The following is a 115,343-nucleotide window of genomic DNA, read 5'->3' as shown; positions in this document are numbered from 1 at the left end:
CGCCGGTGTTCTCGAAATGCTGCGCGAGCGTACGCGACGGGCGCGCGCCGAGGTTGTCCGAGTTGGAGATGAACAGGTAGCGGAAGCCGCGCTCCTCGAGGATGGCGAGCAGACCGGACTCGTAGAGCGTCGAATACAGGTCGCCGTGGCCCGGAGGGCACCATTCGAGGTCGGGGTTCGCCGGCCACTGCACCGGCTCGCCGGTCTCCAAGTCGATCTTCGGCTCGACGTGCTGGACGATCTCGACCGGCACGCCCTCCTGCGTGAAGTGGCGGTTCTTCGCAATCGCCTCCATCGTGTCCTTCGACGTGCGGAACGAGTTCATGAAGGTCAGCGGCAGTTCGACGCCCAGACGCGTGCGCGCCGTACCAACCTGACCGAGGATGATGTCGAGGAATCGCATCGGCCGCGCCTTGTGGCGGCGCACCGGCAGCAGCGACTTCGCATAGTCGAGGCCCATCGACGTGCCGAGTCCGCCGTTGAGCTTGAGGAACGCCGTCTTGGCGAAGGCATCGACGGCCTTGTCGTGGTTGATCGTCTCGTAGACGTCGTGGAAGTTCGGGATGTCGGTGATCGGCTCGACGTCGGCCTCGTGGATGTAGCTCGTGTCCTCCTCGTTCGCCCAGACGTCGTAGAGATGCTCGAACTGGGCTATCGCGGTGTCGCTCATGCCCTGTGACCGCATCTTGTGCGCGGAGCGCTCGAAAACGTCGACCATGGTGATGACCAATCCCTTTCTCCGGTTGCGCGCACGGTCGGTGTCGGCGCCGACGTGCGCAATGCCGTGTCCCAGTGTAGCGGCCCAACCTTCAATCTGTCTAATTGAGCAAGACACAAAGTGCATTATCTTCGTCCCGTTTGGGTTTTGTGCGCGGTTTCCGTGACGATAATACGGTGATTGTCCGCATTACGGGACGAAAACAACCGATTGTCCTGCGCGTCTGCCTGCCGCTTCGGTACCGGCCTCGCGGACTGGATTTGGCGTTGTCGCCATGGTTGTGCTACATTGGCTCTTCGGTGCACGACGCACCGTTCGGACCATAGCGCAGTTTGGTAGCGCACTTGACTGGGGGTCAAGGGGTCGCGGGTTCAAATCCCGCTGGTCCGACCGATCGATCCCCGGAGACGGCAGACGCCTCCGGGGATTTTCGCGTTTGCGGACCGTCCATGAGCGGGCCGCCCATGAGGATGTGGCCGTGTGGCGCTGCCCATGCATGGGAAATGCATGGGAAAAAGGGCGTCCGTACGGGATGTTCCCGTACGGACGCCCCTGCCGTGCGTCACGCCGTGTTATTTGCGGCGCTTCTTCTCGCGGATGTTGACGGAGATCTGGATCGGCGATCCCTCGAAACCGAACTCCTCGCGCAGCTGCCGTTCGAGGAAGCGGCGGTAGCCGTGCTCGAGGAAGCCGGTGGCGAAGATGACGAAGCGCGGCGGCCGGCTCGAGGCCTGCGTCGCGAACAGGATGCGCGGCTGCTTGCCTCCGCGCAGCGGATGCGGATGCGCGGCCTGAACCTTGCCGAGGAAGGCGTTGAGCTTGCCGGTCGGGATGCGCTTGTCCCAGGACTCGAGCGCCTGCGTCATCGCGCGCGACAGGCGGTTCGTATGCCAGCCGGTCTTCGCCGAGAGGTTGACGCGCTGCGCCCAGGTCACACGGTCGAACTCGGTCTTCCACAGGCGCTCCATGCGTTGGCGGTCGAACTCGTCCATGAGGTCCCATTTGTTGAACACGAGCACGATGGCGCGGCCCGCGTCCACGGCAGAGCTCATGACCTTGAGGTCCTGGTCCGAGATCGGCACCGACGCGTCGAAGAGCACGAGCGCGAGCTCGGCGCGTTCGATCGCGGCCTGCGTGCGCAGCGACGAATAGTATTCGGCGCCGGAGAGCTTGTGCTGCCTGCGCTTGATGCCGGCGGTGTCGATGAAGAGGTAGTCCTCGCCGTCGATCGTGACGATCTCGTCGACCGGGTCGCGCGTCGTGCCGGCCAGGTCGTTGACGACCGAGCGTTCCTCGTGCGCGAGCTGGTTGAGCAGCGACGACTTGCCGACGTTCGGCTTGCCGACGAGCGCGACGCGGCGCAGATGCGTCGGCGTCAGGAAGCCGGAGGTGCGTTCGGCGCCGCGCAGCGCCTCGAGCGCCGCGTCGAGCAGATCGCCCACTCCCCTGCCGTGCATCGCGGAGATCGGGTACGGCTCGCCCAGTCCGAGCTTCCAGAACTCGGCGGCCATGTATTCGCCGGCCTGGTCGTCGACCTTGTTGACGGCGACGACGACCGGCTTGCCCGCCGAGCGCAGCATCCTGACGATGCGCTCGTCGGTCTGCGTCAGGCCGGTCTGGCCGTCGACGACAAAGATGACGGCGTCGGCGAGCTCGACGGCGATCTGCGCCTGCGAGGCGATCGCCGAGTCGATGCCCTCGACGTCGGCCTCCCAGCCGCCGGTGTCGACGAGCTTGAAGTCCGTGCCGGCCCATTCGGCGTCGTAGCTGACGCGGTCGCGCGTGACGCCGGGCGTGTCCTCGACGACGGCGGCGCGGCGGCCGAGGATGCGGTTGACGAGCGTCGACTTGCCGACGTTCGGCCGTCCGATGACGGCCAGCACGCCGACCTCCTTGCGCTTCGCCGTATGTTCGCCCGACGTGAACGCGGAGCCGTCGATGAGCGCCTCGTCGCCCTCGTCGAGCTCGTAGCCCTCGAGGTTGCTCGCGTATTCGGCATACTCCTGCTCCTCGATGGCGTCGTCGACGAGCCCGATGAGCAGGTCGAGCGTCTGCTCGAAGTCGAGGTCGGAGTTGTCGATCGTCGTGACGCCGTCCTCGGCGACGGTGAAGTTCGTCACCTTGGAGTCGGCGGCGTCGCGCGCGGCAACGTTCTCGGCGCCGGCGTCGCCGTCGGCGGCCTGATGGGCGCGGCGCGCCTGGCGCACGGCCTCGCGGGCCGTGAGCAGCACGCGCACCTCGGCGTGCGGGGCGACGACGCCGGTGATGTCACGGCCCTCCGCGACGATGCCGCGTCCCTGCGAGAAGCCGTCCTCGACGCCTTCGGCGGCGATGTACGCGCGCTGCGCGGCGACGAGGATGTGGCGCACCGGGATGATCGACGAGACGCGCGAGACGTGCGCGCTGATCTCGCTCGAGCGGATCTGCTCGCTGATGTTGCGCCCGTCGCAGAACACGCGCGCGTCGTTCGGCGTGTCCGGATCGACGCTGATGTCGAAGTGGTCCTCGGTGAACAGCGCGGCGACCGTCTCGGTGACCTCGCGCTCGTCGAGGTGCTCGGCGTCGAGGTCGATGCCCTGTTCGAGCACCCACCATGCGGCGGCGCGGTACATCGCGCCGGTGTCGAGATAGGCGAAGCCGTAGTACTTCGCAAGCGCCTTGGACGTCGAGGACTTGCCGACGCCGGCCGGGCCGTCGATGGCGACGGTGATCACAGGCCCACCTCCTTGGAGAGCGAACGGACCTCGGCGGCCGACAGCACGCGGTACGAGCCGGGCTTGAGGTCGCCGAGCTTGATCGGGCCGATCTGCGTGCGCACGAGGCGCTTGACCGGGAAGCCGATCGCGCCGAAGATGCGGCGCACGATGCGGTTCTTGCCCGAATGGAGCGTGACCTTGACGATCGTCTGGTCGCGGCTCTGGTCGATGATCGAGCAGTGGTCGAGCTTGATCCATCCGTCGTCGAGCTGCACGCCGGTGCGCACGAGGCGGCGGCAGACGTTGCCGCTCATGCGTCCCTCGAGCGTGGCGATGTAGGTCTTCTCGACCTCGTACTTCGGATGCATGACGTGCTGGCTGAGCTCGCCGTCGTTCGTCATCAGGATCAGGCCCTCGGAATCGTAGTCGAGGCGCCCCATGTGGAAGATGCGCTCGTACTTGTCGCCGACGATGTCGCGCAGCGTGTAGCGGCCCTTCGGGTCCTCCATCGCGCTGAGCACCTTCCTCGGCTTGTTGAGCGCGAGCGTGACGTGCCTCGGGTTGAGGCGGATGCGCGAGCCGTCCACGCGCACCTGCTGCGTCTTGGGATCGACCCTCGTGCCGAGCTCGGTGACGAGTTCGCCGTCCACCTCGACGCGGCCGTCGACTATCATCTCCTCGCATTTGCGCCGCGAACCGAAGCCGGCCTGCGCGAGCAGCTTCTGCAGACGTATTCCGTCGTGTTCCTCGGTGTGTGATTTCCTTGCTTGACTGTATGCGTGTGGCATCGTTCTCCCAACGTGGCCGTTTGTGTTGATGGAGTCGTCCCGCACGTCCGGAGGCGACGGCAGGACCACTGTCTAGTATTGTACAGCGTGGCCGCCGAACAGCGACGGCCCAGCCATGGTCTTCACCATGGCTTCAAGTACCGCAAAGGAATATATCTATGACTGCTGTTGATAACGATTCCACGGTCGACGTCCGCGAGGACGCCGCCGTGCAGAACGACGGCCACAGCATTTGGGCCCGCCTCGGCGCCGAATTCGCCGGCAGCCTGCTCATCTGCTTCGCGATCTACATGGTGAGCTCGTTCGGCGTGGTGAGCTTCGGACTCAACCTCGCGTTCATCGTCGTCGCGACCGGCGTCGTCTACGGCGCGATGACGTCGATCTTCGCGCGCATCTCCGGCGCGCAGTTCAACCCGGCCGTCACCGTCGCGGCGATGCTCACGTCGAAGACGCGCGTGCGCGACGGCGTGTTCTACATCATCGCGCAGGTGTTCGGCGGCCTCGTCGCCGGCGCGCTCTTCGTCTTCCTCATCCCGAGCTCGGACACGGTGAACAAGTCGCAGTGGACGATGATGGCGATCAACGGCTACGACGTGAACAGCCTGACCTATGCGAGCATGAGCCAGTACGGTCTGACCTACGGCGTCACGATGGCGATCGTCGTCGAGCTGCTCGCGTCGATCATCGTCGTGGCCGCCGCGATGACGACGCTCAAGCGCAACGGACGCACGACGCGTTCCGCCGCCGTCACGATGGGCGTCGCCTATGCGGCCGCCGCCGCGATGGCCGCCCCGATCACCGGCGCGTCGATCAACCCGATGCGTGCCACCGGCGTCGCCGTCTTCGCGCAGCACGAGGAGGGCTCCCACACCGTCAATCCGCTCTCGCAGCTGTGGGTGTTCTGGGTGACCGCGATCCTCGCGGCCGCGATCGTCGCGCTCGTCATGATCGTCGCGCAGCTCGCGCATGCGCGCGAGAACAACGGCGCCGCGATGGACGTCGACGCGGCCGAGGCCGCGATGGCGCAGGGCGACGAGGCCGACCACGCCGAGCATGAGGCCGACGGGGCCGCGCCCGCCGTCGACGTCTATGAGGAGACCGAGTCCGTCGACGTGCAGACGCCCGAGGCGCCGGCGACGGCGGACGGCGCCGATTCAGCGGATGAAGCGGATGGCGAGGTACAGCAGCGCTAGCACGACGCCGAAGCCGATGCCGCACACGGCGTCGAAGGCGACCGACCTGACCTTCCAGGGACTGCGTTCCCGGCAGATCAGCCGCACCACACCGGAGCCGATGGAAGTCACGGACACGACCGCCGTGGCGACCATCGGCTCCCCCATTGCCGCAAGCACCGTGGCCGCGACGACGAGGCCGGCGACGCACCATTCGAACCACGGCCTGCCCTCATGGTGCTCCGAGACATAGGGATGATGCGCGTTCATCATAAGGCTCCTTGGCGGTTCGGCGGTCGGGACACCGACCATCCTACTACCGGCGGCGATCCGCCGGACCGGAGGCCGTCGGCGAAGGCGCGAACGCGAAAGGGTCCGTGCCGCAGGGAAATCCCTGCGGCACGGACCCTTTCGCATGTCCGGTGACGGATCAGTGGAAGAAGTGGCGCGTGCCGGTGACGTACATCGTCACGTTCGCGTTGCGCGCCGCCTCGAACACCTCCTCGTCACGGATCGAGCCGCCCGGCTGCACGATCGCCTTGACGCCGGCGTCGATGAGGATCTGCGCGCCGTCGGCGAAGGGGAAGAACGCGTCGGAGGCCGCGACGGCGCCCTTCGTGCGGTTGCGGCCGTCGTCGAGCGTGTTCGCGCGTTCGACGGCGAGGTTCGCCGAATCGACGCGGTTGACCTGGCCCATGCCGATGCCGACCGTCGCCATGTCGTCGGCGATGAGGATCGCGTTCGACTTGACGCAGCGCACGGCGCGCCATGCGAACTCGAGGTCCTTGAGCATCGCGGCGTCGGCCGGCTCGCCGGCGACGAGCTTCCAGGCGTCCGGGGCGTCGCCCGGCGCGTCGATGAGGTCGGTGGACTGCACGAGCAGGCCACCGTCGATCTGACGGAACTGCTGCTTCGCCTTCGGCGGCTCGGCGACCTTGAGGATGCGCAGGTTCTTCTTCTTCGCCTGCAGCAGCGCCAGCGCCTCCGGCTCGTAGTCGGGGGCGACGATGACCTCGGTGAAGATCGGGCGCACGCCTTCGGCCATCTCGAGCGTGACGGTCGCGTTCGTCGCGATGACGCCGCCGTAGGCGCTCATCGGATCGCAGCTGTGCGCCTTGCGGTGCGCTTCGGCGACGGTCGCGCCGACGGCCAGGCCGCAGGGATTGTTGTGCTTGACGACGGCGACGGCGATCTGCGGGGCGAAGTCCCACACGGCGCGCCACGCCGCGTCGGCGTCCACGTAGTTGTTATAGCTCATCGGCTTGCCGCCGAGCTGCTCGGCGTCGGCGAAGCCGCGCATGTTGAGCGGGTCGACGTAGAGCGCGGCATCCTGATGCGGGTTCTCGCCGTAGCGCAGCACGTGCGCGCGGTTCCAGGTGCGCGTGAAGGCGGCCGGGAACTTGGCGAGCCTGGCCTCCTCGACCGGGTCGGCGTCCGCCGGTGCGTCGTCGATCGACGCGGGCTTCGGCCAGTGGGCCGCCGTCCACTCGTTGATCGTGGCGTCGTAGGCGGCGGTGTGCGCGAAGGCCTTGCCGGCGAGCCAGCGGCGCTCCTCGAGCGAGAAGCCGGTGCCGTCCTCGATGCGTTCGGCGACGAGCGCGTAGTCGGCCGGATCGGTGACGATCGCGACGGTCGCGCTGTTCTTCGCGGCGCCGCGCACCATCGACGGGCCGCCGATGTCGATCTTCTCGATGACGTCGGTCTCGCTCGCGCCCGAGCGCACCGTGTCCGCGAACGGATAGAGGTTGACGATGACGAGGTCGAAGGGCTGGATGCCGAACTCCTCGAGCTGGCGGGCATGGTCCTCGTTCGTCATGTCGGCGAGGATGCCGGCGTGGATGTGCGGGTCGAGGGTCTTGACGCGGCCGTCGAGGCATTCCGGGAAACCGGTGACCTGGGACACCTCCGTGACGTCCACGCCGAGTTCGGCGAGCTTGCTCGCGGTGGAACCGGTGGACACCACCTGCGTGCCGGCGTCGATGAACGCCTTGGCGAGGACCTCGATGCCGTCCTTATGGAAGACCGATACCAATGCCCGTCGTAGCGGTCGGTTCGTTGTCGTCACCTTGCTTCTCCTTTGGTTGCTGGGTTGAGTTCACCACTCGTGCGGTGAACGGCTTCTTCTCTGTGGTTGCGTCCCCGCCGGCCTCCCGCTGCGAGGAGGCGCCCCGCGCCTTCGCGCAGCGGGAGGCGGACTCCGTGGCGCCGCGGCGCGCGATGAGCGTGCGGACGGCGAGGACGATGGCGGTCAGGAGCAGCATCGTGCCCCAGGCCAGGAACAGACCCAACGCGCACGGACGCGCCGTGGCGTTGGTGGCATGGCGGACGTCGACGCCGACGGACGCGAGGTGCTTCGTGCCGAGCGCGCCGCCGGACAGCGCGTACAGCAGCGTGCACAGCAGCGAGACGACGACGGATGTGATGCAGAACGCGCCCACCGGATAGGCGTAGGCGAACAGCAGGTCGCGCGGCTCGGCGCTCCTCGCCTGCGACGGACGCAGCCCGAAGCCGCGCCGGGCGACGAGCACGAGCAGGCCGAGCGCGAAGCCGATGGCGAGCGGGATGAGCGTCACGCACAGGCGGATCGTCGGGTCGGCGACCGGCTGCGGGAACAGACGGAAGATCGGCAGGGCCGGCAGATGCGCCGTCGAGCCTTCGGCGAGCGTGAACGTCGCGAGGTCGCCGACCGAGAACCCGGCGCCGAACAGCCACGAGACGGCCCACAGCATGAGGTTGGGCAGCCATGCGGCGGCCATGACGCAGATGAGGATGCGCGAGCCGGTCTGCACATGCATGACGTCGAATGAGGTGCCGACGGCATGGTGGTTGAGCGCGATCCAGGCGATGACGGTGCCGAGGCCGCACAGCAGCACGATGGCGACGATGAGCACGCCGAGCCGCACTCCGACGGCGATGACGTGGCGGATCGGCGCGGACAGCTGCGCGCGCAGATAGCCGCGCAGCGGCTCAAGGCGGCCGCGGTCCTGGAGGAAGGCCCATGCGAAGCCGACCGTGAAGACGAGCGCGCCCTTGCACAGCACGAGGAAGGTCGAATCGTTGAGCGCGACGGTCAGGTTGTTCTCGAGCAGCCGGTCGAACACGAGCCATGCGGCCAGTCCGGTGACGTAGCCGCGCGGGTCGGTGCCCATGCGGCGGAAGACGGTGCGAATGAGCGCGACGAGCAGGAAGGTGAGCAGCAGCGGGACGATCGTGACGACGATCGAGGAGGTATGGAAGCCGACGCCCTGGGACAGCAATACGACGGCCTGCGTCAGCGGCACCGTGAACGACGACATCGTGTCGCCGCCCTCCTCCATCGCGGCGACGAGGAGGACGAGCGCCATCAGGAGGCCGAGCGGCACGGCGTAGACGAGCATCGCCACGCAGGACGCGGCGATGCCTCGCAACCAGGGGATCAGCTTCGTCCTGCTCATCCGATCTGCGCCAGCGCCTCACGCATGTACTGCGCGGCCTGGGACGGGGTCCTGCCCACGCGGATGCCGACGGCCTCGAGCGCCTCCTGCTTGTCCTGGGCGGTGCCCTTGCCGCCGGAGACGATGGCGCCGGCGTGGCCCATCTGCTTGCCTTCGGGGGCCGTGAAGCCGGCGATGTAGGCGACGACGGGCTTCGTCATGTGCTCGCTCGCCCAGTTCGCGGCGTCCTGCTCGGCGCTGCCGCCGATCTCGCCGATCATCATGACGGCCTTCGTGTCCGGATCGGCCTCGAAGGCCTCGAGCGCCTCCTGCAGCGTCGTGCCGACGATCGGGTCGCCGCCGGCGCCGAGGCAGGCGGTGAAGCCGATGTCGGACAGCTCGCCCATAAGCTGGTAGGTCAGTGTGCCCGACTTCGAGACGAGGCCGAGCGGGCCGCGGGCGACGATGCCGTCGGGGATGATGCCGAGGTTGACGCCGTGCGAGCCCTCGCCCGACGGCAGCGTCATCAGGCCCGGGCAGTTCGGCCCGACGATGCGCACGCCGCGCTGCAGCGCGAGTTCGACGAAGTAGGCGCTGTCGGCGACCGGGATGCCCTCGGTGATGACGACGACGACCTCGAAGCCGGCCTCGACCGCCTCGACGACGGCGTCCTTCGCGAACCTCGGCGGCACGAAGACGACGCTCGCCTTCGCACCGGTCGCGGCCTTCGCGTCGGCGCAGGTGGCGAACACCGGGATGTCGAGCGTTTCGCCGGCGGCGTCCTCGAACGCGATCGACGTGCCGGCCTTGCGTGGGTTGACGCCGCCGACGATGTTCGTGCCCGCCTTGAGCATGCGCGCGGTGTGCGTCATGCCCTGATGTCCGGTCATGCCCTGGACGATGACGGGTGCGTCATCCTCGATGAAGACGGTCATTTGGTCTCCTCCTTCGCCTGCGCGGCGAGTCGGGCCGCTTCGGAAGCGGCCGTCTCCATCGTGGCCGCCACATGGATGTTCGGGATGTCCGCGTCGGCGAGGATCGTCAGCCCCTCGGCCGCCGCGTTGCCGTCGAAGCGCATGACCATCGGCTTCGTGACGTTGAGCCGCTCGATGGCCTCGATGATGCCGAGCGCCACCTGCTCGCAGGAGGTGATGCCGCCGTAGACGTTGACGAGCACCGACTCGACCTGCGGGTCGGACAGGACGATCTCGAGACTCTGGCACATCGTCTCGGCCGACGCGCCGCCGCCGATGTCGAGGAAGTTCGCCGGCTGGATGCCGGTCCCCTGCTCCTGGCCGGCGAAGGACACGGCGTCGAGCGAGCTCATGACGAGGCCCGCGCCGTTGCCGATGACGCCGACCTGACCGTCGAGGTGCACGTAGTGCAGGCCGTGCTCGGCCGCCTTGCGCTCGTAGGGGTCGGCCGTGGCGGAATCGTCGAAGCGCGCCCAGCCGTCGTGGCGGAACGCGGCGTTGCCGTCGAGCGAGATCTTCGCGTCGAGCGCGCACAGGCGCTTCGTGGACTCGTCGTCCGGGTCGCCGACTTTGGCGAGCGGGTTGATCTCGACGAGCGTCGCGTCGTTGTCGTGGAAGCATTTCCACATCCTGAGCAGGATGTCGGCGGCCTGGTCGACGTCGGCGTGGTAGAAGCCGATGCTTTGCGCCATCGCGGTGGCCGCCCGCCGGTCGAAGTCCTCGAGCGCGCTGATGTGCAGACGCTTGACCGATTCGGGGTGCTCCTTGGCGATCTGTTCGACCTCGGTGCCGCCGTTGGCTGTCGCGAGCACGTCGAAGTCGCGCGAAGAGCGGTCCACGGAGATCGACACGTAGTATTCGTGCAATACGGACTCGGCCTCGGCGATGAGCACGCCGCGCACCTTGTGCCCGTGGATCGTCATCGGCAGGATCTGTTCGGCGGCGCGGACGGCCTCGTCGCGGTCGTGGGCGATCTTGACGCCGCCGGCCTGGCCGCGGTGGCCGATCTTGACCTGCGCCTTGACGACGACCGGGTATCCGATCGTCTCGGCCGCTTGCGGGACGTCCTCGATGCGCTGGACGAAGATCCCTCGCGGTGTGTCGATGCCTTGTTCGTCAAGCAGCTGGCGTGCTTGGTATTCGTATAGATCCATGGATTCCTCTTGCAATGGGCGGTGGTGCGGCGACGCTCAGGCGGGCATCGTCAGCAGGGAGCTCGCCGGGTAGTCGCCGAGCGCCTTGACGCCGTCGAGTCCCGAAAGCTCCATGATAAAACTAAATCCGGCGACGACGCCGCCGCATGAGATGACCAAATCGCGGGCAGCGGACGCGGATCCGCCGGTGGCGATCAGGTCGTCGACGATGAGGATGCGCTCGCCCTCCCGGATCGCGTCGCGTTCGATCTCGATCGAGGCCTCGCCGTATTCGAGCGCGTAGCTTTCACGGACCGTGGGCGGCGGCAGCTTGCCGGCCTTGCGCACGGCGATGAATCCCTTGCCGAGCCGTTCGGCGAGCGGGGGGCCGAAGAGGAATCCGCGCGCCTCGAGGCCGGCGATGGCGTCGAACTCGTCGTTCGCGATCGACAGGTTCGAAACGAGCGCGTCCATCAGGATGGACAGGCCGCGCGCGTCGGCGAAGACCGGCATGATGTCGCGGAACAGGATGCCCTCCTTGGGGAATCCCGGGATCATGCGCATGAGCGCGATGAGGTAGTCGGCATCCGCCTTGTCCATCGATGTGGGATCGGTGAGCGTGATGTCCGTGGAAGTCATGGTCGGCAGTTCTCCCCTGTTGTCGGTGGTCGTTCGTCAGTCCTCGTCGTACGGGGATTTCGTGCTCTTCGTCTCCGTCTCCGTCTCCTCGACGTCGACCTCGTCGCCGTCGGCGTCGGTTGCGCTTTCGTCGACCTCGGTCGTGATTTCCTTGGGGCCGTCGGCGTCGTGCTCGCCGTCCTTGACGAGCGGGTTGCCGTTCTCGTCCACGTCGTCGTCGGAGACGTAGGCCGGGCGGATGTACTCGCGGCTGATGGCCTTCGACGAGAAGCGCAGGATGCTTCCTTCGGAGTCGATGACGATCTCGTCGTACTCCTCGTCGACCTCGACGACTTTGCCGATGACGCCGCCGATCGTGATCACCTCGGTGCCGGCGTCCAGGTTTTTCCAGAAGCTCTGGCGCTCCGCCTGCTGCTTCTTCGCCTTCCTCGTCTGGAACACCATCATCAGGATCATGGCGACGAGAAGAACGATGAGGAAGATGTAATCCATGCTCATGACAGGGCTCCTTGCAAGAGGGACGACCGTGGGAACGGTTGAAATGCGGTGTACGGAAGGTTCAGTCTAGAATAGCTTGCTGACATCGGCGGCGGCGCCCTCGGGCGGCTCGAGGCCCAGGTGCTCCCATGCCTTGGCCGTGGCGACGCGGCCCTTGGGGGTGCGCATCATGAAGCCCTCGCGCACAAGATACGGCTCGCAGACCGTCTCGACGGTCTCCGCCTCCTCGCCGACCATCGCCGACAGGTTGTTGAGGCCGACCGGCCCGCCGTTGAAGTTGCGGATGATCGCGTTGAGCACGGCGATGTCGAGGCGGTCGAGGCCCTCGGTGTCGATCTGGTAGAGCGCCAGCGCCTCCTTGACGTCGTCCGGTTCGACGATGTCAAGGTCGTGCACGATAGCCCAGTCGCGCACGCGGCGCAGCAGGCGGTTCGCGATGCGCGGCGTGCCGCGCGAACGGCGCGCGAGCTGGTGCGCGGAGCCCTCGTCGAGCTCGAGGCCGAGCACATTCGCCGAACGTTCGATGAGCTTCTCGAGCTCCTCGGTCGGGTAGAAGTCGAGATGCGCGGTGAAGCCGAAGCGCGCGCGCAGCGGCGACGGCAGCATGCCCTCGCGCGTCGTCGCGCCGACGACGGTGAAGCGCGGCAGCGTCAGCGGGATCGATGAGGCGCCCGGGCCCTTGCCGACCATGACGTCGACGCGGAAGTCCTCCATCGCGATGTACAGCAGCTCCTCGGCGGCGCGCGGCAGACGGTGGATCTCGTCGATGAACAGCACCTCGCCCGCGTCGAGCGAGCTGAGGATGGACGCGAGGTCGCCGGCATGCTGGATCGCCGGGCCCGAGGTGACGCGGATCGGCACGCCGAGCTCGTTCGCCACGATCATCGCCAGTGTCGTCTTGCCCAGTCCCGGAGGGCCCGCGAGCAGGATGTGGTCAGGCGGCACGTCGCGTTTGCGCGCCGCGTCGAGGAACAGCTGCAGCTGCGCCTTGAGCCGGGGCTGGCCGATGAAGCCTTCGAGGATGTGCGGACGCAGCTCCTCGTCGCTCACCGGTTCGTTGCCGACGGCGTTCGCGGACACCATGCGCAGCGACTCCTCGTTCGCGTTGCTGTTGTCCGCGCTGAAGACGTCGAAATCGTCGACTGCCATCCTTATGCCTCACCTTCCCCTGTCCATCGACGCCAATGCGAGCCTGAGCACGTCGGACACGGCCTCGTTGGCCAACGGCGTGGCGAATCCGTTGTCCTCGATGACGGCGTCGACGGCCTGCTGCGCCTCCTGCTGCTTCCATCCGAGGGACATGAGCCCCTCGACGACGCGGTCGACGCCGGCGTCCTGCGGCATGCGCCGCGTCGTGCCGTCGTCCTTCGCCGGCGTCGCGGACAGGTCGATCGACCCCTTGAGCTCGAGGATGATCTTCTGCGCGCCCTTCCTGCCCAGTCCCGGCGCCTTCGCGAGGGCCGCCGCGTCCTCGTCGCGGATCGCCTGGACGAGCTGGTCGCTCGGCAGCGTCGACAGCAGCGACAGCGCGACCTTCGGCCCGATGCCGCTGACCTTCTGCAGCTGCAGGAACATGCGTCGCTCCCCCGATGTGAGGAATCCGAACAATGTGATCGCGTCCTGCGCCACGCTCATCGACGTCTGCACGGTCGTCGTCGCGCCGACGCGCAGCGCGCCCAGGTCGGCGCTCGGCATCCGCACCTCGAATCCCACGCCGTGGACGTCGATGAGCGCCGTCGTCGCATCGATCTGGGCGACGACGCCGTTGAGCATGCCGATCATGCGATGCCCGCCTTTCGTTGGTTTTCGAACAGATGTTCGGTAGTCTACATGCCTCTGCGGACGCCGCCGCGGCGCGAGGCGTGCTGGGCCGCCTGCGCCCATTGGCGCTGTGCCTTCGTCAGATGCTGCTCGCGTTCGCCGCCTTCGAGTGCGCCGGCCGGGCGCAGCGCATGGCAGATCGCGATCGCGAGGGCGTCGGCGGCGTCGGCCGGCGTAGGCGGCGCATTGAGGTTGAGCAGCCGGGCGACCATGCGCTCCATCTGCACCTTCTGCGCCTTGCCGTTGCCGGTGATGGCGAGCTTCGACTCGGTCGGCGTGTGCAGCGCGACCGGGATGCCGCGCTGCGCGGCCGCGAGCATCGCGACGCCGGCGGCCTGCGCGGTGCCGAGCACGGTGTTGCGGTTCTCCTGCGCGAACACACGCTCGATCGAGACGGTGTCCGGGATGAACTCGTCGAGCTTGGCGGCGATGCCGTTGTAGATCGTCAGCAGACGCAGGTCCTGCGACATGTGCGGGTCGGAGCGGACGACGTCGACGTGGATAAACGAAAGCCGGCGGGGTGCGCCGGCTTCGATCACGCCGACTCCGCACCGTGTCAGGCCGGGGTCGACTCCAAGGATGATCAACGGGGATTACTCCTCGTCGAGCTGTGCCATGACCTCGTCCGAGGCCGTCCAGTTGCTGTAGATGTTCTGCACGTCGTCGAGGTCGTCGAGGTTGTCGATCAGACGGGCGACCTTGCGGGCGTCGTCGAGCGAGAGCTCGATCTCGTTCTTCGGCATCATGACGAGGTCCGCGGAATCGTAGTCGATGCCGGCGTCCTGCAGCGCCTGGCGCACGGCGGTCAGGTCGGACGGGTCGGTGACGACGGTGTAGGTCTCGCCGTCGTCGGTGACGTCCTCGGCGCCCGCCTCGGCCGCCTTCTCGAACAGGTCGTCGAAGTCGACGCCCTCGGACGGGACGACGATCGCGCCCTTGCGCTCGAAGTTGAAGCTCACCGAGCCGGTCGTCGCGAGCGAGCCGCCGCCCTTGCCGAGCGTCGAACGCACTTCGGCGGCCGCGCGGTTGCGGTTGTCGGTGAGGCATTCGATGATCAGGCCCACACCCGCCGGGGCGTAGCCCTCGTAGACGATGTCCTCGTAGTTGGCGCCGCCGGCCTCCTCGCCGGAGCCGCGCTTGACGGCGCGCTTGATGTTGTCCGCCGGCATCGAGGCCTTCTTGGCCTTGTAGATGGCGTCATAGAGCGAGGGGTTGCCGTCGGGATCGCCGCCGCCCTGACGGGCGGCGATTTCGATGTTCTTGATGAGCTTGGCGAACAGCTTGCCGCGCTTGGCGTCGATGGCGGCCTTCTTGTGCTTGGTGGTCGCCCACTTGGAATGCCCTGACATAATGCTCCTAGACAGGTGATGGATATTACGAAACGTGTTGATTCTAATGCGCTTCTAAGACAAGGCGCCGTGCCGCTCGGACAGGGCGTCGCGGTAGACGGCGAGCACCTCGTCGACGACGGTCTCCCAGTCGAAGTCCCGGGAACGCTTGAGTCCGGCCCTCCCGATGCGCCTGCGGCGGGCCGGGTCGGCGAGCAGGTCGCATATGCGCTCGGCGCAATCGGCGGCGTCCCGGTTGGCGAACAGCACGGCGTCGCGCCCCTGTTCGGTCACGTCGACGAAGGCCGGCAGGTCGGAGGCCACGACCGGGCATCCCGCCGCCATCGCCTCGGCGAGGACGATGCCGAAGCTCTCGCCGCCGGTCTGCGGCGCCACATAGACGTCGAGGGACTTGTAGAAGCGCGCCTTGTCGTCGTCGTCGACGCGGCCGAGGAACTCGAAGCGCTCGAGCAGCGCCGCTCCCCCGTCTCGCGCGGCGATCGCCTTGGACGCCTCGTCGGCGCCGTCGCCGACGACGAGGAAGCGGGCGCCCGGATGGCGTTCGAGCACATGCGCGGCCGCGTCGACGAAGATCGGGAAACCCTTGCGATCCTCCTCGAGGCGTCCGAGGAAGCCGATCGTCGGATGCTCGGGGGTGCCTTTCCACCGTTCGTCGGGACGGGCGCGCAGATAGGAGGCGCGGTCGATGCCGTTGGGGATGACGTGGCGACTGATCGAGGAGGGCAGATAGTGGTCGGCGGTGCGCTGCGCGGCCGGCGAGACGAAGATCGCCTCGCTCAGCGGCTCCAGATACGAATGCAGATAGCGCTGGAACAGGTGCAGCGCCCGCGGATACGGCTCGATGCTGGCATGGAACGTGGCCACCATCGGCGGCGCTCCGCGCATGACGAGCGGCTTGTGGCTCACCGACGGCGCCTCCGGCTCATGCAGATGCACGATGTCGAACTGCCCCTGACGCACCCAGCGCCTCGTCTGCAGCCCGGCGGCGAGGAAATAGCTTAAGTGCGCCCACGAGCCGTTGTAGGGAATCGCGAACGACGAGCCGTTCGTCTGCACCCACAGCGGCATGTCCTTCGTGCGCCTGCCCGGCGCGAAGACCGATACGGAGTGCCCGCGGCGCATCAGCGCCTCGGAGAAGTCGCGGATATGGTTCTGCACGCCTCCCGGCGTCTCGAACGAATACGGGCAGACGATGCCGACGCGCAACGGGCGATCGGACGCCCGCACGCCGATGGATGCTGGTTCCTGCGAAGACATACAGAGCATTGTCGCCGACCGAATGGACTTCGCGCCCCTCAGCCGTCGGCACGCGCCGACGCAAACAGCGAGGCCGGCACGTCCTTGAGCCGCGACAGATCGAGGTCCTCGAGGAAGATCGGCTGCAGCATATGCCAGTCCTCGGGATGCGCGGCGATGCCCCGCGCCCAGACATCGACCCACGCCTGGCTGATCGCCCGGATCGCCTCCTCGCGTCCGAGCCCGCGGTATTCGTCGATGTCCACAGGACCGCTGACCTCGCAGACATAGCCGTACGGCGTGCCGGCGGCGCGGCGGCGCTCGCCGGAGAGCCGCTCACGGTATGTGTTGACGACGTACAGCGGCAGGCCGGTGTCGTAGGCGAGCGTCGCCGGCCCCCTTGCGACGCGGATCGTCGAGCCGAAGGCCTCGACGAACTCGCCGTGCCGGCTCAGGTCGCGGTCGGCGAGCAGCGGCACGAGGACGTGGGGCTCGCCGAGCGCCTCCTCGAGCCGTTCGGTCAGATGCGGCGTGCCGGTCAGCAGGATGCGCATGCCGAGGCGCTCGCGGATCGACACGAAGACGTCGAGCATGTCCGGGTCGGCGAGCCTCTCGGCCACCGTCGTCACCGGCGCCACGTCGAACTGCGCCCAGAAGCCGTCGTAGTCCCAGTTGCCCTGATGGCCCATCGCGATCGGCGCCGACGAGGCTCCCCCGTCGGGCGACGTGAGCGCGACGAGCGAGTCGAGGCCGTCTCCGGATCCGCGGATGCGCGCCAGCAGACGGTCACGGTCGCTCGCGCCGACGGTGAGCGCCTCGGAGAAGTAGGTGAAGTAGGAACGCATGCCCCTGCGCGATAGCCTGCGTGCACGCCTGCGCAGCGTCCGGGCGTCGACGTCGTCGTCCGACGACCATGCGAGCACATGTTCGAGATTGCGTTCGAGCTGGCGCACCGAGCCGACGTGCGCCAGCCATGCGATGTCGGCGCCGGCGAGGAACGCGCCGCGCACGATGCGTTCGGGGATCGCATGCGGATGCCGCGCGACCCAGGCCATCGCATTGGCCATGTCAGTCCTTGTCCGCGTCGTCGAGCGTCGCTTCGATCGACGCGCGCGCCTCGTGGATGCGCTGGCCGACGGTGATCGTGCCGAGCAGCGCGAGGATGCACATCGTCGCCATCAGCCAGGCGTCCTGATGCGTCAGTCCGCTGATCGCCATGCCGACGAGGATGATCGTCAGGCGGTCGGAGCGCGTGGCGATGCCGCCCTTCGCCTCGGCGCCCACCGATTCGGCGCGTGCGCGGATGTATGAGGTGACGAAGGACGTCATGATCGCGTAGATCGCGGCGCCCATGCCGACGAGCGCGACGACGTCGTAGCGGCCGTCGGCGAGCAGCGCCGCGTTGCTGCGCATGAAGAAGTAGATGATGACGCCGAGCAGCACGGCCCAGTCGGCGACGCGGTCGAGCGTCGAGTCGAGGAAGGCGCCGAAGTGGGTGCCGCCGTTCGTCAGCTTCGCGACCGAGCCGTCGAGCGAATCGAAGATGACGAGCAGCCCCATCGCGAGGGCCCCCCAGAACAGCCAGCCGGTGACGCCGGTGGCGATGCCCACGACGATCGTGCCGACGGCGCCGATGACGGTGACGGCGTTGGCGGTCAGGCCGATCTTCACCATGCCCTTCGCGATGGGGTTGATGAGGCGCTTGAACCATGGTCGAAGCTTTTCCAGCATGATGTGTCGTTCCCGGTGTGCTCGTGGGCTCCACGTTGGAGCCTTTCCGTACAAGAAGAATAGAAAAGGACGAAGATAACGCGCGCGGGCGGGGCGATGTCCGCCCGCGCACGGACGCAGGAAGGCCGGGGTACGACCGTTCGGCGTATCCCGGCCTTGGCTAGCGGATCATTCGGCGTCGGTGTCCGAGACGTCGGACTCGACGTCCTCGGACGGCTGGCCGGTCGCCTTGCGGAAGTCGTCGACGCTGTTGACCTGGACGCGCTTGGCGATGACCTCGAGGATCCACGCCTTCGCCTGGTCGACCGGCACGCCGTTGAGCTGGCTGCCGTCGCGGAAGCGGAAGCTCACCGCGTTGTTGTTCATATCCTCCTCGCCGGCGATGATGATGAACGGCACCTTCGACTTCGAGGCATTGCGGATCTTCTTGCCGAAGCGGTCGTCGGACAGGTCGGTCTCGACGCGCACCATGTCCTCCTCGAGGGAGTCCATGAAGTGCTGCAGATGAGGCGCGAATTCGTCGGCGACCGGTACGCCGAGCGCCTGCACCGGCGCGATCCACACCGGGAACGCACCCGCGTAGTGTTCGAGCAGGATCGCGAAGAAGCGTTCGATCGAGCCGAAGAGCGCGCGGTGGATCATCACCGGGCGCTGGTGCGTGCCATCCGGCGCGATGTACTCGAGCTGGAAGCGTTCCGGCAGGTTGAAGTCAAGCTGGATCGTCGAGACCTGCCAGGTGCGGCCGATCGCGTCGCGCGCCTGCACCGAGATCTTTGGGCCGTAGAACGCGGCGCCGCCCGGATCGGCGACGAGTTCGAGGCCGGATTCCTCGGCGACCTCGGCGAGCGTGTTCGTCGCTTCCTCCCAGATCTCGTCGGAGCCGACGAACTTATGCTCGTCCTTCGTGGACAGCTCGAGGTAGAAGTCGTTGAGGCCGTAGTCCTTGAGCAGGTCGAGCACGAAGGTCAGCAGGCTCTTGAGCTCGTCGCGCATCTGCTCGCGCGTGCAGTAGATGTGCGAATCGTCCTGGGTCAGGCCGCGCACGCGCGTCAGGCCATGCACGACGCCGGACTTCTCGTAGCGGTAGACGGTGCCGAACTCGAAGAGGCGCAGCGGCAGCTCGCGGTACGAACGCTGGCGCGACTTGAAGATGAGGTTGTGCATCGGGCAGTTCATCGGCTTGAGGTAGTAGTCGAAGCCCTGCTTGACGATATTGCCGTTCTCGTCCTTCTCCTCGTCGAGGTGCATCGGCGGATACATGCCGTCCTTGTACCACTGCAGGTGGCCGGAGGTCTCGTACAGGCCGCCCTTGGTGATGTGCGGGGTCTGCACGAAGCTGTAGTGGTGCTTGCGGTGCATCTCGCGCGAGTAGTCCTCCATCGCGTTGATGACGGCGGCGCCCTTCGGATGGAACACCGCCAGGCCCGGTCCGATCTCCTCCGGGAAGGAGAACAGGTCCATCTCCTGGCCGAGCTTGCGGTGGTCGCGCTTGGCGGCCTCCTCCATGCGCGTCTGGTAGGCCTTGAGCTCATCCTTCGTCGGGAACGCCACGCCGTAGATGCGCTGCAGCATCGGGTTCGCCTCGGAGCCCTTCCAGTATGCGGCGGCTGCGCGTTCAAGCTTGAACGCCTTGATGAAGCGCGTGTTCGGCAGGTGCGGTCCGCGGCACAGGTCGGTCCACACGACGTTGCCGTCGCGGTCGATGTTGTCGTACATGCTCAGCTCTTTGTCGCTGATCTCGACGGCCGCCTCGGTGTCGAGCGCGTCCTCCTTGTCCTTGATGAGCTCGAGCTTGTACGGCTGGTCGGCCTCCTCCTTCATCGCCTCCTGCTCGGTGACGACACGGCGGGAGAAGCGCTGCGCGGACTTGATGATGCGCTGCATGTGCTTCTCGATCGTCTTGAGGTCGTCGGGCGTGAACGGTTCGGCCACGTCGAAGTCGTAGTAGAAGCCGTTCTCGATGACCGGGCCGATGCCGAGCTTGGCGTCGGGACGGATCTCCTGCACCGCCTGCGCCATGACGTGCGTCGCCGAATGACGCATGATCGCGATGCCGTCCTCGGAGTCGAGGGCGATCGATTCGACGACGTCGCCGTCCTTGAGCGGCGTGTAGAGGTCGCGCGGTTCGCCGTTGAGGCGTACGGCGATGATGTTCTTGTCGTCGGCGAACAGTTCGACGCCCGTCTGGCTTGCATCCACCTCCTTCGCTTCGCCGTTGACCGTGATGGAGATGGTGTTCTGTGCCATGGGTGTCGTCCTTGTCTATCTGGGTCCGCGGTACGAGGTGCAGACCTGGACTGTTGATTACAGGTACACAACTTAGGGTTCAGCGCAGACAAAGCGCCGGAGGTTCCGTGACGTGGGTGGAACCGTTCCGCCCTCACCGATACGTGCCCCGCGAATGTGTGACGTCGATGCCTGCGACGCCGGCGGATGCGAGCAGCATCCGGATGTCCGGAACGCCCGCCGCGCAGCGCGGTCCGATGACGACGTGCCGCAGAGTCCGCCGCGGGTTGATGCCCAGGTCGAGCGTCGGCACCAGGCGGTCGGCGCGCGGCAGCACGAGGAACCGCGCATGGGTGACGACGCCGGCGAAGCGCTGCGGCAGGGCGGCGGCCAGCGCGTCCTGCAATTGTCCGAACCGTTCGATGTTCGCACTTGGCCCCCACACGGCGAGCCGCCATTCGCGTTCCTCGCGGAAGAAGCGTTTCTTACAGAACGCCGTGGACGCGATGAATTCGAGTGTGGCGTCGAGCAGCCGCGCCCGGATCGCGTCGCATCCGCCGTCGCCGGCGTCGCGCAGCCCGTGCACGTCGCGCGCGATGCGTGCGGCGAGCATATCGAAATACGCCGCGCTGCGCCCATGGCCGTAGATGATCGGCCGGTACATCGTCATCATATGGCTTTCCAACGGATGGTCGCCGTCGTCGACGATGGTGAACGACGGCGGCGACTTCGTGAAGTCGGACAGCTCGAAGCCGAGCGCCACTCCCCGTCCGTCGTCGCCGTAGGCGCGCTACTGGCTGAGCTGATCCGGCTTCTGGGAGAGGCATACAGCGTAGCACAGACGGTTCGGTGGCAGCAGATGCTCGCCGAGCGCCTCGCGCAGCAGCGTGCGGTAGTCGGGGCGCAGCATGTCGACCCAGTCGTCGGTGAAACGCAGCGCGGCGCCCGATCCCGCGACGAGGCCGGCGCGTCTGAGGCTGTCGGTGGCCGCCGCGTATCCGTACGTGATCTCCGCGGAATCGTTGGATTTCGTGATGTCGCACAGCCGCAGCGACCCGTTCGAGATGATCGCGCAGGCGGTTTCGAGCGAACAGTAATGGTAGGTCAACGTCATCCGTACATCCTTTGCGTCGGTTTGCGCCATATGATACCGGCTGGCGCCTTGGGAGGCGAACGTCCCGCTCACTCGGCGGAACCGCAGGCCTCGTCGAGGAACCACCGCTCGTGGCTGACGACGACGAGCGCGCCGGGATAGCCGCGAAGGAAGCGCGCCAGCGCCTGCTTGGAGTGCAGGTCGAGATGGTTCGTCGGCTCGTCGAGCACGATGAGCTGCGGTCCGTCCAGCAGCCCGATGCACAGCGCGAGCTTCTGCAGCTGCCCCGGGCTCGGATCCCGCCCTCGCATCAGCCGGTCGGGGTCGTCGTTGAGCTGCGCGACCATCGACAGTACCCGCGCCTTGTCGGCGTCGTCGAGCCTGTGCAGCCGCGCGAGCAGCCGCGCATCGGCGCCGGCTTGCGGAAGCTGCCCGATGTACAACGTCGGCACCGTGTCGTCGACCGATCCGAGCAGCGCGCGCACGATCGTCGACTTGCCGGTGCCGTTGGCGCCGTCGACGCCGATGTGGTCGCGCGGGCCGACGCCCAGACGCGGTACGCGGATTCCCGGACAGCCTTGGGCCGCCCCGTCCGCATCGCCGACCTTCCGCGCATGCCAACGCATGCCGTCGACGGTCAGTTCGGATACGGCGACGCATCCGGCGCCGCCCGCCGCGTCGCCGAAACGCAGGATGCCGGCCGGCACATGCGCCAGCTCCCTGCGCGACGACGGCGTGATGTCCAGCAGGATCTCGCCGTCGTAGCGTTTCGCGTCCGTCTCGATCGAAGCGGCCTCGCGACGCGCCGCCTCGAGACGGCTGCCGAGCGCGCGGTACGCGGCGGCGCTCGCCTTGTCCGCCTGCTTCTCGTTCCATTTGTGCGTGTTGCGCGCGTCATGGTCATGACGGTCGATCAGATGGCCGCCGTGCTTGCGTGCCGACGCGGCGTCCATCATCGCACGGCGGGCGTCACGCGCACTCTCGAGCGCGCGCCGCCTGCCCTGCGCCGCCTTGAGTTCGCCGACGGCCTCGGCGCGGCGCAGCTCATGCGTCCGCCGTGCCTTCGTGTAGCCGCCGGCGTAACGTTCGAGCACGGTGCGGTTGCGGCCGCCCATGTGGCGACGCGTGAACATCAGGCATTGCGTGCAGGTGGCGTCGATGAGCTCGACGTCGTGCGAGACGAGCACGCCGATGCCGCGGTATGCGCGCATCGCCTCGGCGACCGCGCCGCGGGTGTCCGCGTCCACATGGTTCGTAGGTTCGTCGAGCACGAGCAGGTCCGGCGTGCCATGCAGCGCGCACGCCACCTGCAGGCGTTTGCGCTCGCCGCCGGAAAGCGTCGCGAAGCGGTAGGGCCAGTCATCGCCGATGCCGAGCGTGTCGCGCAGCGCGATCGCCTGGGGCGACCAGTCGTCGCGCAGCGCGTCGAGATTCGCCGGCTCATGCGCGCACTCCTGTTCGCAGTAGGCGACGACGAGCGTGGAGGGTGATGGGTTGACGGCGCCGTGCGTCGGCGTCAATGCGCCGCAGACGATGCGGGCGAGCGTCGTCTTGCCGCAGCCGTTGTCGCCGAGCAGCGCCGTCCAACCTTGCGGCAGCGTCGCGTCGACGACGTCGAACAGCGCTTCGGGCGCGCCTTCATAGATATAGGAGATGTCATGCAGATCGAGTGTCGTGGCCATGTACGGTTCCTTTGCCGATATGGCGTGCTGCGAAAGATCGGGACGATCGGTGAATGAGACCGCGGTGCGTGCGCATGGGCGGCAAACGATACGGATGGATGGCCGGCGGACGCAGGAGAACACGGCAGCACGCTGGACGTGGCTGGCCGACTGATTCATTCACCGCATTCAGATCCGCAAGTGTCCGTTGACCTCCGTGAGAACGCTCCCCTGGCATATCGGGGAACGTGAAGATGACTGACGAGAGCGGACAACGGGACTCGAACCCGCGGTCTCGACCTTGGCAAGGTCGCGCTTTACCAACTAAGCTATGTCCGCATGTGCGCGGTGCGACATGCATCGTCCGGGCACGAACCGTCACTTTACCGTATATCGCCGCCGTCGCCAAACCGGCGTGTCACATCATGGCGCCCCGTCGGCGACGCCCTCGTTCAGCCGGCGTCGAACGCCGCCCTCCTACACTGGAGGCAACGAAAGGAGCATTGATGACATGCCGATGATACAGATGGATCGCAGCGACGACGTCGACGTCATCAGGGCGCTGAGCGTCGACACCTTCGCGCAGACCTTCGCCGACACCAACACGAAGGAGGACCTGGACGAGTACTTCGCGAACAACCTCTCCCGCGACGAGCTGCAGCGCGAGATCGACGACCCGGACTCCGTCTTCCTCGTCGCCAGCGTCGACGGCGAGCCGGCCGGCTACATGAAGACGAACATCGGCGCCGCCCAGACGGAGCCGATGGGCGACGACAGTCTGGAGATCCAGCGGCTGTACATCCTGCGCGACTACAAGCACCACGGTCTGGGCACCAATCTGATGCACACCGCCTTCGACATGGCGCGCGCCCAGGGCAAGACGCGTACATGGCTGGGCGTCTGGGAACACAACGACCCGGCGATCGCGTTCTACAAGCGTTTCGGGTTCACACGCTGCGGCTCCCACACCTTCGTCGTCGGCCACGACCGGCAGACCGACCTGCTGATGCAGACGCCGGTGCCGGCGCGCGGCTGACGAGAACATGGCCGCCGCACGTCTCCGGTTCCATCGCATGGTTCGCGAAGGCGAAAGTGCAGTGATGAGTACGCGATTGCCGATCGTGCATGATTCGTGGGGATCGCGTATGCATCCATGCGATTGCGCGGACCGTCGTTATACTGAGGCACAGCAAGCAGTTCCGTACGACAAGACGATTTGAGGATGCCGATGACCACACGATTGACGAAGACGGCCGCGCTCGCCGTGGCGGCGATCATGACGGCCGCTCTCGCCGGCTGCGGCTCGTCCGCGTCGTCCTCCTCATGGGATGCCGAACGGATGGACGCCGTCTGGAGCGAGCACACCGCTGATATGGGCACACCATTGACGGCCAACGAATTCGAAACGACGACGTGGCGCGCCTCCAATGGCGATATGGTCATGTTCCATGACACGTCCGAAGCATGGCCGCATATGCCAATGCCGACGACGCGCGGCAAGGACGACCATCACACGACGCTCATCCCCGAACACGTCAAGGGGCAGAGCGAGCTCATGCAGTTCGAGTTCCTGCAGTACGCCGACGTCAAGCTCGACGGCGCCTACTACGCCGTCTCCACGTCCTTCCCCGCCAATCCGGCGGACCTGTCCGGACAGTGGCATGACGGCAAGGACGGCGACCTCTTCGTGCTCGCCGTCAATCAGGACGCCCACGAAGGCTACCGTGTGCGCGCCACGGCGAGCGGCCTCGACGCGCAATGCATGACTGACGGCGTCAAGGATGCCGGCTGCTATCAGGTGCTGTTCCGCGGCCTCGCCGACGACGCGAAGGCGAACGGCGGCGTGCTTGCACTCGAATCCGTGGACATGGGCACCGACGGCTCCGACGAGTCGGCGTCGCAGGAGTAGTCGGGTGCGGGTATCGCGCATGCGGCCGCATATATATAGATCACATATATAAAAGGTACGGGCGAATCGCAGGATCGGGCGGCCGCGTCGACAATGACGCGGCCGCGACTGCCGATGGCGGCACATGCGATCTGCGCGCCATGGTTCAAGGAGGAATTCAAGGGGTAACACGGAAGTGTGCACAACCACGCATCGCCGAGCACCTCCGTGCCCCCGTCGAAGATCAGCCGATCCGGCCCAGCAGCTCGCGCACCCGTACATCGATGCCATCGCGAATCTTGCGCACGACGTCCAGCGGCTGTCCCGAAGGATCGTCCACGTCCCAATCCTCGTAATGGGTTCCGGGGAATATCGGGCAGGATTCTCCACACCCCATCGTGATTACCCAGTCGGCCTCCCTGATCTTTGCGGGATCAAGCTTTTCCGGCGCGGACAGTGGGACGAGACCGATTTCGGACAGCACCTCGCGCACCTCGGGCTGCACCTCGTCGGCGGGTTGGGTGCCGGCGCTCATGACGGTGACGTCTGCGGCGGCAAGGTGCTCCGCGATCGCGGCCGCCATTTGGGAACGTCCTGCATTCTGGCGGCAGGCGAACAGGATGGTGGACTTCTTCGTTGCCATCCGGGGGGTGCACGCTTGGGGCATATGCTCGGAGATGACGTCAAGGAGCCTGACGTCGAAGTCCGGATCGATGGAATAGTAGGCCCACTTGCCCTGCTGCTCTCGTCTCAATATGCCAACGTCCACCAGACGGGTCAGATGATGCGAGACGGTGGAGCGGCTGATGCCGAAGACTTCGGGGAACGAACAGGCGCATACGGGATTCGGTGAGCAACGGTAGATGAAGACGGCGAGCCGCAGGCGCGTGACGTCGCTAAGCGCAGCGAGCACATGCGCCGCCTGCTGGCATCGGTCGCCGTCGGCGATCGGCGGCGAGGACGGGCAGCAATGAGGGGTGGAATTCTGTGTCATGCCAACAATTCTACCATACATTTTGACGTTCATCGAAACGTATAGTAGTATCAATAACGATTCGACGCTCATCGAAATGTAAGGAGCATGTCATGCGTCAGATTGATATATACGAACCGGCTTTGTGTTGTTCCTCCGGCGTCTGCGGTGGCGAGGTGAACCAGGCCCTCGTTGATTTCAACGCGGCTCTGCTCTCCTTGGACAAGGAGGGCATACGCGTCATCAGGCATAATCTGGCTTCCGAGCCTGCGGATTTTGCGGCATGTGAACCGGTGAAGGCCTATCTTGCGGTCGCAGGCGCGGATGGCTTGCCTGTGACTGTGGTCGACGGCACGATCGTGGGCACCGGTGTCTATCCGCAGCTCGATCAGCTGCGCCGATATGCCGGAGCGGACACTCAGGCAAACCCCTCCTCGCCGTCCGGCGAATCCGGTTGCTGCTGCAAGGGAGGATGCCGTTGACGTCCCTTCCGGAACTCACTGCGAAATTCACGTTCTTCACCGGCAAGGGCGGCGTCGGAAAGACCACCGTGGCCTGCTCGCTGGCCGCCCGCGCGGCCGCCCGCGGACGGCGCGTATTGCTGGTGTCGACCGACCCGGCTTCGAACATCGGACAGGTGTTCGGTCGCGAAATCGGAGCGGACGGAACGGCGCTGACCGATCTCATACCTGGAGCCGCCCGTTTCGACGCAATCGAGATCGATCCGGAGGCGGAGGCCGAGCGGTATCGTGAGTCCATCCTCGGGCCGGTTCGTGGACTGCTGCCGCCCGAAGTGCTGGCGACGACCGAGGAGACCCTTTCCGGCTCCTGTACGGTAGAGGTCGCGAGCTTCAACCGATTCGTCGACTACCTGACGAATGAGGACGTCACCTCCCGATATGATCACATCGTTTTCGACACGGCGCCGACCGGACATACCCTCAGACTGCTGTCATTGCCGGGAGACTGGTCCAATTTTATCGACAAGGGCGCCGGCGACGCCTCCTGCCTCGGACCGTTGTCGGGCCTGGAGAAGAACCGACAGACCTATCACGACGCGGTCGCCGTGCTGTCCAATCCGGAACGCACCTCGCTCGTATTGGTTGCAAGAGCCCAGATCTCGACGCTGCGTGAGGCGAATCGCTCCACGGGCGAACTGCTCGAAATGGGAATCAAGCCGTCGCTGCTGGTGATCAACGGGATCCTTCCCGCACGCGCCGCCACCGACGAACTGTCCGACTCAATCTACGCCAGCGAGCAGAGACTCATCGATGGACTGGGCTCCAATCCGGAGCTAAACGCCATCGGCGCTGTTCCCGCCGTGCGCATCGAACTGAACGTCCGACCCGTTATGGGAGTCGAGGATTTGCTGCGACTGGGAGTGGTCGACGATGATGAGGGCATGTCGGATGAGGCGCCCACGTCCAAGCCGCACCCGTCTGGCTCTGCCTCCGAACCGCAGGTGGGGCTATCGTCCTTGGTGGACGATCTTGCGGAGGGTGGCCCGAAGCTCATCCTTTGCATGGGCAAGGGAGGCGTCGGGAAAACCTCTCTGGCGCAGATGTTGGCCGTCGAGCTGGCCCGTCGTGGCAAACCCGTGCATCTGTCGACCACCGATCCTGCCAATCATCTTGATGAGTCGCTGCAGGATCGCATTGCGAACTTGACCGTGTCGTCGATTGACCCTGATGCCGTCACGGAGCGTTACCGGAAAGAGGTGCTCTCCACGAAGGGCGCCTCGTTGGACGCCGATGGGTATGCGCAGCTGGAGGAGGATCTGCGGTCGCCCTGCACCGAGGAGGTCGCGGTCTTCAAGGCGTTCTCCGAGGTTGTGGACACATCCCGGGACCAATGGGTCATCCTCGATACCGCACCCACCGGTCATACCCTGTTGCTGCTGGATGCGGCCGGATCCTATCATCGGGAGCTCATGCGCCAGTCCGGGCGCAATGATTCCGCCACCACTCTGCAGCGTCTGCAAGATACGGCAGTGACTCGACCGATTCTGGTGACCTTGCCGGAGACCACGCCGATGCTAGAGGCGCAATCCCTGGCGGCGGATCTGTCCCGAGCCGGCATCAGACCGTGGGCATGGGTGGTCAACCAGTCGTTACCGGCCACGGAGACGTCCTCGATATTCCTCCGGCATCGCGCGGAAGACCAGCAAGCCGTCATCGACGCAATCGTCGAGCAGGCGGATGCTCGAGTGGTTCAACTGCCGGTGATGACCGACAGAACCCTCTGACGGATAGAGCCGTCGACTTTCGGCATGCGCTCGCTCCGGGTTCCTTCTCCTCGACGAAAGAGGGAAGGAACCCGGAGCTTTTCGCCTTTGCGACAAAGCGAATGAGAAACCCGTACTCCGTCGACGTTCGCTTACATGCCTACAGCTGCGCCGCACGCAGCGCATGCCGCGACACCATGACGGAGACGGCGAGCACGGCCGCGCCCGCCGCGGCGCCGATGCCGTACACCGCCCATGCCGGCATCGAGACGATGATCGCGAGCAATCCGTCGGTGCCCATGTCGAGCGACACGGCGATCCCGACGAACGCGCACACGACCGCGAGGATGCACACGCGGGCGATCTGCGCGCGGTCGCGGAAGATGACATTCACCGGTATCTCGATCGAGGCGGTGATCACGGTGAGCAGCACCGCGCAGGCGACGACCATCGCCGACTGCGTGACGGGCTGCCGATGGACGGCGGCGCTGAGCGCCTGCAGCACGAGCGCGAGCAGGCAGGACGGGACGATCGAGACGAGGTACTTCTCCGTCACATACTCCCCTCGGTCGAACGGCATCGCGAACAACGTGCGGCGCACCGGCGCGCTCAGATCGTTGCGGATCATGTTCCCGCACACCGTGGCAAGCAGCATCGGCATGAGCAGCACGCCTGTGACATACATGTCCGACACGGTATAGAACAGGCACAGCATCAGCACGACGGCCAAGAACGCCCGGTTCTTGCCCATCGCGATCATATCCCTGGTCAGCAATCCCCTCATGACAGGCTCCTTTCCCTGGTCGCCTCGTCGATCTTCTGGGCCGTCGGCGCGTGTTCCGACTCCCCGGCCATCGTCATGACAGCGATGAGCCCGTCGATGTCGCCGCGTGCGATCTGGACGCCGGGCATGTTCTCCTCGTAGTACCGTCGTTCGTCGGTGAGCGCATGGACGGCGCCGTGCATGCGCACGTTCGCGAGGATGTGCGAGCGATCCAGCGACGCCGCCTGCGCGTCGGTGAGGATGAGCGTCGCATAGTCGTCGCGCAGCCGGTCGATCGTCTCGTGCAGGCGGATACGTCCGCGGTCGATGAGGTAGAAGTCGTCGCACAGCGATTCGATGTCCTTCGCGTTGTGCGAGCTGATGAGGATCGAATGCCCCGGCGTCTCCATGTAGGCGCGCAGCAAGTCGAGCAGCTCGCCGCGTGCGACGACGTCGAGTCCGGCCGTCGGCTCGTCGAGGATGAGGACCTCGGGTCGGTGCGCCATCGCGACGATCGTCCTGAACTTCGCGGCCATGCCGGTGGAGAAGTCGCCCATCGGCTTGTCCGTCGGCAGTCCGAAGCGTTCGAGCAGTCCGCGGCACAGCGTTGCGTCGAAGGCGGGATAGAAAACCGCCTGCTGCTTGATGATGTCCCCGCCGGTGAACACGGCGTCGAAGGACGCCTCGGCAAGCGCGGAGCCGACGCGTCGCTTGACGGCGTTCGGCAGTCGGGTGACGTCAGCGCCGAGCAGCGTTCCCGATCCGGTATCCGGTTCGGCGAGTCCGAGGATGATTCGGAACGTCGTAGTCTTGCCTGATCCGTTGACGCCCACCAGCGCGGTGATGCGGTCCTTCGGCACCCGCATCGTCACGTCGAGCGTGAAGTCCGCGTATCGTTTCGTCGCATGGTCCAGCGTGATCGCGTCGTCGCTCATCGCGTCTCTCCTTCCGTATCCGTCGCCTCGCCGTCCGTCTCGTCGAGCAGCAGCGTGACGAGTTCCATGATCTCCTCGTCATCCAATCGCAGCCTGCGCGCCTTGGTTATCGCCTGTGCGAATTCCTCCTCCATCTGGCGGTTGAGTTCCTCGGCCACGATGTTCGGCGAGACCTCGGCGACGAAGGTACCCTTGCCCTGCACGGTGACGACGAGTCCCTCCTGTTCGAGCACGTCGTACGCCTTCTTCACGGTGAGCGCCGAGATTGCGCATTGCCGCGCGAGGGCGCGCACCGAGGGCAGCGCGTCGCCTGCCCTGAGGTCGCCTGTTTTGATGAGCGCGCGGATGCGGTCCACGATCTGCTCGTAGATCGGCGTCATCGAGGCGGCGTTGATGACGATGTCCATCATGCCTCCGTCCTCCCGTCGTCGTTGGCTGTGGCGTATGCCGCAACCGAATATATAACACTATATAACAGTACAGTACACTATATAACGATGGCGACGGCATGCGATGTGTCGACCTGAAGGGCGGGGCATCCATGCGCCGAGGTGCGTGGGCCGGAGTCATATTGTCCATGTTTTGCTGCTCTGCGATCGCAGTACATACACTGCAGATTACGGGACATGTACCGTTAGTTATTTTCAGCGTCCCCGAGAAGGCCAAAGAACCCGCGCATGGCCTCATTCGTCATCCGGCTGATAGACGACACGTCGGGTCCGCTGCCGGCGTGGGCGGCTCGGCTTATGCCGGTTCAGTCGTTCTTATGCGTCGCCTTCCTCCGCGCGGCCAGCTTCGTCATAATCGATGACAGCACACGGGCCTTCGCCTGTCTTCGCAGGTTCCGCTGCGCCGTCCACATCGACCTCTGGCGGAGTTCCTCCAACCGGAGGAATCATCCAGTCCGGGGATCGTCATCATGCCCATCATGTTTTCGTGGTTCCATCGTAGTTCCTCACGGTGCCACTACTCCAAGAACCGTGTAACGATGACGCGCCGATTGCGATACGTCCTCAAGCCGACAGACGCCGTTGCAATCGGATGCCCTCATCGGCAGCAAGCCGCCAATCTCGGCACACCCACCGCCTGCCGAAAACGTGATGAACCGGCGGATAGGTCGGACCGATCAGGAACGGCGCTTGGATGGTGCGGCGACATCGAACACATCAGCCATGATGCTCTTCGCCCTTTCATGCCGTTACGGTTCCTGTGCCATTGAACGACTCCAATATCCCACGACATGCCACGGTGGCACAAATCCATATCTAGGGCGCGCCTCCGGCCATGGATGTAACATGCGGCCCGGCATACGCGGCTTACGGCTTCCGCTGAATGGTGAAGGGTGGTTCCGGTGTTGCCGGAACCACCCGGGAAGTCACCTCCACCGCCCGTTATTGAGGTCATCAGCGGGGGATATATCCGAGGTCGGGGGCGTCGCTGCAATCACCTTCATTGCATCCGTGTCCGCCGCTGATGGGGCCGCTGCCGCTTCCGGTGTTGGGTTTGCTGGGCGTCGTGGTCTGCGGGGCGCTCTGCTGCGGAGCGGCCGGTGCCGTGTACCGGGGCGCGCTTGGTGCCGTGTACGTCTGCTGGGGTGCGGTGTAGGCGGGCGTGTACGACTGTTGCGGCGCCGTGTACTGCTGCTGCGCCTGAGCGTTCGCCTGCGCCTGCGTCGCGGCTTGGGCTCCGGCTTCCTTGCGGGCCTTCTCTTCGGCCGACTTCCTGTCCGCGTCCTGCTTGGCTTTGACGGAGGCGTCCACCTTGCCCATGAGCTCCTTGAGCTGCTTGGCCTGCGCGTCCATCGCCTTGGCATCCTTGCCGCTCTTGGTTGTGGCGGCCTTGCCGATCAGGGCCTTGAGGTCCTTGCGGGTCCTGTCGTCCTTGACCTTGCCGGCTGTGCCCTTGACCTTCTCCTGCGCGGCCGTCGGCTGCTTGGACAGGGCGTCCTTGGCGTCCTTCAACGTCTTGGCGTCATGCGACTCGTTGACCGCGTCCACGGCCTTCGACAGGTCGGCGGTGTGCGTGTCGTACCATGCGGCGTTCTGCTCGATGCGGCCCATCACCTCGCGCAGTTGGTCCACACCGGACACGTTGCATGCGGCCAAGTCGGGTGTCTTCTCCTTGTAGGCGGCGGCCAGAACCGTGACCGTATCGCCGTCCGCGACCTGCTTGTCGGTGATCTTCACGGCCTCGGCCGCATCCTGGTCGTGCAGCGTGTCGTACGTGTTGCGCGCCACGCGCAGCGTCTCGCTCGACCGGGCGCACGCCTCCCTCGCCTCCGCCAATTGCGCGGACGCGGAATGCCGGTACACGGCGACCGCGCCGCCGGCGGCCAGGACGGCGACCAGCAGCGCCGAAACGCCGATGATGGCGATCCGCTTCCTTCTCCCCGGATCGGTGGTCTTCCTCGTGCCCTTCATGTCGTCGTTCGTGACGTCTCCCTTCAGTCGTCACCGTTCATTGTCTCACGGTCCACGCCGTATGCCCGGCCGGTCGTGTTGGCAGCCGATCATGCCTCGTTCTGTTCGCATTCAGCCCAGTATTGCCGTTCATCGCCAATATGCCGAACACGCCCGGAGTCACTTGCACCGTACCGTTTGCCGTCCCGCTTCATGAAGCTCCATGAAGATAGCTGGCGCCGATGCCTTTCAGCGTCTGGGCACAATCTTGGCAGACATGCCGAAACAGAAAAGCCTCCGACATGTCGTCGGAGGCTTGAACAGGTGGGTGATGTAGGAATCGAACCTACGACCCCTTCCGTGTGAAGGAAGTGCGCTAGCCGCTGCGCCAATCACCCGTTCTTCAATTATGCCGATCGCTCGGCTTGTGGGCGATACAAGATTCGAACTTGTGACCCCTTCCGTGTCAGGGAAGTGCGCTACCACTGCGCCAACCGCCCGGTCGGCTTGGATGATCGCTCATCCATGCGAGGTGGGTACGAGAGTCGAACTCGTCTATACGGCTTTGCAGGCCGCTGCCTAACCGCTTGGCTAACCCACCGACAAGGTCGTCAGACTCATCGGACCTTAGAGCGGACAACGGGACTCGAACCCGCGGTCTCGACCTTGGCAAGGTCGCGCTTTACCAACTAAGCTATGTCCGCATGTGATCCAGACCGCGTCGCCGCTGCCTGAGCACGATTGACTACCTTAAACGACGCCGCCGCGATTCGCAACATCACGGCGTGTCGCCTTACGCGAAGCCCCTCATGCGCCCCACGACCGGACCACGGGTACGTCGACGCCGCGCCGCGCACTACGACGCCACGGACGGCGCGCGCGGTCCGCGGCGCACGGACGGCCCACAGTGCGGATCGTGCGCCGCATGCGCCGCGCATCCGGACGTACGCTGGATCTCCAACGCCCGGATACGCCGTGCGCCGAAGTGTCAGCCTGAGGCTAATCTTCACGGTTTCCGAACAAATCGAGGGCTACAGTAAAAGCCATGTACGGACAGAGACCCGGAGCGAGATACATCATGGTCGCGGCATTCGACGGATGGAACGATGCCGGTCAGAGCGCGACGAACGTCGTGCGTCATCTGGTCTCCAGATCCCCCATGCTCGAGGTCGGCCACATCAACCGGGACGGCTACTACGACTATCAGACGGCGCGTCCGATGCAGTGCGTCATCCAGGGCACGCGCCGCGTCCTGTGGCCGCAGACCGCGTTCTACGACATCACGATCGACGATTCGCTGCACATCCTCGCCCAGCTCGGCCCCGAGCCGAACTACCACTGGATGGAGTACTGCAAGGAAAGCCTGCACTTCGCGCAGCAGTACGACGTGCACAGCATCGTCACGCTCGGCTCGATGTTCGCCGAATGCCCGCATACGCGTCCGCTGCCGATGGACGTGAGCATCGACGGCGAGCAGACGGATCCGGACAGCGAATACAACGGCCCGATCGGCATCCCCCATCTGCTCGACGCGCTCGCGCTCGAGGATGGCTACGACACGACGGCCATCTGGGTGTCGCTGCCGCAGTACCTCGGCTCCGACTCGTGCCCGCAGGCCACGCTGCAGCTGCTCGACGAGCTCTCGAAGGTCATCGGCGTCAAGCTCGACGCGAAGGACCTCGAGAACAAGGCCGCGCAGTGGCGTTCGCACTGCGACATCATGGTGCGCAGCAACGCCGACCTCGCGCAGTACGTGGACCAGCTCGAGCACGACACCGACATGCGCCAGCACGCGAAGGACATCACGACGGCCGGCGCGCCCGCCGTCGAACAGCTCGTGCAGGAGGCCGAGGCCTATCTGAGCGACCAGCGGTGACGCTCGGCCGCACACGCCGGCGAATTCACCGGATGTTCACCGCCGATGCCGGCGAATCGGCGCAGCGGCCGGTCTCGATATGCTTCGGGCCCTGAGGAAGGTTCCTTCCCCAGGGCCCGAAGCATATGACCGGAGACTCAGGCGTTGCCGCCGAGCGCGGCGCCCTCGAGCGGCTGCAGCACGCCGGTGAGCAGCAGCACGGCGACGACGACGGCGAGCACGATGCGATAGATCGCGAACGCCTTGTAGGAGAACGTCGACACGAACTTGAGGAAACCGATGATGACGATGTAGCCGACGACGAAGGCGACGACCGTCGCCGCGATCGTCGCGCCCCAGCCCGGGAACATCGGGTCGGCGGCCGCTCCCCCGTTGATCGCCTTGACGGCCTCGAGGATGCCGGCGCCGAACACGGCCGGGATCGCCATCAGGAACGCGCAGCGCACCGCGGCCTCGCGCGTGTAGCCCATCGCACGGCCGAAGGTGATCGTGCCGCCGGAGCGCGAGACGCCCGGGATGAGCGCGAGCATCTGGCCGATGCCGTAAAGGACCGCGTCCTTCGTCGTCATGTCGTCGATCGTCTTGACCTGCGGGGCGCGGTCGTCCACGATCCACAGGATGATGCCGAAGATGAGCAGCATCGCCGCGGTGATCCACAGATTGCGCAGCGTGCTTTCGATCGCGTTCTGGAACAGCAGGCCGGCGACGACGATCGGGATCGTCGCGATGATGATGTACCAGCCGAGGCGCGCGTCCTTGTTGCCGGCGCCCATGCGGTGGCGCCAGTCCGAGCCCTGCTTGCCGGCGAGGCACAGGCACCAGTTCTTGAGGATGTTCCAGATGTCATGGCGGAAATACAGCAGCACGGCGAGCTCGGTGCCGATCTGGATGATCGCCGTGAACGCCGCACCTGGATCCTGCCCGAGCATGAGGTCGCCGATGATGCGGATATGCGCGCTCGACGAGACCGGAAGGTATTCGGTCAGCGCCTGCACGAGTCCCAGGAATATTGCTTGGAAGAAGTTCATGAACCCTCGTTGAGATAGATGGATGAGTGGATTGACTTCGTGTTCACTGTACCGCAACCCGCCCCGCCGATACCGCGCACGGCATAGGATGGCGTCGAAGGACGGGGCGCGGCGCCCATGACGAGCCCGGTCCGGATATGTACGCGCAACGGCGAAAGGAGCCGACGATGGCTTTGGAATACAGGAAGAGCAGGGCGCATGCGCCGAAGGGCTTCTTCGAATGCGAGGGAAAGGGCCTCGAATGGCTCGGCGAGGCGACGGCGCAGGGCGGACCGCGCGTCGTCAAGGTGTACGGATGGGGCGACGACCACCTCGACATCGAACGCGTGCAGGCCTGCTCCCCCACGCCGCAGGCCGCGCGCCGCTTCGGCGCCGCCCTCGCGCATATGCATGACACCGGCGCCGCGTACTTCGGGTCCGCCCCCGACGGATACGACGGCACCTGCTACTTCGGACCGCTGCAGGACCCGGTGCCGATGGACACCGGCGCATGGACCGATCCGGCCACCTACCTCGCCGAGGGAAGGCTGCGCCCGATGGTGCAGCTCGGCATCGAACGCGGCACGTTGCGCGACATGGACATGGACCTGACGAACGAGGTCATCGACGCACTGCCCGAACTGCTCGGCCGCGCCGGCGCGGACCGCCCGGCCCGCGTGCACGGCGACCTGTGGAGCGGCAACGTCATGTGGACCGCCGACCGCGGCGACGTCGAGGCCGTCCTCATCGACCCGGCCGCGCACGGCGGACACCGCGAGGAGGACCTCGCGATGCTCCACCTGTTCGGCATGTCCTACCTGAGCGAGATCACCGACGGCTACCAGTCGGTGCACCCGCTCAAAGCCGGATACGAGGAGCGCACGACGCTCTGGCAGCTCTACCCCATCGCCGGGCACTGCGTGTTCTTCGGCGGCGGCTACGTGAGCGAATACCGCCAGATGTGCCGTTCGCTGCTCAGCTGAACGCGTCCTTGATCTTGCTGAAGAAGCCCTTCCTCTGGGCGGCGACCGGCTTCGAGCCCTGCGCGTCGACGGCGCGGTCGTCGTCCTTGCGCAACTGGCCGAATTCGTCGATGAGCTGGCGCTCGCGGTCGTTGAGCTTCGTCGGGATCCGCACGTCGATGTGCACGACGAGGTCGCCGCGCGAGCCATCGCCGCCCAGATGCGTGACGCCAAGCCCCTTGAGCTCGATCTGCTGCCCTGGCTGGCATCCGGCCGGCACGTCGAGCGTCCGTTCGCCGTCGAAGGTGTCGAGCGTGGTCTCGTGGCCGAGCACGGCCCAGGTCATCGGCACGCTGATCCAGCAGTGCAGGTCGTCGCCGTCGCGCGTGTACTGGCGGTCGCGGCGCACGCGGAAGTCGATGTAGAGGTCGCCGGGCCGGCCGCCGCATTCGCCGACCTCGCCCTGGCCCTCCATGCGCACGCGCATGCCGTCGGAGACGCCCGCCGGCACCGGCACGTCGACGGTGCGCGTCGTGTGGACGCGTCCATGGCCGTGGCACACCATGCACGGATGCTCGATGATCGTGCCGTGTCCCTCGCAGCGGTCGCACGGCGCCGACGTCATCATCTGACCGAGCAATGTGCGCACGACCTTCTGGACATGGCCGGTGCCGTGGCACTGCGGGCAGGTGACCGGCGACTTGCGGTCCTCGGATCCGGTGCCCTCGCAGTGCTCGCAGACGCCGAGCGTATGGTATTCGAGCTGCTGCGTGCCGCCGAAGACGGCGGTCCTGAGCGTGACCGTCAGCGATTCGACCGCATTGCGGCCCGGCTGCGTGCGCGGGATCGGGCTGTCGCCGCCACCCGCGAAGGCGCCGCCGAAGAACTGGCTGAAGATGTCGCCCATGTCGAAGGGGCCGGAGGCGCCGTAGGAGCCGGCGTTCGGGTCGTTCGGGTCGACGCCCGCGTCGTACATGCGCCGCTTGTCCGGGTCGGAGAGCACTTCGTAGGCGCTGTTGACCTCCTTGAACTTCTCCTCGTATTCGGGGCCGGCGATGTCCGGATGGTATTTGCGGCTCATCTTGCGGTACGCCCGCTTGATCTCCTCTTCGGTAGCCGTGCGCTCCACGCCAAGCGTTTCGTAGTAGTCAGCCAATGCCAGGGTTCCTTTTCTTGTGGTGGTTCAACGTGTGTGTCGGTTCAATGTGCGCGTCACGAGGCCATGCTGGTCTCGGTCGTCCCGGTGTGGTCCAGGAACGTCGTCAGGTACCGCGCGACGGCGCGCACCGACGCCATCGTGACGGCATAGTTCATATGGGTGGGGCCGATCGACCCGACGAAGGCGATCGGCGCGACGGCGCCGTCCTCGTCCTTGCCGGCGTCGGTCTGCCCGCCGTCCGCTTCGCTCGCACCGTAGCCGCTCGTGACGACGGCCGCGTGGATGAGCCCCGGCGTGTTCGTCTCGGAGCCGATGGCCACGCCGACGCCGCGCGAGTCGGGCGTCTCGCTGAGCTCGGTCATCAGATGCATGAGCACGGCGCGCTCCTCGAGCGCGTCGAACAGCGGCGCGAGATCCTGCGCGGTCGCGCGCTGGTGCGCGAGCGTCGAGACACCGGACATGAACAGCTCGTGCGTGCGCTCCTCGTCGGCCATCGCTTCGAAGGCGTGCGCGACGAGTTCGGGCAGCGTGCGCACGTCGTCCATGCCGTCGCCGAGGTGCAGCGCGCGGATGCGCGACGCGGCCGTGCGCAGCGTCAGCGACCCGCAGCGTTCGTTGACGGCGTCGCACAGGCGCTGCAGATGCTCGCGCGACGGCAGTTCCTGCACCGTCAGCACGTGCTGCGCGACGCGGCCGGTGTCGGTGACGACGACGGCCAGGATCGACGTGTCCGACACCGACACGAGCTCGAGATGCCATAGACGCGACTTGCCCAGCGACGGCGAGGCGACGACGGCCACCTGGCCGGTGAGGTTCGACAGCAGATGCGCGGCGCGCTGCAGCGTGTCCTGCAGGTTCACGGAATCGTCCAGGAAGGTGTGCATGGCGCGCCGCTGCGCCTCGCTGAGCGGCACGACGGTGGCGAGCGTGTCCACGAAGTAGCGGTAGCCACGCTCGGTGGGCACGCGCCCGGCCGAGGTGTGCGGCTGCACGAGGTAGCCCTCCTCTTCGAGCGCGGCCATGTCCTTGCGGATCGTGGCCGAGCTCACCTGCAGATGGTGGCGTGCGATGAGCGCGGCGGAGCCGACCGGCTCCTGGGTGCGGATGTAGTCCTCGACGACGGCGTGCAGCACCTGCATGCGACGTGTCTGGGTCATGGTCGCTCAAGCCTCCTGAATGTGCGAAACGGACGGACGCGCGGATGCCGCGCGCGACCGATCAGCATTCATTGTATGAGCACTCTTGGTCATCGAGTGCTAGTTTGCCGCTGCCGGCGAACGGCCCGAGGGGCCATGGGCGTCGTCCGAGGCCGCCCGCGGCGCGGCGCCCGCGCTGCCGAACACGCCAAACGCCGCCGTTTAAGTCGGTTACGGCGGGTACTATGTAAGGGCAATGTGAAGGACGTGCGAAGAACGGCACAATGCCGGACCCCCGCGCGCCCGAAGTATTGGAAGGAAAGTAGATCAATGACCGATAACATCTGGTCTGAACTGGACGAGCGCGCCATCAAGATGGCGAAGGCCCTCTCCGCCGATGCGGTGCAGAAGGCGGGTCACGGCCATCCCGGCTCCCCGATTTCGCTGGCCCCGATCGCCTACACGCTCTATCAGCGCTTCATCAAGCAGGACCCGAACGACCCGAACTGGGCCGGCCGCGACCGCTTCATCCTCTCGGGCGGCCATGCGTCGCTCACCCAGTACGTTCAGCTGTACTTCTCCGGCTACGGCCTGACGCTGGACGACCTCAAGTACTTCCGCGGCGGCGCGGACACGCGCACCCCGGGCCATCCGGAATACGGTCTGACCCCGGGCATCGAGATGACGACCGGCCCGCTGGGCCAGGGCGTCGCCTCCGCCGTCGGCTTCGCGTACGGCCAGCGCTACGAGCGCGGCCTGCTCGATCCGGACGCCCCGGAGGGCACCTCGCCGTTCGACCACAAGGTGTGGGTCATCTGCGGCGAAGGCGACATCGAGGAAGGCGTCTCCGGCGAGGCCTCCTCGCTGGCCGGCAACGAAAAGCTCGGCAACCTCTTCGTGATCTTCGACGCGAACCACATCCAGATCGAGGGCGAGACGAAGATCGCGCTCGACGAGGACGTCATCGGCCGCTACAAGGCCTATGGCTGGTACACCGACGAGATCAGCTTCATCCAGCCCGACGGCTCCTACAAGGAGGACATCGAAGGCCTGACCAAGGTCCTCGAGAAGGCCGAGCAGGTCACTGACCGCCCGCACTTCATCAAGGTCGACACGCTCATCGCATGGCCGACCCCGGGCAAGACGAACGATCCGTCGTCGCACGGCTCCGCCCTCGGCGAAGAGGCCGTCGCCGGCCTGAAGAAGGCGCTGGGCCTCGACCCGGAAAAGACCTTCCAGGTCGACGAGGAGGCGCTCGCCCACGCCCGCAAGGTCGCCGATCGCGGCCTCGAGGCGCACAGGGAATGGGACGAGGCCTTCGACAAGTGGGCCGCCGCCAACCCGGACAAGGCCGCGCTGTACGAGCGCATCAAGAACGGCGAGCTGCCGGCCGAGTTCGACAAGGCCATCGACGATCTCGAGGCCGGCTTCGAGGCCGGTTCCAAGGTCGCCACCCGCAAGGCCTCCGGCGCCGTCATCAACGCGATCGCGCCGATCATGCCGGAACTGTGGGGCGGCTCCGCCGATCTGGGCGGCTCCAACAACACGAACATCAAGGGCGCCGCCTCCTTCGCCCCGGCCGAGGACGCCACGACCCAGTGGCCGAACTGCTCGCCGTACGGCCGCCAGCTGCACTTCGGCGTGCGCGAGTTCGCGATGGGCTGCATCACCAACGGCATCCTGCTCGGCTCGGATACCCGTCCGTTCTCCGGCACCTTCTTCCAGTTCGCCGACTACATGCGCGCCGCGGTCCGCCTGTCCGCGCTCATGGAGATCCCGAACCTGTACATCTGGAGCCACGACTCCGTCGCCCTCGGCGAGGACGGCCCGACCCACCAGCCGATCGAGCACCTGAGCTCCTTCCGCGACATCCCGCAGCTCGAGGTCGTCCGTCCGGCCGATGAGTGGGAGACCGCCGAGGCCTACCGCTACTTCTTCGAGAAGAAGAACACGCTGCCGACCGCGATGATCCTGACCCGCCAGGGCGTCCCGACGCTCGTCGAGACCGCCGAGAAGGCCAAGGAAGGCGTGCGCAAGGGCGCCTACGTGCTCTACGGCGAGGAAGGCGAGCCGGACGTCATCATCATGGCCTCCGGTTCCGAGGTCCAGTGGGCGCTCGAAGGCGCCAAGAAGCTGGCCGAGGAAGGCATCAAGGCGCGCGTCGTCTCGATGGTCTCGATGGAATGGTTCGAGGAGCAGGACGACGAGTACAAGGAGGAGATCCTCCCGAAGAGCGTCAAGGCCCGCGTCTCGATCGAGGCCGGCTCCGCGATGTCCTGGTACAAGTACCTGGGCAGCTACGGCAAGGCCATCGCCATCGACCAGTTCGGCCTGCAGGGTGACGGCGCCCAGAACATGATCGATCTGGGCATCACCGCCGAGCACGTCGTCGAGGCCGCGAAGGCTTCGATCGAAGAGGCCCGCTGATTCATCCACGAGGGGATGTCGCGCGACATCCCCTCCCCTTGCGCCTATACTGCAGTAGGCGAAAAGATTTTCCCCATAACCAAAACAGGAGAAGCAATATGACTGCATCCACTCAGGCAATTTCCGATGCCGGCGTTTCGATCTGGCTGGACGACCTGTCCCGTACCCGCATCGAGTCGGGCAACCTCGAGGAACTCATCAAGAACGACAACGTGGTCGGCGTCACGACCAACCCGTCGATCTTCCAGAAGGCCCTGAGCCAGGTCGGCCCGTACGACGCCCAGCTCAAGGAGCTCGGCAAGGTCGACGTCGAGACCGCGATCCGCGAGCTCACGACGACCGACGTGCGCAACGCCTGCGACATCTTCAAGCCGATCTCCGAGGCTTCGGACTACGTCAACGGCCGCGTCTCGATCGAGGTCGACCCGCGTCTGGCGCATGAGACCGCCGAGACCGAGAAGCAGGCCGAGGAGCTGTGGGCCAAGGTCGATCGTCCGAACGCGATGATCAAGATCCCGGCGACCCTCGAAGGCCTCCCGGCGATCACCGCCACGCTCGCCAAGGGCATCTCCGTCAACGTCACGCTGATCTTCTCGCTCGAGCGCTACGAGCAGGTCATCGACGCCTTCATCGAGGGCATGGTCCAGGCCGACGCCAACGGCAAGGACCTCTCGAAGATGGCTTCGGTCGCCTCCTTCTTCGTCTCCCGCGTGGACACCGCGGTCGACAAGCAGCTCGAGGAGATCGGCTCCGAAGAGGCCAAGGGCCTGCTGGGCAAGGCCGCCGTGGCCAACGCCCGCCTCGCCTATGAGCTCTTCGAGAAGAAGTTCGCCGAGGATTCGCGCTGGGCCGCCCTCGAAGCCAAGGGCGCCAAGAAGCAGCGTCCGCTGTGGGCCTCCACCGGCACGAAGAACGCCGCCTACTCCGACGTCAAGTACGTCGACGAGCTCGTCGCCAAAGACGTCGTCAACACGATGCCGGAGAAGACCCTGCTCGCCGTCGCCGACCACGGCCAGGCCACGCTGGGCATCATCCCGGGCAACTATGACGAAGCCCACGATATCATGAACGACCTCGCCGAAGTCGGCATCAACTTCAAGGATGTCACCGACAAGCTCGAGGCCGACGGCGTCGCCGCCTTCATCAAGTCCTGGGATTCGGTCCTCACCGACGTCCAGTCGGGCATCGACCGCGTCAACGGCTGATTCGGCTTTCGGATCATGATTCGCCGCTGACCTGACGGTCGGCAGCGGATAAGGGCCCCGGCATTGCCGGGGCCCTTTCGTATTCGTATGCAATGGCTTTTCCGCAACGGCTATCTGCAATGACGCAGATGAACGGTGCGGTTCAGTCGGTGCGGATGCCGAGGCTGCGCGCGAACACGGCGGCGAGGTCGGCGATCTGTTCGATGGTCATCGTCGTGCCCTTGAGCGAATCGCCGCCGCGGATCTCATGCAGCCGCGCGCCACGCAGGTCGACGTCGGCGCATACGGCGTGCCGCAGCGACAGCACGGCCACGTCCGTGTCGATGAACGCGACGCGGGAGAGTCTGGCGTCGTTGCCGTCGAACTCCCCTATCGTGCAATCGCGGAACACGAGGTCGCGGCACACGGCGTCACGGCAGTTGAGATAGTCGATGCGGCATCCGCGGACCTCCGCGCCGACGATCTTCGCCGCGTTCGCCTGCACGGCGCCGAAAGCGCAGCCGTCGACGAGGCTCGCCTCCACGCCCGCCGCGCGGACGTCGCATGCCGCGGCGCGGCAGCCGGTTGCCGTCGTGCGGCTGATGTGCGCGCTCGGCGACGAACGTGCTGATGGACAGCCGTTCGAACGCGCAGTCAAGCACGGCGGCCGCCGTCATGTCGACGACGTCGGCGCGCTGGTCGGCGATATGCAGGCCGTCCAGGTCCTCCGCGGCGTACATGGCGGCAATGCGGGCTTCGATGCACGTCGCGCCCGTCGCATCGGGAAGATGTGGCAGGCGCGACGGCTTGGTGTGGCTGTTGTTCGGCATACGGCCAGCTTAGGCCGATCACTGCAGCGGTGCGAGGAACGCCTCGATCCTCGCGCAGGCCTCCTTGATGTGCTCCATGCTCGTCGCATAGGAGATGCGCACGAATCCCTCGCCGGACTCGCCGAACGCGGTGCCGGGGACGATGGCGACCTTCTGCTCCTCGAGCAGGCGCACGCAGAACTCGTCGGAGCTCAGGCCCGACGACGTGATGTTCGCGAAGACGTAGAAGGTGCCCTTCGGCACGTTCGTCGTCAGTCCCATGCGGTTGAGTCTGGTGCACAGCAGGTTGCGGCGCGCCTCGTATTCACGACGCATCGCCTCGATGTCCGGCATGCCGTGCTCGAGCGCCTCGATCGCCGCGTACTGCGCGGCCGTCGGCGCCGACATGATGACGAACTGGTGCACCTTCGTCAGCTGCGCGCTCAGCTCGGGGTTGCTCAGCAGGTAGCCGAGCCGCCAGCCGGTCATCGCGAAGGCCTTCGAGAAGCCGTTGATGACGAGCACCTGGTCACGGATATCCTCGAAGTTCGCCGGCGAGCAGAACTCCCCGTCGAACAGCAGCTCGGAGTAGATCTCGTCGGAGATGACGTAGATGCCGGAGCGTTGGATGATCGGCACGATGCGCGCGTAGTCCTCGCGGCTCATCACGCCGCCGGTCGGGTTCGACGGGAAGTTGACGATGATCGCCTTCGTCCGCTCGCTGATCGCCGCCTCGAGGTCCTCGGGCAGCAGCTTGAAGTCGTGCTCCTGCGTCAGCTCGATGCGCACCGGCACGCCGCCGGCCATCTCGATCGCCGGTTCGTAGGCCACGTAGTTCGGGTCGAGCACGATGACCTCGTCGCCCGGGTTGATCAATGTGCGGCAGCACAGGTCGACGGCCTCGGAGCCGCCGACCGTCACGAGGATCTGCGATTCGGGGTCGTAGCCGATGCCGTAGCGGTTGCGGTAGTAGTTGGCGATCTGCCGGCGCAACGCGAGCAGGCCACGGTTCGCCGTGTAGTGGGTGCGCCCCTCCTCGAGGGATTCGACGGCCTTCGCGCTGATGTGCCAGGGGGTGTCGAAGTCCGGCTCGCCCACGCCGAGCGAGATGACGCCCTCCATCGCGTTCGCCAGGTCGAAGTACTTGCGGATGCCGCTGGGCTTGAGCGCCTCGACGGTGCCGTTGATCGGCTTCATCAGTAGCTCACCACCAATCGTCCTTCGCCGTCGGACGCGCGGCCGCCGCCGGTGAGCACGCCCGACTGCTTGTACTGCTTGAGCACGAACAGCGTCTTCGTGCTGCGCACGTTCTCCATGACGGCGATGCGGTCGGCGACGAACTGGCACACCTCGAACATCGTCCTGCCCTGCACGAGGCAGATGAAGTCGTTGTCGCCGGTGATCAGGTACAGCGAATCGATCTCGGGGTATTTCGCGAGCAGCGCGGCCGTGTGGTCGTAGCCGCGGTCCTTCATCGGCGTGACGTCCACCTCGATGAACGCCATGATGCGCTCGTCGCGCAGCACCTTGTTGTAGTTGATCACCGTGTGGTAGCCGCAGATGATCCGTTCGTCCTCCATACGGCGCACGCTCGAGGCGACGGTCGTCTCGTCCTCGCCGAGGATGTCCGCGAGATCGCGCGCGTCGAGCCTCGCGTCGTTCTCGAGCAGCTCGAGGATCGACAGATCGTTCGCGTCGACGTCCCTGTTCATATCGCCCATATGGCGTTTTCCTTCTTTCCTTTGTCCGTTGCCTGTACGTGCCATGTCCCGCGCGCCGCCGTCACTGGCGGTAGTGGGAGAAGAACCGCGTCATCTTGTCGACGGCGCCCTTGAGCACCTCGACGCGCGGCAGGTAGACGACGCGGAAGTGGTCGGGGTCCTTCCAGTTGAAGCCGGTGCCCTGCACGATGAGCAGCTTCTCGTCGTGCAGCAGGTCGAGCGCGAACTGCTCGTCGTCGTGGATGTTGAACTTGCGCACGTCGATCTTCGGGAAGATGTAGAACGCGGCCTTCGGCTTGACGGCGGTGATGCCGTCGATCGAGTTGAGCGCCTCGTAGATGTATTCGCGCTGCTCGTAGATGCGTCCGCCGGGCACGAGGTAGTCGTTGACGCTCTGGTGGCCGCCGAGCGCGGTCTGCACGATCGACTGCGCGGGCACGTTCGAGCAGATGCGCATGTTCGTGAGCATGTCGAGGCCCTCGATGTAGTCTTTCGCGATCGCCTTGTTGCCCGACAGGATCATCCAGCCGATGCGGTAGCCGGCGATCATATGCGACTTCGACAGGCCGCTGTAGGTGACGCAGAACAGGTCCGGGGCGAGCGAGGCGATCGACGTGTGCTCGAGGCCGTCCATGACGAGGCGGTCGTAGATCTCGTCGGAGAAGATCATCAGCTGGTGCTCGCGCGCCACTTCGACGATCTGCTCGAGCACCTCCTTCGGGTAGAGCGCGCCGGTCGGGTTGTTCGGGTTGATGATGACGATCGCCTTCGTGCGGTCGGTGATCTTGGCGCGCATGTCGTCGATGTCCGGATACCATTCGGACTGCTCGTCGCACACGTAGTGCACAGGACGGCCGCCGGCCAACGTGACGCACGCCGTCCATAGCGGATAGTCCGGCGCCGGCAGCAGCACCTCGTCGCCGTTGTCGAGCAGCGCGCTCATGCTCAGGTTGATCAGCTCGCTGACGCCGTTGCCGGTGTAGATGTCCTCGACGCCGACGTTCGGCAGGTTCTTGAGCTGCGCGTACTGCATGATCGCCTTGCGTGCCGAGAACAGGCCCTTGGACGCCGAGTAGCCTTCGGTGTCGGTGAGCTGCTGCGCCATGTCGTAGACGACCTCGTCGGGCGTGCGGAATCCGAAGGGCGCCGGGTTGCCGATGTTGAGCTTCATGACGTGCATGCCGGCGGCCTCCATGCGCGCCGCCTCGTTGACGACCGGTCCGCGCACGTCGTAGAGGACGTTGTCGAGCTTGTGCGACTTCGTGAAGGTGCGCCTGCCGCGCGTCGCCGGCTCCTCGGGCGTCACGCTCGAGGGCACGTCGGTGAACGAGGGGTCCTGTACGTCGTCGTCGAATTGCGGTTCCATGGTGTGCTCCTGTCCGGGTCGGTGCTGTGCTGGCGAATGGAATGGATCGGTCATGTTCAATGCAGATGGATGATTGGGATGTTCAATGCCGGCACTGTGTTCAATGTCAGTATTGTGTTCAACGCTGGCTTGATGTTCAATATGGTTGTGCTCAACTGGATCATCATGTTCAACGATATCGTGTTCAATACTATCGCCATGTTCAATACTGTCCATATGTTCGACATCGGACGTATATTCAATATTGAACTGCCGTCGGTCACCGGCACGTCGTCCGACGCCCGTCGCCTGTGCGACGTCGTCGAAGGTGGCCGGATGCTCGTCGAAGGCGACGGCCTCCCCCGCGAGCCAGCGCGCGTCGACGCCAAGCACGGCGGCGAGGAAGCGCTCGATCTCAGGACGCGGCCTCGTCTTGCCGTTGACGTATTGGCTGATGTGGCTGCGGCCGAGCTTGACGCCATGCTCCTCGGCCGCCTTCACGAAGTCGCTCTGCCGTATGTTGCGCAGATCCATCGCCTGGTTGAGGCGCTGCGCGAATCGGTCGGTCATCGGTGCTCCCGTCACAAGATGTTCAATGCGAAACTGAACGACAGTCTAGCATACGTTGAACAAGACATACTGAGGATTGAACAATAGTTGGACAACGCTGAACACGTTGTCGTTGAACATGATGATAAACGCCCACTCAGTAGATGTTCAAAGCTGTCTCGTCAGTGTTCAATCTTATAAGATGTTTGCTCAAATCATGTTTCGCATGTTCAATTCAACATGTTCTGTTCAATCCAGTGGGCGACGCCGTCGTCGTTGTTCGACGGGCAGACGGCGTCGCTGATGGCGAGGACCTTGGGGTTCGCGTTCGCGACAGCGACGCCGGTGCCGGACTGTTCCAACATCGCGATGTCGACGATGTCGTCACCGAAGGACACGGCCGACGACGGGTCGATCCCCCACCGTTCATACAACGCGAGCATCGCCTGCTCCTTGTTCGCGTCCGGCGCCATCAGCATCCAGAGCCTTCCTTCGGAGATGTGCACGTCGAAGTCGTCCGGGATGAGCGTGGCGAGCAGATTGGTCTGGTCGGCGCGTGGGAAGATGATGATCTTGTCGGCGACGCCGTCGGGCACGTCGCGGAAGTCGGTGTAGGTCCAGGTCTGCGTCGTCCAGTACTGCGTCACGTCGAAGTTCGTGTAGCGCACGTCGTCCATGACGATGCCGATCTGCAGGTCCGGGATGACGCTCAGGATCGCGAGGCACACGTCGCATGCGCGGGCCGACGGGAAGCCGACCTTGAGCATATCGCCGGGGTCGACCGGCCGGCGCCCGGTGAGCGAGTCCATGTCGGAGTGGGCGGGGTCGAAGTCGATGAGCGCGCCGTTGAGGTAGATGCATGCGTCGGCGTGCAGCCGGCGGACGATGCCGATGCCGGTGCTCACCGGACGCGCGGTAGCGACGGCGAACGGGACGCCGGCGGCGTGCAGACGGTCGACGGCGCGCTGCGTGCGCGCGCTGAAGTCGCGCTCCTCGAAGCGCGGCGCGTCGTGCAGCAGCGTGCCGTCGAGGTCGACGATGATGGATGGTGTGGTGGGCATGTCCCCTCCCCTATCGTGCGTTGTCGTTCATGGTCTCGCGTCGGCTGCGCATCGGACGGCCGGCGCATACAAAGAATCCCATGGCCGTCATGGCCATGGGATCGAAGCTGATGGTCGTCACCCGAGGGTTCAGGCTGCGGGGACGAACTTCGCGATGAGTCCGAGCGCGACGATGATCGCGACCCAGATGAGCGCGATGATGACCGTCCAGCGGTTCAGGTTCTTCTCCGCGACGCCTGAGGATCCGGCGTTCTGTGTCAGACCGCCGCCGAACATGTCGGACAGGCCGCCGCCCTTGCCCTTGTGCATAAGGATGAGCAGGGTGAGCAGCAGGCTGAGCACGACGAGCACAATCTGCAGGATCAGCTTGACAACTGCGATACCGGACACTGGTGAACCTCCAAAACTATCAATTGCTGGTACAACCTTAGCGCAAGGCCGCGAACAAAACGACGCGCAATCTCAAAGACCTTGTGAAGATGTGGTCTGCAGCGTGAGCATGCAGATCCTCGTCAGCTCGTCGACGTGCAGCGCGGCGCCGCCGATGAGGAATCCGTCGACGTCGGGTTCGCTGATGAGTTCGACGGCGTTCTTCGACGTGACCGACCCTCCGTACAGCACGCGCACCATCTGCGCGACGTGGTCGTCGAAGGTGCTCGCCAGATGTTCGCGGAACGCCTCGGCGGCGTCCTGCGCGGACTGCGGCGTGGCGACCATGCCGGTGCCGATCGCCCACACCGGCTCGTAGGCGATGATGAGCCGTTCGGCCTCCTCGTCGGACAGGTCGCGCGTCACGTCGTGCACCTGGCCGACGGCGAAGTCGAGCTCGATGCCCTTGCGGCGTTCCTCAAGGCTTTCGCCGACGCACAGGATCGGCTGCATGCCGGCGGCGAGGACGGCCCGCACCTGGTCGACGATATTCGCGTCGTCCTCGGGATGGTACTTGCGGCGTTCGGAATGGCCGACGATGACGTAGCTGCAGCCGAGGCGGGCGAGCATGTCCGCGGAGACGTCGCCGGTGAAGGCGCCCTGGGAGGTGACGGAGACGGTCTGGGCCCCGTAGCGGATCCTGAGGTTGTCGGCGTCGACGAGCACCTGGACGCTGCGCAGCGCCGTGAAGGCCGGGAACAGCGCCACCTCGCACTTCGAGAAGTCGAAGCGGCCGGATTTGAGGTTCCTCGCGAATTGCTGGACGAAGGCGGTCGCCTCGAGATGATCGAAGTTCATCTTCCAGTTGCCGGCCACCATCGGAATGCGTGCTGATGCCATATGGATTCCCTAGGACGTGGGCATGCGGATGGAATGCGCGGGCGCGCACCGCCGTATGTCGGACGGTGCGCGCCGTGAAGTCGCGGAAAAAGGCGGGCGTCGCGGCGAGGACCGCGACGGTGCCGTCAGTCGAGGACCTTGAGGCCCGGCAGCTCCTTGCCCTCGAGGAATTCGAGGGATGCGCCGCCGCCGGTCGAGATGTGCGAGAAGCCGTCCTCCGGGAAGCCGAGGTTGCGCACCGCGGCCGCGGAGTCGCCGCCGCCGACGATCGTGAACGCGCCGTTCGCCGTCGCGTCGACGAGCGCCTGGGCGACCGCGCGGGTGCCGTTGGCGAACTGCGGGATCTCGAACACGCCCATCGGGCCGTTCCAGACGACCGTCTTCGAGTCGACGATCTTGTCGTGGAAGAGCTTGCAGGACTCCGGGCCGATGTCGAGGCCCATCATGTCGGACGGAATCTGGTCGGCCGGGACGACCTGCGGGTCGATCGGGGTGTCGCCCGCCGGGAAGCCCTTGTTGACGACGATGTCGACCGGCAGGACGAGCTCGACGCCGTTCTTCTCGGCCGTGGCGATGTAGCCCTTGACCTTCTCGATCTGGTCCTCCTCGAGCAGCGAGGTGCCGACCTCGTAGCCCTTGGCCTTGAGGAACGTGAAGACCATGCCGCCGCCGATGACGAGGCGGTCGGCCTTGTCGAGGAGGTTCTCGATGACGCCGAGCTTGTCGGAGACCTTCGAGCCACCGAGCACGACGGTGAACGGACGCTCCGGGTTCTCGGTGGCCTTGGACAGCGCCTTGACCTCCTTCTCGACGAGCAGGCCCGCGGCGGCCGGCAGGTCGGCCGCGACGTCGTAGTTGGAGCCCTGCGCGCGGTGCACGACGCCGAAGCCGTCGGAGACGAAGACGTCGCCGAGGGCGGCGATCTTCTTCGCGTACGCGGCGCGCTCGGCCTCGTCCTTGCTCGTCTCCTCCGGGTTGAAGCGGACGTTCTCGAGCAGCACGACGTCGCCGTCCTTCATCGCGGCGACCTTCTCCTGCGCGTCCGGGCCGTAGGTGTCCTTCGCGAGGACGACCGGGACGCCGAGCAGCTCGCTCAGGCGCGCGGCGACCGGCGCGAGGGAGAGCTCCGGGACGACCTTGCCCTTCGGGCGGCCGAGATGCGCCATGAGGATGACCTTGGCGCCGTCCTTGCGCAGCTGCTCGATCGTGGGCAGTGCGGCCTTGATGCGACCGTCGTCGGTGATGGTCGTGCCATCGAGCGGCACATTGAAATCAGCGCGGACGAGGACGCGCTTGCCCTTGAGATCTCCGAGATCCTTGAGTGTCTTCATATGGATTTTCCTTTCTCGCCGCCGGGGTTGACGGGGAACGGCTGCATGATCCGCCAGTTACGCATCATACAGCCAAAAACGAACAGGCGCGGTCTTCCGCCGAGAGCGTCGTCCCGCCTGTCCACAGATGCTTGCCGGGCCGTCGGCGGCCCGGACGAGGCGTCAGGCCTCGGGGTCGGCGTCCTGGGACGCCTTGGCGACCTTGTCCGCCAGCTGCAGCAGGCGGCGGATGCGTCCGGCGACCGCGTCCTTCGTGATCGGCGGGTCGGCGAGGCGGCCGAGCTCCTCGAGGCTCGCGTCGTCGTGGTCGAGGCGCAGCTGGCCGGCGGCGCGCAGGTTCTCCGGCACGTCGTCGCCGAGGATCTCGAAGGCGCGACGCACCTTCTCGCACGCCTCGGCCGCGGCCTTCGCGCTGCGACGCATGTTCGCGTCGTCGAAGTTGGCCAGGCGGTTCGCCTTGCCGCGCGCCTCGCCGTCGGAACGCTTGCCGGTCCATTCGCGCGCCGAGCGGGGCGCGCCCATCAGGATGAGCATGCGTTCGATCGCGTCGGGGTCCTTGAGCGTCACGCGCCGCGAGCTGCGCAGCTGGCGCGGCTTGGCGCTGATGCCGAGGCGGCGTGCGACGCTCGTGAGCGCCAGCGCGGTCTCGTCGGTCGGGCAGATGATCTCGAGATAGCTGGCCTTGCCCGGGTCGGACAGGCCGCCGTGCGCGAGGAACGCGCCGCGCCAGATCGCCTTGATCTGCGCGATGTTGCCGGCCGTGAGCTCCTGGGGCAGGCCCGCGACGGCCTGATGCTTGCGACGGTCGAGCAGTCCGGTCTGCAGCGCGAGGGCGACGCCTCCGCGTTCGACGATGACCATGTAGCGGCGCACCGGGCCGGTCGGCGTCTGGCGTTCGACGGCGGTCAGCATCGCGTCGTGGCCGTACAGGTTCTTGATCGCTCGCTGGAGCCACTGGGCCGCGTCGAGCGAGTCGAACTGCGCCTGGACGATGATGTTCCGATCGCTTTTGCGAAGGCCGCCTCCGAAACGGAGCATCGAGGTCACCTGCGCCTTCTGCGCGAGGACCATCTCCCCGTCGATTTCGGACAGCTCACGTTTGACTTCATCGAGCAGAGCCAAAGGATCCTCCTGTTGTCTTCATCGTGATCGATACGGCGTGTCGCAAGTGACCACCGAGATTCCGTGATACCGAAGGTCTTGGACAACGCCGGTGGTGGACTCGCATTTGACAAACCGTTGGAATTATGCTTGTTTCCCCGCGTGTCGCGCGGGTGCGGAAGCGTTCAGGACTGGCGTCGGTCGAGTTCGCGCGCGGACACGCTCACGTTGAGCCCGCGCGCGCGCAGACGCTCCGCCAGCGCCTCGCTCATCGCCACCGAGCGGTGCTGCCCGCCGGTGCATCCGATGGCGATCGTCACGTAGTGCTTGTCCTCCTGCGCGTAGCCGTTGACGGCGACCTCGATCGCCTTCTCGTAGGCGTCGAGGAACTCGGCCGCGCCCTCGCTGCGCAGCACGTAGTCGCTCACCGGCTCGTCTCGGCCGTTGAGCCCGCGCAGTTTGGGCACCCAGTACGGGTTCGGCAGGAAGCGCACGTCGGCCACGAAGTCGGCGTCGATCGGGATGCCGTACTTGAAGCCGAAGCTGAAGATGTGCACCGACACGGTCGTCGGCCCCGAACCCATCAGCGCGTTGTACAGCTTCGTCGACAGCTGGTGGATGCTCAGGTGCGAGGTGTCGATGACGATGTCGGCGCGCTCCTCGAGGTTCTCGAGCATCTCGCGCTCCTCGCGGATGCCGTCGATGAGCCTGCCGTTGCGCTGCAGCGGGTGCGGCCTGCGCACCGCCTCGAAGCGCTTGACGAGCACCTCGTCGTCGGCGTCGAGGAACAGGATGCGCGTCTTGACGCCGAGGTCGTCGAGGTGGCTGAGCATCGCGGACAGGTCGGTGAAGTAGTCGCGGGAGCGCACGTCGATGACGGCGGCGAGCTTGTGCACGCCGCTCTTGGACGCGGTCATCATATCGACCATCGGCACCATGAGCTGCGGGGGCATGTTGTCGACGACGTACCATCCCATGTCCTCGATGCTGTGCGCGGCATGCGACCTGCCGGCCCCGGACATGCCGGTGATGAGCATGACCTCGAATCCCTCGGCCGGCCCGCCGATGTGCCCCTGCCGCCCGTCCTCGTGCGTCGCCGTCTCGTTGCCCTGGCTCACAGCGCTTCCTCCAATGCCTCTCTCATGGCCTGCTCGAGCGGCCCGTGCACGGCCCGCGCGTCGACGGCGTCGAAGTCCCCGTCCGCGGCGAGTCCGGTCATGAGCAGCACCTGGGCCACCGCTTGATACAGTAGCATCTCCTCCCCGCCCAGCGCGACGCCGCCCAGACGCTCCCAGACCTTCATCAGCTCGGTGGGCCTCGGATCGTAGACGACGTCGAGCAGCATGCCGTGCACGGCGCCGCCGGCCTCGGCGAGGCGGCCGGCGACGGCGTCGGCGCCATGCGCCGGGATCGTGTTGACGACGAGGTCGGCATCGGCGAGCAGCCGCGGCAGCCGCGCGTCGTCGAGCGCGACCGTCGTCACGTCGATGCCGTGCCGTGCACCGACCTCGGCGAGTCCGGGGTTGCGGTCCGGATGGCGTGCGGTGACGGTCACGTGTGTGACGCCGCCCATCATGACGTATGCGGCGAGGGCGGAGGTGGCCGTGTTGCCGTTGCCGAGGACGACCGCCGAACGGTCCGTCGCGGCGTAGGTGCCGCGCGTCGCCGCCGCGTGCGCGAAGGCGCGGGCGATGCCGTAGACGTCGGTGTTGTACAGTCTCGTCGCGCCGCCGACGAAGACCGCCGTGTTCGCGACGCCGAGCTCGCGCGCCCACAGGTTCGACGGCGTGCCGTAGGGCTGGATCGTGCGTTTGAGCGGCATCGTCAGGCTCAGCCCGGCCCAGTCGTCGCCGAGCGAGTCGAGGAAGGCGCCGAGCCCGTCCTCGTCCATTTCGATGCGCCCGTAGCTCCAGCAGTCCAGTCCGAGCGCGCGGTAGGCCGCCTCGTGGAGCACCGGCGAGAGCGAGTGGGCGATGGGCTTGCCGAGGACGGCGCAGCGCCGTGGTCTGTTGTTCATGAATCCTCCTGACATGGCCGTCTGCCGGCGTGGGCGTCGATATGCTGCGGCGGGCCGGCGGAGCCGCCCCATCAGCGTACCGCACGCCGTTCGCGCGGCGTGTGCGCGCGTCTAGTCCCCGGCGACGTCCCGTGCGCCTGATGTGTTGTCCTGCGCGTCCTGTGCGGTCTGCGTGTCCTTGGCGGCGTCGTCCTTGTGCAGCGCCTGCCAGATGCGCCGCGCCTTCGCCGATCCGATGCCCCTGACCTCCTCGAGCTGTTCGACGCTCGCTTCGCGCATCGCGCGCACCGAGCCGAAATGCGCGAGCAGCCGCTTCTGGAACGCCGGCCCGACGCCGGGGATGCCGTCGAGCGCCGAACGCAGCGCGCCCTTGCGGCGCGTCCGGCGGTGGTAGTCGATCGCGAAGCGGTGCGATTCGTCGCGCACGCGCTGCAGCAGGTACATGCCTTCCGACGAGCGTCTGAGGATGATCGGATAGTCGTCGTCGGGCACCCACACCTCCTCGAGGCGCTTCGCGAGCCCGCATACGGCCACGTCGTCGACGCCGCAGTCGGCGAGGGCCTTCGCGGCGGCCATGACCTGCGGCTTGCCGCCGTCGACGACGACGAGGTTCGGCTTGTAGGCGAACCGGCGCCGGTCGGAGTCCTGCTGCACGATCCCCTCCGCGCCGGCCTCGTCCCGGCGGCCCTCGCGCATCGCGCGGGCCGCGCGCCGCTCGTCGTCGATGCTTTCGCCGCTGTCGCCGGCGATGTTGCCGTGCCGGAACCTGCGCGTGAGCGTCTCGTAGAGCGCCGACAGGTCGTCGAGCGCGCCGGAGCCGTCGTCGCCGCGGATCGCGAAGCGCCGGTATTCGGACTTCTTCGCGACGCCGTCCTCGAACACGACCATCGACGCGACCTGGTAGGCGCCGCCGACCGTGTTCGAGATGTCGTAGCATTCGATGCGCAGCGGCGCCTGGTCGAGGCCGAGCACCTCGGCGACCTCGTTCATCGCCTCGGTGCGCGCGCCGATGTCGCTGATGCGGCTCATCTTGTTGCGTTGGAGTGCCTGCTGCGCGTTCTGGTCCGCGCGTTCGAGCAGCTGGCGCTTCGCGCCGCGCTGCGGCACGTCGATCGACACGGTGCCGCCGCGCAGTCCCGACAGCCACGTCTCGAGCTCCTCGCGGCGCGCCGGCTCGATCGGCACGAGGATCTGCCGTGGCACCGGCGCGATCGGCGCGAGCAGGTCGGCGCGCCCGGTCTGTTCGAGCCGTTCACGGCGTTCGCGCGTCGCCTGCGCGCGCGCCGTCGGGTCGGTCGCGCGGAAGCGCTGCGAGGCGGCGACGGCGTTGCGTTCCTCGTTGACGACGACCTTCGGGTCGCGTTCCCCCTCGTGCCGTCCGTCGCCGACGAGGTCGGCGTAGACGCGCACGAGCAGGTCGGCGATGATCTCGCCGTCCTCGATGCCCTCCGCGCGTTCGACGCTCCAGTTGCGTTCGCCGCGGATCGTGCCGGCGCGCACGAAGAAGGCGTGCACCGACGCCTCGAGCTCGTCGGTGGCGAAGCCGAAGACGTCCGCGTCCACGTCCTGGTCGAGGACGACGGAGTTCTGCTCGACGATGCCCGACAGCATCTGGATGTCGTCGCGCAGCCGCGCGGCGCGTTCAAAGTCGAGCTCGGCGCTCGCCTCCTTCATCTGCACGGTGAGCTGTGCGACGTAGGAGCGGCCGATGCGTCCGGTGAGCACGCCGACGAGCTGCTCGCACATGCGCCGGTGCTCCTTGGGGGCGATTCTGCCGACGCACGGCGCCGAGCATTTGCCGATCGACGCGAGCAGGCACGGCCTGCCGGTCAGCTGCGCCTTGCGGAACACGGACGGCGTGCAGGTGCGCACCGGGAACGCGCGCAGCAGCCGGTCGAGGCTTTTGCGCAGGTCCCACACCTTCGCATAGGGGCCGAAGTAGCGGGTGCCGCGGCGTTTGCGGCTGCGCGTGATCCAGACGCGCGGATACTCCTCCCCCGCCGAGATCGCCAGATACGGGTAGGTCTTGTCGTCGCGGAACACGACGTTGAAGCGCGGGTCAAACTCCTTGATCCACGTGTATTCGAGCGTGAGCGCCTCGATCTCGGTGCCGACGACGGTCCATTCGAGCGAACGGGCGGTGAGCACCATCGTCTGCGTGCGCGGGTGCAGCTGGCGCAGCGGCTGGAAGTAGTTGGTCAGCCGGTTGCGCAGGTTCTTCGCCTTGCCCACGTAGATGACGCGCCCCTCGCCGTCGCGCCACTTGTAGACGCCGGGCTGCGCGGGGATGTCCGAGGTCTTCGGACGGAACAGGTCGCGGCTGTCGCCGAGCAGCGGCGCGCCGTTCGCGTTGACGCCCGTGCCCGCGTCGCCCGTGCCGCCGGATGCGGCCAGGTCACGCGCGATCGCGTGCCATGTGCCCGGCGCATGCCGTTCGAATATGCTCACGTCGCCTCCATGATGACGTTGATGGCGTCGGCCGATGGCGCCGTCGGCGCAGATGGCCGACGGCGCCCTTCCGTTTATTTGCTATTTGATTGTCTGAGCAGCGGCTCGAGGAACTTGCCGGTCCACGATTCGTCGCATTCGACTACATGCTCCGGCGTTCCCTCGGCGACGATCGTGCCGCCGCCCTCGCCGCCTTCGGGGCCGAGGTCGATGATCCAGTCGGCCGACTTGACGACGTCGAGGTTGTGTTCGATGACGATGACGGTGTTGCCCTTGTCGACGAGTCCCTGCAGCACGACGAGGAGCTTGTTGACGTCCTCGAAGTGCAGGCCGGTCGTCGGCTCGTCGAGGATGTAGACGGTCCTGCCGGTGCTCCGGCGCTGCAGCTCGGTGGCGAGCTTGACGCGCTGCGACTCGCCTCCGGAGAGCGTCGTGGCGGGCTGGCCGAGGCGGATGTAGCCGAGGCCGACCTGCACGAGCGTGTCGAGGTAGCGCGAGATCGACGGGTAGGCCCTGAAGAACTCGGCGGCCTCGCTGATCGGCATGTCGAGCACGTCGGCGACCGACTTGCCGTTGTACTTGACCTCGAGCGTCTCTCGGTTGTAGCGCTTGCCGTGGCATTCCTCGCAGTCCACGTAGACGTCCGGCAGGAAGTTCATCTCGATCTTGAGCGTGCCGTCGCCGTGGCAGGCCTCGCAGCGGCCGCCCTTGACGTTGAACGAGAAGCGTCCCGGCCCGTAGCCGCGCACCTGCGCCTCAGGCGTCTTCGCGAACAGCGCGCGGATCTTGTCCCACACGCCGGTGTAGGTGGCCGGGTTGGAGCGCGGCGTGCGTCCGATCGGGTTCTGGTCGACGTGGATGACCTTGTCGCACAGGTCGACGCCTTCGACGCGCGTGTGCTTGCCGGGCACGATCCTCGCGCCGTTGAGCCGGTCGGCGAGCACCGGGTAGAGGATCTGGTTGACGAGCGTCGACTTGCCGGAGCCGGAGACGCCGGTGACGCAGGTCATGACGCCGAGCGGGAAGTCGACGGTGATGTCCTTGAGGTTGTTCTCGCGGGCGCCGACGACGCGCAGCCTGCGCGACTTCTTCGGCTTGCGCCGCCTCTTCGGCACCTCGATCCTGCGCCGGCCGGCGATGTAGTCGCCGGTGATCGAGCGTTTCGCGTCGACGAGATGGTCGGCGGGGCCCGAGTAGACGACCTCGCCGCCGTGTTCGCCGGCGCCCGGGCCGATGTCGACGAGCCAGTCGGCCGAGCGGATCGTGTCCTCGTCGTGCTCGACGACGATGAGCGTGTTGCCCAGGTCGCGCAGATGGTGCAGCGTGTCGATCAGGCGCGCGTTGTCGCGCTGGTGCAGGCCGATCGACGGCTCGTCGAGCACGTACATGACGCCGACGAGCCCCGAGCCGATCTGCGTGGCGAGGCGGATGCGCTGCGCCTCGCCGCCCGACAGCGTCTTCGCGGCGCGCGAAAGCGTCAGGTAGTTGAGGCCGACGTCGTTGAGGAAGCCGAGGCGCGCGCGGATCTCCTTGACGACCTCGCCGGCGATGCGCGCGGCCGGGCCGGTCAGGTCGAGCTCGTTGATCCATGTGAGGCTGCGTTCGGCCGGCATGTCGCACACGTCGGCGATCGACAGGCCGGCGACGGTCACGGCGAGGACCTCGGGCTTGAGGCGCTTGCCGTGGCAGGCGGCACACGGCACCTCGCGCATGTACGACTCGTAGTACTGGCGGCGCTGCTCGGAGTCGGTCTCCTCGTGGCGGCGCATCAGCGAACGCACGACGCCCTCGAAGCCGGTCGAGTATTCGCGCATGCGCCCCCAACGGTTGCGGTACGAGACGGTGACCTTGAAGTCCTTGCCGTACATGATCGCCTGGCGGACCTCCTCGGACAGGTCCTTCCACGGCGTGTCCAGGTCGAATCCGAGTTCGGAGCCGAGGCCTTCGAGCACATGGCGGTAGTAGTCGCCGGTGGACTTCGTCATCATCCACGGCTCGATCGCGCCCTCGTTGAGCGTCTTGTCCGGGTCGGGCACGACGAGCTCGGGGTCGATCGCGAGGCTGAAGCCCAGGCCGGTGCATTCGGGGCAGGCGCCGTAGGGCGCGTTGAACGAGAACGTGCGCGGCTCGATCTCGTCGAGTTCGAGCGTATGGCCGTTGGGGCACGCCATGTGCTCGGAGAACGGCACACGCCGGTCGGGCGCGTCGGCGTCGCGGTCGACGAAGTCGGCGACCATGAGCCCCTTCGCCAGACGCAGCGCCGTCTCGACGGAGTCGGTGAGACGCTGGCGGATGCCGTCGCGCACGACGAGGCGGTCGACGACGACCTCGATCGTGTGCTTCTTCTGCTTGGCCAGGCTGATGTCGTCGGACAGCTGGCGCATCTCGCCGTCGATGAGCGCACGGGCGTAGCCGTCGCCTCGCAGCAGCTCGAGCAGGTCCTCGAACTCGCCCTTGCGTCCGCGCACGACCGGCGCGAGGATCTGGAAGCGCGTGCCCTCGGGGTTCGCCAGGAGCCTGTCGACCATCTGCTGCGGCGTCTGCGCGCTCACCTCGGCGCCGCACACCGGGCAGTGCGGCACGCCGGTGCGCGCGAAGAGCAGGCGCAGGTAGTCGTAGATCTCGGTGATCGTGCCGACCGTCGAACGCGGGTTGCGGTTCGTTGTCTTCTGGTCGATCGAGACGGCCGGGCTCAGACCCTCGATGAAGTCGACGTCGGGCTTGTCCATCTGGCCGAGGAACTGGCGCGCGTAGGCGGACAGCGATTCGACGTAGCGGCGCTGTCCCTCGGCGAACAGCGTGTCGAAGGCCATCGACGACTTGCCCGATCCGGACAGGCCGGTGAAGACGACCATGCGGTTGCGCGGGAACTCGAGGTTCGCGTTCTTGAGATTGTGCTCGCGCGCGCCCTGGATGACGATCTTGAGGTCGTTGGGCAGATGGCCGATGTCCGCGATGAGCGAACCGTGCTCCTCGCGCAACGGCGCCTTCGCCAGCTCGCGGCTCAGGAAGGTGTCGCTCGACATGACGCGTTCGAGGACCGCGCGCGACGCCTGTGCTTCATGTTCTGCTGCCAATGGATTCTCCGCCTTTCGATTCCCGTGTGGGTCCCTCCGCGCACCCGTCCCGCGGGCGTGCAGGCAACACAAGGATAGCGCATCGCGGCGAAAAAATCGAACACCTGTTCGAAATCTTCGCATGGCCGCGCGCCGGCGTGTCGCCGACGGCGCCGCACGGCCGCCGCGCGTTCGCCCACGGGACGAAAAACGACGCCGCGCCGCGCGCAGCCGCCCGCGTTTCGCCTACGCTGGAAACCGACACATGGCCGCGCGCCGCCCCATGCACGCCGGCGCGCGGCCGCAACGGAGGAAACGGACACGACGAAGGAGCGAGAACCATGGCAGACAACAACACGCACGGCGCACCGCCGCGCAGGACGGACGCCGCATCCCCGCAGCCGCCCGAGGCGCGGCGGACCGGCCGCGGCGGGAACGGCAGACGCGAACGCGACGTCGAGATGATCGTCGCCTGGGTCTCCTTCGCCGCGCTCATCGTCGTCATGGCGCTCGCGCAGGCCGGCGTCCTCGTGCACGTGGACATGGACGACGCCCGCCAGCGCGTGCACTCGTGGTTCTCGGCGCCGCGCTACGTGCAGCTCATCTGGATCCCCGTCTACCTGCTGCTCGCCGTATGGCTCGTGCGCGTCGGCAACGGACGCCGGCACGCCAGGCGGCTCGGCCATATGCGCTTCACGATGCTCGGCGCGCTGTTCACGGCCGCCTGCCTCGTCGGCGTCGGCTGGGTGTTCGCGTGGGCTTTCAAGAACTACCCGGCCTCGGTCACGCTCATCGTCGTGCAGACGGCGCTCGTATGGACGCTGTGGTTCCTCTCCCGGCGCGACGACGCGAGCGTGTGGGGATGGGCGCCGTTCTCGCTGTGGGGCTCGTGGCTCATCGTCGAGACGCTCGTCGACATTGCGCGCGCCGTCACCTACTACGTCTCGAAGGACGGCGCGATGGGCGGCACGGCCCAGTCCGTCGCCACGATCGCGCTCGCGCTCGCGCTGCTCGCCGCCGCATGCCTTGCGCGCTTCCGCTTCGACGACTGGGTCTTCGGGCTCGTCGCGCTGTGGTCGGTCGTCGGCATCGCGATCCATCTGATGGACGTCTCGAAGTTCACGGCCGTCGTCATCATCGCGCTCGCCGCCGTGACGGCCGCGTTCATGTACATCCCGTGGAAGCGCGTCTCCGGCAGGCTCGGCGAGATCGAGCCGCAGCGGCGCACGCCGACGCCGGCGCAGCGCGAGGCGAAGCGCTCGCTGGACGCGCCGCACGTCGAGGACTTCCATGCCGACGTCGCCGGGACGGACGGCCGCCGCGAGGGGGCGTCGCGGTGAGCGCGAAGGATCACGACGGACGCTGGACGCGCGTCGAGCACGGCTTCCCGCCGCTGTTCGACGCGCGTTCGCGCATCCTCTTCCTCGGCACGATGGCCAGTCCGAAGTCGCGCGAGGCCGGCTTCTTCTACATGCATCCGCGCAACCGCTTCTGGCCGATCATGGACGCGCTGTTCGCCGACCCGGCCGATCCGGCGGACAGGGTGGGCACGAGCGTGGAGTCGCGCCGCGCGTTCGCGCTGCGGCACCGTTTCGCGCTGTGGGACACCGTCGAGTCGTGCGAGATCCTCGGCGCGTCCGACGCGTCGATCCGCGACGTCGTGCCGAGCGACCTGACGCCGATTGTGCGCGGATCGCGGATCCGGCACATCTATCCGTGCGGCGCGAAGGCGGCGCAGCTGTACGAACGCCACTGCCGGCCGATGCTGCTCGGCGCCGGCATCGACCTGCCGGCCACGCCGCTGCCGAGCACGTCGCCGGCCTACGCGGCGAAGACGCTCGACGACCTGATCGCGGTCTACCGCGGACGTGTGGACATGGCGGACTTCGACTAGCCGCCGACGGCGACGGCGCGTCCCGCATATGCCATCTACGCCGTCGGCGGACGTTCATGGGCGCGTTTATGATGGTCTGCGCACGAGCACGCCCGACGCCGCTTTCATACAGGGACGGGCGTTTTCACGACAACAACCATTGGACGAACGGACGAACATCACGGACCTTATGGTCGGGAGACGGTGACGCATGGCAATCGAAGTACAGGGACTGGAGATTCAGATCGGCGCGCGCACGCTGCTGCATCCGACGAGCTTCCACGTCGCCAAGGGCGACAAGATCGGCCTCGTGGGACGCAACGGCGCCGGCAAGACGACGCTGACGCGCACGATCACCGGCGAGCTGCTGCCGACGGCCGGCACGGTGCGCGTCACCGGCAAGCTCGGCTACCTGCCGCAGGACACGCACGCCGACGACCCGGAGCAGTCGGCGCTCGACCGCATGATGAGCGCGCGCGACATCGCGACGATCATCCGGCGCATCCGCAAGGCCGAGAAGGGGATGACCGACCCGGACCCGGAGGTGATGACGAAGGCGATGAACCGCTACGACAAGGCGATGCAGGACTTCGAGAAGGCCGGCGGCTACGCCGCGCAGTCCGAGGCGCAGGCGATGGCGGCGAGCCTGGGGCTGCCTCAGGACGTCATGGCCCGCCCGCTCGGCACACTCTCCGGCGGCCAGCGCCGCCGCATCGAACTCGCCCGCATCCTGTTCTCCGACGCGGACACGCTCATCCTCGATGAGCCGACGAACCACCTGGATGCCGACTCGATCGAATGGCTGCGCGGCTTCCTCAAGAAGTACGAGGGCGGCTTCCTCGTCATCTCCCACTCGGTCGAGCTGCTCGACGAGGTCGTCAACAAGGTGTGGCACCTCGACGCGCAGACCGCGCAGATCGACATGTACTCGCTCGGCTACAAGGCGTACCTGCACCAGCGCGCCGTCGACGAGGAGCGCCGCCGTCGCGAACGCGAGGTCGCCGAGAAGAAGGCGGAGCGGCTCATGCAGCAGGGCATCCGCCTGCACGCCAAGGCGACGAAGGCCGTGGCCGCGCAGAACATGATGCGCCGCGCCGAGAAGCTGCTCAGCGAGACGAGCGGCGAGCAGAAGAAGGAGAAGGTCGCCGACATCCGCTTCCCCGAGCCGGCCCCGTGCGGACGCACGCCGATCATGGCGAAGGACATCTCGAAGGCGTACGGCGACAACATCGTCTTCGCCGGCGTCAACCTCGCGATCGACAAGGGGTCGCGCGTCGTCATCCTCGGCTACAACGGCGCCGGCAAGACGACGACGTTGCGGCTGCTCGCCCATATCGACGAGCCGGACACCGGCACGGTCGAATACGGCCACGGCGCGAAGATCGGCTATTTCGCGCAGGAGCACGACACGCTCGAACTGGACATGACGGTCCTCGAGAACCTGCAGCATGTGGCGCCCGAGCTCACCGACACGCAGGCGCGTTCGATCCTCGGCTCGTTCCTGTTCTCCGGCGACGACGCGTTCAAGCCGGCGCGCGTGCTCTCCGGCGGCGAGAAGACGAGGCTCGCGCTCGCCACGCTCGTCACGTCGCGCGCGAACGTGCTGCTGCTCGACGAGCCGACGAACAACCTCGACCCCGCCTCGCGCGCCGAGATCCTCAAGGCGATCTCGAAGTACGAGGGCGCGATCGTGCTCGTCACCCACGACGAAGGCGCCATCGAGGCGCTGCGCCCGGAACGCGTGCTGCTGATGCCCGACGGCGACGAGGACCTGTGGAACGACTCCTATCTCGAGCTCGTCGCCGAGGAGTGAGGGCGCGACCGTCCTTCCCGCATGCATAAAAGAGGGACCGGGGCCCATGGCATGCCATGGGCCCCGGTCCCTCTTTTATGCATGCGCGTTCAGTCGAGGTCGACCGGCTCGTCGGGCGTGCCGGCCTGGGAGGCGCGCATGATGTCCGGTTCGACGTAGATCTCCCAGTTGTACCACGGCATCGACTCACGCACCGACCGTTCGATCTTGTTGACGGTGTCCACGTCGTAGTCGCGGTCGAGCTTGGAGGTCTGCACCTTGAGGCATAGCAGGATGTTGTCCTCGGACATGTGCACGGACTGCATGTTGATGAGGTCCTCGACGCCTTCGGTGCCTTCGACGGCCTTGATGATGCGCTCCTGCGTCAGCGCGCTGACCGATTCGCCGATGAGCAGCGAACCCGCCTTGTAGGCGAGCAGCAGCGAACCGACGATCAGGACGACGCCGACGCACATGCCGCCGAGCGCGTCGTAGAGCTCGTCACCGGTGGCGATCGCCAGGCCGATGCCGAGGAACGCGAAGGCCAGGCCGATGAGCGCGAGCGTGTCCTCCATGATGACCGAGGCGAGATCGGCGGATTTCGTCACGCGCCAGAACCTGTAGATGCCCATGTGCGGCATGCCGGTGTGCCGCATGCGTTCGTTCGATTCCTTGATCGACTGGTGCAGGCCGTAGCCTTCGAGGCATGCGGAGATGACGACGACGATGAGCGCGACGACGAGTTCGCCGCGGTTGGCGTCGCGGATGGCGGGGTTCTCGAGCACGTCGCCGACCTTCTTGAGCGCCTCGCTCGTCGAGAAGAAGCCGCCGACGAAGAACAGCAGCGTCGCGACGACGAAGGACGCGAGGTATTTGACGCGGTACCAGCCGAAGGGGTGCTGCGCGTTCTTGCGCCGTCTTCTGGCGACGCGGTCGCCGGCCATCAGCACGATCTCGTTCGAGCAGTCGGCGATCGAATGCACCGATTCCGAGAGCATCGACGACGATCGCGTGAACAGGAACGCGCCGAGCTTGGCGACGGCGACGCCGATGTTCGCCGCGAGGGCGGCCTTGACGGCCGCCCCCTCATGCTTGCGTTCTTGCTGCACGCCGACGCCGCCATGCGGTGCCGCGCCCCGTGTGGTGTCCTTCGCGCTGTCTGCCGTCATGTCCTCGTTTCTTTCCTCGTTGCGGTCGTTGTTGGCGCTACGACCGTTGTAGTCGTTTCGCCGCGCGGGCGCACGGCGCGGTCCGTCATGCGTCGCCGCGGTCCGTGTCCGGCTCGTGCGCCGCCGGCATCCCGTCGTCCTCGCCCCGTTCTCCGATGGCCGCGCGGATGCAGGCGATCGCATTGAGCGCGCGCGGGTATCCGATGTACGGCAGGCATTGCGAGACGACGGCGATGAGGAAGTGCTCGCCGTTGCCCAGACGCAGGTTGGCCTGGATGTGCGCGCGCACCTGCGCCTCGCAGCCGCCTTGGGCGACGAGCAGGCAGAACGTGACCATCTCGCGCTGGGCGAGCGTCAGGCCGCCGCGCGTGTAGTAGTCGCCGAAGCAGGCATCGGTGAGCCAGGCGTTGATGTGCCGCGTGTCCTCGGGACCCTTGCGGTGGAAGTCCTTCATCACGTCGCCGAACAGGCGTATCTCGACCTGTTCGCCGCGTGCCATGCGTTCGTCGTCGGCGACGGTGGCCTGGCCGGGCAGCGGCATCGCGACGTTTTCGGCGTTGAGGAAGTCGTTGAGCTTCTTCAGATAGGGCAATGCGTGGGCGAATCCGGCGTAGGGCGTGGCCTGGTAGACGACCTCCTTGAGCTGGACCGACGTGACGCCCGCCTGGTAGGCGATCGGCAGCATCATCTCGAACGCGTCCATGCCCTGCGCGCCGATGATCGAGGCGATGATCGCGAGGCACCGGTCGGCCTCCCCCAGCTTCGGGTCGTTCGCCTCGGGTTCGTGCACGACCTCGTCGTAGGCGAATCGGGAGAACAGCTCGATGTACTCCGGGTCGGTCTGGGCCAGGGTGCGGTCGTCGTTCCAGAAATGGTTCATCTTCTTGTGCAGCTCCTCGAACACTGCATGCCTCCTGCCCGGTCGTGTGGCCCCGCCGCGCCCACGGACGTGCGGCGCCGACGGGGTTGCCGGCGATGTTCGTCGGACGAGGCCGCCATGGCACCGGTCCATGGCGGCCTCGCATGGGTCACTTCGTCTGCAGCTTGTTGCTCGTCGCGTCGAAGTCGCTCACCGGCGTCGCCACGATCGTCGGATCGTCGTAGGTGGCCATGTAGTAGGTCTTCGTCCTCGCCGAGTAGCCGCTCGTGAACATCGTCTTCTCGTACTGGCCGTCGGCCATCGCGCTCATGCCTTCGACCATCGCGGCGCTCGACAGCGTCTTGAACAGGCGGGTGACGTTGTCCTTCTCGCCCTGCTTGTCCGGATAGTGCGCGTTCGCATAGGCGATGCGCACGAAGCGGGACATCGAGTTCGGGTCGCCCGGCAGGCCGTGGGCGCTCAGCCCGGCGCCCCACGGCTTGAGTTCGGCGCCGCCCCACCTGACGGGCTTGACCATCATTGGCGTGCAGTTGATGTAGTTGATGAGGTTCTGGCGGTGCACCGGGAATTCCGGCTGGTTCGTCATGACGTCGACGTCGTCGTCGTAGACGTGCATGCCGCTCGCCGTGTATTCGACGACGATGCTGCGCGTCGCGTCGGCGACGATCCAGTGCAGCATCGACACCGGGTACCGGTCGTTGATCGGCTTGCCGACGATCGTCACGTTCTTGAGCGCCTCGGCGACGTCGTCGACGCTCGTGAAGCTGCGCGCCACCCACAGCGGGAACTCGTAGGCGGCCACGTTCGTCGTGAAGTTGACGCTGTCTTCGGCGTACTGCGCGTAGCCGGGGAAGTTGAGGCCGGCGACGGCCAGGCCGGCGTCGTTCGCGCAGTCGAAGTAGAGCGGCGTGTCGTCGACGACGATGCCGACGCCGATGACGGCGTGGTTACGGTCCTTGGCGTTGAACGCCGGCTGGTAGTTGTAGTCAGCCGGCGTGTACACGATCTTCTCGCCGTATCCGCACTCCCAGTCGAGATTGCGGCCGAAGTAGAGGTTGCCTTCGGCGTCGACGAAACGCACTGCACTGCACATGATGATGTTCCTTTCCTGTTCACGGGCCCGCGCACGCGTCCCGCGTCCGATCGCGCACGCCGCGCCGGAGGGCATGACGTACGTCGCTGCCGCCATTATAGGGGGCGGAGGCGCGCGGACATGCACGTTATCGTTGTCAGATGAAGCGGCGGCATGACACGCCTCGACGTGCTCCCCGCCGTTCGGCCGGCGGCGCACACGGCGCGCGGCACTAGAGTAGATGGTGTATGTGTTGTCCCTTCCCGGCCATGCGCTCGCACGTCGCGGGAAGGCGGGGAAAGGACCGACGATGAACGATCAGCGCACAAACGGCTCCGGTGCGGCGAGGACGCAGACCATGGAGGAGAACGAGGAGGGGGCGCGCACCGACATGCTGTGCTCGTCCGCCTACGACGTGGCGACGGTGCGCGCGCTCGAACGCCCGCTGCTCGACGACGGCGCGCCGCTCATGCGCATGGCCGCGGCCGCCGCCGCCCGGCACATCCTCGACGTCGTCGACGAACAGGACTGGGATGCGGAGTCCCTGCGCGTATGCGTGCTCGCCGGCGCCGGCGACAACGGCGGCGACGGCCTGTACTGCGGCGCAATGCTCGCCGGCGAAGGCCTCAACGTGACGGCGATCGCCGTGGGCCGTTCGCTGCACGACGAGGCGTACGCCGCGTTCCGCAAGGCCGGCGGCCACGTCTTCACGCTCGACCCGAACGCGCACATCCCCGGCGCCCCCGTCGGATTCTCCTCCGGCGAGGCCGGCGCCCGCCTTGAACAGGCCGTGCGCTTCGTCTCGCGCGCGCACATCATCGTCGACGCGATGACCGGCATCGGCGTCAACGGCGCGTTGCACGGCATCCCCGCCGCCATCGCCGAAGCCGTCGGCACGCACGGCGTACCCGAACGCGTCGCCCTGCCCGACGACGAGCTCGACATCGAATTCCCCTTCGTGCTCGCCATCGACACGCCCTCCGGCATCGGCGTCGACGACGGCACGCTGCCCGGCGCATACATCCCCGCCGACGCGACGATGATGTTCGGCGCGCTCAAGCCGTGCGCGATGCTGCCTCCCGCCTGCTACGTATGCGGACGGATCACGCTCGTCGACTTCGGCTTCGACGTCGACGACGTCGACCCGGACGTCGAGATCGTCGACCGCGCCTTCGCCCAGTCCGCGATCCGCATCCCCCGCCTCGAGGACGCCAAATACGGACGCGGCGTGACCGGCCTGATCACCGGCTCCGACGCCTACCCCGGCGCCGCCGTCATGTCCACATGCGCCGCCGCGCGCTCGAACATCGGCATGGTGCGCTACCTCGGTCCCGAACGCGCGCAGGACCTCGTGCTGCGCGCACTGCCCGAAGCGGTTGTCGGCAAAGGCCACGTGCAGTCCTGGGTCGTCGGCTGCGGCATCCCCGACGGCGAGCACGACGACGGACGCGACCTGCAGCGCACCCGTGCCAAGGCCCTGCTCGCCCACTACTCGCTCGACGGCGACGAGGAGGCGCGGCGCGCCGCGCTCGCGATGCCGCCGGTCGTCGTCGACGCCGGCGCCCTCGACCTGCTGCCCGCACACGTGCCCGCCCACGTCGTCGTCACGCCCCACGCCGGCGAGATGGCGTCGCTGCTCACCCGCCTCGGCGAGCCGACCGACGCCGCTGACGTGGCCGCACGTCCCCTGACCGCCGCACGCCGCGCCTGCGAACTGACCGGCGCGACCGTGCTGCTCAAAGGCGCGATGACCGTCATCGTCGGCGCCGACGACGCCGGCTCGACGCGCACGCTCGTCTGCGGACGCGCGCCGGCGTTCCTCGCCACGGCCGGCGCCGGGGACGTGCTCGCCGGCATCGTCGGGGCGATGCTCGCCCAACAGGCCGACGAGGTCGTCGCAGACCCCTCGCTCGCCGCCGAGGTTGTCGCCGGCGCCGCCTACGTGCACGGGCTCGCCGCCGCGCTCGCCTCGCACAGCGACCAGCACGCCTGGAACGAGCCGGCGTTGTTCACTGACGGCGACGAGGACACGCATGAGGCCGCCGAGGCGGTCGGCCACCCGATCGTCGCGATGGACGTCGTCGACGCGCTGCCCGACGCCTTCGACATGCTCAACGCGACCGCGCACTACGAGTGACGCGCGCACGCGCACAGAACCGCACCACCCATGACGGACGCCCGGAAGCGCCCGCCGCACAGATACAGAAAGGAACCATCATGACACTGCTGCAGCACGACGTCATCGACTTCACCCTCCAGGCCTATCAGAACGACGCCATCCGGACGGTACGCAAGGCAGACCTGCTCGGCCACTGGTCGGTGCTCTTCTTCTACCCGGCCGACTTCTCCTTCGTCTGCCCGACCGAACTCGAGGACCTCGCCGACCACTACGACGCGTTCAAGCAGGCCGGCTGCGAGATCTACTCGGTCTCCTGCGACACCCAATGGACGCACAAGGCATGGCACGACGCGAACGAGAAGATCGGCAAGATCGCCTTCCCGATGCTCGCCGATCCCACCGGCGCGCTCGCGCGCGACCTCGATACCTACGACGAGCACACCGGCCTGGCCGAACGCGGCGACTTCATCATCGACCCCGAAGGCCGCGTCGTCGCCTACGAGGTCACCTCGTCGAACGTCGGCCGCGACGCCGCCGAGATCCTGCGCCGCGTCAAGGCCTCTCAGTTCGTCTACGAGCACACCGACCAGGTGTGCCCGGCCAAATGGGAGCCCGGCGACAAGACGATCAAGCCGAGCCTCGACCTCGTCGGAGAGCTGTGATGAGCACGCCCGGACAGGACTTCTACGACGCCGTCGTCATCGGCGGCGGCCCCGCGGGACTCACGGCGGCGATGTACCTCGCACGCGCACGCTACCGTACGCTCGTCGTCGAAAAGGACGACTTCGGCGGCCAGATCACGATCACCGACGAGGTCGTCAACTACCCCGGCGTCCCGACGACCGACGGGCATGCGCTCGCGTCGGCGATGCGCCGGCAGGCGCAGGACTTCGGCGCCGAGCTGCGCACGGCGGACGTGACCGGCATCGACGTGCTCGACGACGGCGTCAAACTCGTGCACACGACGCGCGGCGACGTGCGCGCCTTCGCCGTCGTGCTCGCGATGGGCGCCGCGCCGCGCCGCGTCGGATTCGCCGGCGAACGCGAATACATGGGCCGCGGCGTCGCCACCTGCGCGACCTGCGACGGCGAGTTCTTCGCCGGCCGGGACGTCCTCGTCGTCGGCGGCGGCTTCGCGGCGGCCGAGGAATCGGTGTTCCTGACGCGCTACGCGCGCAAGGTCACCGTGCTCGTGCGCGAGGACGACTTCACCTGCGACGCGCAGGTCGCCGACCGCGCGAAGCGCGACCCGAAGGTCGACGTCCTCTACCACACCGAGCTCGAAGGCGTCGAAGCCGGCGAACGCGGCCTCGTCGAAGCGACGTTGCGCGACGCGCACACCGGCGAACGGCGCCGCTGGCAGCCGCAGGACGACGGCACGTTCGGCGTCTTCGTCTTCGCCGGCTACGTGCCGCAGACCTCGATCGTCGACGGCTTCGTGCGCCTCGACGACGACGGCTACGTGATCTGCGACCCGACGACGCTCGAGACGTCGGTGCCCGGCGTCTACGCCGCCGGCGACCTGCGCGCCAAGGACCTGCGGCAGGTCGTCACCGCCACGGCCGACGGCGCGATCGCCGCCGTGCACGCCGAACAGTACGCGGCCGACATGTCCAGACGCACCGGCGTCGTCCCCGAACGCCCGTCCGTCTCCGTCTACGAGCGCAGGGAACGCGAGGAGCGTGCGAAGACCCCGCCGGAAACGACGGTCGCGCCCGTGTCCAGCGACGCCGACGACACGCCCGCGCCGCAGGTCGGCTCGTTCTTCGACGACGACGTGCGCACGCAGCTCGCGATGGTCTTCGCGCGCATGGAGAAGCCGGTCACGTTGCAGCTGCAGCTCGACGACACGCCGCTGAGAGTCGAACTCAGGGCCTTCGTCGACGAGCTCGTGCGTCTCGGCGGCGGCAAGCTCGCGATGATGGCCGACCGGGTCGAACGCGTCGACGAGCATGGCCGCGGCGTCTTCAACGCGTCGCTGCCGCTGCCCTTCGCCGCTCCGGTCGTCAGCCTGCTCGTGCGCAACGACGCCGGAGACCTCGTGCCCACCGGCATCGCGTTCCATGGCGTGCCCGGCGGCCACGAGTTCAACTCCTTCGTGCTCGCGCTGTACAACGCGGCCGGCCCCGGACAGCCGCTGCCCGACGACGAACGCGCGCGCATCGAGGCGATCCACGAACCGGTCGACGTGATGCTGTTCGTCTCGCTGACATGCACGATGTGCCCGGAGACGGTGCGCGCCGCCCAACGCATCGCGTCGCTCAACCCGAACGTGCGCGCCGAGGCGTACGACATCGCGCACTACCCCGAGCTCAGGGAACGCTACGGCGTCATGAGCGTGCCGTGCATCGTCGTCACGCGCGGCGGCGCGCGGCGCACCGACTTTGGCAGGAAGGGCGTCGCGCAGATGCTCGACCTCATCGAACACGTCTGACGGCCGTACATTCCGTGCATGAGGAGGATTCCCGTCTTCGGGAATCCTCCTCGCATATCCGCACGGCATCCGCCATATGCGCCATGTCCGCGATATGTACCGTACGGCGGCGCAAATCGACGCCCGTGCAGTACACTGGCGATGTCGTTTTTCATCTTCACCCAATCCAGCCAAGCGAGGTTCCCGATGGCCGATGCCCGTCCGATCACCGATGTCGTCTTCGATTTCTGCGGCGTGCTCGTCGACTGGCAGTGCCACTGCGCGCTCGACGGGCATGTGGACGCCGCGCTCGTCGAACGCATCTGCGCCGACGACGACCCCTGCGGGTTCTTCCACTACGAGGACCTGATGGATGGCGGCATGCGCCTCGACGACGTGCTGCCGATCGTCGAGAGGGAGCACGGCAAGGACATCGCCGGCATCTACCGCTACTACATCGAGCACTACGGCGACGCGCTGCCGGCGATGGTCCTGGGCATGGAAGGGCTGCTGCGCGACCTGAAGGCCGCGGGCGTGCACGTGTGGGGACTGACGAACTGGGCCGAGGAGACCTTCCATTTCGCCTTCGAACGCTTCCCGCAGCTCGAGGAGCTGCTCGAGGGCACCGTCGTCTCCGGCGTCGAGAGGCTGCACAAGCCCGAGGCGCCGATCTACCGTCTCGCTGAGGAACGGTTCTCGCTCGACCCCGCGACGACGGCGTTCGTCGACGACACGGCGAAGAACGTCGCCGGCGCCGAGGCGCTCGGCTGGCGCGGCGTCCGCTTCACCGACGCGGACGGCGCGCGCGACGCGCTGCGTACGCTCGGCGCGGCCATCTGACGTATCGGACGGCGGTCACTCGGACATACCACTCGGGCATATCATCGGGACGCGGAACAGGAAAGGACGGGCGTCGCATGGCCACATTGCTCCAGCTCAAGTACATCGTCAAGATCGTCGAATGCGGCTCGATGAACGAGGCGTCGCACATGCTGTACATCTCGCAGCCGGCGCTGAGCTCGTCGGTCAAGGAACTCGAGAACGAGCTCGGCATCGAGATCTTCACACGCTCGTCGCAGGGCATCGCGCTGACCGTCGACGGCGCCGAGTTCCTCACCTATGCGCGCCAGGTGCTCGACCAGGTCTCGCTGATGGAGGAACGCTACAAGAACGCGAAGCCGCGCAAGCAGCTGTGCTCGGTCTCGACGCAGCACTACATGTTCGCCGTCGAGGCCTTCGTCGAGATGATCGAGTCGATCCGTTCGGACGAGTACGAGTTCACGATCCGAGAGACGCAGACGCGCGACATCATCAACCAGGTCGCGAACATGCGCTCGGACATCGGCATCCTGTACCTGTCCGACTTCAACAAGCAGGTCATCGGCAAGCTGCTGCGCGAGAAGCACCTCGAGTTTCATCCTCTGTTCCGCGCACCGCTGCATGTGTTCATCGCGCGCACGAACCCGCTCGCGATGAAGAAGAAGGTCACGATGGAGGACCTGAAGCCCTTCCCGTTCATCCAGTACGAGCAGGGCGAGGAGGGCAGCTTCTACTTCGCCGAGGAGGCGGTGTGGCCGGACTACTCCCCCAAGCAGATCAACGTGACCGACCGTGCGACGATCCTCAACTTCATCATCGGCCTCAACGGGTATACGGTGTGCACCGGCATCGACAACGGCGACCTCAACAACGAGAAGATCGTGACGGTGCCGCTCGACACCGACGAGACGATGCTCGTCGGCTGGATCTCGCACGAGCGCGCGAAGCTGACGAAGCCGGCGCAGGTGTACCTCGACAAGCTCAAGGACGTGCTCGCCGAGCACGGCTACGACGTCATCGAGCAGTGAGCGCATCCCCGCGGGCGCGGACTTGATCCCGCGGGACGCCGTCAAGGCGTCATCCGGCCTCCATACGGGCGTATCTGCGATTTTGGGGTGGGACAGGTGCGGTATCTCCCGGCGTGTCATCGACCTGCGGCCCGACACGCCGGAGGTTATACCCGGCCGCCCCACCCCAAAATCGCAGATACGTCCCGTGATTCGGATCAGGCCATCGTCTGCTGCCGATATTCGGATTCCAAAGCGTCCCGCAATGTATGCGAGTAGTTCAGATTCTGCCGAGAAGCCCACGTATCCAGCCATGCGGGGATGGTTACGTTTTTGCGTACGGCGCGGCGGCCGTATTTCTCCGCATAGGCATCCATGTCCAGAAGAATCAGGGCCTTCTGCGCGTTCACATCTTCCGTGTCGACGTCCATCAGCGCCGTGGCCCGCGGAGCCGGTCTTCCGTCCTCCAGTTCGGTGAGGACCCATCCGCATGCGGCATCCTGCACCATCTCCATCGTCTCGCTCAGGCTAGAACCATAGGTGACCAGACCGGGCATGTCAGGAACGGTCGCGACATAGCCGCCTCCGTCTTCCTCATAGGGTTCGAGAATGACCGGGTACGTCAGCTTCATTTCGTGCTCCTTCTCTGTATGCCCGCCTGCTTCCATATCGCCTTCACGACGGCCGGAGGCAAATCGCCTCGGTGATTCGGCACGGTCACCTTGCCCTGCTTGTGAGGGTGGACGTATTGCCGGTGGCTGCCGACCTGTGCTTTGATCTGCCAGCCATCCTGAAGAAGGATGCGCTCCACCTCTCTGAATCTCATATCATAAGTATACGCATTATGCGCATAAGATGCAATACGTCTATGGGGAAGCCCCTCTTCTAGATGCTTGTGATGTTGTGGTCATGTTGGCGCTTGTCTCAGTGGTTTGAGAAGTGATGCTTACTAACCGTAAGTACCTATATATTCATGTGGTATAATGGGCTTATGCAGGACATCGACATCTTCTCCAAGGACTGCCCAACCCGCTTCAACCTGTCGGTCATCAGCGGCAAATGGGGGCTGCTCATCATCCTGGCGCTGGCGGACCATTCGCTGCGCTTCAGCGAACTGGTGCGCACGATCGGCGGCATCAGCGAACGCATGGCGTCGCAGACGCTCAAGTATCTGGAACGCTGCGGCGTCGTACGCCGGCGCGTCGTGCAGCATGCGAAGCCGCCGCAGGTGTACTACGAGCTCACGCCGCTGGGACGGCAGTTCGTCGCTCCCCTCTCCCAGCTCGTCGAGATCGCGAACCGCAACGTGGACGCGTTGATCTATCATCACGACTGATCCGCAGGACGTCAGGGCCTATCCGTCACGGAGTGGTGTGCGCGAATTCTCAATTTCGTCCTTGCAGTGTTGGTTCGACTGGATGTCCATGGCGTCGGCGGGCTCTCGTTGTTCCGTGTACCCTGTATCCGGATCAGTCGTTGGCGGCGTCGGGACGGGGCGGCAGCGGCGGCATGCTGATGAATGTCGCTGTCGGCTGTGTCGGCTCGGCGGTTGGCGCTGACTGTGCCGGCACTGCTGGTTCGGCGACTGCTAACCCGGCTGCTGGCGCCGGCTGCGCGTAGGCGATCGGCGCGGATTGTGCTGTAGGCAGCGACCTGGCGACGAGCGGCTGTTCCCATGCGTATATTGCTTGAAGGTAGGCGACGGTGCGATCTGAGTTCCGTGCGATCACCGCGATGTTCTCGAATCTCTTGATGAAGGCGAGCAGCAGGAACGCGAGGATCGCTCCCAGCGCTATGCCTGCGAACAGATAGGCGGCATTGTCGGTCGCGTTCGTCAGCACGCCGCCGGCGATTGCGGGGACGAGTGAGAGCAGTGCGACGGCCACCTTGTAGAGAACCACATATTCGAATCCGTATGACCGCGTTCGTTTGACGGCGTCGGGACGGCATACTGATCTGCCTGTTCGGGGGCGGGCGTTTCTTCGGTGACCGGATTGGGAGCGGCGTTCGTTCCTGTCGGATCCGGTGGGTTGAAGTAGTCGTTCGTGCAATGGTCCTGCGGATAGAGTCCGAATGGCATGGTCATAGTGTCCCCTTCCTGCCCGCGTGCGTGGTTTCCCGTCTCCGCGCATCTTTTTTCACTGTACATCGAGGCTGTATGGCTTTCAAGTGGATGGATTCGGCGCGGCATTCGTCCGTCACCGCGGATGCTCCGGCATGCTCGTTGGATGACGAACAGAGGCTCCCCGCCAAGCTCACCGACACCGACCTCGGCGAGCCGCCCCCGATCCTCGGCAATTGGTGCGAGCGTATGCGATCCTTGATGTTGACGCGCGCATAGTTCCGGCTGCGTCGTCGCCTTTCAATGTGTGGTTGCACATCCTAGGGGAAGATGCGGCGCCGTACGAGCCGGCTCACATACGCCTGCGAGCGCAGTGGTCTGGTGCTGTGTTGCCCGCGTATGCCTTCTCCTTCTTGCTTTCCGATGCCGGACACCGACGATGGCATCGTCGCTCGTCGGCATGGCGTCCGTGCTGTTCGGGAGTTCGCAGCGTGCCGGTTCTCCGTCCCGGACGATCTTGTGCGCAGACGCAGGCACGCACGGCTATGACCTCGCCGCGCGCATTGATGACGTGTGTCGCGCATTCGTCCGTGCCGGCCTTGTGATGCGGCTACACTACTGAAGCAGCGTCGGGCGGGGACGCCCGATCGATGGAGGATCCAAGGAGGGCATCATGTTCGGAGCGATCATCGGCGACATCGTCGGCTCGAAGTACGAGGGACATCCGATCAAAACGAAGGATTTCCCGCTGTTCTCCGACGGATGCCGCTTCACCGACGACACGGTGATGACCTGCGCCGTGGCCGAGGGCGTCATGAACGGCGGCGGCGCCGACGATTTCATCGACGCGATGAAAAAGTACGGCCGCATGTACCCGCATGCCGGCTACGGCGGCCGCTTCCGCCGCTGGCTCGCCTCGGACAGCCGCGAGCCGATCGGCAGCTTCGGCAACGGCGCGGCGATGCGCGTCTCCCCTTGCGGCTGGATGATGGACTGCGGATTCACGGCGCGCACCGGCTTCATGCCGATCATCGGCCGTCAGCTGGCCGAACGGTCGATCGCCGTGACGCACGACCATCCCGAAGGCGTCAGGGGCGGCATGGCCGTCGCCGACGCGGTCTTCCTCGCCCGCTACTGGTTCGGCGGCTGCCACGGCGAGTTCGAACAAAGCATCACCGACGACCCGGCCGAATGCAGGCAGCGCATCCGCGACTACATCAACTACGAGTACGGCTACAACATGAGCCTGTCGATCGATCGAATCCGCCCCGCGTACCGCTTCGACGTGACCTGTCAGGGTTCGGTGCCCGAGGCGATCTGCTGCTTCCTCGACTCCGACGGCTTCGAGGACGCGATCCGCAACGCCGTCTCCCTGGGCGGCGACAGCGACACGCAGGCCGCGATGGCCGGAAGCATCGCGCAGGCCGCCTACGGCATCCCCGACGACATCGCCGAGCAGGCGCTCTCCTACCTGCCCGGACCACTGCGCGACGTGCTCGAACGCTGGGATGACTTCTACCGCGAGCGCGACGTGCCGCCGTTGTTCTTCGAGCATCGTCCGTTGGCGGCGTAGCATGAGCGACGCCGCACGCTCACGCTTTTTGCCGGCATTCCCTGCCGAGTCCCGCGTCCTTGGCGATTTTCGTCATGCCTTGCGCCTTGGCTACGTCGCCGATTGCTGCCTGAAGCAGCGCGGGATCGCCCAGTTCGATGACAGCGTTGAGATATTCGACGATGTCTTCTTCATCTGCAAGATGTTCCGCGACATCCCATCTGGTGGTTTTCAGTGCCATCTCATGCTCCTGCGTGCTTCGTATATCGATGCGGATGCTACCTCATGCCGTCCTGTTGCGACGGGTTGGGGTTGCCACGTCGCCGATCAGGGCGCAGCGGGGCGCCGTGGTCGTTTAGGCGGTTAGTCCTGCTTGGGCTGCGGCTTCCTGTCGTTGTCAACCCAGAGCAGGTGGGGGCCGCCGTGGCAGGCGCACCCCAGAGCGGCGCCGGCCCGGGCGGTGGCGCTTTTGTTCACGGTGCCGTGTTTCGTGGCCTCTTGCACGTATGCCTGCTGTTCCTTGATTTCCTCGTCGGTGAGTTCCTTCATACGGTTGCGCATGTCGTCTCCTTTGCTTGGCTCCGTGACTGTGCTGTCTCTGTCGTTGTGACTGTCGCCGTGACGTCCGCCATGCTGTGGCGGACGTCTGCTGTCTTGATGCCCAGCGTATGCGCGTGCCGCTGTGCCCTGCACTATTTTGCATACGTCGATGCCGCCCACGTGCCGATGGCGTTCACGTGTCGATGCGTGTGATGTCGCACAGCGCCTTGTTGCGGTACGTCAGGTCGCCGCGCGCGTCGAAGCCGAGGCGTTCCCAGAACGCGTTGCCGGCGTCGTTGCGGGCGAAGACGACGAGTGCAACCTTGACGATGCCTTCGTTCGCGAGCGCGTGCAGCGTCGCGTTGACGAGTCGTGTGCCGATGCCCTGGTGGTGATGTTCGGGGCTGACGGCGGTGTGGTAGATGGTGCCGCGTCGTCCGTCGTGTCCGGCGAGGATGGCACCGTCGATACGCCCCGATTCGTCTTCGTGCACGAAGCTGGTGGTGGGGTTGCGTTCGAGGTATCGGCTGATACCCTGACGTGAGTCGTCGATCGTGTTGAGTCCCATGCCGGTGTTCGATGTCCAGCATGCGACGACGGCGTCGTAGTCGTCGGGTGTCATGATGCGGATCATGTGGGTTCCTTTGTGTAAAGAGGAAGCCCCGAAAAGCCCGTCGTAGGGGTCGGCGGCTGTTTCGGGGCGTTCGATGGATTATCTGGATTATCGGCTTATCGTACGCCTGCCATCAGCGCCTCTTTGCGGGCGCGTGTGAGGGCGACGTAGATGAGGCTTCGATACTGCTTGCACAGTTCGTGTCTTGAGACCACGTCGGTGGTCTCTTCGAGCTTTCCTTTCGGCGGTACGGTGCCGGGGTTGACGTCCGCGACCGCGACGGCGTCGAATTCGAGGCCTTTGACGCGATGCATCGTGGCGATGCGGATGCCGGGTCTGTCGGCGTCTTCCGCGTCCTTGCCGAGGACGTAGGTCGCGTATCCGCGCTGGTCGAGGTACTCGACCCACCTGTCGCATAGGTACTTCGCCGGCGTGACGATGCAGATGCGCCGTTCGTAGTCGGGGTCGTCCTCTCCGTTCTGCTTGATGAGCGTGTCGATCCATTCGGTGACGGCTTCGTACTCCTCCTGCTGGCTGCCGAACTGCTTCGCGATCGGCGCCGGTCCCTGCATGAGCGAATGGCTGTCGTTGGATTCGACCGTTTCTCCGTTGAGGTCGTCGAAACGTTCGGGCTCTCCCTGCCGTGTCTGGTCGAGCACCGCTTTGAATGCCTCGGCGGCCACGTCCGTGCCGCTTGTGTCGAACACGCGTTCAGCGGCGTCGCGAATCTGCTCGGTCGTGCGGTAGTTGATGCGCAGTCTTCGAGATCGTCCCTGTATGGCGATGCCGCATTGGGAAAGTGTGACGGTTTTGCCGTAGATGCGCTGCTGGGCGTCGCCTACGATAAAGAGGTCGTTGGCGCCTTCGGGCACCATCGCACGAAGCATGCGGTATGCGGGAGCGGAGAAATCCTGCCCCTCATCGACGATGATGTGCGCATACGGGGATGTGATTCGGCCTGCGCGCAGGCTATCCTCCACCATACCCATGGCCTGATAGACATCCCATTGCTTGTGCTCGCTCATATACCGGTGATAGGCTTCGGCGACCTTCCATAGCGACGCCTTCTGGGCACGCGACATGCGCGATCCGCGTCCGCGGCGCGAGGAGCGGAAGTATTCACCAAGCGTCGTGATGCCTTTGTCTTTGATCACCTCTTCCCATTCGTCGCGCAGGAAGGCCTCCTCCCCGCTCCACTGGGACTGGCCACTTTCCGCGATGGCGGCCTTCCACGCTTCGCCAATCGCAACGTCATCATAGGTCAGCTGGTAATCGAACCCACGTTGGCGCAAACAACCGGCCACGTATCGGTCAAGGTTGAGCACGTCGATACGGCCGAGCTCCTCCTGCGTGCAGATGAGCTGGAGGTTCGCCTTGATATCCGTCGCCAGATTCCTGCTATATGTGGTGAACAGCACCTTATGCGCACTATGCTGCCGTACGAGTCGTGCGGCCAGATATTTCGCGCGATGCATCGCCACAACCGTCTTGCCGGTTCCGGCACCGCCCGTGAGCCGGTACGACCCCTTGTAGTCCCGTTCCACGTATCGCCGCTGCGACGGATGGAGGAACACGCGCCACTGTTCGAGCGGCGCATCGAGGATGCGACGCAGATCCTCCTCGCCTTCCACGATGACGAAGGTCTCCTGCGAGGCGTAACTCGTGAGCGCCTTGCGGTAATCCTCGCCGGGTGCAAGGTGTCCGGCCTCCCCTGCATCGAACGTTCCGGCCTTCGTAGTCTTGTCCAGCCCCACGAAGTCGCTGTAGCCATTCGAATCCTTCGCGAGATCGAGCACGTCATGAATGCTGCTGCCTTCGGCCACGAGCTGCAGATACGGCACGCAATCGCCCGGCAGCTGCCCGATGCGTTCCTGCAGCTGCCCATAGGTCTTCATCTGCAGGACGAGCTCCTGCCAGATGTACGGCACGCCGAACATGGTCAGATCCTGCATCGTGAGTTCGCGGAACTCCTGCGGCAACGGCTTGGCCGCCTCTTGCTTGTCCCAGGAGACCGTCATCTCATCCGTAGCCGACGAGGCCTCATGCATCTGCGTCGTCCGTTCGGCGGTCTGCGGCGTGTATGCCATGCTCGACGCAGGCGCCTCGACGGTTCCAGCATCCACGACATCGTACAGCTGCACGGCGTTGGTCTTCGGGTTGATATCGATGCGCTTCCTGCTTGCCCACGCATAGGCGTCGTCGTGCGGTCCCACATAAAGCAGCAGATACACATTCGACTTGTCGTCATAGCCAAGGATCACACGGTATCCGCTGTTGACCCTTGCCGAAAACAGCTTGTTGTCCTTGGCATTGTGCAGCGTCTCCTTATGAATCGACCCCGAGTTCGGATCCTTCTCGAACTTGTCGAGGAAGGCGCGCACCTGATTCTGGTTGGTCTTGGACAGTTCGCCCATCGCCTTGAGGAAAGGCTTGGCGATGGCGATTGCCGGCTTGTCGTCTATCATCTGTGCTCCATTTCGTAATCTTAGCCTTGATATGCTCTGATTGTCTTATCGGTCTTCACTTCGCAATGGCGCCGTCTGCCGTTCATCCGCATCGGTGATGACGTTCCAGCCGGCGGCTGCATACGCATCACGGGTGGCCTGCACCTCGTCGTTGTAGCCGTCGGGGATGAACACGAACCTCGCCTTGTCCCATATCAGCGCGGCTTCGCCCAGACTGATGCCGTCCGCATCCGCCGCTTCGCTGGCGACGGCATCGGGGACGATGAGATGCATGCGCGCGAGCTTGTATACCTGTTCCTGACATGCCTCGTCGAGATACTGGAAGTTCTCGCCGTCGAAGACCGGCTGCCAGTCGCCCGAGTCCGGCACCTGCATGGCACGGGCATTGCGTCTGGCTTGCTCGATCAACGGCAGATACATCTGCGCGTCGATGGCGAAATCCGTCACGAACGTAAGATGTCCCGAGTACTGCAGCACGTTGGCGAGATGCCAGAAACTGCTCCACTGTCGTTTGAAATCCTCACGTTCCTGCGGGGAGCATGATTCCCACAGTTCCTGACTCGGCACACGCCCGTCATCCGCGAGCGCGTCATCGAAGCGCAGGAGGATGCGGGCGACGCCTTCGGGGCCATCCTCCTGTGTCGCATAGCAGCATACGGCAAGTCGGCTGTCGTCATGGTCGGGTTCGTACGCCGAGCATCGCACCAGATCGCCGCCGCGCAGTCCGGCGATGTCCTCCACCGTACGTTCGAATTGCGTAATGGCCGTTCCGGTGCATTGGTGCTGCCGATCGAAGAAACCCCAGCTGAAGGCGTTGGCAACGTCCCGCATCTTCTTCTCAGCATCGGGGACGGTCAACTGGAACGCCAGCAGGTCCATCGTCCCATAGCATCCCGGATCGATGCCCGCTACGCCGTTCTGTCGCATGAGTTTGCGACAGCTGGTCTTCCATGGCATCGCATTGATGTCCAGCGTCGGGTCTGCTAATTTGGTCGGCTCCTTCTGGTTGAGGAAGCCCATCACATCGTCATAGGTCAGGGTCCATACACGGTAGCCGGCGCGTCGCAACGCCTCACGTTTGAGCGTGTCCTCGCCGACGATCGGCGCATGGAACTGAAGTCCATCGGTGAACACGGCGATTGCCGCTCTCTCGCCATTGCCTACGCGACGGATGATGAAATCTGGCCTGCAGGGCACCGCCACACCTTGTGCAGGACCCAGATCGACCTGCAGGTCGATCTCCCATTCAAGTCCGTTGACGGTAAGCAGATAGCCTTCACGATGCTGTAGAGAGGATTGCTTCTCCCACTTGCATCGTGCGCCGCGCCCCTCGTAGGATTTAGTCAATGGCGCCGAACAGGTTCTGGACAATGCTTCCAGGAACTGCTGTTCGAGGACGCTGTCGAGCAGATGGTTCACCGAGATGTCGCTCACCGTAGCGACCTGTTCGAAGGTGTGCGCATCGTTGACGATCGGGCCGAGCATCTCGAGCGCAAGGGAACGTGAGATCTCGTCGAACTGCTGTTCCTGACGCCAGCCGAGCAGACAATTGTAACAACCGTCGGTGTTGTTGCTGCGGCAGTAGTCGCATTCGTCGATGGTCACGAACGCGTCGCGGAGCACTTCATCCATCGTGTCGCTGTCGGCGCCGAGCTGCTTGAGGTATCCGGTTCCTCCAGGAACCTCGTCGTATATGACAAGATACGTCTTGCGAATGTTCGTGCCGTCCAATGCCGGTTCGTTGCTCAATACGGCGTTGAGATGGTCGATGTTGCCGAATTTGTTGCGCAGACCGAGCATGATCGCCGCCGAAAACGACGCCGCCGCCGCGTTGTTGCCGCGTACGTCGGCGATGCCGGGGACGAGCAGTCTGAGCATTTCGGTGTTGAACTCACGGTACAGGAACAGGCATTGCTGTCCGTCCGCCTTCTCCAGTCCTCTTCTGTTAGGACATGTGTAGGCATGGCGTTTCGGCGGGATCCTGCCGTTCTTGTCCGCGAGCGCGCCGCATGAACTGCATACGAGGAATCCTTTGCGTACCTCCTCGATGCCGTTGATGGTCATCTTCGCACCCTGATTGTCGGCTTCACCGAAGTTGATCTCCCGCAATGTGCCATGTGGCACGTATTCATAGCCGAAGTCGGTGGCACCGTTCAGCTTCCACGCGTTCTTCGTATCCCGGGGCTTGATGTCGACGAGCACGTCCGTCTGGAACATCGAACGGCTGCGCGTATCGTCGCCTTCGTCGATGAGGCTTTCGCGGTAGGTTTCCTCGGAGATGACGTTGCTGATGCGCAGCATCGGCATGCATTGGCCGTTCTCAGCCCATCGCGGGTCGCCACATACGGGGCAGGTGGCGGTGTTGCCGACTTCGGATTTGGGTTCCGCGTGCGAACAGTTGGGACACAGTCGCCATACGGGGATGTCCTGGTTCATGGCACCGTCGTCGTACAGGACACGGTTAATCTCAAACTTGTGGCCTTGCGCATAGAACGTGTTGCCCGGCGCGAGTTCGGTGATCGCCGTCATCGCCGGCCGTTCGTATGTGCCGGTCTGCACTTTCCTGCTCGTCCGCGTTCCGGCCCTGTCCTTTGCTCCGGGTTTTTGGTCCGGGCTCTCCGCTTCCGCTTTGAGCACGGTGTGCAGCGTGACGCCGCCTTCGGGGAACGCGTAGTTCGGCAGGATTCCCTCGTTGGACATGTAGTTGAAGACGTTGGTCTTCTTGATGGCGCGGATATTCCTATCCACCACCTTGATCTCGATGTCGCATTCGTGGATCTGCGAGTCGGTCGAGGAATCCTGCGGCTTGGCTTTGAGTTCCTTCTTGAGCTCCTCGAGTTCCCTACGCTGTGTTTCGAGGTTCGCGATCATGTTTTTCGCGGCGTCGAACGCCGCGACGATGCGTGCGGCGAGCGTCGGATGTTCAGTCATGCCGGTCGTGCCGCCTTCGAGGAACAGGCGCAGTGACTGTTCCAACGTGGCGTCCATCGTCGTGTCCTCGGTGGAGAACATCGCCTGGAACGCCTGGAGCAGCTCGGCGGTGTGCGTGCTCGTGTAGTCGAGGAACGACAGCGGGAAGCCGTTCGCCTTCGTGGTCATGACTTCAAGGCTGTGCTCGAGTTTCTTCCTGATGATGTCCCTTGGTTCCATGCCCTGCATGAGACATGCATGCACCCAACGGTCCATGGCGAAGGCGGTGAGCTGGCGTTCGAGCACGGCGCTCGCCTGCAGGAACACGTGTGGCGGGCGCACATGGCCGCTTATCATCTCCTGTGCCCTGTTGTAGAAGTACCGGTCATGGGGGCGCCCGTTGGCCACGGCGAGCACGAGCGCGTTGCCATCGCGGCGTCCCGCACGGCCTACACGTTGCAGATACTGCGATTGGCTGGGTGGAATCGACGAAAGAATCACCGTGGACAGGTCTCCGATGTCGATGCCCATTTCGAGTGTCGGCGTGCAGGCGAGTACGTTCACGTCCCCTGCTCCGGATGTGTTCTGTTTGAACTGCGATTCGAGCTTGTTGCGGGTCTCGGCGTCCACGAGACCGGTGTGTTCGGCCGCATGGATGCGCGGCGCCGGCGGCGTCGTGTGATACAGCCTGTGATAGTAGCCCCAATCCTGATTCGCATCGGCGGGAACCAACCGTCCCCGGCAGTAGGGATTCATGCAGTGCAGACCGTTCCATGCCCGCTCGTTGCCCTGCGCGCCGTCATAGGTGCGTCCGCACGAGTCGCAGTGCAACGCGACGACCTCGTCGGTCACATGGCATTGCGATTCATCGATGCCGTACACCTGTTGTTCGCCGAATCTTGTCCGCGTGCATTTCCTGACCGCGATCACGCCATGCTCGACGCAGGCCTGCAGCAGCTGTTCGAGGATGATTCGCGGCTCATTGCCGGCGAGCATGAGCGTATCGGTCAGATACCTGTCCACGATGTGCGCATACCTGCCTTCGGTGAGCGCGTAGAATCCGGTTTTCGACGTGGATCGTCGATTGGTGAGGAAATGCGGTTCGGATTTCACATAGCTTCCCGGCATCCATGGCAGATGCTTGTTCGACAGCAGATAGGGGGTGCCGCCTTCTTCGATGTACCGTTCATACAATGGGTCGATGAACGCGCCGCCGAGACGCAGCGTATTGAGCAGATCCAAGGTCAGATGCAGCCAGTCGTCGTCAGTTTCGAGACGGACATCGTCCCCGAGTTCGGCGCACGCACGGGCCGACGCGTCCTGCGCGATGGCCTCGAGCGTGTGCTCGTCGTAGCCCAGCACGGCGCATCCGGTCTTCTCCAGCGTTCGTCCGATGCGGGAACGGGACCCGAGTTCATGCAGCGTTTCGATGCGCAGACGCTTGCCGATCTGTTCGATCAGGTCGTGACGACGACCGCCGGGCGCGACGCCTTGCGCCGCGCGCCGGTACTCGTCCATCCACGTCATGTTCGCGGGAGCGAAGCGCATGATGAAGGCGACGTCGTCCACATACGTCTTGCGGTACCAGAGCCGCTGATGGTCGAGATAGTCGGCAAGCGAAGTCTTGCCGCCCCATCTCCCTTCAAGGTAGTCGACAGCGTTGTTGCGCAGCGCGAAGCGCCATGTGCGCGAGTTGAACGCGCTCGCGCGGAATGCGGCGTCCTGCACGCTGTCCGAGAAGACGATCGTCTTGTCGTCGTCGTTGTATCGGTCGCCGATGAGTTCGGTGAGCATGACGCTCATCTGCGGTGTGGCGCGGAAGCCCAGCAGCGCCAGATCGGCGTCGCTGCCGCAGAACGGGCAACGGTAGTGCTTGCGTTCGTTGCCGACGCTTTCGAGCCCCATCATCTGCATCGGGATGCGGTCGGTGCCGCATGAGGGACATGTACGCTCCTTGGCGTCGAACTGTTCGGTACGGGTGAAGTGCATACAGTCTGCATCCGGACAGAAATACCCCAGTTCGGCGTTGCCGGCCGGTGATGCGTCCGTCGGGTTCCATGGCCTCATGACCGCGAGCTCATTGTTTCTGAACTGGAAGTAGATGTTGGCGAAGCTCTTCTCCCCCGCTTCGATTCGTTGCGTCTGCTTGTTGACGTTGCCTACCCAGCCGGTGTTGCCGCATATGCGGCAGTTGATGATCGGCAGATACTGTTTGGATCGTGATGCGTCCAATTCGTAGAGGCTGCCGTATCGTACGGTTTCGTCCAGACCGCACACGGATGCGCGCATCTGGCGCAGTTCCTTCGTCCACAGCTGCACCTGCACGTCAAGGAACGGTCGTAGGTTCCCGTCGCCGTGTTCGCCGATGCGCGCATGACTGACCAATGCGACGAGGGCGTCGAGCACCGCAAGCTGCTCCTCGCGCTGCAGATGGCTGAATTCGTGGAATTGGCGCCCCATCTCCGTGAGCAGGTCGTCGTCGAGCATGTGCGGATCGTTGTGCAGAGCGATGGCGAACTGGCGCAGCAGATCGCTTTGTTTGAGCCATGCGGCGAGTTGTATCCGGCTGCGCGGATCGGCTGGATTGGGCATATCATGGCCGAGGAGGTCCCGGCATGCCTGCGTCAGATAGATGTCGGGATTGTCATCATCCAGTTCCAGCTCCCGCAGATGCAGCGCTTGCTCGCCGGAGGGAATCAGATGGATCGGTTCTGTCCCGTCGAAGAACTCCTCGGCGTCGAGACGGTTCTCGGTGACGATGCTTTCCGGCGTGAACGGCGTGTGGAACACGGCGGAGGCGAAGTCGCACAGGTTGTGTGCATCATCGGGCCCCGAGCCCATCGTGGCGGATGTGCCGACGAAGCAGATGTCCTCGCACGGCGTCTGCAACCTGTCGGAAAGCCGGCGGATGAGACAGGCCAGGTCGGTGCCCTGCGCTCCGTCGAAGGTGTGCAGCTCGTCGACGACGAAGTATTTGAGCGTCTCTGAATCGTTGGCGTCCCAGAGTTTGGAGTCCTGCGGACGGATGAGCAGATAGTCGAGCATCTTGTAGTTCGTCAGCAGGATGTCCGGTGGGTTGCGCCGCAACGCGTCATGGTCGGAGATGATCGCATGCTCGGACATGACGGTGCTTGCAGTCTGCTCATCGGCGGCGCTTTTGCCGACGTACATGCCGGCGGTCACGTTGTTGCGCAGTTCGGGACTGTCATGGATCAGTTGTGCGATGCGCTTCGCCTGGTCGGCGGCGAGCGCGTTCATCGGATAGACGAGGATCGCCTTGATGCCGGTGTTGCCGAGTCTGCGCTGCTTGTAGCAGTGATGCAGGATCGGGTACAGGAAGCATTCGGTCTTGCCTGAACCGGTACCGGTGGCCACGAGTGTGGATTCGCCGTTGCCGATGCGCTTGAAGGCCTTCAACTGGTGCACGTACGGGGCGTATGACGGATGCAGGCAGTCGTCGTAGGGGAATTCCTTCCTGTCCCCTACGCGGAACGGCAGTTTGACCGATACGAAGGGATCGAGCGTCAGTCCGTCGTGCGCTTCGGCGAACCGTCGGATGGACCCTTGGAAGGGCTTGTTCGCCATCGGATACGTCGTCTCCAAGTAGTCGACGAGACCTTCGCGGATATGCCGCGCCATCACGATCGGAATCATCGTCCATCCTCCTCTTGTGATTTCTTTACCTGCATTGCTGCGCGTTCGAAACGTTCCTGTGCGAGTGCTTCGCCGTATCTGGCTTCGAAGAACGCCCATGCCCTCCGATAGTCCTCGATGCGGTCGCAACGGTCGTAGGGCGCCACAAAGCTGATGTCGCGTGTGATTGGACCATCAGGCAACGTGTCGTCCTCGACGGTGATCGTCTTGACGAAGCCGGCTTGTTCGTCACGAATCGCTTCGAATTCGTCACGATTGAGCGAGATCTTCGCGTAGGCGCCCTTGTTCGAATATACGACGCGGCCATTGCGGTCGTACCAGGTGCCGTCCTCATAGGATTTGAGCACCGGGAACGTAAGCCGGTAGATGTCGATAAGCTCATCCAACGTCATGCCCAGTGCCATTGCGACAAGCACATCGAGCTCGACGAGTGCCTGACGGCGGCTGTATTCGCTGCGCAATGGTATTGCATAGTCCCACTCCTCGGTGAGCGTCGAAAATGCGGTATCCGGCAGACGGGAATCCTGTTTGGACCATTGCACCGTCGTATAGAAGCTATCCCAACATGAGTGCCAAAGCTCTGCATATGCTTCAGTCAGACAGTTGAGCAACAACCCTCTGCAAGTGATTTCAGCCGTCAACACGCCCTGTGGGATTGGCAGCAGTTGCAACGTACTTGTATTGATATTCATTTTGCCAATTGATCGAACAAGATAATCTATCGGCAGAGCTGCTTGTGTTCCCATCATCAGCGCAAGCGTAGCGTAGCGCCGTGGGTGGACGCCGTAACCTGTTACGGCGTCCACCCACGCTACGCGTGGGTGCACGCCGGCACTCTGCAGCGTTCTTTCGCTGTCAAGCCCGACCATTTCCCTGCATGCGACGCGGTACACCGCGTCGAACGGTGTCCCATCGAACATTTTGGGCATACGCTTCATGTATTCCGCAGTGGAACACGCCTGCGCGTATTTCACGCGAGGCTCATAATCGACGGGAATGTCGGCGAGATCCACGAGATCATAATCACTATTCACCTTGTATTGCCTACGCGCGGACTGCAGCAGCGGATTACCGACACCGATAAACGGGCTCGAATAGATGATTGGCTCATCCCCCGTCGGGAAATGCACGTCATCCTTGATTGTTCCGTCCTTGCGGCTGTTGGTCTCATTCCACATACGCGAATAGGCAATCTCGTTTGCCGGTATATCGCCAAGATGCCGCGGGCACTGTCCGATGCACTCGAGTGCGTGCAGCAGCGATACGGTGTAGACACCGAGCAATGGCGCAGACGATGCCTCAGCGACGCGCATGTTCGCCAATGCGGCGAAGAGCCGCATGACCGTGTCATCGATGGGCACGATGCGATCATGGTACCCCTGCACGTTCCATTCACCGTTCTCCGTCTTCATCGGCCCCACCGCGGCATGGGCCGCATCGGCATAGCATTCGTCAATGGTCTTTGGCAAATACAGCTTCCAGATCGAATCGAATCGGATCTGCGCCATATCCCCGTTATCGTAAATGTTCAGACTGAAGGAGGTATGGTGATCCACGCCATTGAACAACTTCTTCTCGTTGAGGAACTGGAAATGGTAACGAAGCCGCCTCAACATCTGCTCACGCAACGCACCGGCCTTCATGTCGGCATACACCTCATCGGGATGGATGAATGCGCTGACGCCGTCGGAGCGTCTCGTATAATCCCATGCGTTCGGCAGGAAGCAGCGGAACAGATTCGTCCGTTGATTCTGCAACATCGGATAGTTGGCCGCCGCATTGAAGAACGCCAATTGGCCGGCACACGCTTCATATGCCTTGATGAAATGCTCTCGCATCCTGTCTGAAGAGCCAAGAATACCCGATAATACCTTATTCAAGTCGGAAGCGCTCTGCTTATGCACCGCGTACTGCGGATCAGCGTCCGCAAGAGTATCGGACACCTTCCATTCCACATTGACCCATGGCGGATTGCCAATCATGAAGTCGAAGCCGCCGTCGGCGAATACGTCGGCGAATTCCAGTTCCCAATGGAAGAACCGCCGCCGTTCGCTGATCTTCCTGACCAGCTGCAATCGTGGTTGCCGTCTTACGAGATCGTCGAGGTTGACGGCATGGCGCATCATGTATTCGTGAGGATCGTCTGCCGAGATTGGCGTCATTCCCTCGTTGAACAGTGTTCTGTCCCCCATCTCGTTCGCGAGCACTTCGTTGATGTCCGCGTCCGGGTTGACGAGCACATCCGGTTCCGGTTCGAGGAGTGCGCCGTTGAGGATGAGCTGCATGTCCTTGAGGTATTCGTCCCGGGTCGGCAGCAGGTCGGCCTGTTCAATGGGCCAGAACCACAGCGCGCACCAGTAGTCCATCGCGAGTTTGAGTCGGGCGTATTCGCCGGCGTTGGAGGCTCCGATGGAATGGTAGGACTGGTTGAGCAGCGCGTCCTTGGTCGATACCGGCAGTGAACCGTTGTTCTGGTCACCTTGCCAGCCGTAGATCTTTAACGCGTCATGGGTCGTGGAGGACAGTTGCCTGCGCATGTCCACGACGCCGCGCCATAGATGGTCGATGATGGTGGACAGTCGCTGCATCAGGGCGACGTCATCGTCTGAGTATGGCTTCGTGAATGCCTTGTTCCAAGCTTTCATCGCCGTGATCTGTTCCGGTTCCAACGATTTGATGATCTTGTCGGTGTATGCACACATGCCGGAGTCACCGGTGAGGAAATGGTAGACGCGGCTGCCGTGACGCGACTTGGGCGTCAATGCCACACGTTGCGGCTCATGGTCGTACCATTGCATGCCTTTCGTCGACGCGGTGAGTTCCGCCGGCGTGTAGGCCCGTCTGCGGGCGCCGATCAACGAGTTGCCGCAGATGAGCTGGTCGCCGAACCAGGGGATGAACGAGTCGGGGCAGATCGAATTGAGCCACAGGGCCACTTCCGCCAGTTCGACGGCGACCGGGTTCAGGTCGACGCCGTAGACGTTGCGGTCGGCGATGAGCATCTTGACCTTCTGCAGTTCGGACTGCCGTTCGTCGGCGGTGATTGCGGCCTCCGGGCCTTGTTCTTCGATGAGTTCCTTCTCGCGAAGGCGCAGATACCATTCGGCGAGCTGGTTGATCGTCTCGTTAAGGAAGGTCGCCGACCCTACCGCCGGCTCGCAGATTCGCAGCGCGAGGATGTCGGATGCCTTGTGGATGCGTGGTTCGATCACCTTGAGCGCGTATTTGACCAGACATTGCGCCAGTGAATCTGGCGTGTAGAACGAGGCGGAGGTCTCGCGCTCGCGTCCGGTCATTCGGTAGATGAACGTGCCGGGCGCATAGGTGCGCAGTTCTCCCGCATGGGGACCGTCCTCATATCGGACACGTTCCGCCTCCGTGTATTCGCCGAGCTGGCTCTCGTCGACGAAGTGGCCGACGGCGAGCGGATCGAATTTGCTCTCCTTGCCATCGCCCTTGTCACGCCTCACCTCATACAGCGTGGTCGTGGCGATGAATCCACGATAGGACAGCAGCCCTTCGTAGATGGCGCCCATCTGGCTGATGCCGAGTGACGAGTAGGCGATGCGCTGTCTGCGTCGCTTCTTGCCGCTGCCGGTTGAGCTTACGCTCATCATGTCGATGATGCGCAGCATGACGCTGTCGCGCAGTTTGGCCTCCTCGATCATCGCGGTGCGCTTCGGATCGAAGATATGGGCCCTGAGCGGCGGCAGCGTGAACGCCTCGTCCGCGCCGTGAATCGTACGGACGTTATCGGCGCGAGTTCGCGCCGGGTAGCCGTTGTAGATGGTCTCGTCCAGAATGCGCAGTGTGTCGGCTGCATAGGTGGTGTCCTCGAGCTCCTCCAAGCGCCCGCGCACCGATTCGGCCAGATCGCGCAATGATTCCAACGAATATGCGGTGCGGTAGGCCGCCGCCTTCATCGGCGCGTAGCCGAGTTCCGGCTTCGCTTCGATGAACAGCAGGAACAGCAGCCGGTACATGTAGCGCAAGGCTTCCATCGTCAATTCGTCGGCATCGATTTCGGCGACGTCCCGGTGCTTGTTCTCGGTCCAGTCGTGGATCACCTCGTTGCCGAGCAGCTCCACGCATTCACGCAACGCATAGCGCAGATTGTCGGACACCGCGACCGCCTGTGCGTTCGCCTGCTCCTCGAAAGCGTCGAGCACCGACGTCGAGCCCTCCTGTGGGCACAGGTCGTGTTCGCCCAGCAATGCGGCGACCGCCTTGTATGTGGCCGTTTCGTTGCGCGCGTGGATGACGTCGAAATCGAAGAGGAGATACCGTCGGTCCGCCCACTTCGTGCGGTCGATGAGCGCGGCCTGATGCAGTCCGAGCAGCAGCACCCATCGTGACGCATGATCCTCATCGCTCAGCAACGCATGCGCGCACTGTTCACCGGTCATCGTTCCACCGTCCATGACGCTTTCCATGATGCCCGTGTCGCCATCGTCGTCACTGCAGATGAGCACCTGAACGTACGGGCGTCCATTGGAATCTGATGCCTGCGCCCGTACCGTAACTGTGTCCTGATGCGCGAAGTCCAGCGTCGCCGGATCGCGCGCGATGTTGTATCCCAATGTGTCAAGCCATTGATCGAGATAGTCCCGTATGGCATCACGCCGATCCAACGTGGCGGTACTGTTGCAGATCGTCGTGTACTCGGTGCGCAGCGAGCGCAACCCCTTGACGACCATTTCGGAGTCGACCCATTCGCTGAGCGCATTCATGACGCATCCGGGCAGTATCTCCTGCACGAAGAACGGCGTGTAGAAGCCGTTGACGGCATCCAGTCCCACCAGCACGTTCGCGTCGGACGTTGTCTTCCTGTTCTTCCTGCTCATTGCTGCACTCCCGTAAACGCCGCGGCCACACGGATGACCGGCTCGCCCGTGGTCTCGTATGAATCCTGGACCCATTGCCTGTAATCGTCGAAGAATCGTTCGCTCTCGCGCTCGCTACGCGTGCCGAAGCGTTTCCGGCTGTCCCGCCAGCGGATGATGCGTTCAAGCTGCTCATCGATATGCTGTTCGGCATCCTTCACGTATGTTCGTTCATCGGAACGAATCTGTTCGTTCATACGCTGGATGGCGTCCGGAAGGAGCTGCTGTGCACGCAAACACTGTCCGTCGGATATTGATTCGTCGGTGACGGTGTTAACGTACAGCGTCTTGTCGTCGGCGGCATAATACTTCCCTCGGTAACCGGTAACGCGCCACACGTCCTCGATTATCATCGCCTCTACGAACGAGTCGTCATGGTAGCGAATGCCCATCCATTCGTTGATGACCGGGATAGCGCGGTTGTTGGCGATCGACGCGGTGAGCAGGATGATCGTGTCCTGCGCCGTGAGTTCACTATCACGGATGCCGATGATCGGGGCTTCGCCACGACCGTACAACACGGTGGAAGCCTTCATCTCCACCCATTCGCTGATCGGGTTCAACGCCCACAGGTACTGCGTGTTGCTCCATCGCTCGTCGGACAGCTGCGCCATCAGTCCCTCCGATTGCGCCCGTACATAGTCGGCGTCCGTGCTCCAGCTGGCGGTGTGGTCATGAAGCACTTCGCTGTTCGGCGACCGTCTGGCGAGCCACTTGTACAGTTGACTGTCCTTCGAGAAGTCAAGACGGAAGCCCTTCGCCCCGTCCAGGTCCTCCACCCGTGCGATGCCCGCATGGCCGGTGATTTTCGGCGATTGCAGCGCCTGCTCCACGAACTGCAGGTCGTCCATCAGCTGCACGGCACGGTCATTCATCTGGGTGTATGGGCTGGTCGCTTCGTCATCCGTATCGGCATGATGTTCTTCATCGCTTTCAGCCGCGGCGTCGAGTTGGTCGAGTGCGGCGAACGGATCGAAGAAATCATTTTCGTCGGCGTCGACGTCAATCTGCGTTTCCTGCACGTTGCCGTCAAGACGCGCAGCGAACCGCTCATCGCTTTCGCCGTCCTCCATCGCCTGCGCGGTCATCATCATTTCGTCGTTGACGTTATAGACCTTCATCAACGTGGCCGGGTCGCCGATGTTGTCCCGTGCCTGCTTCTCCTTGGCGATGAGCACTTGCAGGATGCGCTCGTCGCCTTTGATCTTCGGGTTCTCCGATCCGATGCGCATGAAGCGGATGTCCGGGGTCTTGTGCTGTCCGTAGCGATCGATGCGTCCATTGCGCTGTTGGAAGACCATCAGCGACCATGGTGTGTCGAAATGAATCAGTCGGTGCGCCAGATGATGCAGGTTGAGACCTTCCGACGCCACATCCGAAGCAACGAGGATGCGTATCGGCTTCTTCGGATCGTTGAAGTCAGTGACCGTCTCCTGTTGCTGCAGGTCGGACATCGAACCGTCCATCGTGACGAGTTCCCGCTCGCTCAGCCCCAGATCCTTGCGCAGATGCTCAGCGAGGAAGTTCTTCGTCTCGATGCGTTCGGTGAAGATAACGATGCGGTCTTCCCTGTTCCGCGTCCAATGGTAGGACGGGCTCTGCAGCAGCTGCAGCAGGCGCTGGTACCGTGCGAAATGTTCGGGTGTGATGCGCTGCACCAGCGAGCGCAGCTCCTCGAGCTGTGCGATGTCATGCGCGATGTTCGCCCGTTTCGTCTCGTCGGTCGTCGTCCGGGCGCGCAAACGCTTGATGCGCTCGTCGATCGTCATGAGGCATGCCGCCGGTGATGAGAACAGGCTCTTCTCGAGCGTCGTGCGGAACAGCATCGACCGTTTCGACGAATCCTTCGTTTCAGCACGCATCGTCATGCTCGTCAGATAGTCGAAGGCCGCTTCCTCCTCATCTGTCGCCTTCACGTCCTCTTCGACGATGTTCGGAGGAGGAAAACTGCCGGAGACGTCATCGCTGACGTCCTTCTTGAATCGTCGGATATACAACTGCCGGATATCATCCGGGTTGTATCGGTCGGGATCGGGCAATGTCGTCGGGTCAAGCATGTTCATCAGCGAGGCGAAGCTGCGGGCGCTGCCGTCATGCGGCGTGGCCGACAGCATGATAAGCGAGTCGGAGCGCTTCGCCAGACGATTCGCGAGACGCGCACGCTGCGCCTTCTGCTTGCCGTTGGCACGGTCCGCCACATTCTGGGCTTCGTCGATGACGATGATGTCCCAATACGAATCGTCGAGCGCCGAACCGTATTCGATGTCGCGCTTGAGCGTATCCACCGAGACGATGACCTTGTCGAAGTAGTTGAACGGGTTTGCGTTCGCTGGAATCTCGGTGCGGATGCGCTGGATGCGCGAGGAATCCAGATTCGTCAGCGGAATCGTGAAATGCTCCCACATCTCACGCTGAAACTGCGCCATCATGCTTTTGGATGTGACGACGAGAATGCGAGTGCCTTTCCCACGCCGGATGAGTTCGGACATCAGGATGCCCGCCTCAAGCGTCTTGCCCAGACCCACGGCGTCCGCGATCAGAATGCGCTGCCGCGGCTGGGACAGCGCCTGTTTGGCGGGTTCGAGCTGATAGGGCAGCTTGTCCATTGCGGCATGTTCGGCCACATGAATCCGCTCATCGGTCGGCACCGTGGAGCGCAGCATACTTTCGATGTACAGATGCGAATCCCGGGCGGACGGTGACGCATCCGGGATGAATCGCGTATTCGCGGGATCGACCGGTTCGATCTCGGGTTCGATATCGGTCAGGAATGTCGCCTGATAGTCACAGACCAATGGGTCGACGCCGACGCACGTCAACGCAAAACGCCTTTTCGCCTCATCATGCAACCCGCGATTCTGCTCTTGGCCTTCGTAGCCGAAGTTGTATTGCTCCACCTTCGTGATGAGCCATTCCTGTCCGCGAATGACGACACGCATCCCTACGGCATACTGCCGCATATCCGCAGCCTGATCCTGATGAACCGACATTGCCCTCCCCTTGCTCGTTGCGCGCGGGCATGCATCTCCAGACAACCATGTTGGAAATCGCATGCGAATCTGCATTCAGCCTACACGGTTCCCCATGGAATATCCAGTCAAAATTCATTTCTGATAAAGCCTGTTCCCCCGATATTTGCCATCAATCTTTCTGGCCTCTCTTCGATGTGCACGATTTCGACACTTATGTATCGCGCAAAGTTTCCCTCGATACGTGGCCAGAGACAATGGGCTCTGATCCATCATCGGCGGAATACCCATTGAATATCGATGTCATAGTATGCTACACTCGACAACGCTCGAACATATGTTCGAGAAAGTAGATGCCTAGCGAAAGGAGCTAAATGGCTATATTCGACCCCTCATTCCCCTGCGCGATCGCCGACGCTACGCCCGAAGGAGAGCGGACAGGCGCTGAGTGGTGGCTTGCTCATTGGCAGCAACTGGACGAACCATTGACTGTGTGGACGCACACGAAGAAGGGGGCTGACGCCAATCCCTTCATTAGCCAGCTGATCTCCCACGAACAAGTGAATCACGTTACATCACAGCCACATATCTTTTCCGCGTATGGTCCTGTCTTGGCAATGTATCCCACCGTCATAGATCTTGGAAATATCATGCGCGCCACGGGCACCACCGCCTTATGCGTGATTCGTGGAGACGATCTAACTCTATGGTCCAAAGAGGTAAACGCCGAGGTCTTGCTGCAGGCCGACGCTCACGCAACTCCAATCGTACTTGCCGACGATGTTCGCGAGATGCTGCATTTCGTCTCCGAAATAATGAATCTGAACAATTCGATCGGCGGCAATGGGACAGACAAGTCGATCCTCATTCGAGAGATGCTGCAGCTGCATGATACTGGGGTCACATTCGACCCAATCGCAATGGCCGAGTGGGCAGCTGCACATGGCTGGAGCTCCAAAAACATAAAGCATCTCATGAAATACGCCGAGGATATCAATTCCGGGAGAAAGCCGCAGCACAGATACTAGAAAAGCATTGATTCATCATCCGCGTGGGTAACAAAGAATCGACGCTGCGCATTAAGCCCAAAAGCGTATGTGGGGACGCAGGTTGTCCGGTCAGAGAACCTGCGTCCCCACATGCCATTCATTATCCAATCCGTGAGTCCTCTCACGCCCCGTACCGCGTCAGGTACTCCTCGGCGGCCCTGGCGATCTCATCGGAAACGTACGGAGCACCTTCGTCGTCGGGCAGTTCGCGGCCGGCGGCGAAGATCTCCTTGACGTTCGCGATCGCGAACACCGGGAAGCCGAACTCCCTCTGCACGTCCTGCACGGCGGACAGATCGCTGTCCTTCGTCTTCTCCATGCGGTCGACGGAGAGCACGAGTCCGACGATGTTGACGTCGGCCTGCTCCTTGAGTTTGGGGACGACCTCGCGTACGGCGGTGCCGGCGGTCATCACGTCGTCGACGAGCAGCACGTTCATGCCGTCGTCGAGCGGCTTGCCGACCATCGTGCCGCCGTCGCCGTGGTCCTTCCTCTCCTTGCGGTCGAAGGTGTAGCCGACGGTGACGCCGTAGTTGAGCTCGAGCGCGATCGAGGTGGCGACGGCGAGCGGGATTCCCTTGTACGCCGGGCCGAAGATCGTGTCGATGCGGGCGGGCAGCTGCTCGTCGTCGATCTCGGTCTGGATCTTCTCGGCGTAGAACGCGCCGAGCGTCGCGATCTTCCTGCCGTCGTCGAAGGCGCCGGCGTTGATGAAGTACGGCGAGCGCCGTCCGGACTTCAACGTGAAGTCGCCGAATTTCAGGGCGTTCGATTCGAGCAGGAACTTGGTGAATCGGTGGTCGAGGGAGTCGAACATCGTGTCTCCTTCCGGAATTGGTGGTCTGTGGTGTCGTCGGGAGGCGTCTTCAGCGCCAGGTGTCGCCCTTGGCGAGCTTTTCGGTCAGTTCGGGCCTGGAGTCGAGGAGCTCCTCGAGCTCGAGGGCGACGCGGATCGGCGCGGTCGGGTCGTACAGCGCGGCGCCGCCGACCTCGACGGCGTTGGCGCCGGCGTAGAGGTATTCGAGGGCCTTCTCGCCCGAGTCGATGCCGCCGATGCCGATGATCGGGATGTCGGGCAGCGCGGCGCGCACGCGCCACACGCAGGCCAGGCCCACCGGGAAGACGGCGGGTCCGGACACGCCGCCGGTGCGGTTGGCGATGATCGGCTCGCCGGTCCTGATGTCGATGCGCATGCCGACGAGCGTGTTGATCATGCTTAAGGCATCGGCGCCGCCCTCGACGGCGGCGCGCGCGATCGCCGCGATGTCGGTGACGTTCGGCGTGAGCTTGACGATCATCGGCTTGTCGGTCATCGGGCGCAGCCGGTCCATGAGCTTGCCCAGCGCGGCCGGGTCGGTGCCGACGGACATGCCGCCGTGCGTCACGTTCGGGCAGCTGACGTTGATCTCGAGCATGTCGGCGTCCGAGTCGGCGAGCTTGTCGACGACCTGCGCGTAGTCGTCGTCGCAGTGGCCGGCGACGTTCGCGATGACGGTGGCGCCGAGGTCCTTGAGGTACGGCAGGTCGTGTGCGAGGTAATGGTCGACGCCGGGATTCTGCAGGCCGACGGCGTTGACGGTGCCGGCCGGGCTTTCGGCGGTGCGCACGCCCGGGTTGCCGAGCCATTCGACCGGCGAGACGCCCTTCGTGGTGACCGACCCCATCTGGGACACGTCGTAGAACTGCCCGCACGCGTACACGTTGAAGGTGCCGGAGGCGGTGCCGACCGGGTTCTTCCACGGCACGCCGGCGACGACGGTGCCGTGGCGCCATTCGTGCGGCGCGTAGACGCTCGTCGGGGTTTCGTTGAGTTCCTGTTCGATGTTCACGTTGTCCTCGCTCATCTGGCTCACTTGTTGTCCCATCCCAGCTGGTGCGCGGTGAAGACCGGTCCGGCCTCGCACACCTTCTCGCGCCCGTCGCGCGTGTCGATTGTGCAGGCGACGCAGGTGCCGTAGCCGCAGCCCATGCGCTGCTCCATGCTCAGCTGCGCGTCGACGCCGCGCTTGGACGCCCATTCGGCGACCGCCTTCATCATCGGCGTCGGACCGCACGACAGGATGATCAGCTCACGGCCGCTCTCCTGCAGCGCCGGCCACAGGCGTTCGAGCAGCGTGAGCACGTTGCCTTCCGACTCGTCGATGCTGTGCACCTCGTCGGCGTACTTGGCCGCGTACACGTCGGCGAAATGCGCGTCGCGGTAGCCGAGCACGGCGATCGCGCGGCAGTCGTCGCGTCCGGCGAGCGCCTGCGCCGCCTCGAGCAGCGGCGGGATGCCCAGTCCCCCGCCGACGAGCAGGTAGTCGGCCGCGCGGCGCAGGTCGAAGGGCCTGCCCAGGGGTCCCAGCACGTCCACATGGTCGCCGGCCTTCAGGTGCGCGAACTCGCCGGTGCCGTAGCCGACGACGGCGAAGATCAGGCTGACCCGGTCGCCGTCGACGTCGCTGACGCCGAAGGGGCGCGGCATCAGATGCTGCGGGTTGGACGAGTACAGGTTGACGAACTGTGCAGGCTGGACGTTGGCGGCGATGAACTCGTCGCGGAACGTCAGACGCACGACGCCGGGCGTCAGTTCGCGCACGTCGACGACGTCGACGGTGCGTCTGGTCGGCGTGCGGCCGTTCGATACGGCATCCTCCACCGTGTGGGAAAACGCTGTGGTTGGCATGGGTGTCCTGTCCCTCTTTCTTCTCTGCTGTGGGTTTCTTCTCCGCTGTGGCCGCTGCCGGCCTGGGGTGGCTCAGGCGAGCGCGACGCGCAGCTGGTCGCGCATGTCCTCGGCGGCGCGCCGCGCGTTCGCGGCGACGATGTCGAGCGCGGTCTCGGGTTCGAGGTCCGTGCTGTAGCGTTCGTCGTCGCGCCATGCGCCGATGATGCCGCGCGACGAGTTGACGATCGCGCCGGAGCCGTCGCGGTCGAACATGCCGGCGACCGAGGCGGCGGTGCCGCCCTGCGCGCCGTAGCCGGGCACGAGGAAGAAGGTGTGCGGCATGCGCTCGCGCAGCGCGGCGCCCTCCTCGGGATGGGTGGCGCCGACGACGGCGCCGGTGCGCGCGTAGCCGAAACGGCCGATCGTGCCGGCGCCCCAGCTCTCGACGAGGTCGGCGACGTGTTCGTAGACGCGGCCGCCGTCGGCCAGTTCGAGCTCCTGGATCTGCGCGGAGGACGGGTTCGACGTGCGCACGAGGACGAACAGGTCGCGGTCGGCCTCCTTGGCGGCCTCGACGAACGGCTCGATGCCGTCGGAGCCGAGGTAGGGGTTGACGGTGAGCGCGTCCTCATGCCACACGTCGGCACCGTCGAAGCCGGTCAGGTGCTTCGCGTAGGCGGCGGCCGTCGAGCCGATGTCGCCGCGCTTGACATCGCCGATCACGTACAGGCCCTGCTCGCGCGCGTACTGGCAGGTCATCGTGTAGCAGTCGACGCCGGCCGGGCCGAGCGCCTCGTACATCGCGATCTGCGGCTTGACGGCGGGGACGATGTCGGCGACCGCGTCGATGATCGCGCGGTTGAATTCGAAGTACGCGGCGGCCGCGCCGGTCGCGGCGAGGTTGTCGTCGGCGTCCTCGACGTATTCGTCGGCTTCGAGGCGGTAGGCGTCCATGACCTGGGCGGGCACGAGCGCCGGCGTGGGGTCGAGTCCGACGACGCTCGGATTCTGCTTGGATTCGATGGCTTCGATGAGGCGGTCCATCCTGCTCCTTGGTTGTTCTCGTACGGTGTTTGCGGATGCGGCATGCGGCGGCGCCCGCGCTCAGGCGAGCGCGTCGAGGCGGCTGGAGGCCATGCGCGATCCGATGATCGTCGCATACGGCCTGCCGGTGACCTCCCATCCGTCGAACGGCGTGTTGCGCGCCTTCGACCTGAACTCGTCCGCATGGATCGTCCATGCGTCGTCGAGGCCGAGGATGACGAGGTCGTGGCGTTCGGGATGTTCGGTCACGCCCAGGTCGAGCGTGCGTTTCGTCGCGCACTTCGCGCTCGTGTTGAGCAGGCCGGCGATGTCGGTCGAGTGGCGTCCCATCAGCGAGGCCGGGTTGAGCGCCATGAGTTCGATGAGCCGTTCGTCGCCGATCCAGCCGCCGTCGACGAGGACCGTGTGGCAGACGGCGAACGCGCATTCGAGGCCGATGATGCCGTTGGGCGCCTCGAGGAAGCCGAGCGCCTTCTCGTCGGCGGTGTGCGGGGCGTGGTCGGTGGCGATCATGTCGACGGTGCCGTCGGCGATCGCGGCGATCGTGGCCTGGCGGTCCTTCTCGCTTCTCAGCGGCGGGTTCATCTTCGCGCGCGTGCCGTATTCGAGCAGCGCCTCGTCGCTTAGGGCCAGGTAGTGCGGCGCCGTCTCGCAGGTGATCGGCAGGCCCTCGGCCTTGGCGCGCCGGATCGCATCGAAGCTGATCGCCGTGCTCACGTGCTGGAAGTGCACGTGCACGCCGGTCTCGCGCACCATGTCGATGTCGCGCTGCACGACCGCCAGCTCGGTCTCCTCGGGGATGCCGGGCACGCCGAGCTTCCTGGCGACGGGGCCTTCGTTGACGGCGCCGACGTCGTGGTGCTCGCAGTGCTCGATGAGGTACAGCCCCGTCTCCTTGATGTTCGCGAGCACGTCGCGCAGCACCGGCGTGGGCACGGCCGAGCCGTCGTCGCTCATCGCCGTGACCGGGTGCGCGATCTGCGCCGCGTCCTTCTCGTCGTCGTGGCCGGGCATGTACCACGCCCAGTCCTTCGGCTCGGTCGGCTCCTTGCCGGCGCGTCCCTTCGTCGCGCACACGCACAGCTCGTAGCGCACCGGCAATGTCACGCCGTGGATCCGCTCGTAGTGCTGCAGGTAGTCGATGACGTTGTCGCAGCCGGCGGCGAGGACCTCGTCGGCGCCCGGCTCCCCCGGCGTGACGATCCGCCCGTCCATCGCCGGGACCGTGTTCGGCATGATGAGCACGTTCGTGTAGCCGCCGGCGGCCGCGGCGGCACAGCCGGTGACCATCGTCTCCTTGTGCGTCTGGCCCGGGTCGCGGAAATGCACGTGCGGGTCCTCGAGGCCCGGCGCCACCGTCAGGTGCGAGGCGTCGACGGTCACGTCGCGCCCGTCGGGCACGACCAGGTCGATATGCTCGCCGGTGTCCCACACGCGGATGTCGGAAAAGACGATAGCCATCAGAACTCGGCCTCCTCGTCGCAGTAGCGGCAGCGGTACACGTCCCCGTCGGTGCGGTCGAGGTAGAAGACCTGGTCGATGCCCGGCTCGGTCGTCGTCACGCAGCGCGGGTTGACGCAGGTGATGACGTTGACGACGCGTTCGGGCAGCGTCGGCGTCTTCTTGTCGACGATGCGTCCGCCGTGGATGACATCGACGGTCGCCGAACGCGCCACGAGGCCGAGCACGTCGAGGTCGATCGCCGTGTCCGCGTCCTCGATCTTGATGATGTCCTTCGTGCCATAGCGGCGCGAATCGGTGTTCATGATCAGCGCGAGCTTCGTCGCGGCCGGGTTGATGCGCAGGTACTCGAGCACCTTGAGCGCCGTGCCGGCCGGCACATGGTCGATGATGATCCCGTCCTGGATGCTGGTGACCTCCATCAGGCGGCGACCTCCTTGTTCTCGTAGGCGGCGAATCCCGGCAGTTCGTCGCCGAGCACCGAGCTTTCCAACGCCATGCGCATGAGCATGCCGTTCCTGACCTGTTCGAAGTAGGCGGCGCGCGGGTCGTCGTCCACCTCCTTGGCGATCTCGTTGACGCGCGGCAGCGGATGGAGCACCGCCATGTCCGCCTTGGCGCGTGAGAGCTTCGCCTCGTCGAGGATGTACGTGTCGCGCAGACGCAGGTAGTCGTCCTCGTTGAAGAAGCGTTCCTTCTGCACGCGCGTCATGTACAGCGCGTCGAGGTCGCCGATGACCTCGCTCAGGTCGCTGACCTCGACGTACGAGCAGTCCTTGGTCGCGTTGATGCGGTTGAGCACGTACTGCGGCGTCCTGAGCTCCTTCGGGGAGATCAGCACGAAGCGCACGTCGCCGAAGCGGCACAGCGTCTCGATGAGCGAATGCACGGTGCGTCCGAAAGTCAGGTCGCCGCACAGGCCGATCGTCAGGTCGTTGACGCGGCCGAAGCGCGAGCGCAGCGTCGCCAGGTCGGCGAGCGTCTGCGTGGGGTGCATGTGGCCGCCGTCGCCGGCGTTGATGACGGGCACGGATGCGGCGTCGGCGGCGACGAGCGCGGCGCCTTCCTTGGGGTGGCGGATCGCGACGACGTCGACGTAGTTGGAGACGGTCTTGAGCGTGTCGGCGATCGATTCGCCCTTGGTGACCGAGGCGAGCTGGGCGCCGGCGAATCCGATGACCTTGCCGCCCAGGCGCAGCATCGCCGTCTCGAAGCTCAGGCGCGTGCGTGTACTCGGCTCATAGAACAAAGTGGCGAGCACCCTGCCTTCGCAGGTGTGCGCCACTTGGGTGCGGTGCGCGTCGATGTACTGCGCCTTGTCGAGCAGTTCGCGGATCTGCGCGATGGACAGGTCGTCCAATGTGATGACGCTTCTCCCGACCATCGAAGTGGCGGGTGCGGTGTGTGCTTCGCTAGCCAATGACTCACCTTTCTTACCGAGTATGAAGGTGATCACCGAAGTGACCTATCCAACTATAACCGCACCCGCCTATTGGCGCGCCCCGGACGGGGCCCGGGGCGTTTCCCGTCTCAGTATGCGGTCGGGATCACTGTTCGGCGCCGTAGAACAGCCGCTCGCACACCTCGCGGCTGCGGCGCATCTGGGCGAGAATGTCGTTCTCGAAGCGCTGGCCGTGGTTGGCGTCGTAGCCGAGGTAGACGGCGATGCCGCCGAGCGAGTACATGTCGGTCGGCAGGATGTCGGCCTGGGCGGCGCGTCCGCTCCACAGGTAGTTGCCGTTGCGCGCGTCGGTGCACAGCTGCCACGCCTCGCCGAGGATCTTCGCGTCCTCCTCGCCGATGTGGCCGGCGGCGACGAGCGCGTCGAGCGCCTCCGTCGTCGAGTTGACGCGCAGCGCCGGGTCGTCGTGCGCATGCTGCAGCTGCAGCAGCTGCACGGTCCATTCGACGTCGCTCAGGCCGCCCTTGCCGAGCTTGAGGTGGCGGTCACGGCGCACGCCGCGCGGCAGGCGTTCGGCCTCCATGCGCGCCTTGAGGCGGCGGATCTCACCGATCTCCTCGTCGGTCAGCGGCCGATCGGGGTAGCGCAGCGGGTCGGCGATGGCGGTGAGGAAGTCGTCGGCGAGCGTCATGTCGCCGGCGGCGGCGCGGGCGCGCAGCAGCGCCTGGCGTTCCCATGTGCTCGACCAGGAGCGGTAGTACTCCTCGCATGAGGCGTAGGAGCGCACGAGCGGGCCGTTCTTGCCTTCGGGGCGCAGGTCCATGTCGAGTTCGATCTTCGGTTCGAGGCTGACGGGGCCCTGCATGAGCATGCGCAGCCGCTCCTGCACCTTGCGCGCGAAGCGGTTGGCGGTCGCGTCGTCGGCGCCGGCGGCGGGACGGTAGATGACGATGACGTCGGCGTCGGAGCTGAAGTTGACCTCGCGGCCGCCGTAGCGGCCCATCGCGATGATCGCAATCGCGGCGGGCGCCTGCGCGGCGCCGTCCTCGCGCATCTGGGCGGCGACGGACCAGCGCAGCGTGGCGTCGAGGATCGCGTCGTACACGTCGGTCATGCCCGCGAGCATCTCGGGCGCCTCGATGACGCCGCTCATCCATCCCAGACCGATGCGTTCGATCTCGTGACGGCGCAGCGCGCGCAGCGCCGTGGCCGCCTCCCGGTCCGAATGCGAATGGCGGTCGATGATCGCCGCGCACTGCGTGTCGAGGCTCGCGCGCGGGCGGGCGTGCAGCTTCGCGTCGTCGCCGAGCCAGGTGATCGATTCGAGGGACTTGCCCAGCGCGTCGCCCAGGTAGCGGGAGTTGGACAGCACATGGCACAGGCGCTGGGCGGCGGACGGCGAGTCGCGCAGGAAGCCGAGATATTCGTGTTCGCCGCCGAAGCGTTCCTCGAGGGTGCGCCAGTACAGCAGGCCCATGTCCGGGTTCTGCCCCTCGCCCAGCCAGCGCAGCACGGCGGGCAGCAGGATGCGGTTGATCTTCGCGGCGCGCGTGACGCCGTCGGTCAGCGCGCGCACATGCCGCAGCGCGGCGGCCGGGTCGGCGAATCCGATCGCCTCGTAGCGTTCGAGCGTCGCCTGCTCGCTCAGTTCGACCGTCTCGTCGGGGCTCGTCGCCGAGATCGGCAGCATCGGCCGGTAGTAGATGTCGTTGTGCAGGCGGCGCACCTCGCGGCGCGTCTCGTCGTACTGGTCGACGAGCTGTTCGGGCAGCATGTGGAAGACGCGCGCCAGACGGTGCATCTCGGGGCTCTGGTTGAGCTCGTCGGCGTCGATCGCGCGTTTCTTCTCGAGGCCGCCGACGTTGCCGCGGCCCAGGTCGGGGAACAGGTGGGTGCGTTTGAGCATCCATATCTGCTGGCGGTGTTCGAGGACACGTTCGAAACGGTAGTCCCAACGCAGCGCCTTCGCCTGCGGGCGTGAGACGTAGCCGCCGTCGGAGAGCGCCTGAAGCGCGTCGAGCGTCGAGCGCACGCGCAGCGACGGGTCGGTGCGGCCGTGCACGAGCTGCAGCATCTGCACGGTGAACTCGACGTCGCGCAGGCCGCCGCGGCCGAGCTTGATCTCGCGGTCCTTGAGCGGCGCGGCGATGAGGTCCTCGACGCGTTCGCGCATGCGCTGGCAGTCGTTGACGAAGTTGTCGCGCCGGGCGGCCGACCACACGAAGCGCGCGGCCATCGCCTCGTAGTCGGCGCCGAGCGCGGCGTCGCCGGCCACGGCGCGCGCCTTGAGCAGCGCCTGGAACTCCCAGTTCTGCGCCCACTGCTCGTAGTAGGCCCGATGCGCCTCGAGGCGGCGCACGAGCGGGCCGTCCTTGCCTTCGGGGCGCAGCGCCCCGTCGATCTGCCACAGCGGCTGCTCGGCCACGCCGGCCACGACGGACTGGCACACGCGCTGCAATGTCGTCGCGATCTTCGTGCCGATGCGCGTCAATGCCGTGTTGTCGATGTGGTCGTCGGCGGGTTCGACGACGTAGATGAGGTCGACGTCGGAGACGTAGTTGAGTTCGCGAGCGCCGAGCTTGCCCATGCCGATGACGGCGAAGCGCACATGCTCGGAGCCGGCCACCTCGCGTCTGGCGATCGCAAGCGCCCCTTCGAGCGCCGCGTCGGCCAGGTCGGACAGTTCGGCGCTGATCTTCGGCTGGATCTCGATCGGGTCGCCGGCGGTCACGTCCTGCGCCATGATCGCGGCGAGCTGTTCGCGGTAGTCGGCGCGCAACGCGCCGGCCGCCTCGGCGAGCACCTTGCCGGCCACGGGGATCACCGAGGCGGGGTCGGCGCCGACGGCGTCGAGGATGCGCGCGCGGCGCGCCTCGCGCGTGACGATCGCCGTGTCGCGCGGCGGCGTGACGGCGGCGCGCACGAGGTCGGGGCGGAAGCGCATCAGCGTGCCCATTGCGTTCGAGGCGCCGAGCACGCCGATCAGCCGTGTCATCTGCGCCTCGTCGGCGACGATCGACGACAGCGGTTCGCCGCGCTCGTCGAGCGCGCGGCGAATGTCGACGAGGTTCGCGAGCGCCGTGTCCGGGTCGTCGCATTCGGCGAGCTGGCCGAGCAGCACGGCGACGGCGCACCCGTCGTCGGGGCCGGCCAGGTCGCCAAGCAGCTGCTTCGCACGGCTGATGTGCTGCAGTCCGGCGTGGATGACGTCGCGTGTGGGAATGTTCGTCGGTGTGCCTTGTTCCATGGGTCCAATCTACCCGCGCTGGATGACGCTTCGGGCGCGCGAGGGTTCAGGCGAAGAACACCTTCGTGTTCGCCCAGATGCGCCGGGCGGCGCACGGCCGGTTCATCGTATACAGGTGGATGCCGTCGACGCCGCGGGCGACGAGGTCGCGGATCTGCTCGGACGCGTAGACGACGCCGGCCTCCTTGAGGGATGCGGGGTCCTGTCCCCACATCTCGAGCATGACGGCGAGCCTCTCGGGGATCCTCGAGCCGCACAGGTCGGCCATGTGGCGCACCGAGCCCGCGTTGACGACGGGCATGATGCCCGCTTCGATCGGCACGTCGATGCCGGCGGCGCGCGCCTTGTCGCGGAAGCGCAGGAAGTCCTCGTCGTCGTAGAACAGCTGGGAGATCAGGTGGGTGACGCCGGCGTCGACCTTGCGTTTGAGGTTGTCGATGTCCTCGTCGAGACTCGCCGCCTGCGGATGCTTCTCTGGGTAGCAGGCGCCGTAGATCGGCATGTCGGGGCGGCGTTCGCGGATGAACGCGGCCAGGTCGGACGCGTGGCTGAACACGTTGGCCGGTTCGCGTTCGGGGTTGCGGTCGCCGCGCAGTGCGAGGATGCCGGCGACCTTCGCCTGGTCGAACAGGTCGAGCGCCTCGTCGGCGCCGGCCTCGTCGAGGTACTGGGCGGTCAGGTGGGCGACGGCGGGGATGCCGTATTCGGCGCGCACGGTGTTCGCGATGCGCGCGGTGGCGGTGCGGTCGACCGATTTGCCGGTGCCGTAGGTCACGGAGATGAACGCGGGACTCAGGCCCTGCAGGCCGTCGAGCGTGTCGTAGATCGTGCCGACCGGCGCGGTGCGTTTAGGAGGGAAGATCTCGAGCGAGAAGATGGGCATGGTGGGTCGTCCTCGGATACGGGAGGTTGGGAAATGACGGGAAGGGAGGGGAACAGGAAGACGGAGGACGTCGGGACGGGATCCCCAACGGCCGCCTCCGGGACGGGGAGGACGCCGGGGATCCGACGGCGTGGGCGCGGCCCCCTACAGGCGCGAGCGCACGGCCTTCGCGGCCTCGACCATGTGTTCGAGGCTCGGCCAGGTCTCGGCCTCGCCGCGGGTCTTGAGGCCGCAGTCGGGGTTGATCCACACCTTGTCGACGTCCATCTTCGCGAGGATCTCGCCGATGCGTTCCTCGATCTCCTGCTCGCCGGGCACGCGCGGCGAGTGGATGTCGTAGACGCCGGGGCCGGCCTCAGTCTCGAAGTCGGCGTCGTGGATCGCGTCGAGGACGACGAGGTCGCCGCGCGACGCCTCGAAGGAGATGACGTCGGCGTCCATCGCGTCGATGTCGCGGATGATGTCGTTGAACTCGGAGTAGCACATGTGCGTGTGGATCTGCGTGGTCGGCTTGACGCCCGAATGCACGAGGCGGAACGCCGGGATCGCCCAGTCGAGGTACTTGGCGTGCCAGTCGGAGCGGCGCAGCGGCAGCTTCTCGCGCAGCGCGGCCTCGTCGATCTGGATGATGCGGATGCCGGCGGCCTCCAGGTCGAGCACCTCGTCGCGGATCGCGAGCGCGAGCTGGCGCGTCTGCTCCTCGGCGGGGATGTCCTCGCGCGGCCACGACCAGTTGAGGATCGTGACTGGGCCGGTGAGCATGCCCTTCATCGGCCTGTCGGTCCTCGACTGCGCGTAGCGGCTCCATGCGACGGTGATCGGTTCGGCGCGCGAGACGTCGGACCAGACGATCGGCGGCTTGACGCAGCGCGTGCCGTAGGACTGCACCCACGCGTTCTTCGTGAACAGGAAGCCGTTGAGGTGCTGGCCGAAGTATTCGACCATGTCGTTGCGTTCGAATTCGCCGTGCACGAGCACGTCGAGGCCGATGCGCTCCTGTTTGCGGATCACGTCGTCGATGCGCTCCCTGATGAACGCGTCGTAGGCGTCGCGGTCGATCTCGCCGTGGCGCAGCTTCGCGCGTTCGGCACGGATCTGACCGGTCTGCGGGAACGAGCCGATCGTCGTCGTCGGCAGCGGCGGCAGTCCGAGCGCCTCGTGCTGCAGCCGCTGGCGTTCGGCGCGCGCCGGACGCCGCGTGAAGTCGTCGTCGCCCAGCGCCTCGAGGCGCGCGCGGACGGTCTCGTCGCGCGCCACGCGGCTGCCGTCGAACAGCAGCTGGTTGGCCCTGAGCACGTCAGACGAGCGCTTCGCGTCGTCGTCGAGGTCGACGAGGTCGGCGATCTCGCGCACCTCGTCGAGCTTCTCTACGGCGAACGCGAAGTGTTTGAGGACGTCGTCGCCGAGCGCCTCCTCGCCCTGCGTGCTGAACGGCACATGCAGCAGCGAGCAGGCGGAGGCGACGGCGACGTGGTCGGTGACGTGGCGCAGCGCCTCGACGAGGGCGATGCTCGCCGCATAGTCGTTGCGCCAGATGTTGCGGCCGGAGACGACGCCGGCGAACAACGTCGTGCGCGCGGCGGCGCCGTGCGCCTCGACGGCGGCGAGGTTCGCGTCGCGGCCCTCGACCAGGTCGAGGCCGACGCCGTCGAATTCGAAGAGCCTGACGGTCTCGTAGATGTCGGCGATGTCGCCGAAGTAGGTGTTGAGCAGCACCTTGACCCGGTCCTGACGGGCGGGAAGGACGCGCGAGTAGAGCGACTTGAACAGGCGCACGTCGGCGTCGTCCTTGTCGAGCACGAGGCAGGGCTCGTCGAGCTGCACCCATGCGGCGCCGAGGTCGGCGAAGCGGCGCAGGATCTCGGCGTAGACGCCGGCGACGGCGTCGACGAGGCCCTCGTCGACCGTCAGTTCGCGCGCCTGGGCGTCGCGCGAGAGCTTGAGGAAGGTGTAGGGGCCGATGAGCACCGGCTTCGTCTCGTAGCCCAGCGCCTTCGCCTCGAGGTATTCGTCGAAGGGCTTCGTGCCGTTGAGCCGCACCTCGGTCGCCTCGTCGAACTCGGGCACGAGGTAGTGGTAGTTCGTCGTGAACCACTTCTTCATCGGCAGCGCGGTCACGTCGCCGCGCTCGCCCTGGTAGCCGCGCGCCATCGCGAACAGCGTCTCCTCGGGCTCGGCGAAGGACAGGCGGCGGTAGCGCGCCGGAATCACGTTGAGCAGGATCGCCGTGTCGAGCATCTGATCGTAGAGGCTGAAGTCGTTGCTCGGGATCAGGTCGATGCCGGCGGCGCGCTCGAGCCTCCAATGCTCGGCGCGCAGCTCGCGGCCGACGCGGCGCACGTCGTCGAGCGACGCGGCGCCCTTCCAGTACGCCTCGATGATCCTCTTGAGCTCGCGGTTGCGGCCGATGCGCGGGAAACCGGAGATGGACGTGGGTACGCTCATGGATGCCTCCAAAGAAGTCTTGCTTGCTGCGACGTCCATCACGCTAGCAGACCGAAGCGGACGCCGGCGCCCGAATCTTGCGAAAACCCGGCTCAACGGCCATACCGGTTATTGAGACGACGTCATAACCGCAGCTTATATCCCCGGGATCGTCCGGCCGCATTCCCCCGTCCGCGCTCCGTGCGCGCACGGGCGTCAGTCGAAGTCCTTCGGCGTGAGCACGGCGATGAGGTCGGCCTCGTGCGTGCCCCACTTCCTGAACGGTTCGGACGAGCCGAACACGGCCACGCAGGCCGTGGGCATGCCGAGCGTGAGCAGGTCGGCGGCGTCGGGCTCCGAGCCGGGTCCGGCGAGCCACTGGCAGGCCATCGACACGGTCGGCTCATGGCCGAGGACGAGCAGCGTGCGCCGCTTGTCCTTGCACGAGGCGAGCGCGTCGAACACCGACTGCATGCCGTCCTCGTACAGCGACTTCGTGTAGTCGACCTTCGGGCCGTCGCCGAACACCTTGAGCATGCGCTCGCAGGTCTGGCGGGCGCGCACCGCGTTCGAGCAGTCGATCTGGTCGGGCGTCAGCCCCATCGACTTCAGGCCCTTGGCCATGCGCTTGGCCTGCTTGAGGCCCTTGTCGAGCAGTTCGCGTTCGAAGTCGCCCTTCGCGTTCTGCGGCTCCGTCTTCGCGTGCCGCATGACGAGCAGCACGTACCTGTAGTCCTTCGCCTTCTTCGCGGCCTTCCTGACGTTCATGCACGCTCTTTCATCCATCGATGCCCCTTGGGGCGGGTCATATGCAGTATATCCCGCGCCGGGCGCGCCGGCCGCGCGCTATTCGCCTTCGGCGTCGCCGATGGCGCGCAGCTGCGCGTCGAGGTCGCGCAGCACCTTGCGCAGCTTGCGGTCGGAGATGTCGCGCAGCTCGAGCTCCTCGAAGGCCGCCTCGCGCTGCTCGGGGCTGAGCGAGTCGACGTCGGTCGTCGTGTCCTTCGCCGCGCGTTCGCGCCGGCGCAGCGCCTCATAGCCGTCGGCCATCGCGCGCGAGACGACGAGGAAGCCGGTGTGTCCGATCATCTGGTGGTCGGGGCGCACGGCCAGGCCCTGCGCCTTCCAGTTGCGTTCGAGCGTCTCCTGGATCTGCGGCTCGGTCCAGCGTCCCGACGCGCGCAGCGCCTCGGCGAGACGGGCCATCTGCGTCGTCGTCGTCACGTAGCAGGTGAGCACGCCGCCCGGCGCAATGACGCGTCCGGCCTGTTCGAGGCGGTTCCACGGGTCGAGCATGTCGAGCATGACGCGGTCGAACGATCCGGCCGGCAATGTGGCGGCGACCGAGTCGAAGTCGCCGGTCAGCAGCGTCCAGTTGTCCGGATGACCCCCGTAGTACAGGTCGACGTTCGCGCGCGCCACCTTCGCGAACTCGGGGCGCAGCTCGATCGTCGTCAGCTCGCCCTCGCCGCCGCACGCCTCGAGCAGGTGCAGGCTCATCGCGCCCGATCCGGCACCCGACTCGAGCACGCGGTGGCCACGGCGGACGTCGCCCAGCTCGACGACCTGCGCCGTGTCCTTCGGATACATGATCTGCGCGCCGCGCGGCATCGACAGCACGTAGTCGGCCAGGCGCGGGCGCATGACGGCGAACTGCCAGCCGCCGATCGCGCGCGTGCCCTTCCACGGCTTGTTCGCGTCGCGTTCGGGATGCGCGGCGTTGACCTGCGCCTCGCGCTTGGCGGTCACGCTCGTGACGACGACGCCCTCGCTCATGCCGATGACGTCGTCGTGCAGGATCAGGCCGTGCGCCGTCTGCGTCGAGCCTCCCACGACGAGCTGATCGGTGATCTTGTTCGACTTCCGGTCGGTGAACTGGACCTTCTCCCCCGCCACAAAGGGACCACGGCGCATACGGCGACTCCTTGACTCATCGGCGCGGGCGCCCGCGCCGTCCTCGTGCACATTGACACCCGCCAGCGTACACGAGGCCACGTGCTTTGCCCGCGCTCAGCCGCGCAGCGTCGCGCCCCAGCGGCCGCGCGCATGACGCACCTCGAGGTCGAGGCCGAACACGGCGGAGAGCCGCTCGTCGGTCAGGCCGTCCCCGATGCGGCCGGCGAAGACGATCGTGCCGGGCGCGGGGGCCGCCGCGGCGCCGGACAGGTCCGCGGCGCCGGGCGCGCGGCCCATGATCGCCACATGGTCGAATCCGGTCGGGATCTCCTCGAGCCGGTGCGTGACGAGGACGACGGCGCGCGGGTCGTCGCGTCCGATCGCGCCCAGTGCGCGCAGCGCGATCTCGCGGCCGCCCAGGTCGAGCCCGGTCGTCGGCTCGTCGAGGATGAGCAGCTCGGAGCGCGCCATCAGCGAACGGCAGACCATGACGCGCGTGCGTTCGCCCTCGGACAGCCTCGCCATCGAGCCGCCGATGAGGTATTCGATGCCGAAGTCGCGCATCAGCGAGCGCGCCCGCGCAACCTCGTCGTCGCTGTACGTGTCGCGCCAGCGTCCGGTGACGGCCCTGAGCGCGGTGACGACGGCGTCGAGCGGGTCCTCGCCGTCGGGCAGCGCGCGCAGCAGCTCGGCCGAGCTCAGTCCGATCAGATGGCGGTAGGAGAACACGTCGACCTTGCCGAGCCTGCGGCCGAGGACGTCGACGGTGCCGCATGTGGGGTGCCCGCGCGTCGCCATCATCCGCACGAGCGTCGACTTGCCGATGCCGTTGGGGCCGAACAGCACCCATTTCTCGCCGCGGCCAACCGTCAGGTCGACGTCGGCGAGGATCGTGCGCCCCGCGCGGCGCAGGCCGACGCCGCGCATCGCGACGGCCGGCGCGTCGCCGCACCGGTCCTCCCCCGCCCCGTCCCGCTTCGGCGATTCCTGCGTCGCCATGGCCGCTCCTTTCGTTGCGCCGTCCCATATGTCCTGCGACCCCGCCCTGCGGCGGCCCCGTCCGTCCTTGTCCGTCGTGGCGGCGGACCCGCGTCTCCACGCTAGCACGACGCCGGCCGTCGCACCGCGCCCGTCCCGGCATCCGGGAGCGCGGGGCGCGCCGGCGTCCGCCGCGGCGCATACCACCGGCGCCGCGGCGGCGCGGCTCCGGTTCGCTGACGACGGCAAAACTTCCCTCAACGCGTATTTCGCGCCCGCGCGCCCGTTTTGCACTACCGTTGGGGGCATGAGCGAAACAAACATGGTACGCCTGACCAAAGGCGATATGGCACCGAACTTCGAACTTGAATCCGACGAGTACAAGCACTACGCGCTCGCCGACTTCAAGCACCAGAACATCGTGCTCTACTTCTATCCGAAGGCCGGATCCTCGGTGTGCACGCTCGAGGCGAAGCAGTTCCAGGACAACCTCGAGCGCTTCGCCAAGGAGGGCTACACCGTCATCGGCGTCTCCCCCGACGACGTCAAGGAGCTGCAGGAGTTCCGCGAGCACAACGACTTGGGCTTCGTGCTGCTGTCCGATCCCGAGTACGTCGCGCACAAACTGTACGGCGCCGCGAAGGAGCATGTCAAGGACGGCGAGAAGAGCTACGAGACCGTCCGCTCGACCTTCGTGATCGACGGCGACGGCAAGATCGTCTTCGCCGGCTACGACGTGGACGTCAACGGCCAGATCGACGAGCTGCTCGAGCAGATCAAGTAACGGCCCCATCCCCCATACGAGGAGGGCGGGCGGACCGCATCGCGGTCCGCCCGCCCTCCTTTGCGTCGTACGGCGAAGACCGGTCAGACGGCGGTGCCGTTCTGGTCGAGGTTCGGGTTGTTCTTCGGGTCGCCGGCCGTGAAGAACAGGCTCAGCACGCCCGCGGCGAAGCAGGCGGAGACGGTGATGATCGACCACAGCGGATGCTGCGGCAGCCACATGACGACGAAGAACATGATCGCTGAGACGACGATGACGACCCAGCTGGCCACGCGGAACCACTGGCGCACCGAATGCGGCGCGCGGATGACCTGCGGCGGGTCGAAGTCGTCCGGATCGGTGCCCATCGCGACCTCCTCGGCATGCTCGAGCTCGCTGCTCGTCGGCTTCCACGGGCCGGTCTTGCCCTCCTTGAGCCGGCGGGACTTCTCCTGCAGCTGGTATTCGTCGATCATGCCGGAACGCGCGCGACCCTTCGTCGCGTCGTACTGCTCCGGCACGCCCCGCTTCTTCTGCGCGCGGCGCTCCGCACGGTTTGCCATGGTTGCTCCTTTCGCAAAGCACGTTCGCACACGCCGGCACCGGCGTGTGCACCGTCCTCTACTGTACTGCACCCCGGGGCTCGGGGCGTCGGTTGCGCCCAGCGTCGCAACGGCGCCGGGCCGGCGGCATGCGGGGCAATGCACGGCAGGGGTGGGGTCCCCGTCATCCGGATGACGGGGACCCACCCCTGACGCGTCATATGTCGGCGGATCAGCGCCGAGGCAGCGACATCGGCCGCTGCGAGGCGACGATCGGCGCCGGCAGTTCGGTCGGCTCGCCGGTCAGGTAGGCGTCGACGGCGGCCGCGCACGAGCGGCCCTCGGCGATCGCCCAGACGACGAGGCTCTGGCCGCGTCCGGCGTCGCCGCACGAGAACACGCCCTCCTGCGAGGTGTGGAAGGCGTCGTCGCGCGCCACGTTGCCGCGTGCGTCGAGGTCGCACGGCAGCTGTTCGCCCAACGTCGTCGTGTCCGGGTGCAGGAAGCCGACCGAGATGAGCACGAGGTCTGCCGGGATGATGCGTTCGGTGCCCGGCTGGCGCGTGAACGGGCCGTCCTCGCCCGGCGCGACGGACACGACCTTCAGCCCGGTGACGTGGCCCTGCTCGTCGGAGACGAAGCCCTCGGCGCGCGCCGCGTGCTCGTAGGTGATCTTCGTGCCGTCCTCCTCGCCGACGAAGCCGACCGAATCCGTGTTGTACACGTACTCGCCGCCCTCCTCCATCGACGACGTCTTCTGGTAGAGGCGCGCGAAGGTCGGCCACGGCTGGTTGTCGGGACGCGTCGACGGCTCCTTCGGCATGATCTGCAGGACCGTGACGTCCTTGGCGCCCTGGCGGATCGACGTGCCCAGGCAGTCGGAGCCGGTGTCGCCGCCGCCGATGATGACGACGTGCTTGTCCTTGGCCGTGATGCCGTGCACCGGCTCCTTGCCGTAGACGCGGCGCGTCGCATCCGGCAGGAAGTCCATCGCGAAGTGGATGCCGTCCATCTCGCGGCCCGGGATGTTCATGTCGCGCGGCACCGTCGAGCCGATCGCGACGACGACCGCGTCGTAGCGCGAGCGCAGGTCGTCCCATGTGATATCGCGGCCGATCTCGGTGTTCGTGCGGAAGCGCGTGCCCTCGGCCTTCATCTGCTCGACGCGGCGGTCGAGGATGCGCTTGTCGAGCTTGAAGTTCGGGATGCCGTAGCGCATCAGGCCGCCGACCTCGTCGTCGCGTTCGTAGACGACGACGGTGTGGCCGGCGCGCGTCAGCTGCTGCGCGCAGGCGAGGCCGGCCGGGCCCGAGCCGACGACGGCGACGGTCTGCGTGCTCAGTCGCGCCGGCGGCAGCGGCTTGACGTAGTCGAGCTCCCAGGCCTGGTCGATGATCGTCACCTCGTCGTTCTTGATCATCGTCGGCGGCTGGTGGATGCCGAGCACGCAGGCCGACTCGCACAGCGCCGGGCAGATGCGTCCGGTGACCTCCGGGAAGTTGTTCGTCATCGACAGGCGGTTGTAGGCCTCCTCCCACTTGCCCTGACGCACGAGGTCGTTCCATTCGGGGATGAGGTTGCCCAGCGGGCAGCCGGACATGCAGAACGGCGTGCCGCAGTCCATGCAGCGGGCCGCCTGCTCCCGGGTCCAGTCCTGCAGCCCGTCCTCGGCATGCACGTCGAACCAGTCCCTGATGCGTTCTTCGACGGGGCGTTCGGCCAGTTCCCTGCGGGTACGGACCTTGAGGAATCCACGTGGATCTGCCATGTCAGCGCGCTCCTTCCATAACCTGCTCGTACGTCTGCTCCCAGACGCCGGGCTCATTGAAATCGATGTCCTCGGCCTTGGCCCGCTCCATCGCGCGGGTCATCGCGACGAACTGCCTGGGCACCATGTGCGTGAAGCGTGCGCGCGCATGCCCCCAGTCGTCGAGCAGGCCCTGCGCGAAGCGCGAGCCGGTGCGTGCGACGTGCCGTTCGACGAGGTCGCGCACATGCGCCGCCGTCTCGTCGTCGAGCTGCTCGAACAGCAGCGCGCCGGCGGCGGAGGCCGGATTGACCTTGCCCATGTCCAGGTCGAGGACGTAGACGTGGCCGCCGGAGAAGCCGGCGCCGAGGTTGCGGCCGGTGGGGCCGAGGATGACGACCTCGCCGCCGGTCATGTATTCGCAGCCGTGGTCGCCGACGCCCTCGACGACGAAGGTCGCGCCGCCGTTGCGCACGCCGAAGCGTTCGCCGGCGCGACCGGCGACGAACATCGTGCCGGAGGTCGCGCCGAAGCCCAGGACGTTGCCGGCGATGACGTTCTCGTGCGGGTCGTAGGTGACGTCCTTCGGCGCGGCGATCGCGATGCTGCCGCCCGACAGGCCCTTGCCGGCGTAGTCGTTGACCTCGCCGACGATGTGCAGCGTCTCGCCGCGCGGGATGAACGCGCCGATCGACTGGCCGCCGGTGCCTTCGAGCTCGAGCTCGATCGTATCGTCCGGCAGGCCCTCCTCGCCGTAGCGACGCGTGATCTCGTAGCCGAGCATCGTGCCGAGCGTGCGGTTGACGTTGCGGATGCCATGCTCGATCGTGACGTGCTCGCCGTGTTCGAGCGCCGGGCCTGCGAGGGCGATGAGCTCGTTGTCGAGCGCCTTGTCGAGCTCGTGGTTCTGCTCGATCGTCTTGTGCAGGATCGTGCCGGGGACCGGGCCGGGTTGCATGAGCACGTTGCCCAGGTCGATGCCCTCGGACTTCCAGCGCCTGATCGCCTCGTCCTGGTCGAGGCACTCGACGTGGCCGACGGCCTCCTCGAGCGTGCGGAAGCCGAGCTCGGCGAGCAGCTCGCGCACCTCCTCGGCGATGAACATCATGAAGTTGACGACGTGCTCCGGCTTGCCGGTGTAGCGTGCGCGCAGCTCCGGGTCCTGGGTCGCGATGCCCTGCGGGCAGGTGTTCTTCTGGCAGGCGCGCATCATGACGCAGCCCTCGACCATCAGCGCCGTCGTCGCGAAGCCGAACTCCTCGGCGCCCAGCAGCGCGGCCACGACAACGTCGCGTCCGGTCTTGAGCTCGCCGTCGCACTGCACGGTGATGCGCGAGCGCAGGCCGTTGAGCACGAGCGTCTGCTGCGTCTCGGACAGGCCTATCTCCCACGGCGTGCCAGCGTGGCGGATCGCGTTGAGCGGCGCCGCGCCGGTGCCGCCGTCGTAGCCGGAGATGAGCACGACGTCGGCGTGGCACTTGGCGACGCCGGCCGCGATCGTGCCGACGCCGAACTCGGAGACGAGCTTGACGTGGATGCGCGCCTTCGGGTTGGACATCTTCGCGTCGTTGATCAGCTGCTTGAGATCCTCGATCGAGTAGATGTCGTGGTGCGGCGGCGGCGAGATGAGCTCGACGCCCGGCGTCGCATGGCGCACCTTGGCGATCCACGGCGGCA

General features: G+C 65.7%; 94 protein-coding genes and 6 tRNA genes (2 of these 100 running past the window's edge). 23 read left to right on the top strand and 77 right to left on the bottom strand.

What is annotated here, in order from left to right:
- Positions 1 to 718: the 5' portion of a UTP--glucose-1-phosphate uridylyltransferase gene (locus tag BcFMB_RS07490; RefSeq protein ID WP_024540406.1), read on the bottom strand. Its footprint begins 710 nt before the window's first position; only the first 718 of its 1,428 coding nucleotides appear in the window; its start codon is at positions 716 to 718; its stop codon lies beyond the left edge, outside the window.
- Positions 719 to 1,034: 316 nt separating this feature from the next.
- Here BcFMB_RS07490 and BcFMB_RS07485 point away from each other — a divergent pair.
- Positions 1,035 to 1,108, top strand: a tRNA-Pro gene (locus BcFMB_RS07485).
- A gap of 182 nt (positions 1,109 to 1,290) precedes the next feature.
- On the opposite strand, the gene der is transcribed toward BcFMB_RS07485, so the two are convergent.
- Both der and BcFMB_RS07475 read right to left on the bottom strand, forming a co-directional pair.
- Positions 1,291 to 3,432 carry a bifunctional cytidylate kinase/GTPase Der gene (gene der / locus BcFMB_RS07480; protein ID WP_099721438.1) on the bottom strand — a complete coding sequence of 714 codons (2,142 nt, stop codon included), beginning with the start codon at positions 3,430 to 3,432 and terminating at the stop codon, positions 1,291 to 1,293.
- Positions 3,429 to 4,202: a pseudouridine synthase gene (locus BcFMB_RS07475; protein ID WP_024540404.1), complete on the bottom strand. Its 774-nt coding sequence runs from the start codon at positions 4,200 to 4,202 to the stop codon at positions 3,429 to 3,431. The genes der and BcFMB_RS07475 overlap by 4 nt, the downstream gene beginning before the upstream one ends.
- Positions 4,203 to 4,360: 158 nt before the next feature.
- On the opposite strand from BcFMB_RS07475, the gene BcFMB_RS07470 reads away from it, so the two are divergent.
- Positions 4,361 to 5,395: an aquaporin gene (locus BcFMB_RS07470; RefSeq protein ID WP_099721437.1), complete on the top strand. Its 1,035-nt coding sequence runs from the start codon at positions 4,361 to 4,363 to the stop codon at positions 5,393 to 5,395.
- Here BcFMB_RS07470 and BcFMB_RS07465 read toward each other — a convergent pair.
- The 19 genes from BcFMB_RS07465 to BcFMB_RS07375 form a co-directional block, all read right to left on the bottom strand.
- A complete protein-coding gene (locus BcFMB_RS07465) occupies positions 5,357 to 5,644 on the bottom strand; it encodes a hypothetical protein (RefSeq protein ID WP_024540402.1) in 288 nt (95 codons plus the stop codon). The genes BcFMB_RS07470 and BcFMB_RS07465 overlap by 39 nt on opposite strands.
- A 160-nt stretch (positions 5,645 to 5,804) precedes the next feature.
- Complete coding sequence (purH, locus tag BcFMB_RS07460; protein ID WP_099721436.1) at positions 5,805 to 7,439, bottom strand: bifunctional phosphoribosylaminoimidazolecarboxamide formyltransferase/IMP cyclohydrolase; 1,635 nt, start codon at positions 7,437 to 7,439, stop codon at positions 5,805 to 5,807.
- Complete coding sequence (locus tag BcFMB_RS07455; RefSeq protein ID WP_099721435.1) at positions 7,387 to 8,808, bottom strand: cell division protein PerM; 1,422 nt, start codon at positions 8,806 to 8,808, stop codon at positions 7,387 to 7,389. The genes purH and BcFMB_RS07455 overlap by 53 nt, the downstream gene beginning before the upstream one ends.
- Entirely contained in the window at positions 8,805 to 9,722 is a 918-nt protein-coding gene (gene sucD / locus BcFMB_RS07450) for a succinate--CoA ligase subunit alpha (protein ID WP_099721434.1), read from the bottom strand. Before sucD ends, BcFMB_RS07455 begins: the two co-directional genes overlap by 4 nt.
- Positions 9,719 to 10,930 carry an ADP-forming succinate--CoA ligase subunit beta gene (gene sucC / locus BcFMB_RS07445; protein ID WP_257790234.1) on the bottom strand — a complete coding sequence of 404 codons (1,212 nt, stop codon included), beginning with the start codon at positions 10,928 to 10,930 and terminating at the stop codon, positions 9,719 to 9,721. The genes sucD and sucC overlap by 4 nt, the downstream gene beginning before the upstream one ends.
- A gap of 21 nt (positions 10,931 to 10,951) precedes the next feature.
- Positions 10,952 to 11,533, bottom strand: a complete 582-nt coding sequence (locus tag BcFMB_RS07440) for an adenine phosphoribosyltransferase (protein ID WP_099721432.1) — start codon at positions 11,531 to 11,533, stop codon at positions 10,952 to 10,954.
- Between the two features lie 36 nt (positions 11,534 to 11,569).
- The gene (yajC, locus tag BcFMB_RS07435) at positions 11,570 to 12,025 is read right to left on the bottom strand and encodes a preprotein translocase subunit YajC (protein ID WP_099721758.1); all 456 of its coding nucleotides are present in this window, start codon (positions 12,023 to 12,025) and stop codon (positions 11,570 to 11,572) included.
- A 72-nt stretch (positions 12,026 to 12,097) separates the two neighbouring features.
- Positions 12,098 to 13,180 carry a Holliday junction branch migration DNA helicase RuvB gene (gene ruvB, locus BcFMB_RS07430; protein WP_099721431.1) on the bottom strand — a complete coding sequence of 361 codons (1,083 nt, stop codon included), beginning with the start codon at positions 13,178 to 13,180 and terminating at the stop codon, positions 12,098 to 12,100.
- A gap of 9 nt (positions 13,181 to 13,189) precedes the next feature.
- Positions 13,190 to 13,813: a Holliday junction branch migration protein RuvA gene (gene ruvA, locus BcFMB_RS07425; protein ID WP_024540394.1), complete on the bottom strand. Its 624-nt coding sequence runs from the start codon at positions 13,811 to 13,813 to the stop codon at positions 13,190 to 13,192.
- Positions 13,814 to 13,857: 44 nt separating this feature from the next.
- Positions 13,858 to 14,439 carry a crossover junction endodeoxyribonuclease RuvC gene (ruvC, locus tag BcFMB_RS07420; protein ID WP_024540393.1) on the bottom strand — a complete coding sequence of 194 codons (582 nt, stop codon included), beginning with the start codon at positions 14,437 to 14,439 and terminating at the stop codon, positions 13,858 to 13,860.
- 6 nt (positions 14,440 to 14,445) lie between these two features.
- Positions 14,446 to 15,201, bottom strand: coding sequence for a YebC/PmpR family DNA-binding transcriptional regulator (locus BcFMB_RS07415; RefSeq protein WP_099721430.1), 756 nt, complete (start codon positions 15,199 to 15,201; stop codon positions 14,446 to 14,448).
- A gap of 54 nt (positions 15,202 to 15,255) precedes the next feature.
- On the bottom strand, positions 15,256 to 16,458 hold the full coding sequence (locus BcFMB_RS07410; RefSeq protein ID WP_232513784.1) for a glycosyltransferase family 4 protein: 1,203 nt from the start codon (positions 16,456 to 16,458) through the stop codon (positions 15,256 to 15,258).
- A gap of 38 nt (positions 16,459 to 16,496) precedes the next feature.
- Positions 16,497 to 17,504: a phosphatidylinositol mannoside acyltransferase gene (locus BcFMB_RS07405; RefSeq protein WP_024540390.1), complete on the bottom strand. Its 1,008-nt coding sequence runs from the start codon at positions 17,502 to 17,504 to the stop codon at positions 16,497 to 16,499.
- Position 17,505: 1 nt separating this feature from the next.
- Positions 17,506 to 18,168, bottom strand: a complete 663-nt coding sequence (pgsA, locus tag BcFMB_RS07400) for a phosphatidylinositol phosphate synthase (protein WP_024540389.1) — start codon at positions 18,166 to 18,168, stop codon at positions 17,506 to 17,508.
- Positions 18,169 to 18,336: 168 nt separating this feature from the next.
- A complete protein-coding gene (gene thrS, locus BcFMB_RS07395) occupies positions 18,337 to 20,415 on the bottom strand; it encodes a threonine--tRNA ligase (protein WP_099721428.1) in 2,079 nt (692 codons plus the stop codon).
- 133 nt (positions 20,416 to 20,548) lie between these two features.
- A complete protein-coding gene (locus BcFMB_RS07390) occupies positions 20,549 to 21,157 on the bottom strand; it encodes a hypothetical protein (RefSeq protein WP_099721427.1) in 609 nt (202 codons plus the stop codon).
- Positions 21,158 to 21,184: 27 nt separating this feature from the next.
- The gene (locus BcFMB_RS07385) at positions 21,185 to 21,508 is read right to left on the bottom strand and encodes a hypothetical protein (RefSeq protein ID WP_099721426.1); all 324 of its coding nucleotides are present in this window, start codon (positions 21,506 to 21,508) and stop codon (positions 21,185 to 21,187) included.
- Between the two features lie 68 nt (positions 21,509 to 21,576).
- Positions 21,577 to 23,169 carry an ATP-binding cassette domain-containing protein gene (locus BcFMB_RS07380; RefSeq protein WP_099721425.1) on the bottom strand — a complete coding sequence of 531 codons (1,593 nt, stop codon included), beginning with the start codon at positions 23,167 to 23,169 and terminating at the stop codon, positions 21,577 to 21,579.
- A 245-nt stretch (positions 23,170 to 23,414) separates the two neighbouring features.
- Positions 23,415 to 23,487 (bottom strand) — tRNA-Gly (locus BcFMB_RS07375).
- 172 nt (positions 23,488 to 23,659) lie between these two features.
- Here BcFMB_RS07375 and BcFMB_RS07370 point away from each other — a divergent pair.
- Both BcFMB_RS07370 and BcFMB_RS07365 read left to right on the top strand, forming a co-directional pair.
- Positions 23,660 to 24,184: a GNAT family N-acetyltransferase gene (locus BcFMB_RS07370; protein WP_099721424.1), complete on the top strand. Its 525-nt coding sequence runs from the start codon at positions 23,660 to 23,662 to the stop codon at positions 24,182 to 24,184.
- 192 nt (positions 24,185 to 24,376) lie between these two features.
- A complete protein-coding gene (locus tag BcFMB_RS07365; RefSeq protein ID WP_157775199.1) occupies positions 24,377 to 25,057 on the top strand; it encodes a hypothetical protein in 681 nt (226 codons plus the stop codon).
- A gap of 223 nt (positions 25,058 to 25,280) precedes the next feature.
- On the opposite strand, the gene BcFMB_RS07360 is transcribed toward BcFMB_RS07365, so the two are convergent.
- A complete protein-coding gene (locus tag BcFMB_RS07360; RefSeq protein WP_081707901.1) occupies positions 25,281 to 26,030 on the bottom strand; it encodes a metalloregulator ArsR/SmtB family transcription factor in 750 nt (249 codons plus the stop codon).
- A 92-nt stretch (positions 26,031 to 26,122) separates the two neighbouring features.
- Here BcFMB_RS07360 and arsD point away from each other — a divergent pair, with 92 nt between their 5' ends.
- Both arsD and arsA read left to right on the top strand, forming a co-directional pair.
- The gene (arsD, locus tag BcFMB_RS07355; RefSeq protein WP_099721422.1) at positions 26,123 to 26,491 is read left to right on the top strand and encodes an arsenite efflux transporter metallochaperone ArsD; all 369 of its coding nucleotides are present in this window, start codon (positions 26,123 to 26,125) and stop codon (positions 26,489 to 26,491) included.
- A complete protein-coding gene (gene arsA, locus BcFMB_RS07350) occupies positions 26,482 to 28,254 on the top strand; it encodes an arsenical pump-driving ATPase (protein ID WP_099721421.1) in 1,773 nt (590 codons plus the stop codon). Before arsD ends, arsA begins: the two co-directional genes overlap by 10 nt.
- A 139-nt stretch (positions 28,255 to 28,393) precedes the next feature.
- On the opposite strand, the gene BcFMB_RS07345 is transcribed toward arsA, so the two are convergent.
- From BcFMB_RS07345 to BcFMB_RS07310, 8 genes are all read right to left on the bottom strand, one after another.
- Positions 28,394 to 29,017, bottom strand: coding sequence for an ABC-2 transporter permease (locus BcFMB_RS07345; protein ID WP_081707898.1), 624 nt, complete (start codon positions 29,015 to 29,017; stop codon positions 28,394 to 28,396).
- Positions 29,014 to 29,931, bottom strand: a complete 918-nt coding sequence (locus BcFMB_RS07340) for an ABC transporter ATP-binding protein (protein ID WP_099721420.1) — start codon at positions 29,929 to 29,931, stop codon at positions 29,014 to 29,016. Before BcFMB_RS07340 ends, BcFMB_RS07345 begins: the two co-directional genes overlap by 4 nt.
- On the bottom strand, positions 29,928 to 30,341 hold the full coding sequence (locus BcFMB_RS07335; RefSeq protein ID WP_232513783.1) for a GntR family transcriptional regulator: 414 nt from the start codon (positions 30,339 to 30,341) through the stop codon (positions 29,928 to 29,930). Before BcFMB_RS07335 ends, BcFMB_RS07340 begins: the two co-directional genes overlap by 4 nt.
- Before the next feature lie 993 nt (positions 30,342 to 31,334).
- The gene (locus BcFMB_RS07330) at positions 31,335 to 32,351 is read right to left on the bottom strand and encodes a hypothetical protein (RefSeq protein WP_099721419.1); all 1,017 of its coding nucleotides are present in this window, start codon (positions 32,349 to 32,351) and stop codon (positions 31,335 to 31,337) included.
- Positions 32,352 to 32,655: 304 nt separating this feature from the next.
- Positions 32,656 to 32,728, bottom strand: a tRNA-Val gene (locus BcFMB_RS07325).
- Between the two features lie 30 nt (positions 32,729 to 32,758).
- Positions 32,759 to 32,830 (bottom strand) — tRNA-Val (locus tag BcFMB_RS07320).
- Between the two features lie 30 nt (positions 32,831 to 32,860).
- Positions 32,861 to 32,931: transfer RNA gene (locus tag BcFMB_RS07315), tRNA-Cys, on the bottom strand.
- A gap of 30 nt (positions 32,932 to 32,961) precedes the next feature.
- A tRNA-Gly gene (locus BcFMB_RS07310) sits at positions 32,962 to 33,034 on the bottom strand.
- A 374-nt stretch (positions 33,035 to 33,408) separates the two neighbouring features.
- Here BcFMB_RS07310 and BcFMB_RS07305 point away from each other — a divergent pair.
- Positions 33,409 to 34,206 (top strand): PAC2 family protein, encoded by a 798-nt coding sequence (locus BcFMB_RS07305; protein WP_024541309.1) that lies wholly within the window; start codon positions 33,409 to 33,411, stop codon positions 34,204 to 34,206.
- A gap of 137 nt (positions 34,207 to 34,343) precedes the next feature.
- On the opposite strand, the gene BcFMB_RS07300 is transcribed toward BcFMB_RS07305, so the two are convergent.
- Positions 34,344 to 35,234: an undecaprenyl-diphosphate phosphatase gene (locus BcFMB_RS07300; protein ID WP_024541310.1), complete on the bottom strand. Its 891-nt coding sequence runs from the start codon at positions 35,232 to 35,234 to the stop codon at positions 34,344 to 34,346.
- A gap of 167 nt (positions 35,235 to 35,401) precedes the next feature.
- Between BcFMB_RS07300 and BcFMB_RS07295 the strand changes: the two genes are divergently transcribed.
- A complete protein-coding gene (locus BcFMB_RS07295; RefSeq protein WP_024541311.1) occupies positions 35,402 to 36,196 on the top strand; it encodes a fructosamine kinase family protein in 795 nt (264 codons plus the stop codon).
- Here BcFMB_RS07295 and dnaJ read toward each other — a convergent pair.
- Both dnaJ and hrcA read right to left on the bottom strand, forming a co-directional pair.
- Positions 36,189 to 37,331 (bottom strand): molecular chaperone DnaJ, encoded by a 1,143-nt coding sequence (gene dnaJ / locus BcFMB_RS07290; RefSeq protein ID WP_024541312.1) that lies wholly within the window; start codon positions 37,329 to 37,331, stop codon positions 36,189 to 36,191. The two genes, BcFMB_RS07295 and dnaJ, sit on opposite strands and share 8 nt — an antisense overlap.
- 56 nt (positions 37,332 to 37,387) lie before the next feature.
- A complete protein-coding gene (hrcA, locus tag BcFMB_RS07285) occupies positions 37,388 to 38,491 on the bottom strand; it encodes a heat-inducible transcriptional repressor HrcA (protein ID WP_099721418.1) in 1,104 nt (367 codons plus the stop codon).
- Between the two features lie 309 nt (positions 38,492 to 38,800).
- On the opposite strand from hrcA, the gene tkt reads away from it, so the two are divergent.
- Both tkt and tal read left to right on the top strand, forming a co-directional pair.
- Positions 38,801 to 40,897 (top strand): transketolase, encoded by a 2,097-nt coding sequence (gene tkt, locus BcFMB_RS07280; protein WP_099721417.1) that lies wholly within the window; start codon positions 38,801 to 38,803, stop codon positions 40,895 to 40,897.
- Positions 40,898 to 40,995: 98 nt separating this feature from the next.
- Positions 40,996 to 42,102 (top strand): transaldolase, encoded by a 1,107-nt coding sequence (gene tal / locus BcFMB_RS07275; RefSeq protein ID WP_024541315.1) that lies wholly within the window; start codon positions 40,996 to 40,998, stop codon positions 42,100 to 42,102.
- 142 nt (positions 42,103 to 42,244) lie between these two features.
- Here tal and BcFMB_RS09875 read toward each other — a convergent pair whose 3' ends face one another.
- The 5 genes from BcFMB_RS09875 to BcFMB_RS07255 all read right to left on the bottom strand — a co-directional run bounded on the left by BcFMB_RS09875 (position 42,245) and on the right by BcFMB_RS07255 (position 46,166).
- The gene (locus BcFMB_RS09875) at positions 42,245 to 42,586 is read right to left on the bottom strand and encodes a pentapeptide repeat-containing protein (protein ID WP_232513782.1); all 342 of its coding nucleotides are present in this window, start codon (positions 42,584 to 42,586) and stop codon (positions 42,245 to 42,247) included.
- Positions 42,513 to 42,911 (bottom strand): hypothetical protein, encoded by a 399-nt coding sequence (locus BcFMB_RS09870; protein WP_232513781.1) that lies wholly within the window; start codon positions 42,909 to 42,911, stop codon positions 42,513 to 42,515. The genes BcFMB_RS09875 and BcFMB_RS09870 overlap by 74 nt, the downstream gene beginning before the upstream one ends.
- Before the next feature lie 18 nt (positions 42,912 to 42,929).
- The gene (locus BcFMB_RS07265) at positions 42,930 to 44,087 is read right to left on the bottom strand and encodes a pyridoxal phosphate-dependent aminotransferase (RefSeq protein WP_099721416.1); all 1,158 of its coding nucleotides are present in this window, start codon (positions 44,085 to 44,087) and stop codon (positions 42,930 to 42,932) included.
- Positions 44,087 to 44,611 carry an Lrp/AsnC family transcriptional regulator gene (locus BcFMB_RS07260; RefSeq protein ID WP_024541317.1) on the bottom strand — a complete coding sequence of 175 codons (525 nt, stop codon included), beginning with the start codon at positions 44,609 to 44,611 and terminating at the stop codon, positions 44,087 to 44,089. Before BcFMB_RS07260 ends, BcFMB_RS07265 begins: the two co-directional genes overlap by 1 nt.
- A gap of 61 nt (positions 44,612 to 44,672) precedes the next feature.
- Entirely contained in the window at positions 44,673 to 46,166 is a 1,494-nt protein-coding gene (locus BcFMB_RS07255) for an aminotransferase class I/II-fold pyridoxal phosphate-dependent enzyme (protein WP_418215014.1), read from the bottom strand.
- Here BcFMB_RS07255 and BcFMB_RS07250 point away from each other — a divergent pair.
- Complete coding sequence (locus BcFMB_RS07250; protein WP_099721415.1) at positions 46,047 to 46,613, top strand: hypothetical protein; 567 nt, start codon at positions 46,047 to 46,049, stop codon at positions 46,611 to 46,613. The genes BcFMB_RS07255 and BcFMB_RS07250 overlap by 120 nt on opposite strands.
- Before the next feature lie 122 nt (positions 46,614 to 46,735).
- On the opposite strand, the gene BcFMB_RS07245 is transcribed toward BcFMB_RS07250, so the two are convergent.
- From BcFMB_RS07245 to uvrA, 9 genes are all read right to left on the bottom strand, one after another.
- Complete coding sequence (locus BcFMB_RS07245; RefSeq protein WP_099721414.1) at positions 46,736 to 47,566, bottom strand: HAD hydrolase family protein; 831 nt, start codon at positions 47,564 to 47,566, stop codon at positions 46,736 to 46,738.
- 129 nt (positions 47,567 to 47,695) lie between these two features.
- On the bottom strand, positions 47,696 to 47,947 hold the full coding sequence (gene secG, locus BcFMB_RS07240; RefSeq protein WP_024541321.1) for a preprotein translocase subunit SecG: 252 nt from the start codon (positions 47,945 to 47,947) through the stop codon (positions 47,696 to 47,698).
- Between the two features lie 81 nt (positions 47,948 to 48,028).
- On the bottom strand, positions 48,029 to 48,835 hold the full coding sequence (gene tpiA / locus BcFMB_RS07235) for a triose-phosphate isomerase (RefSeq protein WP_024541322.1): 807 nt from the start codon (positions 48,833 to 48,835) through the stop codon (positions 48,029 to 48,031).
- 125 nt (positions 48,836 to 48,960) lie between these two features.
- On the bottom strand, positions 48,961 to 50,166 hold the full coding sequence (locus tag BcFMB_RS07230) for a phosphoglycerate kinase (RefSeq protein WP_024541323.1): 1,206 nt from the start codon (positions 50,164 to 50,166) through the stop codon (positions 48,961 to 48,963).
- Positions 50,167 to 50,328: 162 nt separating this feature from the next.
- Complete coding sequence (whiA, locus tag BcFMB_RS07225; protein WP_024541324.1) at positions 50,329 to 51,288, bottom strand: DNA-binding protein WhiA; 960 nt, start codon at positions 51,286 to 51,288, stop codon at positions 50,329 to 50,331.
- A 164-nt stretch (positions 51,289 to 51,452) separates the two neighbouring features.
- A complete protein-coding gene (rapZ, locus tag BcFMB_RS07220; RefSeq protein ID WP_024541325.1) occupies positions 51,453 to 52,385 on the bottom strand; it encodes an RNase adapter RapZ in 933 nt (310 codons plus the stop codon).
- Entirely contained in the window at positions 52,382 to 53,284 is a 903-nt protein-coding gene (locus BcFMB_RS07215) for a shikimate dehydrogenase (protein WP_099721413.1), read from the bottom strand. The genes rapZ and BcFMB_RS07215 overlap by 4 nt, the downstream gene beginning before the upstream one ends.
- Before the next feature lie 111 nt (positions 53,285 to 53,395).
- On the bottom strand, positions 53,396 to 55,732 hold the full coding sequence (gene uvrC, locus BcFMB_RS07210) for an excinuclease ABC subunit UvrC (protein ID WP_099721412.1): 2,337 nt from the start codon (positions 55,730 to 55,732) through the stop codon (positions 53,396 to 53,398).
- Positions 55,733 to 55,806: 74 nt separating this feature from the next.
- Complete coding sequence (uvrA, locus tag BcFMB_RS07205) at positions 55,807 to 58,758, bottom strand: excinuclease ABC subunit UvrA (RefSeq protein WP_099721756.1); 2,952 nt, start codon at positions 58,756 to 58,758, stop codon at positions 55,807 to 55,809.
- 371 nt (positions 58,759 to 59,129) lie between these two features.
- Here uvrA and BcFMB_RS07200 point away from each other — a divergent pair, with 371 nt between their 5' ends.
- The 3 genes from BcFMB_RS07200 to BcFMB_RS07190 all read left to right on the top strand — a co-directional run bounded on the left by BcFMB_RS07200 (position 59,130) and on the right by BcFMB_RS07190 (position 62,474).
- Positions 59,130 to 60,128 (top strand): hypothetical protein, encoded by a 999-nt coding sequence (locus BcFMB_RS07200; protein WP_099721411.1) that lies wholly within the window; start codon positions 59,130 to 59,132, stop codon positions 60,126 to 60,128.
- Between the two features lie 92 nt (positions 60,129 to 60,220).
- Positions 60,221 to 60,682 carry a uracil-DNA glycosylase family protein gene (locus BcFMB_RS07195; protein ID WP_232513919.1) on the top strand — a complete coding sequence of 154 codons (462 nt, stop codon included), beginning with the start codon at positions 60,221 to 60,223 and terminating at the stop codon, positions 60,680 to 60,682.
- Between the two features lie 190 nt (positions 60,683 to 60,872).
- A complete protein-coding gene (locus BcFMB_RS07190; RefSeq protein WP_099721409.1) occupies positions 60,873 to 62,474 on the top strand; it encodes an ABC-F family ATP-binding cassette domain-containing protein in 1,602 nt (533 codons plus the stop codon).
- 89 nt (positions 62,475 to 62,563) lie between these two features.
- On the opposite strand, the gene BcFMB_RS07185 is transcribed toward BcFMB_RS07190, so the two are convergent.
- From BcFMB_RS07185 to bsh, 3 genes are all read right to left on the bottom strand, one after another.
- Positions 62,564 to 63,622, bottom strand: a complete 1,059-nt coding sequence (locus BcFMB_RS07185) for a cation diffusion facilitator family transporter (protein ID WP_024541332.1) — start codon at positions 63,620 to 63,622, stop codon at positions 62,564 to 62,566.
- An 85-nt stretch (positions 63,623 to 63,707) separates the two neighbouring features.
- Complete coding sequence (locus tag BcFMB_RS07180) at positions 63,708 to 64,526, bottom strand: carboxymuconolactone decarboxylase family protein (RefSeq protein ID WP_024541333.1); 819 nt, start codon at positions 64,524 to 64,526, stop codon at positions 63,708 to 63,710.
- A gap of 124 nt (positions 64,527 to 64,650) precedes the next feature.
- The gene (gene bsh, locus BcFMB_RS07175; RefSeq protein WP_024541334.1) at positions 64,651 to 65,595 is read right to left on the bottom strand and encodes a choloylglycine hydrolase; all 945 of its coding nucleotides are present in this window, start codon (positions 65,593 to 65,595) and stop codon (positions 64,651 to 64,653) included.
- Positions 65,596 to 65,932: 337 nt separating this feature from the next.
- On the opposite strand from bsh, the gene BcFMB_RS07170 reads away from it, so the two are divergent.
- From BcFMB_RS07170 to BcFMB_RS07150, 5 genes are all read left to right on the top strand, one after another.
- Positions 65,933 to 67,711, top strand: coding sequence for a bifunctional ADP-dependent NAD(P)H-hydrate dehydratase/NAD(P)H-hydrate epimerase (locus BcFMB_RS07170; protein WP_099721755.1), 1,779 nt, complete (start codon positions 65,933 to 65,935; stop codon positions 67,709 to 67,711).
- Between the two features lie 80 nt (positions 67,712 to 67,791).
- A complete protein-coding gene (locus BcFMB_RS07165; protein WP_024541336.1) occupies positions 67,792 to 68,355 on the top strand; it encodes a redoxin domain-containing protein in 564 nt (187 codons plus the stop codon).
- Positions 68,355 to 70,127: an FAD-dependent oxidoreductase gene (locus BcFMB_RS07160; protein ID WP_099721408.1), complete on the top strand. Its 1,773-nt coding sequence runs from the start codon at positions 68,355 to 68,357 to the stop codon at positions 70,125 to 70,127. Before BcFMB_RS07165 ends, BcFMB_RS07160 begins: the two co-directional genes overlap by 1 nt.
- Before the next feature lie 186 nt (positions 70,128 to 70,313).
- Complete coding sequence (locus tag BcFMB_RS07155) at positions 70,314 to 70,946, top strand: HAD family hydrolase (RefSeq protein WP_099721407.1); 633 nt, start codon at positions 70,314 to 70,316, stop codon at positions 70,944 to 70,946.
- 77 nt (positions 70,947 to 71,023) lie between these two features.
- Positions 71,024 to 71,953: a LysR family transcriptional regulator gene (locus BcFMB_RS07150; RefSeq protein WP_099721406.1), complete on the top strand. Its 930-nt coding sequence runs from the start codon at positions 71,024 to 71,026 to the stop codon at positions 71,951 to 71,953.
- Positions 71,954 to 72,150: 197 nt separating this feature from the next.
- On the opposite strand, the gene BcFMB_RS07145 is transcribed toward BcFMB_RS07150, so the two are convergent.
- Positions 72,151 to 72,564 (bottom strand): type II toxin-antitoxin system HicB family antitoxin, encoded by a 414-nt coding sequence (locus BcFMB_RS07145; protein WP_099721405.1) that lies wholly within the window; start codon positions 72,562 to 72,564, stop codon positions 72,151 to 72,153.
- Positions 72,561 to 72,758 (bottom strand): type II toxin-antitoxin system HicA family toxin, encoded by a 198-nt coding sequence (locus BcFMB_RS07140; protein ID WP_099721404.1) that lies wholly within the window; start codon positions 72,756 to 72,758, stop codon positions 72,561 to 72,563. Before BcFMB_RS07140 ends, BcFMB_RS07145 begins: the two co-directional genes overlap by 4 nt.
- A 165-nt stretch (positions 72,759 to 72,923) precedes the next feature.
- On the opposite strand from BcFMB_RS07140, the gene BcFMB_RS07135 reads away from it, so the two are divergent.
- Positions 72,924 to 73,268 carry a winged helix-turn-helix transcriptional regulator gene (locus BcFMB_RS07135; RefSeq protein WP_099721403.1) on the top strand — a complete coding sequence of 115 codons (345 nt, stop codon included), beginning with the start codon at positions 72,924 to 72,926 and terminating at the stop codon, positions 73,266 to 73,268.
- 133 nt (positions 73,269 to 73,401) lie between these two features.
- On the opposite strand, the gene BcFMB_RS07130 is transcribed toward BcFMB_RS07135, so the two are convergent.
- Positions 73,402 to 73,833, bottom strand: a complete 432-nt coding sequence (locus BcFMB_RS07130; RefSeq protein WP_099721402.1) for a hypothetical protein — start codon at positions 73,831 to 73,833, stop codon at positions 73,402 to 73,404.
- Between the two features lie 834 nt (positions 73,834 to 74,667).
- Here BcFMB_RS07130 and BcFMB_RS07120 point away from each other — a divergent pair.
- Entirely contained in the window at positions 74,668 to 75,567 is a 900-nt protein-coding gene (locus tag BcFMB_RS07120) for an ADP-ribosylglycohydrolase family protein (protein ID WP_099721401.1), read from the top strand.
- Between the two features lie 19 nt (positions 75,568 to 75,586).
- Here the strand turns inward: BcFMB_RS07120 and BcFMB_RS07115 are convergent, their stop codons facing one another.
- The 7 genes from BcFMB_RS07115 to BcFMB_RS07060 all read right to left on the bottom strand — a co-directional run bounded on the left by BcFMB_RS07115 (position 75,587) and on the right by BcFMB_RS07060 (position 93,601).
- The gene (locus BcFMB_RS07115; protein WP_099721400.1) at positions 75,587 to 75,787 is read right to left on the bottom strand and encodes an addiction module antidote protein; all 201 of its coding nucleotides are present in this window, start codon (positions 75,785 to 75,787) and stop codon (positions 75,587 to 75,589) included.
- Between the two features lie 122 nt (positions 75,788 to 75,909).
- A complete protein-coding gene (locus tag BcFMB_RS07110) occupies positions 75,910 to 76,107 on the bottom strand; it encodes a hypothetical protein (protein WP_099721399.1) in 198 nt (65 codons plus the stop codon).
- Positions 76,108 to 76,279: 172 nt separating this feature from the next.
- A complete protein-coding gene (locus tag BcFMB_RS07105) occupies positions 76,280 to 76,708 on the bottom strand; it encodes a GNAT family N-acetyltransferase (protein ID WP_099721754.1) in 429 nt (142 codons plus the stop codon).
- Positions 76,709 to 76,815: 107 nt separating this feature from the next.
- On the bottom strand, positions 76,816 to 79,164 hold the full coding sequence (locus BcFMB_RS07100; RefSeq protein ID WP_099721398.1) for a UvrD-helicase domain-containing protein: 2,349 nt from the start codon (positions 79,162 to 79,164) through the stop codon (positions 76,816 to 76,818).
- 45 nt (positions 79,165 to 79,209) lie between these two features.
- The gene (locus tag BcFMB_RS07095) at positions 79,210 to 85,728 is read right to left on the bottom strand and encodes a DEAD/DEAH box helicase (protein WP_198405407.1); all 6,519 of its coding nucleotides are present in this window, start codon (positions 85,726 to 85,728) and stop codon (positions 79,210 to 79,212) included.
- Positions 85,725 to 90,572: an Eco57I restriction-modification methylase domain-containing protein gene (locus tag BcFMB_RS09600; protein WP_157775196.1), complete on the bottom strand. Its 4,848-nt coding sequence runs from the start codon at positions 90,570 to 90,572 to the stop codon at positions 85,725 to 85,727. The genes BcFMB_RS07095 and BcFMB_RS09600 overlap by 4 nt, the downstream gene beginning before the upstream one ends.
- Positions 90,569 to 93,601, bottom strand: a complete 3,033-nt coding sequence (locus BcFMB_RS07060; RefSeq protein WP_232513779.1) for a DEAD/DEAH box helicase — start codon at positions 93,599 to 93,601, stop codon at positions 90,569 to 90,571. The genes BcFMB_RS09600 and BcFMB_RS07060 overlap by 4 nt, the downstream gene beginning before the upstream one ends.
- 353 nt (positions 93,602 to 93,954) lie before the next feature.
- Between BcFMB_RS07060 and BcFMB_RS07055 the strand changes: the two genes are divergently transcribed.
- Positions 93,955 to 94,608 (top strand): hypothetical protein, encoded by a 654-nt coding sequence (locus BcFMB_RS07055; RefSeq protein WP_099721389.1) that lies wholly within the window; start codon positions 93,955 to 93,957, stop codon positions 94,606 to 94,608.
- A gap of 142 nt (positions 94,609 to 94,750) precedes the next feature.
- Here BcFMB_RS07055 and pyrE read toward each other — a convergent pair whose 3' ends face one another.
- The 13 genes from pyrE to BcFMB_RS06990 form a co-directional block, all read right to left on the bottom strand.
- Entirely contained in the window at positions 94,751 to 95,446 is a 696-nt protein-coding gene (gene pyrE, locus BcFMB_RS07050) for an orotate phosphoribosyltransferase (protein WP_099721388.1), read from the bottom strand.
- Positions 95,447 to 95,495: 49 nt separating this feature from the next.
- On the bottom strand, positions 95,496 to 96,473 hold the full coding sequence (locus BcFMB_RS07045) for a dihydroorotate dehydrogenase (RefSeq protein ID WP_099721387.1): 978 nt from the start codon (positions 96,471 to 96,473) through the stop codon (positions 95,496 to 95,498).
- 5 nt (positions 96,474 to 96,478) lie between these two features.
- Positions 96,479 to 97,297, bottom strand: a complete 819-nt coding sequence (locus tag BcFMB_RS07040) for a dihydroorotate dehydrogenase electron transfer subunit (RefSeq protein ID WP_099721386.1) — start codon at positions 97,295 to 97,297, stop codon at positions 96,479 to 96,481.
- 72 nt (positions 97,298 to 97,369) lie between these two features.
- Entirely contained in the window at positions 97,370 to 98,323 is a 954-nt protein-coding gene (gene pyrF, locus BcFMB_RS07035) for an orotidine-5'-phosphate decarboxylase (protein ID WP_099721385.1), read from the bottom strand.
- Between the two features lie 60 nt (positions 98,324 to 98,383).
- Positions 98,384 to 99,784 (bottom strand): dihydroorotase, encoded by a 1,401-nt coding sequence (locus tag BcFMB_RS07030; RefSeq protein ID WP_099721384.1) that lies wholly within the window; start codon positions 99,782 to 99,784, stop codon positions 98,384 to 98,386.
- Positions 99,784 to 100,206 (bottom strand): aspartate carbamoyltransferase regulatory subunit, encoded by a 423-nt coding sequence (locus BcFMB_RS07025; RefSeq protein WP_024541353.1) that lies wholly within the window; start codon positions 100,204 to 100,206, stop codon positions 99,784 to 99,786. Before BcFMB_RS07025 ends, BcFMB_RS07030 begins: the two co-directional genes overlap by 1 nt.
- Positions 100,206 to 101,168, bottom strand: coding sequence for an aspartate carbamoyltransferase (gene pyrB / locus BcFMB_RS07020; protein WP_099721383.1), 963 nt, complete (start codon positions 101,166 to 101,168; stop codon positions 100,206 to 100,208). The genes BcFMB_RS07025 and pyrB overlap by 1 nt, the downstream gene beginning before the upstream one ends.
- 163 nt (positions 101,169 to 101,331) lie before the next feature.
- A complete protein-coding gene (locus tag BcFMB_RS07015; protein ID WP_099721382.1) occupies positions 101,332 to 104,433 on the bottom strand; it encodes a bifunctional [glutamine synthetase] adenylyltransferase/[glutamine synthetase]-adenylyl-L-tyrosine phosphorylase in 3,102 nt (1,033 codons plus the stop codon).
- Positions 104,434 to 104,479: 46 nt separating this feature from the next.
- Complete coding sequence (metF, locus tag BcFMB_RS07010; RefSeq protein ID WP_099721381.1) at positions 104,480 to 105,316, bottom strand: methylenetetrahydrofolate reductase [NAD(P)H]; 837 nt, start codon at positions 105,314 to 105,316, stop codon at positions 104,480 to 104,482.
- Between the two features lie 144 nt (positions 105,317 to 105,460).
- Entirely contained in the window at positions 105,461 to 107,761 is a 2,301-nt protein-coding gene (gene metE / locus BcFMB_RS07005) for a 5-methyltetrahydropteroyltriglutamate--homocysteine S-methyltransferase (protein WP_099721380.1), read from the bottom strand.
- Positions 107,762 to 107,956: 195 nt separating this feature from the next.
- A complete protein-coding gene (locus BcFMB_RS07000; protein ID WP_099721379.1) occupies positions 107,957 to 108,508 on the bottom strand; it encodes a SixA phosphatase family protein in 552 nt (183 codons plus the stop codon).
- A gap of 78 nt (positions 108,509 to 108,586) precedes the next feature.
- Positions 108,587 to 109,654: a tRNA (adenine-N1)-methyltransferase gene (locus tag BcFMB_RS06995; protein WP_099721378.1), complete on the bottom strand. Its 1,068-nt coding sequence runs from the start codon at positions 109,652 to 109,654 to the stop codon at positions 108,587 to 108,589.
- A 96-nt stretch (positions 109,655 to 109,750) separates the two neighbouring features.
- A complete protein-coding gene (locus BcFMB_RS06990) occupies positions 109,751 to 110,563 on the bottom strand; it encodes an ABC transporter ATP-binding protein (protein WP_024541360.1) in 813 nt (270 codons plus the stop codon).
- A 358-nt stretch (positions 110,564 to 110,921) separates the two neighbouring features.
- Between BcFMB_RS06990 and BcFMB_RS06985 the strand changes: the two genes are divergently transcribed.
- Positions 110,922 to 111,398: a peroxiredoxin gene (locus tag BcFMB_RS06985; protein ID WP_024541361.1), complete on the top strand. Its 477-nt coding sequence runs from the start codon at positions 110,922 to 110,924 to the stop codon at positions 111,396 to 111,398.
- 83 nt (positions 111,399 to 111,481) lie between these two features.
- Here the strand turns inward: BcFMB_RS06985 and BcFMB_RS06980 are convergent, their stop codons facing one another.
- The 3 genes from BcFMB_RS06980 to gltB form a co-directional block, all read right to left on the bottom strand.
- Positions 111,482 to 111,940: a hypothetical protein gene (locus BcFMB_RS06980; RefSeq protein ID WP_024541362.1), complete on the bottom strand. Its 459-nt coding sequence runs from the start codon at positions 111,938 to 111,940 to the stop codon at positions 111,482 to 111,484.
- A 211-nt stretch (positions 111,941 to 112,151) separates the two neighbouring features.
- Positions 112,152 to 113,687, bottom strand: coding sequence for a glutamate synthase subunit beta (locus BcFMB_RS06975; RefSeq protein WP_024541363.1), 1,536 nt, complete (start codon positions 113,685 to 113,687; stop codon positions 112,152 to 112,154).
- A gap of 1 nt (position 113,688) precedes the next feature.
- Positions 113,689 to 115,343: the final stretch of a glutamate synthase large subunit gene (gene gltB / locus BcFMB_RS06970; protein ID WP_198405454.1), read on the bottom strand. 2,866 nt of this gene lie beyond the right edge of the window; the window shows 1,655 of its 4,521 coding nt (coding positions 2,867–4,521); its start codon lies beyond the right edge, outside the window; the stop codon is at positions 113,689 to 113,691.

This window comes from Bifidobacterium choerinum (assembly GCF_002761235.1).
In the GTDB taxonomy this organism is placed as follows: Bacteria; Actinomycetota; Actinomycetes; order Actinomycetales; family Bifidobacteriaceae; genus Bifidobacterium; species Bifidobacterium choerinum.
Note: the sequence above shows the minus strand (reverse complement) of the source record. Positions and strands in the feature narration are given on the sequence as shown.

Excerpts from the sequence above, each read along its gene's own strand:
- BcFMB_RS07470 (WP_099721437.1), top strand. The coding sequence starts at position 4,361 with ATGACTGCTGTTGATAACGATTCCACGGTCGACGTCCGCGAGGACGCC.
- BcFMB_RS07250 (WP_099721415.1), top strand. The coding sequence starts at position 46,047 with ATGATTGGGATGTTCAATGCCGGCACTGTGTTCAATGTCAGTATTGTG.
- arsA (WP_099721421.1), top strand. The coding sequence starts at position 26,482 with ATGCCGTTGACGTCCCTTCCGGAACTCACTGCGAAATTCACGTTCTTC.
- pgsA (WP_024540389.1), bottom strand. The coding sequence starts at position 18,168 with ATGCTGGAAAAGCTTCGACCATGGTTCAAGCGCCTCATCAACCCCATC.
- BcFMB_RS07015 (WP_099721382.1), bottom strand. The coding sequence starts at position 104,433 with ATGGAACAAGGCACACCGACGAACATTCCCACACGCGACGTCATCCAC.
- BcFMB_RS07190 (WP_099721409.1), top strand. The coding sequence starts at position 60,873 with ATGGCAATCGAAGTACAGGGACTGGAGATTCAGATCGGCGCGCGCACG.
- bsh (WP_024541334.1), bottom strand. The coding sequence starts at position 65,595 with ATGTGCAGTGCAGTGCGTTTCGTCGACGCCGAAGGCAACCTCTACTTC.
- BcFMB_RS07370 (WP_099721424.1), top strand. The coding sequence starts at position 23,660 with ATGCCGATGATACAGATGGATCGCAGCGACGACGTCGACGTCATCAGG.
- BcFMB_RS07135 (WP_099721403.1), top strand. The coding sequence starts at position 72,924 with ATGCAGGACATCGACATCTTCTCCAAGGACTGCCCAACCCGCTTCAAC.
- BcFMB_RS07105 (WP_099721754.1), bottom strand. The coding sequence starts at position 76,708 with ATGACACCCGACGACTACGACGCCGTCGTCGCATGCTGGACATCGAAC.
- BcFMB_RS07200 (WP_099721411.1), top strand. The coding sequence starts at position 59,130 with ATGGCAGACAACAACACGCACGGCGCACCGCCGCGCAGGACGGACGCC.
- BcFMB_RS06975 (WP_024541363.1), bottom strand. The coding sequence starts at position 113,687 with ATGGCAGATCCACGTGGATTCCTCAAGGTCCGTACCCGCAGGGAACTG.
- tkt (WP_099721417.1), top strand. The coding sequence starts at position 38,801 with ATGACCGATAACATCTGGTCTGAACTGGACGAGCGCGCCATCAAGATG.
- BcFMB_RS07365 (WP_157775199.1), top strand. The coding sequence starts at position 24,377 with ATGACCACACGATTGACGAAGACGGCCGCGCTCGCCGTGGCGGCGATC.
- BcFMB_RS06990 (WP_024541360.1), bottom strand. The coding sequence starts at position 110,563 with ATGCGCGGCGTCGGCCTGCGCCGCGCGGGGCGCACGATCCTCGCCGAC.
- BcFMB_RS07260 (WP_024541317.1), bottom strand. The coding sequence starts at position 44,611 with ATGGGCGATATGAACAGGGACGTCGACGCGAACGATCTGTCGATCCTC.
- BcFMB_RS07155 (WP_099721407.1), top strand. The coding sequence starts at position 70,314 with ATGGCCGATGCCCGTCCGATCACCGATGTCGTCTTCGATTTCTGCGGC.
- BcFMB_RS07000 (WP_099721379.1), bottom strand. The coding sequence starts at position 108,508 with ATGAACGTCAGGAAGGCCGCGAAGAAGGCGAAGGACTACAGGTACGTG.
- BcFMB_RS07195 (WP_232513919.1), top strand. The coding sequence starts at position 60,221 with ATGGCCAGTCCGAAGTCGCGCGAGGCCGGCTTCTTCTACATGCATCCG.
- sucD (WP_099721434.1), bottom strand. The coding sequence starts at position 9,722 with ATGACCGTCTTCATCGAGGATGACGCACCCGTCATCGTCCAGGGCATG.
- BcFMB_RS07345 (WP_081707898.1), bottom strand. The coding sequence starts at position 29,017 with ATGAGGGGATTGCTGACCAGGGATATGATCGCGATGGGCAAGAACCGG.
- BcFMB_RS07045 (WP_099721387.1), bottom strand. The coding sequence starts at position 96,473 with ATGAGCGAGGACAACGTGAACATCGAACAGGAACTCAACGAAACCCCG.
- arsD (WP_099721422.1), top strand. The coding sequence starts at position 26,123 with ATGCGTCAGATTGATATATACGAACCGGCTTTGTGTTGTTCCTCCGGC.
- pyrE (WP_099721388.1), bottom strand. The coding sequence starts at position 95,446 with ATGTTCGACTCCCTCGACCACCGATTCACCAAGTTCCTGCTCGAATCG.
- BcFMB_RS07455 (WP_099721435.1), bottom strand. The coding sequence starts at position 8,808 with ATGAGCAGGACGAAGCTGATCCCCTGGTTGCGAGGCATCGCCGCGTCC.
- pyrB (WP_099721383.1), bottom strand. The coding sequence starts at position 101,168 with ATGGTCGGGAGAAGCGTCATCACATTGGACGACCTGTCCATCGCGCAG.
- BcFMB_RS07140 (WP_099721404.1), bottom strand. The coding sequence starts at position 72,758 with ATGAGATTCAGAGAGGTGGAGCGCATCCTTCTTCAGGATGGCTGGCAG.
- BcFMB_RS07415 (WP_099721430.1), bottom strand. The coding sequence starts at position 15,201 with ATGTCAGGGCATTCCAAGTGGGCGACCACCAAGCACAAGAAGGCCGCC.
- BcFMB_RS06995 (WP_099721378.1), bottom strand. The coding sequence starts at position 109,654 with ATGCGCCGTGGTCCCTTTGTGGCGGGGGAGAAGGTCCAGTTCACCGAC.
- BcFMB_RS07295 (WP_024541311.1), top strand. The coding sequence starts at position 35,402 with ATGGCTTTGGAATACAGGAAGAGCAGGGCGCATGCGCCGAAGGGCTTC.
- BcFMB_RS07030 (WP_099721384.1), bottom strand. The coding sequence starts at position 99,784 with ATGGCTATCGTCTTTTCCGACATCCGCGTGTGGGACACCGGCGAGCAT.
- ruvB (WP_099721431.1), bottom strand. The coding sequence starts at position 13,180 with ATGGCAGTCGACGATTTCGACGTCTTCAGCGCGGACAACAGCAACGCG.
- BcFMB_RS07405 (WP_024540390.1), bottom strand. The coding sequence starts at position 17,504 with ATGGCCAATGCGATGGCCTGGGTCGCGCGGCATCCGCATGCGATCCCC.
- BcFMB_RS07185 (WP_024541332.1), bottom strand. The coding sequence starts at position 63,622 with ATGACGGCAGACAGCGCGAAGGACACCACACGGGGCGCGGCACCGCAT.
- BcFMB_RS07465 (WP_024540402.1), bottom strand. The coding sequence starts at position 5,644 with ATGAACGCGCATCATCCCTATGTCTCGGAGCACCATGAGGGCAGGCCG.
- BcFMB_RS07100 (WP_099721398.1), bottom strand. The coding sequence starts at position 79,164 with ATGATAGACGACAAGCCGGCAATCGCCATCGCCAAGCCTTTCCTCAAG.
- BcFMB_RS07160 (WP_099721408.1), top strand. The coding sequence starts at position 68,355 with ATGAGCACGCCCGGACAGGACTTCTACGACGCCGTCGTCATCGGCGGC.
- BcFMB_RS07230 (WP_024541323.1), bottom strand. The coding sequence starts at position 50,166 with ATGAAGACACTCAAGGATCTCGGAGATCTCAAGGGCAAGCGCGTCCTC.
- metE (WP_099721380.1), bottom strand. The coding sequence starts at position 107,761 with ATGAGCGTACCCACGTCCATCTCCGGTTTCCCGCGCATCGGCCGCAAC.
- hrcA (WP_099721418.1), bottom strand. The coding sequence starts at position 38,491 with ATGACCCAGACACGTCGCATGCAGGTGCTGCACGCCGTCGTCGAGGAC.
- BcFMB_RS07330 (WP_099721419.1), bottom strand. The coding sequence starts at position 32,351 with ATGAAGGGCACGAGGAAGACCACCGATCCGGGGAGAAGGAAGCGGATC.
- BcFMB_RS07165 (WP_024541336.1), top strand. The coding sequence starts at position 67,792 with ATGACACTGCTGCAGCACGACGTCATCGACTTCACCCTCCAGGCCTAT.
- ruvA (WP_024540394.1), bottom strand. The coding sequence starts at position 13,813 with ATGATCGGCATGCTCAACGGCGTCGTCGCCCAGATCGATGCGACGACG.
- BcFMB_RS07380 (WP_099721425.1), bottom strand. The coding sequence starts at position 23,169 with ATGGCCACGACACTCGATCTGCATGACATCTCCTATATCTATGAAGGC.
- BcFMB_RS07300 (WP_024541310.1), bottom strand. The coding sequence starts at position 35,234 with ATGAACTTCTTCCAAGCAATATTCCTGGGACTCGTGCAGGCGCTGACC.
- uvrA (WP_099721756.1), bottom strand. The coding sequence starts at position 58,758 with ATGTCGAGCGACACCTTCCTGAGCCGCGAGCTGGCGAAGGCGCCGTTG.
- BcFMB_RS06985 (WP_024541361.1), top strand. The coding sequence starts at position 110,922 with ATGAGCGAAACAAACATGGTACGCCTGACCAAAGGCGATATGGCACCG.
- BcFMB_RS09600 (WP_157775196.1), bottom strand. The coding sequence starts at position 90,572 with ATGAGCAGGAAGAACAGGAAGACAACGTCCGACGCGAACGTGCTGGTG.
- BcFMB_RS07095 (WP_198405407.1), bottom strand. The coding sequence starts at position 85,728 with ATGATTCCGATCGTGATGGCGCGGCATATCCGCGAAGGTCTCGTCGAC.
- BcFMB_RS07110 (WP_099721399.1), bottom strand. The coding sequence starts at position 76,107 with ATGCGCAACCGTATGAAGGAACTCACCGACGAGGAAATCAAGGAACAG.
- BcFMB_RS07475 (WP_024540404.1), bottom strand. The coding sequence starts at position 4,202 with ATGCCACACGCATACAGTCAAGCAAGGAAATCACACACCGAGGAACAC.
- BcFMB_RS07025 (WP_024541353.1), bottom strand. The coding sequence starts at position 100,206 with ATGGAGGTCACCAGCATCCAGGACGGGATCATCATCGACCATGTGCCG.
- BcFMB_RS06980 (WP_024541362.1), bottom strand. The coding sequence starts at position 111,940 with ATGGCAAACCGTGCGGAGCGCCGCGCGCAGAAGAAGCGGGGCGTGCCG.
- BcFMB_RS07385 (WP_099721426.1), bottom strand. The coding sequence starts at position 21,508 with ATGACGTTGACCTACCATTACTGTTCGCTCGAAACCGCCTGCGCGATC.
- pyrF (WP_099721385.1), bottom strand. The coding sequence starts at position 98,323 with ATGGACCGCCTCATCGAAGCCATCGAATCCAAGCAGAATCCGAGCGTC.
- BcFMB_RS07340 (WP_099721420.1), bottom strand. The coding sequence starts at position 29,931 with ATGAGCGACGACGCGATCACGCTGGACCATGCGACGAAACGATACGCG.
- BcFMB_RS07170 (WP_099721755.1), top strand. The coding sequence starts at position 65,933 with ATGGAGGAGAACGAGGAGGGGGCGCGCACCGACATGCTGTGCTCGTCC.
- BcFMB_RS07115 (WP_099721400.1), bottom strand. The coding sequence starts at position 75,787 with ATGGCACTGAAAACCACCAGATGGGATGTCGCGGAACATCTTGCAGAT.
- BcFMB_RS07265 (WP_099721416.1), bottom strand. The coding sequence starts at position 44,087 with ATGAAGCCGATCAACGGCACCGTCGAGGCGCTCAAGCCCAGCGGCATC.
- tpiA (WP_024541322.1), bottom strand. The coding sequence starts at position 48,835 with ATGGCATCAGCACGCATTCCGATGGTGGCCGGCAACTGGAAGATGAAC.
- BcFMB_RS07150 (WP_099721406.1), top strand. The coding sequence starts at position 71,024 with ATGGCCACATTGCTCCAGCTCAAGTACATCGTCAAGATCGTCGAATGC.
- BcFMB_RS07305 (WP_024541309.1), top strand. The coding sequence starts at position 33,409 with ATGGTCGCGGCATTCGACGGATGGAACGATGCCGGTCAGAGCGCGACG.
- yajC (WP_099721758.1), bottom strand. The coding sequence starts at position 12,025 with ATGGATTACATCTTCCTCATCGTTCTTCTCGTCGCCATGATCCTGATG.
- BcFMB_RS07335 (WP_232513783.1), bottom strand. The coding sequence starts at position 30,341 with ATGATGGACATCGTCATCAACGCCGCCTCGATGACGCCGATCTACGAG.
- metF (WP_099721381.1), bottom strand. The coding sequence starts at position 105,316 with ATGCCCATCTTCTCGCTCGAGATCTTCCCTCCTAAACGCACCGCGCCG.
- BcFMB_RS07145 (WP_099721405.1), bottom strand. The coding sequence starts at position 72,564 with ATGAAGCTGACGTACCCGGTCATTCTCGAACCCTATGAGGAAGACGGA.
- thrS (WP_099721428.1), bottom strand. The coding sequence starts at position 20,415 with ATGGCACAGAACACCATCTCCATCACGGTCAACGGCGAAGCGAAGGAG.
- BcFMB_RS07040 (WP_099721386.1), bottom strand. The coding sequence starts at position 97,297 with ATGCCAACCACAGCGTTTTCCCACACGGTGGAGGATGCCGTATCGAAC.
- BcFMB_RS07215 (WP_099721413.1), bottom strand. The coding sequence starts at position 53,284 with ATGAACAACAGACCACGGCGCTGCGCCGTCCTCGGCAAGCCCATCGCC.
- BcFMB_RS09870 (WP_232513781.1), bottom strand. The coding sequence starts at position 42,911 with ATGCCGAACAACAGCCACACCAAGCCGTCGCGCCTGCCACATCTTCCC.
- tal (WP_024541315.1), top strand. The coding sequence starts at position 40,996 with ATGACTGCATCCACTCAGGCAATTTCCGATGCCGGCGTTTCGATCTGG.
- BcFMB_RS07060 (WP_232513779.1), bottom strand. The coding sequence starts at position 93,601 with ATGTCGGTTCATCAGGATCAGGCTGCGGATATGCGGCAGTATGCCGTA.
- BcFMB_RS07055 (WP_099721389.1), top strand. The coding sequence starts at position 93,955 with ATGGCTATATTCGACCCCTCATTCCCCTGCGCGATCGCCGACGCTACG.
- BcFMB_RS07410 (WP_232513784.1), bottom strand. The coding sequence starts at position 16,458 with ATGTCTTCGCAGGAACCAGCATCCATCGGCGTGCGGGCGTCCGATCGC.
- BcFMB_RS07440 (WP_099721432.1), bottom strand. The coding sequence starts at position 11,533 with ATGACTTCCACGGACATCACGCTCACCGATCCCACATCGATGGACAAG.
- BcFMB_RS07245 (WP_099721414.1), bottom strand. The coding sequence starts at position 47,566 with ATGCCCACCACACCATCCATCATCGTCGACCTCGACGGCACGCTGCTG.
- BcFMB_RS07120 (WP_099721401.1), top strand. The coding sequence starts at position 74,668 with ATGTTCGGAGCGATCATCGGCGACATCGTCGGCTCGAAGTACGAGGGA.
- BcFMB_RS07360 (WP_081707901.1), bottom strand. The coding sequence starts at position 26,030 with ATGACACAGAATTCCACCCCTCATTGCTGCCCGTCCTCGCCGCCGATC.